Origin of the sequence: Laspinema olomoucense D3b, from assembly GCF_025370785.1 — a bacterium.
GTDB lineage: Bacteria > Cyanobacteriota > Cyanobacteriia > Cyanobacteriales > Laspinemataceae > Laspinema > Laspinema olomoucense.
The window spans coordinates 57,672-173,014 of the sequence record NZ_JAMXFA010000003.1 but is presented as its reverse complement, the minus strand read 5'-3'; the positions used below and the strand labels follow the sequence as shown (position 1 = coordinate 173,014).

The 115,343-nt window shown below is 48.5% G+C and carries 88 protein-coding genes and 1 pseudogene (2 of these 89 cut by a window edge); 39 read left to right on the top strand and 50 right to left on the bottom strand.

Annotated elements, in window-relative coordinates; translation table 11 throughout:
- The 5 genes from kaiC to glyA form a co-directional block, all read right to left on the bottom strand.
- On the bottom strand, positions 1–436 hold the 5' end (the start) of the coding sequence (gene kaiC, locus NG792_RS03075) for a circadian clock protein KaiC (RefSeq protein ID WP_261201090.1). Its footprint begins 1,298 nt before the window's first position; the window shows 436 of its 1,734 coding nt (coding positions 1–436); it begins with the start codon at positions 434–436; its stop codon lies off the left edge, out of view.
- A gap of 184 nt (positions 437–620) precedes the next feature.
- Positions 621–2,816 (bottom strand): Tex family protein, encoded by a 2,196-nt coding sequence (locus tag NG792_RS03070; RefSeq protein WP_261234463.1) that lies wholly within the window; start codon positions 2,814–2,816, stop codon positions 621–623.
- Between the two features lie 115 nt (positions 2,817–2,931).
- Complete coding sequence (leuD, locus tag NG792_RS03065; RefSeq protein WP_261201088.1) at positions 2,932–3,525, bottom strand: 3-isopropylmalate dehydratase small subunit; 594 nt, start codon at positions 3,523–3,525, stop codon at positions 2,932–2,934.
- 271 nt (positions 3,526–3,796) lie between these two features.
- The gene (gene leuC, locus NG792_RS03060) at positions 3,797–5,200 is read right to left on the bottom strand and encodes a 3-isopropylmalate dehydratase large subunit (protein ID WP_261201087.1); all 1,404 of its coding nucleotides are present in this window, start codon (positions 5,198–5,200) and stop codon (positions 3,797–3,799) included.
- Between the two features lie 734 nt (positions 5,201–5,934).
- A complete protein-coding gene (gene glyA, locus NG792_RS03055; protein WP_261234462.1) occupies positions 5,935–7,218 on the bottom strand; it encodes a serine hydroxymethyltransferase in 1,284 nt (427 codons plus the stop codon).
- Between the two features lie 703 nt (positions 7,219–7,921).
- Here glyA and NG792_RS03050 point away from each other — a divergent pair.
- From NG792_RS03050 to ccmP, 3 genes are all read left to right on the top strand, one after another.
- On the top strand, positions 7,922–8,119 hold the full coding sequence (locus NG792_RS03050) for a hypothetical protein (RefSeq protein ID WP_261201687.1): 198 nt from the start codon (positions 7,922–7,924) through the stop codon (positions 8,117–8,119).
- A gap of 107 nt (positions 8,120–8,226) precedes the next feature.
- Positions 8,227–8,547 carry a helix-turn-helix domain-containing protein gene (locus NG792_RS03045; protein WP_261234460.1) on the top strand — a complete coding sequence of 107 codons (321 nt, stop codon included), beginning with the start codon at positions 8,227–8,229 and terminating at the stop codon, positions 8,545–8,547.
- A gap of 213 nt (positions 8,548–8,760) precedes the next feature.
- The gene (gene ccmP / locus NG792_RS03040) at positions 8,761–9,402 is read left to right on the top strand and encodes a beta-carboxysome protein CcmP (protein WP_261204906.1); all 642 of its coding nucleotides are present in this window, start codon (positions 8,761–8,763) and stop codon (positions 9,400–9,402) included.
- Between the two features lie 36 nt (positions 9,403–9,438).
- Here ccmP and NG792_RS03035 read toward each other — a convergent pair whose 3' ends face one another.
- Positions 9,439–9,777: a DUF760 domain-containing protein gene (locus NG792_RS03035; protein ID WP_261234459.1), complete on the bottom strand. Its 339-nt coding sequence runs from the start codon at positions 9,775–9,777 to the stop codon at positions 9,439–9,441.
- Positions 9,778–10,212: 435 nt separating this feature from the next.
- Between NG792_RS03035 and NG792_RS03030 the strand changes: the two genes are divergently transcribed.
- The 3 genes from NG792_RS03030 to NG792_RS03020 all read left to right on the top strand — a co-directional run bounded on the left by NG792_RS03030 (position 10,213) and on the right by NG792_RS03020 (position 14,453).
- The gene (locus tag NG792_RS03030) at positions 10,213–11,286 is read left to right on the top strand and encodes a glycosyltransferase family 4 protein (protein ID WP_261234457.1); all 1,074 of its coding nucleotides are present in this window, start codon (positions 10,213–10,215) and stop codon (positions 11,284–11,286) included.
- Between the two features lie 225 nt (positions 11,287–11,511).
- On the top strand, positions 11,512–13,821 hold the full coding sequence (locus NG792_RS03025) for an amylo-alpha-1,6-glucosidase (protein ID WP_261234456.1): 2,310 nt from the start codon (positions 11,512–11,514) through the stop codon (positions 13,819–13,821).
- Between the two features lie 272 nt (positions 13,822–14,093).
- Positions 14,094–14,453: a phage holin family protein gene (locus NG792_RS03020; protein WP_261201681.1), complete on the top strand. Its 360-nt coding sequence runs from the start codon at positions 14,094–14,096 to the stop codon at positions 14,451–14,453.
- A 36-nt stretch (positions 14,454–14,489) separates the two neighbouring features.
- On the opposite strand, the gene NG792_RS03015 is transcribed toward NG792_RS03020, so the two are convergent.
- Complete coding sequence (locus NG792_RS03015; RefSeq protein ID WP_261201680.1) at positions 14,490–14,882, bottom strand: metal-sensing transcriptional repressor; 393 nt, start codon at positions 14,880–14,882, stop codon at positions 14,490–14,492.
- Positions 14,883–15,100: 218 nt separating this feature from the next.
- On the opposite strand from NG792_RS03015, the gene NG792_RS03010 reads away from it, so the two are divergent.
- Entirely contained in the window at positions 15,101–15,223 is a 123-nt protein-coding gene (locus NG792_RS03010; protein WP_261234455.1) for a hypothetical protein, read from the top strand.
- Between the two features lie 256 nt (positions 15,224–15,479).
- Positions 15,480–15,635, top strand: coding sequence for a hypothetical protein (locus NG792_RS03005; protein WP_261201678.1), 156 nt, complete (start codon positions 15,480–15,482; stop codon positions 15,633–15,635).
- A 470-nt stretch (positions 15,636–16,105) separates the two neighbouring features.
- Here the strand turns inward: NG792_RS03005 and NG792_RS03000 are convergent, their stop codons facing one another.
- Positions 16,106–16,261 (bottom strand): hypothetical protein, encoded by a 156-nt coding sequence (locus tag NG792_RS03000; RefSeq protein WP_261234454.1) that lies wholly within the window; start codon positions 16,259–16,261, stop codon positions 16,106–16,108.
- Between the two features lie 269 nt (positions 16,262–16,530).
- Here NG792_RS03000 and NG792_RS02995 point away from each other — a divergent pair, with 269 nt between their 5' ends.
- Entirely contained in the window at positions 16,531–17,046 is a 516-nt protein-coding gene (locus tag NG792_RS02995) for a L,D-transpeptidase (protein ID WP_261234453.1), read from the top strand.
- Positions 17,047–17,049: 3 nt separating this feature from the next.
- Here the strand turns inward: NG792_RS02995 and NG792_RS02990 are convergent, their stop codons facing one another.
- Complete coding sequence (locus tag NG792_RS02990) at positions 17,050–17,277, bottom strand: hypothetical protein (protein WP_261201675.1); 228 nt, start codon at positions 17,275–17,277, stop codon at positions 17,050–17,052.
- A gap of 24 nt (positions 17,278–17,301) precedes the next feature.
- Here NG792_RS02990 and NG792_RS02985 point away from each other — a divergent pair, with 24 nt between their 5' ends.
- Positions 17,302–19,731, top strand: coding sequence for a glycoside hydrolase family 31 protein (locus tag NG792_RS02985; RefSeq protein ID WP_261234452.1), 2,430 nt, complete (start codon positions 17,302–17,304; stop codon positions 19,729–19,731).
- A 14-nt stretch (positions 19,732–19,745) separates the two neighbouring features.
- On the opposite strand, the gene NG792_RS02980 is transcribed toward NG792_RS02985, so the two are convergent.
- Positions 19,746–19,931, bottom strand: coding sequence for a hypothetical protein (locus NG792_RS02980; RefSeq protein ID WP_261234451.1), 186 nt, complete (start codon positions 19,929–19,931; stop codon positions 19,746–19,748).
- A gap of 352 nt (positions 19,932–20,283) precedes the next feature.
- Positions 20,284–24,465 carry a PAS domain-containing protein gene (locus NG792_RS02975; protein ID WP_261234450.1) on the bottom strand — a complete coding sequence of 1,394 codons (4,182 nt, stop codon included), beginning with the start codon at positions 24,463–24,465 and terminating at the stop codon, positions 20,284–20,286.
- A 906-nt stretch (positions 24,466–25,371) separates the two neighbouring features.
- On the opposite strand from NG792_RS02975, the gene NG792_RS02970 reads away from it, so the two are divergent.
- From NG792_RS02970 to NG792_RS02960, 3 genes are all read left to right on the top strand, one after another.
- Complete coding sequence (locus NG792_RS02970; RefSeq protein WP_261234449.1) at positions 25,372–26,265, top strand: hypothetical protein; 894 nt, start codon at positions 25,372–25,374, stop codon at positions 26,263–26,265.
- A gap of 471 nt (positions 26,266–26,736) precedes the next feature.
- Positions 26,737–26,928, top strand: coding sequence for an NAD-dependent epimerase/dehydratase family protein (locus tag NG792_RS02965; protein WP_261201669.1), 192 nt, complete (start codon positions 26,737–26,739; stop codon positions 26,926–26,928).
- A gap of 316 nt (positions 26,929–27,244) precedes the next feature.
- On the top strand, positions 27,245–28,336 hold the full coding sequence (locus tag NG792_RS02960; RefSeq protein WP_261234448.1) for an AI-2E family transporter: 1,092 nt from the start codon (positions 27,245–27,247) through the stop codon (positions 28,334–28,336).
- A 654-nt stretch (positions 28,337–28,990) separates the two neighbouring features.
- On the opposite strand, the gene NG792_RS02955 is transcribed toward NG792_RS02960, so the two are convergent.
- From NG792_RS02955 to NG792_RS02930, 6 genes are all read right to left on the bottom strand, one after another.
- Positions 28,991–29,623 carry a hypothetical protein gene (locus NG792_RS02955; protein WP_261201667.1) on the bottom strand — a complete coding sequence of 211 codons (633 nt, stop codon included), beginning with the start codon at positions 29,621–29,623 and terminating at the stop codon, positions 28,991–28,993.
- Between the two features lie 64 nt (positions 29,624–29,687).
- Complete coding sequence (locus NG792_RS02950) at positions 29,688–30,107, bottom strand: hypothetical protein (RefSeq protein WP_261201666.1); 420 nt, start codon at positions 30,105–30,107, stop codon at positions 29,688–29,690.
- A gap of 136 nt (positions 30,108–30,243) precedes the next feature.
- On the bottom strand, positions 30,244–30,570 hold the full coding sequence (locus NG792_RS02945) for a hypothetical protein (RefSeq protein ID WP_261201665.1): 327 nt from the start codon (positions 30,568–30,570) through the stop codon (positions 30,244–30,246).
- Positions 30,571–30,653: 83 nt separating this feature from the next.
- The gene (locus NG792_RS02940) at positions 30,654–31,061 is read right to left on the bottom strand and encodes a hypothetical protein (RefSeq protein ID WP_261234447.1); all 408 of its coding nucleotides are present in this window, start codon (positions 31,059–31,061) and stop codon (positions 30,654–30,656) included.
- A gap of 505 nt (positions 31,062–31,566) precedes the next feature.
- On the bottom strand, positions 31,567–31,968 hold the full coding sequence (msrB, locus tag NG792_RS02935; RefSeq protein ID WP_261201663.1) for a peptide-methionine (R)-S-oxide reductase MsrB: 402 nt from the start codon (positions 31,966–31,968) through the stop codon (positions 31,567–31,569).
- Between the two features lie 3 nt (positions 31,969–31,971).
- A complete protein-coding gene (locus tag NG792_RS02930) occupies positions 31,972–32,559 on the bottom strand; it encodes a PAP/fibrillin family protein (protein ID WP_261234446.1) in 588 nt (195 codons plus the stop codon).
- Between the two features lie 509 nt (positions 32,560–33,068).
- Here NG792_RS02930 and NG792_RS02925 point away from each other — a divergent pair.
- Positions 33,069–33,248, top strand: coding sequence for a hypothetical protein (locus tag NG792_RS02925; protein WP_261234445.1), 180 nt, complete (start codon positions 33,069–33,071; stop codon positions 33,246–33,248).
- A 2,373-nt stretch (positions 33,249–35,621) separates the two neighbouring features.
- On the opposite strand, the gene NG792_RS02920 is transcribed toward NG792_RS02925, so the two are convergent.
- Both NG792_RS02920 and NG792_RS02915 read right to left on the bottom strand, forming a co-directional pair.
- Positions 35,622–36,167, bottom strand: coding sequence for a pentapeptide repeat-containing protein (locus NG792_RS02920; RefSeq protein ID WP_261201661.1), 546 nt, complete (start codon positions 36,165–36,167; stop codon positions 35,622–35,624).
- A 1,001-nt stretch (positions 36,168–37,168) separates the two neighbouring features.
- Positions 37,169–37,654: a CRR6 family NdhI maturation factor gene (locus NG792_RS02915; RefSeq protein WP_261234444.1), complete on the bottom strand. Its 486-nt coding sequence runs from the start codon at positions 37,652–37,654 to the stop codon at positions 37,169–37,171.
- Between the two features lie 408 nt (positions 37,655–38,062).
- On the opposite strand from NG792_RS02915, the gene NG792_RS02910 reads away from it, so the two are divergent.
- From NG792_RS02910 to NG792_RS02895, 4 genes are all read left to right on the top strand, one after another.
- Positions 38,063–38,548: a Fur family transcriptional regulator gene (locus NG792_RS02910; RefSeq protein WP_261200016.1), complete on the top strand. Its 486-nt coding sequence runs from the start codon at positions 38,063–38,065 to the stop codon at positions 38,546–38,548.
- Positions 38,549–39,564: 1,016 nt separating this feature from the next.
- Positions 39,565–41,961, top strand: a complete 2,397-nt coding sequence (locus NG792_RS02905; RefSeq protein WP_261234443.1) for a hypothetical protein — start codon at positions 39,565–39,567, stop codon at positions 41,959–41,961.
- A 173-nt stretch (positions 41,962–42,134) separates the two neighbouring features.
- Positions 42,135–44,024: a DUF3685 domain-containing protein gene (locus NG792_RS28920; RefSeq protein WP_261234442.1), complete on the top strand. Its 1,890-nt coding sequence runs from the start codon at positions 42,135–42,137 to the stop codon at positions 44,022–44,024.
- Between the two features lie 456 nt (positions 44,025–44,480).
- Positions 44,481–45,596, top strand: coding sequence for a tetratricopeptide repeat protein (locus tag NG792_RS02895; protein ID WP_261234441.1), 1,116 nt, complete (start codon positions 44,481–44,483; stop codon positions 45,594–45,596).
- Between the two features lie 98 nt (positions 45,597–45,694).
- On the opposite strand, the gene NG792_RS02890 is transcribed toward NG792_RS02895, so the two are convergent.
- The 5 genes and pseudogenes from NG792_RS02890 to NG792_RS02870 form a co-directional block, all read right to left on the bottom strand.
- On the bottom strand, positions 45,695–46,555 hold the full coding sequence (locus tag NG792_RS02890) for a DUF928 domain-containing protein (protein ID WP_261234440.1): 861 nt from the start codon (positions 46,553–46,555) through the stop codon (positions 45,695–45,697).
- Between the two features lie 407 nt (positions 46,556–46,962).
- On the bottom strand, positions 46,963–48,114 hold the full coding sequence (locus NG792_RS02885; protein WP_261234439.1) for an RNA-guided endonuclease InsQ/TnpB family protein: 1,152 nt from the start codon (positions 48,112–48,114) through the stop codon (positions 46,963–46,965).
- A pseudogene (locus NG792_RS02880) lies at positions 48,047–48,664 on the bottom strand (IS607 family transposase). The gene NG792_RS02885 and the pseudogene NG792_RS02880 overlap by 68 nt, the downstream one beginning before the upstream one ends.
- A gap of 370 nt (positions 48,665–49,034) precedes the next feature.
- On the bottom strand, positions 49,035–51,020 hold the full coding sequence (locus tag NG792_RS02875; protein WP_261200021.1) for a CHASE2 domain-containing protein: 1,986 nt from the start codon (positions 51,018–51,020) through the stop codon (positions 49,035–49,037).
- 418 nt (positions 51,021–51,438) lie between these two features.
- Positions 51,439–52,218 (bottom strand): photosystem II electron transport protein, Sll1252 family, encoded by a 780-nt coding sequence (locus tag NG792_RS02870; protein ID WP_261234438.1) that lies wholly within the window; start codon positions 52,216–52,218, stop codon positions 51,439–51,441.
- A 268-nt stretch (positions 52,219–52,486) separates the two neighbouring features.
- Between NG792_RS02870 and NG792_RS02865 the strand changes: the two genes are divergently transcribed.
- The gene (locus NG792_RS02865) at positions 52,487–53,092 is read left to right on the top strand and encodes a YkgJ family cysteine cluster protein (RefSeq protein ID WP_261200023.1); all 606 of its coding nucleotides are present in this window, start codon (positions 52,487–52,489) and stop codon (positions 53,090–53,092) included.
- 154 nt (positions 53,093–53,246) lie between these two features.
- Here NG792_RS02865 and NG792_RS02860 read toward each other — a convergent pair whose 3' ends face one another.
- Complete coding sequence (locus NG792_RS02860) at positions 53,247–53,753, bottom strand: hypothetical protein (protein WP_261200024.1); 507 nt, start codon at positions 53,751–53,753, stop codon at positions 53,247–53,249.
- A gap of 305 nt (positions 53,754–54,058) precedes the next feature.
- On the opposite strand from NG792_RS02860, the gene NG792_RS02855 reads away from it, so the two are divergent.
- The 3 genes from NG792_RS02855 (at position 54,059) to prmA (ending at position 56,965) form a co-directional block, all read left to right on the top strand.
- Positions 54,059–54,196 (top strand): hypothetical protein, encoded by a 138-nt coding sequence (locus tag NG792_RS02855; RefSeq protein WP_261200025.1) that lies wholly within the window; start codon positions 54,059–54,061, stop codon positions 54,194–54,196.
- Positions 54,197–54,236: 40 nt separating this feature from the next.
- Positions 54,237–55,820, top strand: coding sequence for a phosphoglycerate dehydrogenase (gene serA / locus NG792_RS02850; RefSeq protein ID WP_261200026.1), 1,584 nt, complete (start codon positions 54,237–54,239; stop codon positions 55,818–55,820).
- 257 nt (positions 55,821–56,077) lie between these two features.
- Positions 56,078–56,965, top strand: a complete 888-nt coding sequence (gene prmA, locus NG792_RS02845; RefSeq protein WP_261200027.1) for a 50S ribosomal protein L11 methyltransferase — start codon at positions 56,078–56,080, stop codon at positions 56,963–56,965.
- A 42-nt stretch (positions 56,966–57,007) separates the two neighbouring features.
- On the opposite strand, the gene NG792_RS02840 is transcribed toward prmA, so the two are convergent.
- Together NG792_RS02840 and trxA are read right to left on the bottom strand one after the other, a co-directional pair.
- Positions 57,008–57,598, bottom strand: coding sequence for a hypothetical protein (locus NG792_RS02840; RefSeq protein WP_261200028.1), 591 nt, complete (start codon positions 57,596–57,598; stop codon positions 57,008–57,010).
- Between the two features lie 142 nt (positions 57,599–57,740).
- On the bottom strand, positions 57,741–58,058 hold the full coding sequence (gene trxA, locus NG792_RS02835; RefSeq protein WP_261200029.1) for a thioredoxin: 318 nt from the start codon (positions 58,056–58,058) through the stop codon (positions 57,741–57,743).
- Between the two features lie 222 nt (positions 58,059–58,280).
- Here trxA and NG792_RS02830 point away from each other — a divergent pair, with 222 nt between their 5' ends.
- A complete protein-coding gene (locus NG792_RS02830; RefSeq protein ID WP_261200030.1) occupies positions 58,281–59,108 on the top strand; it encodes an SDR family oxidoreductase in 828 nt (275 codons plus the stop codon).
- Between the two features lie 147 nt (positions 59,109–59,255).
- Here the strand turns inward: NG792_RS02830 and NG792_RS02825 are convergent, their stop codons facing one another.
- The 7 genes from NG792_RS02825 to dacB form a co-directional block, all read right to left on the bottom strand.
- Positions 59,256–59,477, bottom strand: coding sequence for a hypothetical protein (locus NG792_RS02825; RefSeq protein ID WP_261200031.1), 222 nt, complete (start codon positions 59,475–59,477; stop codon positions 59,256–59,258).
- 119 nt (positions 59,478–59,596) lie between these two features.
- A complete protein-coding gene (locus NG792_RS02820) occupies positions 59,597–59,818 on the bottom strand; it encodes a hypothetical protein (RefSeq protein WP_261200032.1) in 222 nt (73 codons plus the stop codon).
- 556 nt (positions 59,819–60,374) lie between these two features.
- Positions 60,375–60,569, bottom strand: a complete 195-nt coding sequence (locus NG792_RS02815) for a hypothetical protein (protein WP_261234437.1) — start codon at positions 60,567–60,569, stop codon at positions 60,375–60,377.
- Positions 60,570–60,822: 253 nt separating this feature from the next.
- On the bottom strand, positions 60,823–61,083 hold the full coding sequence (locus NG792_RS02810; protein WP_261200034.1) for a DUF1816 domain-containing protein: 261 nt from the start codon (positions 61,081–61,083) through the stop codon (positions 60,823–60,825).
- Positions 61,084–61,218: 135 nt separating this feature from the next.
- Entirely contained in the window at positions 61,219–61,599 is a 381-nt protein-coding gene (locus tag NG792_RS02805; protein WP_015151125.1) for a response regulator, read from the bottom strand.
- A gap of 403 nt (positions 61,600–62,002) precedes the next feature.
- A complete protein-coding gene (locus tag NG792_RS02800) occupies positions 62,003–67,171 on the bottom strand; it encodes a PAS domain S-box protein (protein WP_261234436.1) in 5,169 nt (1,722 codons plus the stop codon).
- Positions 67,172–67,939: 768 nt separating this feature from the next.
- On the bottom strand, positions 67,940–69,457 hold the full coding sequence (gene dacB, locus NG792_RS02795; RefSeq protein WP_261234435.1) for a D-alanyl-D-alanine carboxypeptidase/D-alanyl-D-alanine endopeptidase: 1,518 nt from the start codon (positions 69,455–69,457) through the stop codon (positions 67,940–67,942).
- Positions 69,458–69,916: 459 nt separating this feature from the next.
- Between dacB and NG792_RS02790 the strand changes: the two genes are divergently transcribed.
- Together NG792_RS02790 and NG792_RS02785 are read left to right on the top strand one after the other, a co-directional pair.
- Positions 69,917–70,357 (top strand): Hsp20/alpha crystallin family protein, encoded by a 441-nt coding sequence (locus NG792_RS02790; RefSeq protein ID WP_261200037.1) that lies wholly within the window; start codon positions 69,917–69,919, stop codon positions 70,355–70,357.
- 509 nt (positions 70,358–70,866) lie between these two features.
- The gene (locus tag NG792_RS02785; protein WP_261234434.1) at positions 70,867–72,081 is read left to right on the top strand and encodes an HhoA/HhoB/HtrA family serine endopeptidase; all 1,215 of its coding nucleotides are present in this window, start codon (positions 70,867–70,869) and stop codon (positions 72,079–72,081) included.
- Between the two features lie 94 nt (positions 72,082–72,175).
- Here NG792_RS02785 and NG792_RS02780 read toward each other — a convergent pair whose 3' ends face one another.
- The 5 genes from NG792_RS02780 to NG792_RS02760 form a co-directional block, all read right to left on the bottom strand.
- Entirely contained in the window at positions 72,176–72,628 is a 453-nt protein-coding gene (locus tag NG792_RS02780) for an HNH endonuclease (RefSeq protein ID WP_261234433.1), read from the bottom strand.
- A 1-nt stretch (position 72,629) separates the two neighbouring features.
- Entirely contained in the window at positions 72,630–72,923 is a 294-nt protein-coding gene (locus tag NG792_RS02775) for a hypothetical protein (RefSeq protein WP_261234432.1), read from the bottom strand.
- A gap of 276 nt (positions 72,924–73,199) precedes the next feature.
- Positions 73,200–73,523 (bottom strand): hypothetical protein, encoded by a 324-nt coding sequence (locus NG792_RS02770; RefSeq protein WP_261234431.1) that lies wholly within the window; start codon positions 73,521–73,523, stop codon positions 73,200–73,202.
- Between the two features lie 114 nt (positions 73,524–73,637).
- Entirely contained in the window at positions 73,638–74,489 is an 852-nt protein-coding gene (gene blaOXA, locus NG792_RS02765; RefSeq protein ID WP_435387559.1) for a class D beta-lactamase, read from the bottom strand.
- A 125-nt stretch (positions 74,490–74,614) separates the two neighbouring features.
- Positions 74,615–77,431 (bottom strand): ATP-binding protein, encoded by a 2,817-nt coding sequence (locus NG792_RS02760; protein WP_261234430.1) that lies wholly within the window; start codon positions 77,429–77,431, stop codon positions 74,615–74,617.
- Positions 77,432–77,845: 414 nt separating this feature from the next.
- Here NG792_RS02760 and NG792_RS02755 point away from each other — a divergent pair, with 414 nt between their 5' ends.
- Positions 77,846–78,049 carry a hypothetical protein gene (locus NG792_RS02755; protein WP_261200043.1) on the top strand — a complete coding sequence of 68 codons (204 nt, stop codon included), beginning with the start codon at positions 77,846–77,848 and terminating at the stop codon, positions 78,047–78,049.
- 333 nt (positions 78,050–78,382) lie between these two features.
- On the opposite strand, the gene NG792_RS02750 is transcribed toward NG792_RS02755, so the two are convergent.
- The gene (locus NG792_RS02750) at positions 78,383–78,598 is read right to left on the bottom strand and encodes a DUF2949 domain-containing protein (protein ID WP_261200044.1); all 216 of its coding nucleotides are present in this window, start codon (positions 78,596–78,598) and stop codon (positions 78,383–78,385) included.
- 889 nt (positions 78,599–79,487) lie between these two features.
- The gene (locus NG792_RS02745) at positions 79,488–82,091 is read right to left on the bottom strand and encodes a VIT domain-containing protein (RefSeq protein ID WP_261234429.1); all 2,604 of its coding nucleotides are present in this window, start codon (positions 82,089–82,091) and stop codon (positions 79,488–79,490) included.
- A 354-nt stretch (positions 82,092–82,445) separates the two neighbouring features.
- Between NG792_RS02745 and NG792_RS02740 the strand changes: the two genes are divergently transcribed.
- The 3 genes from NG792_RS02740 to NG792_RS02730 all read left to right on the top strand — a co-directional run bounded on the left by NG792_RS02740 (position 82,446) and on the right by NG792_RS02730 (position 84,932).
- Positions 82,446–83,510 carry a ParA family protein gene (locus NG792_RS02740; protein WP_261234428.1) on the top strand — a complete coding sequence of 355 codons (1,065 nt, stop codon included), beginning with the start codon at positions 82,446–82,448 and terminating at the stop codon, positions 83,508–83,510.
- Positions 83,494–84,243: a HEPN domain-containing protein gene (locus NG792_RS02735; RefSeq protein WP_261234427.1), complete on the top strand. Its 750-nt coding sequence runs from the start codon at positions 83,494–83,496 to the stop codon at positions 84,241–84,243. The genes NG792_RS02740 and NG792_RS02735 overlap by 17 nt, the downstream gene beginning before the upstream one ends.
- Positions 84,244–84,314: 71 nt before the next feature.
- Positions 84,315–84,932, top strand: coding sequence for a Uma2 family endonuclease (locus tag NG792_RS02730; RefSeq protein ID WP_261234426.1), 618 nt, complete (start codon positions 84,315–84,317; stop codon positions 84,930–84,932).
- A 151-nt stretch (positions 84,933–85,083) separates the two neighbouring features.
- On the opposite strand, the gene NG792_RS02725 is transcribed toward NG792_RS02730, so the two are convergent.
- The gene (locus NG792_RS02725) at positions 85,084–85,410 is read right to left on the bottom strand and encodes a helix-turn-helix domain-containing protein (protein ID WP_261200048.1); all 327 of its coding nucleotides are present in this window, start codon (positions 85,408–85,410) and stop codon (positions 85,084–85,086) included.
- 3 nt (positions 85,411–85,413) lie between these two features.
- Entirely contained in the window at positions 85,414–85,791 is a 378-nt protein-coding gene (locus NG792_RS02720) for a type II toxin-antitoxin system RelE/ParE family toxin (protein ID WP_261200049.1), read from the bottom strand.
- Between the two features lie 300 nt (positions 85,792–86,091).
- Here NG792_RS02720 and NG792_RS02715 point away from each other — a divergent pair, with 300 nt between their 5' ends.
- Together NG792_RS02715 and NG792_RS02710 are read left to right on the top strand one after the other, a co-directional pair.
- On the top strand, positions 86,092–87,054 hold the full coding sequence (locus NG792_RS02715) for a protochlorophyllide reductase (RefSeq protein WP_261234425.1): 963 nt from the start codon (positions 86,092–86,094) through the stop codon (positions 87,052–87,054).
- A gap of 123 nt (positions 87,055–87,177) precedes the next feature.
- Positions 87,178–88,680: an NB-ARC domain-containing protein gene (locus NG792_RS02710; RefSeq protein ID WP_261234424.1), complete on the top strand. Its 1,503-nt coding sequence runs from the start codon at positions 87,178–87,180 to the stop codon at positions 88,678–88,680.
- A 116-nt stretch (positions 88,681–88,796) separates the two neighbouring features.
- On the opposite strand, the gene NG792_RS02705 is transcribed toward NG792_RS02710, so the two are convergent.
- The gene (locus NG792_RS02705; RefSeq protein ID WP_261234423.1) at positions 88,797–91,484 is read right to left on the bottom strand and encodes an nSTAND1 domain-containing NTPase; all 2,688 of its coding nucleotides are present in this window, start codon (positions 91,482–91,484) and stop codon (positions 88,797–88,799) included.
- Positions 91,485–91,961: 477 nt separating this feature from the next.
- Between NG792_RS02705 and NG792_RS02700 the strand changes: the two genes are divergently transcribed.
- The 3 genes from NG792_RS02700 (at position 91,962) to NG792_RS02690 (ending at position 96,334) form a co-directional block, all read left to right on the top strand.
- Positions 91,962–92,549, top strand: a complete 588-nt coding sequence (locus NG792_RS02700) for an HD domain-containing protein (RefSeq protein ID WP_261234422.1) — start codon at positions 91,962–91,964, stop codon at positions 92,547–92,549.
- 176 nt (positions 92,550–92,725) lie between these two features.
- The gene (locus tag NG792_RS02695; protein WP_261234421.1) at positions 92,726–94,801 is read left to right on the top strand and encodes a cation:proton antiporter domain-containing protein; all 2,076 of its coding nucleotides are present in this window, start codon (positions 92,726–92,728) and stop codon (positions 94,799–94,801) included.
- A 375-nt stretch (positions 94,802–95,176) separates the two neighbouring features.
- A complete protein-coding gene (locus NG792_RS02690) occupies positions 95,177–96,334 on the top strand; it encodes a DUF262 domain-containing protein (protein WP_261200054.1) in 1,158 nt (385 codons plus the stop codon).
- Between the two features lie 56 nt (positions 96,335–96,390).
- Here NG792_RS02690 and NG792_RS02685 read toward each other — a convergent pair whose 3' ends face one another.
- On the bottom strand, positions 96,391–97,314 hold the full coding sequence (locus NG792_RS02685) for a histone deacetylase family protein (protein ID WP_261200082.1): 924 nt from the start codon (positions 97,312–97,314) through the stop codon (positions 96,391–96,393).
- Positions 97,315–97,662: 348 nt separating this feature from the next.
- On the opposite strand from NG792_RS02685, the gene gyrA reads away from it, so the two are divergent.
- The 3 genes from gyrA (at position 97,663) to NG792_RS02670 (ending at position 102,982) form a co-directional block, all read left to right on the top strand.
- Complete coding sequence (gene gyrA / locus NG792_RS02680) at positions 97,663–100,398, top strand: DNA gyrase subunit A (protein WP_261234420.1); 2,736 nt, start codon at positions 97,663–97,665, stop codon at positions 100,396–100,398.
- A gap of 239 nt (positions 100,399–100,637) precedes the next feature.
- Positions 100,638–102,176: an apolipoprotein N-acyltransferase gene (gene lnt / locus NG792_RS02675; RefSeq protein WP_261234561.1), complete on the top strand. Its 1,539-nt coding sequence runs from the start codon at positions 100,638–100,640 to the stop codon at positions 102,174–102,176.
- Between the two features lie 215 nt (positions 102,177–102,391).
- On the top strand, positions 102,392–102,982 hold the full coding sequence (locus NG792_RS02670; RefSeq protein ID WP_261200057.1) for a hypothetical protein: 591 nt from the start codon (positions 102,392–102,394) through the stop codon (positions 102,980–102,982).
- Positions 102,983–103,166: 184 nt separating this feature from the next.
- Here the strand turns inward: NG792_RS02670 and cas6 are convergent, their stop codons facing one another.
- The 4 genes from cas6 to NG792_RS02650 all read right to left on the bottom strand — a co-directional run bounded on the left by cas6 (position 103,167) and on the right by NG792_RS02650 (position 110,799).
- On the bottom strand, positions 103,167–104,378 hold the full coding sequence (gene cas6, locus NG792_RS02665; protein WP_261234419.1) for a CRISPR-associated endoribonuclease Cas6: 1,212 nt from the start codon (positions 104,376–104,378) through the stop codon (positions 103,167–103,169).
- 208 nt (positions 104,379–104,586) lie between these two features.
- The gene (locus NG792_RS02660; RefSeq protein ID WP_261234418.1) at positions 104,587–108,111 is read right to left on the bottom strand and encodes a WD40 domain-containing protein; all 3,525 of its coding nucleotides are present in this window, start codon (positions 108,109–108,111) and stop codon (positions 104,587–104,589) included.
- A gap of 87 nt (positions 108,112–108,198) precedes the next feature.
- The gene (locus NG792_RS02655) at positions 108,199–108,795 is read right to left on the bottom strand and encodes a hypothetical protein (RefSeq protein ID WP_261200060.1); all 597 of its coding nucleotides are present in this window, start codon (positions 108,793–108,795) and stop codon (positions 108,199–108,201) included.
- A gap of 63 nt (positions 108,796–108,858) precedes the next feature.
- Positions 108,859–110,799, bottom strand: a complete 1,941-nt coding sequence (locus NG792_RS02650) for an AAA-like domain-containing protein (RefSeq protein ID WP_261234417.1) — start codon at positions 110,797–110,799, stop codon at positions 108,859–108,861.
- Positions 110,800–111,348: 549 nt separating this feature from the next.
- Between NG792_RS02650 and NG792_RS02645 the strand changes: the two genes are divergently transcribed.
- Together NG792_RS02645 and cls are read left to right on the top strand one after the other, a co-directional pair.
- The gene (locus NG792_RS02645) at positions 111,349–112,167 is read left to right on the top strand and encodes an endonuclease/exonuclease/phosphatase family protein (protein WP_261200062.1); all 819 of its coding nucleotides are present in this window, start codon (positions 111,349–111,351) and stop codon (positions 112,165–112,167) included.
- A 45-nt stretch (positions 112,168–112,212) separates the two neighbouring features.
- Positions 112,213–113,646 (top strand): cardiolipin synthase, encoded by a 1,434-nt coding sequence (cls, locus tag NG792_RS02640; protein ID WP_261200063.1) that lies wholly within the window; start codon positions 112,213–112,215, stop codon positions 113,644–113,646.
- Positions 113,647–113,859: 213 nt separating this feature from the next.
- Here the strand turns inward: cls and NG792_RS02635 are convergent, their stop codons facing one another.
- Positions 113,860–115,343, bottom strand: partial view of an alpha-amylase family glycosyl hydrolase gene (locus tag NG792_RS02635; protein WP_261234416.1) — the 3' portion only. It continues 178 nt past the right edge of the window; 1,484 of the gene's 1,662 nt are visible here — the last part of the coding sequence; its start codon lies off the right edge, out of view — the gene reads right to left on this strand; it ends in the stop codon at positions 113,860–113,862.

The following is a 115,343-nucleotide window of genomic DNA, read 5'->3' as shown; positions in this document are numbered from 1 at the left end:
CTTCTAAGGTATCCAAAGCAACGCGCTTGGCTTGGACTCGATCAATGGCGATCGCCAGTCGCAGAAATAATCCTTCTAAATTGTATTCTCCAGTTTCTTGAAACTCGCTGCGATCGATATGCACATAATCAATCCCTAATTTTTTTTGGTCTTGTAATGCTTTAACATCCCACCCCAGAGAGATAACATTTTGTCTTAATTCTTCCACGGTCTCTTCAAAGGACAGAAACACACCCGGTTCATCATAGTCCTCAACCCCCTTGATTAAAAACTGCATTGCCATCAAGGTTTTTCCACAACCGGCTGTCCCACAAACTAACGTCGGTCTTCCCTGGGGTAATCCACCCCCGGTTATTTCATCCAAACCTCGAATACCGGAGGGACATTTTGTTAACTCCTGGGGTTCATTGTTTCCCTTAAAATTTTGTTGAATCATGATTTTACAAATGTATTTTTGAAAGATTGGACAAGGATTACACTCTAATTATTATATCCCGCCCGTGGTTCTATCTCGGTCTGTATGAACCCGGATAACCACAGCAAGTCGTTACTCCCAACGGGGGAATTTAGTCCTTTCCCCAGTTGGTAGTAACGACTTGCTGTGGTTGCTTTCGCGCTGTTTAACGAGGTCTGCGGTTGACTCCGCTGCTGGGATTCGGTCTTTCCTGCTGCGATCGCATGGTTAGACTAATCCGCTTCAACTTTTCATCTACCGAAAGGACACGCACTTTGACCACTTGTCCCACCTTCACCACTTGATTCGGATTATCCACAAAGCGATCGGCGAGTTGGGAAATATGCACCAATCCATCTTGATGCACCCCAATATCCACAAACGCGCCAAAGTTGGCAACATTGGTTACCACACCTTCGAGTTCCATTCCCGGTTGCAAATCCGTCAGTTCATTCACTCCCTCTTTAAAAGTTGCGGATTTAAACTGAGCACGGGGGTCTCGTCCCGGTTTTTCTAACTCGGCAATAATATCCCGTAAGGTGGGAATTCCTACCAAATCGGTGACATATTTATCCAATTTCACCGATTTTAATTGGTCCGATGCTTTGGCAATGTCGGTTAAGGGGACGTTTAAATCGGCAGCGATCGCCTTCACCACCGGATAACTCTCCGGATGCACTGCCGTATTATCTAACGGATTCTCTCCGCCGCGAATTCGCAAAAATCCCGCCGCCTGTTCATAAGTTTTTGGTCCTAATTTTGCCACTTTGAGGAGTTGACGGCGATTTTTAAACGCCCCATTTTCATTGCGATAGGCGACAATATTTTTAGCAATGGTTGGAGTTAATCCTGAAACAAAAGTCAGTAATTCCTTAGAGGCAGTATTTAAGTCTACGCCAACATAGTTAACGCAACTTTCTACCGTTTCTTCTAATTTTTTCCGCAATAACTTTTGGTCAACATCATGTTGATATTGACCCACCCCAATAGATTTGGGGTCAATTTTAACCAATTCCGCCAACGGGTCTTGCAACCGTCTCCCAATACTAATTGCACCCCGGACCGTTAAATCTAAATCGGGAAACTCCTCTCGCGCCACATCACTGGCAGAATAGATTGAAGCACCAGATTCATTCACCATCACCTTAATGGGTGGAGGAGTACAGGTTTTAATTACCTCTCCAATAAAAGCATCGGTTTCTCGTCCGGCGGTGCCATTACCAATGGCAATCAATTCGATTTGATATTTAGCAATGAGGGTTTTAATGGTTTTTGCAGCTTCTGGGCGTTGCCTATCCCCGGTGTGGGGGAAAATGGTGTGATATTCTAAAAACTGCCCAGTGCCATCGAGAACCGTGACTTTGCATCCGGTTCTAAATCCCGGGTCAATGGCGATCGTCGGTTTCATCCCCGCCGGTGCAGAGAGTAATAATTCCCGTAAATTAGATTCAAAGGTGCTAATGGAAGCGAGATCTGCTTCTAGTTTTTTGAGCGATCGCACCTCAGTTGTCAGAGAATTCTTCATCAATCGATTAAAAGCATCTTTTATCATCTCCCGATAAAAGCTTCTAATCTCTGGAACCTTAGTTTTAATCTCCTGCGACTCTAAATATCCTAACACCTGAGACTCATCAAAATCAAAATCCAGGGTGAGAATCTCTTCCTTTTCTCCCCGAAACAAAGCTAACAGGTTATGGGGCGCAATCTCCTTGACTTTGGCCTGATAATCCCGATACATTTCATATTTGGTACTCCCTTCGGGATGTTCATCCTTAATTTTAGAAACAAAGCGCCCATCCTGTAAGAAATAATCCCGTAAATAAGCCCGCGATTCGGCCCGTTCCGAGACTGCTTCTGCTAAAATATCCGAAGCGCCTTGTAACGCTTCTTCCACCGTGGCAATGCCTTGTTCTGGGGAGAGATATTTGGCGGCTTCTGCTGCTAAACTAGCCGTTGCTTTACTCAAATTGAGGGCCGCAATCCACTCCGCTAACGGTTCTAAACCTTTTTCGCGGGCAACGGTGGCGCGAGTCCGACGCTTGGCGCGATAGGGAAGATAGAGGTCTTCGAGTTCCGTTTTTTGCTGACAGGATTCGATTTTGAGCCTAAGTTCGTCCGTGAGTTTTCCCGCCTGGGAAATGGCTTCTAAAATTACTTTTTTTCGGTCTTCAAGTTCCGTAATATAAGCAAAACGTTCCGCAATATCGCGTAACTGAACCTCGTCTAATGACCCTGTGCGTTCTTTCCGATATCGGGCAATAAACGGAATCGTTGCTCCTTCCTGTAACAATTCTAAGGCATTTTCGACTTGCCCCAGATTAACGGAGAGTTCTTGACTGATAAGATGGGGAATATTAAGCATGGCTTGTATTATCGAGTAAGGGTTTCAATCCCTACCTAATCGCTAAACTCGCTAAAGACATTAAAGCCTGGAGGGGGTAGGTTACCCCCTGTTCCAAATTCAAAGGTTTTGATTGCTATTTCCAGGCGAGATAGGGCAATTGAGCAGCCGTGGTGCGGATGGCATCGCGATTACCGACCAATTGTCCGCAGGTATCCCAGGTGCCCGTGGTTAGCATTTGGTGGGGACCTGCTGCCATATTAACCGATGCCTTAAATCCTTGGAAATGCACCTGTCTCGCCTCTAAATCTAAGGCCATTTCCAGGTTAGGATTACCGGCGATCGCCTCTTGCAACGTTCGGACTGTGGCAGGGTCAGCGGTGACACAGGGAACCCCCATCGCCACACAATTGCCAAAGAAAATCTCAGCAAAACTTTCGCCAATAATGCCATTAATTCCCCAACGGGCGATCGCCTGGGGTGCGTGTTCCCGACTGGAACCACAGCCAAAATTAGCATTAACTACCAACAATTTTGCCCCTTGATATTGAGGTTGGTCAAAGGGATGAGTGCCATTAGATTGGGCGCGATCGTCCTTAAAAACTTGTTCTCCTAATCCATCAAACGTCACACAGCGCAAAAACCGTGCCGGAATAATGCGATCGGTATCAATATCATTCCCCACCAGCGGAATTCCCCGGCCCTCAATGATTTTTACTTCACTACTCATCGATATTTTTCTCCTTAATTTGCTGTGGATCGCCACATCCGCTGGGGGTTCATGCCGGATCCGGGTTTGATAGTCTATAAAAACCCGCACCCTCAAGGGTGGGGCTATAGGGACAAAGCCTGCCTGCGCAGGCTACTCTATAAAAACGACTTTTGATACCCGGATTTGGGATCAAACCCCCAGCTAATCAATAGCTGAAGTCGGTTAAACCCGACTAGCATAATTTCGCGGTTTCTCCGATGAGGGTAGTAACGACTTAAGTCGTTATCCCTTACAATAAATCCCGAACATCAGAAACCACCCCATTAATAGCAGCAGCAACAACCATTGCCGGACTCATTAATAGAGTGCGACCTTCCGAAGACCCTTGACGACCTTTAAAATTCCGATTAGAAGAAGAGGCACTAATTTGACTGCCTTGCAACTTATCGGGATTCATCGCCAAACACATAGAACAGCCCGATTCACGCCATTCAAAGCCCGCTTCTAGGAAAACTTTATCCAATCCTTCCGCTTCGGCTTGCTTTTTCACATCCTCAGACCCGGGGACAATAAAGGCTTTAATTCCCGGTGCAACTTGACGACCTTTGGCGAATTTTGCTGCTTCTCTTAGGTCACTAATTCGCCCATTGGTGCAGCTTCCCACAAAGCAAACATCTACTTTAGTTCCCGCAATGCGATCGCCTGGATTTAGCTTCATATACCGATACGCTTCTTGCGCGATCGCGCGATCGCTGTCCGATAATTCCTCCGGTTTTGGAATCGTTTCATTGATGCCAATTCCTTGTCCCGGTGTAATTCCCCAAGTCACCGTCGGCGCAATCTCTGCCGCATCAAAGACCACCACCTCATCATATTCGGCATCCGCATCGCTACGGATACTCGTCCACCACTCCACCGCCTGATCCCAATCTTCCCCTTTCGGTGCAAATTCTCTACCTTTGAGATAGTCAAACGTGACCTGATCCGGATTAATATATCCACATCTGGCCCCGCCTTCAATGGCCATATTACAAACGGTCATCCGTTCTTCCATCGACATTTGCTCAAAGGTGGTTCCGGCATATTCGTAGGCATATCCCACGCCGCCATTCACCCCTAATTTACGAATCAGGTGTAGGACGACATCTTTAGCATAAACCCCCGGATTGAGAGTGCCATTGACTTCAATTTTCCGAACTTTAAGCTTAGATAAAGCTAAAGTTTGGGAAGCGAGGACATCGCGCACTTGACTGGTACCAATCCCAAAGGCGATCGCCCCAAATGCGCCGTGAGTTGAGGTGTGCGAATCCCCACAGGCGATCGTCATTCCCGGTTGGGTGAGTCCCTGTTCCGGTGCAATCACATGGACAATTCCCTGCCGTCCTGAACCCACATTATAAAAGCGAATATTATGCGCCTTACAATTGTCCTCTAACGCAACAATCATCTCTTCTGCCAGGACATCGGCAAAGGGACGCGCTTGATTTTCAGTTGGTACAATATGGTCTACCGTTGCCACAGTCCGTTCTGGAAACAACACTTTCAGTTCCCGTTCGCGCAACATGGCGAATGCTTGGGGACTGGTAACTTCGTGGATGAGGTGCAGTCCAATAAACAACTGGGTTTGTCCGGAGGTTAGAGTACCGACGGTATGTAAATTCCAAACTTTATCGAACAGTGTCCCCTTACTCATAACTTGATCGGGCTTCGTTGATGGGTGCAATCTTTTATCTTAGAGCGAATCGGCGGCAAGGTGGGGGAATTTGCTGGTTTTATTAAAGATTGGGGGATTTGTCATTTGTCATTGGTCATTTGTCATTATTCTGAAGTCCACCTCCGGTCCCCTCCCTTGTATCTTGGGGAGGGCTGTTTCATTCTAAAATTTTTTTGCCCGCGTAAGCTTTACAGCACAAGGGTTTTCGGCTTTATTTCCTAAGTTTGAACTAAGGACCACCCCGCCCCTGCGGGGCACCCCTCCACAGGAGGGGAATTCCACCCCGTCCCTGCGGGGCACTCCTCCACAGGAGGGGAATTCCACCCCGCCCCGAAGGTGCACCCCTCCACAGGAGGGGAATTCCACCCCGCCCCGAAGGTGCACCCCTCCACAGGAGGGGAATAAGCCTGGATCCCCTGGCAGATAAAGCGATTGAACAATCCCCAAATTAATTGGGCCCTTGAGAATCAAACAGCCCTACTCCACCAGAAAGGAATAAGCCCCAAAATTCCCCTCCTGTGGAGGGGTGCCCCGCAGGGGCGGGGTGGTCAATGTCTCGCGAGTGAGCAGGTATTTATCTATGCGCCCTACTCAGGAGAATGAAACAGCCCTCCCCTGTGTCTTGGGGAGGGTTAGGGTGGGGTCCTCTTGAGATGGCAAAGCCAAGTCACGCGGCAACGACAGCAAGTCGTTACTACAAACTGAGCTATGCTCTACGCTAAGGCAGGAACGGGAATAGTCAAGTGGGGATAGAGGGGGAAGCGATCGCACAGACTTGCCACCCGTTGGCGACAGTCGGCTGCTACCGACTCATCCTCGGGGTTTAAGAGGCGATCGCTGATGATGTTGGCAATCTCAGTAAATTCCGGGGTTCCCATGCCGCGTGTGGTCATGGCAGGGGACCCTAAGCGCAATCCACTGGTGACAAAAGGCGATTGCGGATCAAAGGGAACGGTGTTTTTGTTCGCGGTGATATGCACTTCGCTCACCAGTTTATCGGCTAGTTTACCCGTCATATCAACCGATCGCAGGTCCACCAGCATCAAATGATTATCCGTCCCATCGCTCACCAGTTTCAGTCCTCGCCTTTGCAATTGCGCCGCCATTGCCTGCGCATTGGCAATTACTTGGCCCGAATAGGCTTTAAACTCAGGTTTGAGGGCCTCTCCAAAGGCGACGGCTTTTCCGGCGATGACGTGCTCTAAGGGTCCGCCTTGAGTACCGGGGAAGACGGCTTTATCGAATTTTTTGCCCAATTCCTCGTCGTTGGTGAGGATTAACCCACCCCGAGGACCGCGTAGGGTTTTGTGGGTGGTGGTGGTGACAACGTGGCAGTGGGAGAGGGGATTGGGATGATGTCCCGTGGCGACTAATCCGGCGATGTGGGCAATATCCGCCATGAGATAGGCCCCTACTTCATAGGCGATCGCCCGGAATTTCTCAAAATCAATGATTCTGGGATAGGCAGAATAGCCGCAAATAATCATCTTCGGCTGATGTTGCTTCGCCAAGTCGCGAATTTGGTCATAATCGAGGCGTTCGGTTTCGCGACTGACGCCGTAATGTTCGACTTTAAACCATTTGCCGGAGACGTTCACGGGAGACCCGTGGGTTAAATGTCCCCCATGAGAGAGGTCCATCCCCATGATGGTATCTCCCGGTTGCAGCAGGGCCAGGAAGACGGCAAAATTCGCCTGTGCGCCGGAATGGGGTTGCACGTTGGCATGGGCGGCCCCAAAGAGCTGTTTGGCGCGATCGATGGCGAGTTGTTCAATTTTATCGACAAATTCGCACCCGCCATAATAACGCTTACCGGGCAATCCTTCGGCGTATTTGTTGGTGAGTACGGAACCTTGGGCAGCTAATACCGCTGCGGAGGTAAAGTTTTCGCTGGCAATCAGTTCGATGCCATCCCGTTGGCGCTGTAATTCTTGCTGGATGTAACCTGTAAGCTCTGGATCGGTGGTTGCTAGGAAGTCTAAGTTGGTCTGAGTCACGGCTGAACCTCTATCGAAGAAAACAAAACTATCACAAATCTTGGGGAACTGGCTAGATCAACTGGGCTGTGTTTGATGCGAGTGTCCAGAAGCCAAAATCACACAGGGCCACCGGGGGGCGATCGGGAAAATTCCCGGATTTGAGACTATTGATTATAGTACAATTTTCAGCCTGCCTGAAACTGATACCAAATCCGGTTGTTTTAACAAAACCCGCAGGCTGTTCGCGTAGCGTTCCGTAAGGAAAGCCCGGAGGCATACGGACAAAGCCCGCCTGCGCGGGCTAATCGAGTCTTGTGGGGTGCTTAAGCATCGGATGCAATAGCATTTATTTGTGGAAATACCCTTAGCCTGCGAAGGCAGGCTTCGTTTGTGTAGCCCCACCCTTCAGGGTGTGGGTTTTTATAGCCTGAATTCCGTTTTCTTTCTTAGCCTGCGTTTGGCGCAGCCTGCGCGATAGCGCTTAGGCAGGCTTCGTGCGTGTAGCCCCACCCTTCAGGATGTGGGTTTTTATAGACTAGCCCTGAGAGGCGACCCCAGGCGGTGGCAATTTGCGATTTAGCCCAACAATCCGGAAAAATGCAACGGAAGATACGGTTCCTAATATCACAAAACGTTAAGCTTTAGCCTAAATTTCCCGGGATTTCAAAAGTGTTGACTTAAGATAGATGCAGTGGCATCGGCGATCGCCAGGAGGTGTCGAATGCTGGTTATTGTAATGGAAAATCAAGTGCTTGCTCCCCGGCAAGTCTGTCAAAGCTGTTTACTTGCGGATGCGAGTGGTCAACCCCGGTGGCGGGGGGGACAACTCAGTTGTGGTTATGTCGCGACAAAATGCTCGGAGGCTCAACCGGAACGCTATCAATGCCAGATGGGATTCACGATCGCCAATATTGATTAGGGGATTCTATTGATTCCCTCCCCGATCGCCGGGGTAGGGACTTTCATCCCCGAAGCGGTGGATTATTGCGTGGATCCGGTTGAGTTGAGGATTGCGGATGCTTTATTATGAAGGGTGCAGATCCGCGAGGCAGTTTTTATCGTGACCCCAAGATGAAAGTCAATCAGGATATTCTCACGCGCTATTTACATCGACTGCGCAATCAACCGGAATGGTTAAGTTTGAACGAAGTGGCAGAGTCCCTAGGAATCGATCGCGCGGCGTCTCGGCGCTATACGAAGATGGCGATGGATTGGGGACTGCTAGAACGTCAACAACTGGAAAATCAACCCACCCAAGTTCGCGCCACCGAGAAACTCGTGGCCCTCTCTCCGAGTGAAGTGCGATCGGTAGTCCAGGAAAATACTTCCCCAGAATTTTCCCTCTAAGCGATCGCAATTACAGTATTGAACTATCCACAATGAGTTCCAATTCACCCCTCCCGGGAGGGACAAGGTACTGCCTGGGCTTCCCGTTGTAAGAGTTATGGACCTCTCGGGCTAGTTTTCCCCTGCTCTGTGTGCCAACGGTTCCCGAAAATAAGATACACTCAAAGGTTGCAGCACAGTGGGCTGTTTGCCCGAACACAGGAGACTTAAACCTTGGGGATAGAACTACGAAGTTATGTATTTTTAGACAACTTGCAGTCCCAACACGCCGCCTATATCGGGACTGTGGCCCTGGGGTTCTTACCCCTCCCTGGAGATGCCTCCCTGTGGATTGAAATCTCTCCTGGCATTGAAATCAACCGAATTACCGACATCGCGCTAAAATCGACATCGGTGCGTCCTGGGGTGCAATTTGTAGAAAGATTGTATGGATTACTGGAAATTCATTCCAGTTCGCAAGGGGAAACGAGGGCCGCCGGTGGAGCGATTTTGGAAGCCCTAGGGGTGAAGGAACGCGATCGCCTCAAACCGCGCATTGTGTCGAGTCAAATTATCCGCAACGTTGATCCCCATCAAACTCAACTGATCAACCGCAACCGCCGGGGACAAATGCTCCTAGCGGGTCAAACCTTGTACGTTTTGGAAGTAGAACCCGCTGCCTATGCTGCCTTAGCGGCAAATGAGGCGGAAAAAGCGGCCTTGATTAATATCTTACAAGTTCAAGCAGTGGGCAGTTTTGGTCGCCTCTATCTCGGCGGAGAAGAACGGGATATTTTAGCGGGTTCGGCGGCGGCGGTAGCAGCGATCGAAAATATTGTGGGACGTGAACACCCGATGGAAAAACGAAAGGAATAATCATCGGGATGAAGTTCGCCGCCTGCCCTACCGCCTTTAGGATTCGGATGAGCCAGTCGCGCCAGCTTTGAGGGACTGTTCTAACACTTGTCGCTGTTCGGCATTATGTAAAAAGTAACCACTCATCATTGCCGAAGCTAACATCCGTCCCAGATTTTCCCGACTGGTGGTGATGGTGACACCGAAATGTTCCGGAGGCAAAGCTCCTAACATTCCTCTGAGGTTACGTTCCATGATTTCAGCCGCTGCACTGGAGGGTTGCGACAGTTTAGCGATCGTCTCGGGGTGCAGTTCTTGCATATATTCCCAGAGGCTATTTTCATCTTCTGAGTCGTTTCTAAAGAAGGAATGCCCGCGATTCGATAAATTGTTCATGGTTTTATTTCCCTTGGATAGTCCATCTTTACGGTTTCTATAGTCCTAAGATAGCAAGCTAAACCCCAGAGTTATAGTGAGCAAAACCGAACTCCATTGACGGATTCTGCGACTCCGACTCTGACTATTCCCAAGGGAAGAGAACCGAAGAAATCTCCAACTTCTATCGGTTATTGAAACGAGCCGATCAATGAGGAACGGGAAGAAGCCGGAGGACTTTTCGGAGCTTTTATCATCGATAAGCTAAACCGAATGACTCCGATAAGTCAAGCTTACCGAACTTGTCATCGGGCGGTTTTCCGTACTGATGGGCAATTGACGAATTCATCGCACTTTATTTAAAGTGCTGTTAAAGAATAAGCCACGCTGATTTTAATTTCTTGATCAGCTTTTTTTGAACATTAATTTTTTTTCTTTAAAACAGGAGAGATTTATATGCGGATCGCCCAAGTCGCACCGTTATGGGAACGCGTCCCCCCTCCGGCTTATGGTGGTATAGAATTGGTCGTGGGTTTACTCACCGATGAACTCGTTCGCCGAGGACATGAAGTCACTTTATTTGCCAGCGGCGATTCCCTGACTTTAGCCCAACTAGAATCCGTACATCCAAGAGCCATTCGCACAGATCCGAGTGTCAAGGAGTATGGCATTTATGAAATGCTGCAACTGAGTCAGGTGTACGAAAGAGCCGATGAGTTTGATATTATTCACTCACACATGGGGGCAAGCGCACTCCCCTACGCTAATTTGGTGAAAACCCCGACGGTGCATACGCTACATGGGATTTTCACTCCGGATAATGAAAAGCTCTTTACTTATGCTCGGAATCAACATTATGTGAGCATTTCGCATTCACAAAGAGAGCCTCGATTAGGACTCAATTGTGTGGACACGGTTTATAATGGCATTGATCCGAACATTTATGAGTTTCGATCGCAACCGGAAAATCCCCCCTACCTGGCGTTCTTAGGCCGACTCTCCCCGGAAAAAGGTCCTCATTTGGCGATCGAGATTGCTAAGCGTTCCGGTTGGCAGTTGAAGATGGCGGGGAAAGTGGATCTGGTCGATCGCGAGTTTTTTGAGCGGGAAATTGCCCCCCAGATTGATGGCGAGCAGATCCAATATTTAGGGGAAGCGAACCATGCTCAGAAATGTGAGTTAATGGGAGGCGCAGTAGCAACGTTATTCCCAATTACCTGGCGCGAACCGTTTGGTTTGGTGATGATTGAATCAATGGCAACGGGAACCCCAGTCATTGCAATGGAAATGGGGTCAACCCCTGAAGTGATCGCCCACGGGAAAACGGGCTTTTTGTGCCGAACGGTGGAAGAGTGCATCGCGTCAATTGATAAAGCGGCAGCATTGAACCGTTATGACTGTCGCGATCGCGTGTTGTCCCACTTCAGCGTAGTCCGCATGACGGAAGGTTATGAAGCGGTATATCAGCAAATCCTGGCGGAACGCTTTACCAAAAATGGGAAGGTTTTCAGTCGTCTGAATGTTGCCTAAGTTGTAAAGGGTACAATATCTACCCAAAGATATAAGACAAGCAACAGGGTTTCTGCACTAGAGTGATGGCGAATGACCCCGGATTTTTTCAGAAACCCGGTTTCTAACCCATCCTCGGTCATCCTCAAATAGAAAGCTATAATAAAAAAGGCGGTCGTAAAACATTTGGCTCAGTCTAAATTTCTGCGGCTGCCTTTTTAATGTGTACGCGCAAGTCTGAGGATTATGTCAGATACCGTAGAAATCGAAGGGAAATTATTCGTTCCCGCCGAAGCAGCAGCGATCGCCCAGTGGCCGAGTGTGGTGAGTGAACATCCCCAACCGACCCTCACTCTCAAAGATGACGATCTATTTTTAATTACCGATACCATAGGCAATATCGCGGGTTTGCTGACGGACGAACGTCAAGGCAGCATGGGTTTATTTTGTCACGATACCCGCTTTTTAAGTCGGTTAGAATTGCAAATCGAGGGTCATGCCCCCATTCTGCTCAGTAGTAATGCTCGTAAGGGATTCGCAATGTCTGTATTGTGTGCAAATCCCCGGATTGGCGATCGCATTCGGGCAGAGACGATCGGCATCCAACGAGATATTATCTTAAATGGCGGATTGTTTGAAGAACTCAAGGCAACAAATTATAACACTCAGCCGGTTAAATTTCAACTCACTCTCAGTTTTGGGGCCGATTTTGTAGACTTGTTTGAAATTCGAGGATTTAATCGGGAAGGACGCGGCCAGCTTTTGCGACTGGATCAACCGGAAAATGGCTCGCACAATGGTAATGGTTCAGGGGAATTCGGGGAGAGTCCTGAACTCATGAAAGAAGAGGACATCCCCGGGCGATCGCGGACTTCCTCGGGGATGAACTCGCCCCAGGAACTAATGTTAGCCTACAAAGGACTTGACGGGTCGGTGATGGAATCCCGCATCACTTTTGTCCAGCGCCAACCGGATTATCTGGACGGATATACTGCCGTTTGGAACTTAGAGTTAGACTCTCACGAAACTCAAGTCTTCGGGTATCGCCTGCAACTACTCACCGATACCCGGCCTACAACTGCCGGAAATACCCCAGGAAGCCTGATGCAGGCGAAAGCATCAATTTTGATGGAGGAGCAAGAATGGCGGAATTCCGCGACGCGGATTCGCACGAATAATAAAGCCATCAATGAGGCGATCGAGCAAGCCGAACAAGATATATATTTGCTCAGGCAAAGTTGGGGGAAAGGGAAAGCGCTATCGGCAGGAATTCCCTGGTTTTCTACCTTGTTTGGACGAGACTCGATTATTGCTGCATCTCAAACCCTGATTTTAGACCCGGAAATCGCGCGATCGACCCTGGAAATTTTGGCGGAATATCAAGGTAAAACCTGGGATGAGTGGCGGGATGAACAACCGGGCAAGATTTTGCATGAAATCCGCTTAGGGGAAATGGCGCGATGTAATGAAGTTCCCCATACACCCTATTACGGAACTGTCGATGCAACACCGCTGTGGTTGATGCTGTATGCGGAATATTATGCTTGGACTCACGATCGCGATACCCTTGATCGCCTCTGGTCCAATGCGATCGCGGCTATGGACTGGATTGACCGCGAAATGGAAGCAACCGGCTATCTCACTTATGCCTGTAAATCCAATCGCGGTTTGGCGAACCAAGGCTGGAAAGACTCCAGTGATTGCATCGTCGATCGCGATGGCAAATTAGCCAACCCCCCGATCGCCTTATGTGAAGTGCAAGGCTATGTGTATGCCGCCAAACAGCGTCTTAGCGAACTCGCCCGCTTGAAAAAACGCCTGGATTTGGCCGAACGCTGGGAAGAAGAAGCCCGCAACCTGAAAACCCGATTCAACCGGGATTTTTGGGTCTCAGACCTGGATTTTTGCGCCTTAGCCTTGGATGGAGAAGGCAAACCGATCGATGGCATTTCCTCCAATCCCGGCCACTGTTTGAACTTGGGCATTTTTACCCCAGAAAAGGCCCAAAGTGTGGCGGAACGACTCCTTGCACCGGATCTGTTTAGTGGGTGGGGAATTCGCACCCTTAGTCGCTTATCTCCGGCGTATAATCCTATGGGATATCATACCGGGTCGGTGTGGCCTCATGATAATGCCTTGATTGCTTTGGGATTGCGATCGCAAGGGTACATTGATCAAGCCCTGGAAGTGACCGACAGTATCCTCGATATGACGATCACCCAGCCCTATCAACGGCCTCCCGAACTGTTCTGCGGGTACGATCGCAGTGAGGGGAATGAACCCGTCCAGTATCCCGTCGCCTGTTCTCCCCAAGCTTGGGCCAGTGGCAGTATTTTCCAGTTTATTCATACAATGGCGAATCTAGTGCCTGATGCGCCGGGAAATTATCTGCGAATTATTGACCCGGCCCTACCGGAGGCGATCGAAAGTCTCTGCATCCAGAATCTGCGCGTCGGTTCCACCCTCCTGGATTTAGAATTTGAGCGGTCCGGAACCACCACCGCCTGCCGAGTCACCAAAAAACGTGGCAACTTACGGGTGGTGATTGAAGCCTAATAAACCTCCGGATGTAGACGGAGTATAAAAGCAGTCTACATCCGGCTGACCCCCAGACCATTGATCCGGGGGAGCATCTGGGGACCGACTACACCAAGGGAACAAGATGATCCCACGGATTTAGGGATTTTCCAGTTCCTAGTCCCGGCGGAATAATCACCTTTTGGCAGAGGTAGATTTATATCTTAATGCAGAGGTGAAAGCACAGGAGCAAGAGATAGGGTAAGAGAGTGACAAGTTTACTTTCATCTCTTTACAAGGAAAATATAACAATGCAACTCGTAGATATTTTGATTGCTTGGTTAGTCACCTTTAGTAGCTTACTGTTGATTTCTCAATTGCCCTTGGGGATTCAGATTGATAGTCCCCCAAAAGCGCTGATGGCGGCGGCTGCCTTGGGTGGATTAAATGTGCTAATTTTACCCCTGCTCAAAGCCGTATTTTTCATCCCCAACGTGCTGACTTTGGGCTTATTGTCTGGGTTATTCGCGTTTGTGATGAACGTGGTGATCTTTGCGATCGCGGCCCGTGTGGTTCCCGGCTTTCGGTTGGAGAAAGGGATCACGACTGCTATTTTCGGGGCGCTGGCTTTAGCGTTAGTGAGTAGCTCGATTGAAACGATTTTACTGTAAATTTGACGGGAAAGCGACACTAACGCTCGGTGGGGGCTAGGGCAGAAAGCGATCGAGGGCCGCCTTGAGTTCTTCGATTTCGTCTTCGATATGGCCCTCTTTTGCTGCCCGGGCGAGGCATTCGGTGAGGTGTTCGTCTAGGACAATTCGGGCGACGCGATCGAGTGCACCCCGAACGGCAGCCACTTGTAAGAGAACTTCTGGACAGGGACGGCTTTCTTGAACCATAGTTTTAATGCCCCGGATATGGCCTTCAATGCGAGAGAGGCGATTCACGAGGCGACGCAAGGATTCTTCGCTGTGAACGTGAACATGGGAGTGGCTGTCGGAGTCATGATCGTGACTGGGGTGGGTGTGGAACCCGCCGGAATCGTGATCGTGAGCTGGGTCCGGCCCGGGATGAGCAGTGGAGGGGTCAGATAGAACCATGAGGGATTGGGGAAAGGCGGCAGTAACACTCAGTATTTTATCCTAGTTGGGGTGCGATCGCCACTTTTTCAACTGTCCACTGTTTTAACGGTGTTGGGAGGATTGAAACCGTTGCACCGGGAAGATCAAAAAACCACTTCAAAGAGTGCCACAAGCGATCGTCAGTAGTTTCGCGGATAGCTCATAGTTGATTCATCGAACTAAACAACGCATCTATCATGGAAATTATTACCTACTTCTTCCAAAAATCTACTGAGTCCAATTCCGTTCCTTTGGAAACCTCACCGCCGCCTCAGCCTACGGTAGAAAGTGAACTCGTACTCTTGATGCGGGTTGCCTAAACTCCTGGAACCTGTGACTGCGATCGCCCATAATGGGCGAAAGTATCACCCCCTTCTACCCCATATCATCACCGGCTACTTAAATAAAAAAGGGGACAATCTAACTGTTGAGCTGAACTCCTATCCGGTTTCCCATTTTCAGGTTGTTATCAATTATTCTCTGGTCATAAATGGTCTAGGGTGATGTAAGCTAGAACTAGGATGGTTAGAACTCGACAACTCTGCCAACCCCTATCCAGAAAAAGAGGATCAAGTCATGGAAAATGACACTCCAACGACGACAACATCTCGACCCCTGTCGAAGTTAATCAAAGAATTGGCCGAACAGTTCCTGCGGGCACTGAGCTACTCCAGCCACATCCGCGCCAGTTTTCGGAAACATCGCCTCCAGGTAGCAAACTGGACCCTTTAAACTTTAAACTCTCTTACCTGGGCAGTCCCAGGGCGTTAATTCTTTGGATTTACTGATATTTAACTCTTTCCAGCTTGAAAAAGCCCCCCTTGATGGGGGCTTTTGTTTGGGTTTCTAGAAACGAGTGGGAGCATCTTGCTCTTTATAGCCTTTCTTTTGTTGGTGAAGTACATCAATGATCCCCCTAAATCCCCCTTAATAAGGGGGACTTGGACGGTCCCCCCTTATTAAGAGGGGCTAGGGGGGCTCGCATAAACGTACCTCATGAATAGGAAAATTGCTATATTACAGTACAGTGGCAAGATGCTCCCACGGATGATTAATGTTAGGGTCAGAAGGATTTAGACTGGCGATCGCGCCGCACTGTAGGGATAATTAATAATATTACTCCTCCAATCTACAAAGGGAGATGGGTCAGTCTGGTTTTGATGTATCGCAAGCTGCTACTGTGGTGGGCGAGAGCAGGGGGATTACTGGTCGAGTAAACCGGCGGATTTCCAGGCTAAGTACACCACTAAAGCCCGCCCGACGTCCTGGGCTGCTTTTTCTAATTCGGTTTGGGGAGGAGAAATTTGAGGGGGATTGAGAGATTGGGGTTGTGCGTTCATAATCGTGGTTTTGTCCATCGGGTTTCTAGTCTGATTATCCGGACTATTTTTGAGTTTAAGCAGAGAGATTCAGACAGTTGTTGAAGTGTCCCGGGAGAAATTGAACCAGTTGGGTAACTGTCTTCTCCCTGTTGGGGTATTTGTTTGGCGATCGCTACCACAAAACATCCACTCACAATAGTGGAACAGTGATATCCGTAGGCGGAACAGTGGCCTCAGTAAACTGCAATTACTACTCAAAGTTAGGGATTGCTATGTTCCTCCGTCACATTTCTGTCTTAGGTGCTTTGATACTAGCTTTAGGTAATGCCCCCGCTCACGCTACTCTTAATGAGCTGGCCAATTCCCCTAGAGTTCCTGAACCACAGAGGATAGATCCGCACGAAATTGTCTATCGGACTCCTACGGCGACTCAGACTCATCTCATCTTATCTTTGACCGATCGCCGGGTGTATGTGTATCACAATCGGGTCTTGCAGTCTTCTTATCCCGTTGCTGTGGGTAAACCCGGTTCTGAAACGCCTCTCGGGACATTTCAAGTTTTTCAAATGGTCAAAGATCCCGTCTGGGAAAGTCCATTTACTGGGGAAGTGATTCCCGCAGGAGTGCCTCAAAATCCGTTAGGACCGAGATGGATCGCCTTTTGGACCGACGGTAATAATGCCATCGGCTTTCATGGGACGGACTCTCCTGAGTCGATCGGAGGGGCAGAATCCTGGGGATGCGCCCGAATGTTGGATGCCGATGCGATCGCCTTATATGAGCAAGTGCAAATTGGCACAACAGTGACGGTAATTCCTTAATGGTTAGAACATCACTGCCGAATCAGCAAAAATAGCCTCTGCCTCCCCTTCTGAACGGGAGATAGGGGCTATTTTTTGAGGTCTGTCCCGGAGAGAAAGGGGGCGATTACTCAGGGGGTCGCCTTGCCACTTCGCTGCAAAATCCTTCTGAGGGTTGATCGCGATCGCCCTTTCACTTGCCAAGATAGAACCATCCACGGGGCGATCGCTTGTTGCTCCCTGTGTAAGCAAGCCCTGGTCACTACTGGCAAATTTATGACACTGTTCAAACAACTTTATCTCAAATTCCGATATTATATCATTGGTCTGTTCTACTTTAAATATACCATTCCCGCTATCCTCTACTCCTGGGAACGCGATCGCGTAGAACGGGAAGAACCCAAGCTGGGTACTGTCGAACCTTTTGATAGTCCTGGAAAATTGCTGAATGCCGAATCAACTGGAAGGGGTGCAACCTTCTATTTTGAACAAGTTGAACTGCACATTTCTTTCTTAACCCGGGATTTAGTGCGAGTGGATTGGAAACCGGGACTCGAACCGATTCCTTATGCGATCGCCCGTCAGGATTGGCCCGAAGTGGAAACCACTTTGGCGGAAACCCGCGACGGATGGACCCTCGACAGTGGCGAGTTACAGATGGTAGTCGCCTGGGATGGAGCGCTACAATGGCGCGATCACGCAGGCACTCTCTTCCGCCAAGAACGACCCCCGCAACGCAAACCGGAAGGGTGGATTCATCGCGCCCCCCTGGAACAGGAAGAACGCATTTATGGGTTAGGAGAACGTGCCTCCTCCCTGAATTTGCGCCAAGCTCAAGATAAAGAGGGCAACCCCAAAACCTTTCGGATCTGGAACTTTGATGCTGCCGGAAAATATACCCCCGGTTCTGACCCGATGTATATTTCCATTCCCCTCTATATGGGCTTGCACAACAAAGGCAGTTACCTCATTTTCTACGAAAACTCTTATGAGGGTCATTTTACCTTTGCCGATGTAGCTACCGCTGATTTTGATGGCGGTCCTCTGCGTTACTACGTGACCTCGGGTCCACCCGCGCAGTTATTGGAACGTTATACAGAACTAACCGGCCTCTCCCCCTTACCCCCGCGTTGGGCGCTGGGATATCATCAATCCCGGTGGGGATATCGCACGGAAAAAGTTATACAGGATGTCGTGGATGAATTTCAAGCGCGGGATCTGCCCTTGAGCGCCATCCACCTCGATATTGATTGTCAGGTAGGGTTTCGCGCCTTCACCATTGACCCCCAGCGCTTTCCCAATCTCCCTAAATTTACCGAAGACTTGCTGGACAAGGGGGTGCGATTTATTGCCATTCTTAATCCGGGAATTAAGTATAGCCGGAAAAGTAATCTGTTTCTGGAAGGTCAGACACTTGGGCTCTTTTGTACCCGGTCCGATGGGACGTTAGTCTCGGCCCCGGTTTGGCCCGGTTGGTCCGTCTTTCCCGATTTTACAAGCTCCAAGGTGCGCCACTGGTGGAGTCGCCAGTATCGCTATTTACTGGATGCGGGAGTCACCGGATTTTGGCATGATATGAATGAACCGGCCTGTTTTGTGGCCTGGGGCGATGGCACTTTACCCCCGCGATCGACTAAGCATTTTATGGAAGGTCGGGGGGGAGATCATCGGGAAGCTCACAATCTGTATGGATTGCTGCAAGCTCAGGCCGGATATGACAGTTTGTGCAATCATCACCCCGATCGCCGTCCGTTTATCGTGTCGCGGTCGGGTTGGGCAGGACTGCAACGGTATGCCTGGACTTGGACGGGGGATATCGAATCCAGTTGGGGTGCACTCCATCAAACCATCGCTACAGTAGTCGGGTTAGGCTTGTCCGGAATTCCCTACAGTGGTCCGGATATTGGCGGATTCCAGGGAAATCCCTCCCCAGAGTTATACTTGCGCTGGTTCCAAATGGCAACCTTTTTACCCTTTTACCGCACCCATTCCTCCAATAATGTAGAAGCGCGTCCGCCTTGGGTATATGGAGAACCGACCTTTAGTATAGTCAAAGCGTTTTTAGAGTTGCGCTATCGGTTGATGCCTTATTTTTATACTTTGGCCCAGGAAACGAGTCAGAAGGGATATCCTCTAGTGCGTCCGCTGTTTTGGGCTGACCCCCAGGACTCGCACCTCTGGGACATTGAGGATGGCTTTTTACTCGGGGATGCGCTGCTAGTTTGGGCAGTGGCCGAGAAGGGAATGCGATCGCGCTCAGTGCGATTACCCCAGGGAACTTGGTATGATTTCTGGCAAGAACGGCAGTTCCAGGGCGGGCGATCGGTAACGGTGGAAACTCCCCTAGAACAAATTCCGGTGTTTGTGAAAGCGGGGAGCATTCTGCCGATGGAGGAGGGAAATTGTCTGACGCTCCACCTCTATCCCCCAGTGCAAGGGTCTGGAGAAGGCTGGATCTACAGCGATGCGGGAGATGGCTATGACTCAGGGCGAAGCGATCGCTTTTATATGGTCCGAGATGAGCAAGGACTAGAAGTGAGATGGGAGGAAGAAGGAAGCTATCCGTTCCCCTATACTCAAGTGCAAGTTCATGTCCACGGATTCCAGCCCCAGCAAGCCTGGATAGACGATCGCGAGGTGGAAATTCAGGGGAGGCTGATTCAGGGGCAACGATTTAGCCGGTTGTATGTGCGAGAAGCAGCCTGACTGCTTGAATCGGGTTAGTTAGCAGAAAAGTGGCGATCGCCTCGGGGAAGCAACCGGGCGATCGTTTTCTTTTGAAATTGAACAGAAAAGTCTGGTTCACCAGAAGAAATAATATCGTCAAAATTGGCCACTTCCGGCTGAATTTGGATACTCACTCCACCGATCCGAAAATATTCATAATCATCTTTCTGCATAATCATAATTAGCTATTTTAATTGCATCCACCGGGTAATCATCTTCGTCACTGTAGGCATTATTCAGGTGATGGCTAGATAGAAAAAACCAGGTTTCTTGTCCTGCTATTTGTTCGGGGACGAGGGTAACGATTAGTTTAGTATTGGGTTCAATCAGGTAGGATTCATCGAGTTGAATAGACTGTCCCTCAAAATGCGCGGATAAGGAAATAATTTTCCGGGATGAGATTAAGTTTTAGAGGCTCACTTTCAGTGTACTCTATCCTAAAATGTATTGCCCGGGTATGTCTCGTCCTCTAAGCAGGCCCTGCGGAGTGAGAGCATCTTGCTCGCTATTTTTATGACAAATCATTTAGGATTATTCTACCTGTACCGATCGCGGAAGCAACCGGGCGATCGCTTGGGCTAATTCTAAGGGTTCGACAGGCTTGGGAATGTGAGCATCAAATCCGGCGGAGAGAATCGCTTGGCGATCGCTCTCTCCGGCGTAGGCGGTGACGGCGATGGCGGGAAGGGTTCCCCCTTCCTGGGGTGAGCGCGATCGCAGGGTGCGGATTAAGCCGTAGCCATCGAGTTCGGGCATTCCAATGTCGCTGATCAAAATATCCGGTTGCCAGTCCCTAATCATAGAAATTGCCATCTCTGCTGACTCGACTGCCTGTACCCTTGCACCTTCCATTTCCAGGAGAAAAACTAAAAACTCCCGAGTATCAAGTATATCATCGACCACCAGTATTTTTATACCCTGTAAATTCGGCAACTCCGGGGCGCTGGACTCCGGGGGAGAGGGTTCCCGAGACTCCCGTAACAAGGGCAGATTCACGGTAAAGGTCGCCCCCTGTCCCGGTCCGGGACTGTCCGCCCAAATTCTGCCGCCATGTAATTCGACTAAGTGACGGGCGATCGCCAGTCCTAACCCTAGGCCGCCAAAGGTGCGCGTGGTGGTACTATCCGCTTGTCGGAAGCTTTCAAAGACATGAGGTAAAAAATCCGGGTCAATTCCTGCTCCCGTATCTTGTACCTGAATCTGCACGTAGTCTGCCACTTGAGTGAGATATACAGTGACTCGTCCTCCCGCCGGGGTAAACTTGACGGCGTTGGACAGGAGATTCCAGACAGCTTGCTGCAAACGGTTAGAATCTCCTAAAACTTGTCCCACTTCGGGATTAAACTCGGTGTAAACTTGTATAAATTTGGCCTGAGCTGCTAGACGGACGGTTTCGATCGCCGAGTCAATCACTTCCGCGAGTTTCACTGGCTTTTCGGTGAGAATCAGCTTACCGCGCAGAATCCGAGAAACATCGAGCAAGTCTTCGATCAGTTCGGTTTGTAATTTGGCATTTCGTTCGATGCTGTTCAAGGCTTGGAGGGTTTTGTCCGGGGAAAGTGTACCTTTTTTGAGGAGTTGCGTCCAGCCGAGAATGGGGTTGAGGGGCGATCGCAGCTCATGGGATAAGATGGCCAAAAATTCATCTTTAATCCGGTTGGCAACTTCCGCTTGCGATCGCGCTTCTCGTTCCATTTCCAGCAGGTGTAATCGTTCTTGTTCCTGCAATTTGCGATCAGTGATGTTACTAAAAGAAATCGCGACGCCATCTTCTAATTTGACTGCCATATTCCGGAACCACCCGCGAATCCCATCGGCTTTGTATTCCAGTTCGATGTCATGGGGAATCCCGGTTTCTACCACCTGGACATACCGATGAAATAGCTCACTATTAGTTTTGTTTCCCGGTAGGCGATCACTGAGACGGTGACCCACTAATTCATCCAGGGAATACCCCAACAGTTCGGCAGCTTTGGGGTTAGCATAATCCCACTGAAAATCAATAATTTCTCCTGTGGAATCGCGGATGGCTTGCAAAATGGTGAAGGCGTCCAAAGAGAGTTCTTGGGCGACGCGAAACCGCTGTTCGCTCTCCCGCAGCGCTTCTTCGGCTAACTTGCGATCGGTCACATCCATGTTAACGCCAATCACCCGGACCGGCTTTCCCCTTTCATCCTGAAATGCTCTAGCTTTGGCGACGATCCACCGCATCTGACCATCGGGCCACTGAATGCGAAATTCGCTATTAAAATCGACTCCATCCTGGGTACAACACCGCGCTTGATGTTCTACTCTGGCCCGATCACCGGGATGAATCTGCTCTAGTAAGGCTTGTAATGTCCCATCAAAGTTAACCGGCAATAGTCCATAAATAGCGTGCATTTCTTCGCTGAAAATAATTTTCCGGGTTTCTAAATCCCAATCACATATCCCTATTTTGCCGATGTTTTGGGCTAAGGTTAACCATTTTTGGTTACTCTCTAAGGTTTCCTCGGCCCGTTTGCGATCGCTAATATCAACTGTAATTCCATCAAACCGGATCGGTTGTCCCGTTTCTGTATAAAACGCTCGTCCCATTGCTCTAATCCAGCGGATGTTGCCCGTGGGCTCAACGGTGCGATAGTCGATTTGATAAGGGGTAGCCTCGGCGATCGCCCGACTAATTGCTTCTTGAGTGCGATCGCGGTCCTCCGGATGCAAGCACTCAAAAAATATAGCGATGGTGACTTCAGTCTCTGGAGGCAGTCCAAAATGTTCTTTGCACTTTTGATTCCACACCAGTTTATCAAAGGGAAGGTCGCAATACCATAAGCCCAACTCCGACGAGTCCAAGACTAAATCCAGGCGTTCCCGTCCAATCTGGACCGCTTCCTCCATCCGCTTCTGATTGGTGATATCTACACAAGCGCCGGTCAAATACAGGGGAGTACCCCCCTCATCGGTGAAGGTCTTTCCTTTATCAAAAATCCACCGAATGCTACCATCGGAACCGAGTATTCGGAACTCCATCTCGAAGTCCTCACTCGCCTGACCACACTTTTCTACCTCACTTTTGAGGGCTTCTCGGTCTTCCGGGTGGATCAAGGAGACAAACTCCTGTAACGTCGTCAGTACATAGCCTTCTGATAGGCAAAACAGCCGATTCATTGTCTCATCCCACTCAACGGAATCCGTTTGGATATTCCAGCGATAGGTTCCCGTTTCTGAGGCCGATAGCGCCGCCTGTAAACGCTCTTGGCGATCGCGCAGTTCCCGTTCCACCTGTTTTTGACGGCTGATATCCAAGGTGATTCCCGCCCAGCAGATCGTCTCTCCTTGGTCATTTTTGACAGGAACACCTCGGGATAAGACGGGATACCAGTTGCCATCTACACCCCGAACCTGATGCTCTCTATCCCAGATATTCTCAGTTCGGACACAGGTTTCCCATAAAGAGAGGGTCTGCTCTCGGTCCTCGGGATGCAGCGCCTGGGTCCATCCCCATCCCGCACATTCGGCTACAGTAAGTCCGATGAGCTTCTGAAAGGATTCGCTCACATAAATCATCCGACCCTCGCGATCGCAGATCCAGATTCCATACTTCAGGGTTTCCCCGATCGCTTCGTACAGGCGTTCACTGTGCTTTAACGCTTCTTCCGACTGCTTGCGATCGCTGATATCCCGCAAATAAATAAATAACCCCTGATTAGAAGGATAAGCCCGAATCTCTAACTGTATTTTTAAGGGTTCATATAGCACTTCCAAATGAACTGCCACCTGTTCCTGCATCGCCCGTCGATATTCCCGTTCCACTTCCGTTCCCAGGGACCAAGGCCACACTTCCCAATGGGTTTTACCAATTAATTCTCCCGGCAGTTTCTGATTAATTCGATCCGTTTTTCCGGTAATTTCAATAATTCGCCATTCCCGATCTAAGGCAATAAAAGCATCGGTCATGCTTTCTAACATTTCGATCGCCTGATCTAACTCGGTGATCTCGATCCGTTTCCCTACAACCCTTTCTGAGGGTCGGTACTCGGCATCTGTCTCCGTCAGGGTCAAGACCCGATACAGTAACGTCCCTTCTGCATCTTTAATGGAATTGACCTCAGTAATTCCTCTAATTTGCCTGCCCTCTTTCCCGAACTGTAGGGAGTCAAATCTATGAAAACCCCCGGCATCTGCTAAACAGATGGTGTTAATAAGTTGGTCGTGACACTCTCGGGAAAATAAGTCGAAAATTGAAGTGCCAATCAGTTCTTCCACCTCGTACCCCAGGATTTTCACCCAGGTGGAATTCACCTGTTCTAAGCGGTCCGTTGTTGCCGAGGCGATCGCCACCCCAGATCCGCCCCTTTCTCCCCCTTGCGCCCCTCTTTCCTCACCGTCGTGGGAGGTGCGAAGTTTGGGGGAGTCGGTGATATCCTGATAATAAATGACGAGCCCAGTTTCTGAGGGAATTGCTTTAACTTTGATCCCGCGATTCAGGTTGGGGTAAAACTGTTCAATTTCTACGGAAACTCTTTGGGCGATCGCCCGCTGAAATTCCCGTTTCCACGACGAGGCGATCGCCCACGGAAAACTCTCCCACAGAATTGTCCCGATCAATTGCTCTTGACTCCTTCCCACAATTTCTGCACCCCGTTGATTGATGTATGTGATACACCATTGCCGATCGCAGGCGGCCAAACCATCAGTTATGCCCTCAAGAATCGTGAGAAATTGGTCTTGCATAGTCTTTCACGGGAAGGTACAGGTTATGATGAGTCCAATTCTTGTAATAACTTTAATCAGCTTTTCATATCCCTGACCCCTCTCCATCTCAATTCCGGGGTGAACCCAACTCGCCTTGCTCATCACTGTTACATTGTCCTCTAGCATCCGGGTTAAAGTCCCCGTGAGGTAGCATCCGCTCCTGGATGACGGAAGGAAAACAGTAGATTTTATCAGTGAATAATACTATAGCACTCAGAAAATGTCAACCGTAAAAACCCGGAACGGGATCATTAGACTCTACTCTATCGTCAATGCAGATTTCTGCGTCCCCAGCCAATTGACTCCTAAGACGGCGGAATTGATCACCGCACATCGCCTTCTTGCTCTAACCTTTGGGGGGTCTCTGGTTCCGGAGCCAATTGCTCGGAAGTCTGATTATAAACTGCATGAAATACAGCCCCTAGAATAAAAAGCAGAAATATCGAGGCAATGGCGAAAAAAACATTTAAAATCGAGTGACTAGGGCGGTTATGTTTCATAAAAATTAGCGGGTGAATCAACAGCAAAGTCCAGAGTACAAGCCCAAACCGAATCCCCCCTCCCAGTTGAGCTGGCCATTCGGAATACTCGCCCTAAAGATTTATTTTCTCTCACGTTTAGAATAACGGGTAAACCGCAGTTTTTGGCTCTATCGCCGGGAAGAATTCAGTTAAAAACTCACTCAATTCCCAGGGAATTATTTACCCGAAATTCCACCGTCTACGGGCATTTCTTTCTTTAGGCAGAGGTGAGACCATCTCCCTTTCTTTTAAAGTAGAAAACTGGAGTACCTATGACCGCCGAAAGCCCCCAACCGGGGAAAAACGGTCTCCCAAGCCTTCACTCCGTTGCTTTCACCCAAAGGGCAGGCGGAAAAAGCTAATCGTGGCTCACTCAAACTACCCTGGGCGAACCTCCGCCCTCACCACCCTCACAGAAGGAGAAACCCGCTTGATCATGTTCAATTTACAGAGTCGCGATCGCCTACCCCATTGCCGCACCATCCGGCGCACCCCCCTCACCCTGGGGTTGATAGTCATGTTCCTCGGTGCTTGTCAAGCGGACAGTCCCCTGAACACTCAGACAGAACAGCCTGAGCCTGTTGCCTCATCCGAGGCCATAGAACGCACAGAACAACTGCTGGGAAAGATGATCACAATCCGCGCTGAACCCGTCGCCCAAATCAGTCCCCACAGCTTCACAATCCAGGATGACTGGGTATTCGGCAGCGAAACGATTTTAGCGATTAATGCCTCGGGAGTCCCGGTAATTGTCCCCCTCGACCCTCAAACTCCACTGCAAATTACGGGGACGGTGGTCCGGTTTATCCCTGTGGACATCGAACGGGCGTATGGAATTCAACTTGAGCCAACCTTGTATGCCGAGTATGAAGGCCAACCCGCGATTATCGCTCAGTCGATCGCCATCTCACCGGAAGCGGCTGAAGTAAGCAACAATCCGACGCGCTACTATAATCATCGGGTGGCAGTCCCCGGGGAAGTGGCGGCAAGCATAGCTACGGATTCGTTTACCTTGGATGTATCCGGTGCGATGGGAGGGAACAATTTGCTGGCGATCGCCCCGAACTCGCCCCCCTGGCAACCGAGTCAAAGTGTTATGGCAACGGGGGTTTCACGTCCTTTCGTTCCCTCGGAAATTGGGCCAGAGCGTCCTTTGACTGGGGATAGGAATATTACAGAGCAGTTGGCAGCAGAATACATAGACCAACCCGTTTTAATAGTCGATCATATATATCATTTTCCGGCGATCGCCCGGTAACAGGTGACCCATCGAAGGCGGGTTTATAGAGGGTTGATACCAAATCCGGTTGTTAAAAGTCGGTTTTCGCTTTTAGCCCGCGCTTCTCGGGCTACCCTTCGGGAAGCCGCTAGCGCGTCTACCTCCGTATAGCCCCAGGCTGGACGCTGCGGGTTTTTACAGACCTTTGACAACCGGATTCCGTATGAGAACAAAGAGGGTTAAGTTGACTCTCTCTGTTCCTTTGGGAAGATGAATTGCACCGGACTGAAACACTCCTGCCACAGGTGCGATCGGCCCTAGCGCTAAAGAATAACTCCCCCAAGCCCGAGACTTGAGTGCAGCAACAAATGTAGTTAAACAACTCTGTCTCAAGGGGGATGACTCCCCAGGGAGATTCCAGGCACAATAATCTTTTTATAAGAGTAAATCCCTGAGTTTTCTCTTATTCCATTTATCATTTTTATTGGATTAATTGCGGAGAAACCTCATTTGAATAAACATATTTTAATTACAGGGGGAGCGGGATTTATTGGCTCTCATTTACCCGATGAACCGATCCCGTGCAGCTATCCCGTTCGCGCCTTAGATAACCTTTCCCCCCAAATTCACGGACTCAATGCCAGCCGCCCAGACTATTTGCATCCGGAGGGAGGCCGAGCTAGTGGTGGGGGATATCCGTGACTTAGACACCGTGCGCCAAGCCCTCTAAGGCATTAATGCGGTCTATCACTTCGCGGCGATGGTGGGAGTGGGGCCAAGTATGTATGAACTTATCAAATATACTCACACCAATAACCTGGGCACTGCTGTACTCCTAGAAGCCCTGATCGAGCAACCTGTGTAACGGCTAATTGTCGCCTCCACCATGAGCATTTATGGTGAAGGGCTGTCCAGTCCCCGGATGGAACTATCTGATAAGACATCACCGGCAGCCCTGACCCATTAAAAGCCCAGGAGCAGGGGAACTTCTCAAATTGATAATAAAAGAGGTGGAAAATTGACTTTTGGTAACTTGATTGGAGCAATCGCTTTTATTGTCTCCTTAATTATTCTCTGGGAAATTAAGACAGTATTACTGCTGCTTTTTGCCGCCATCGCCTTTGCTACAGTGCTTAACCGCATGGTGCGTCGATTACAGCGATCGGGTCTCAAGCGGGGGGTAGCCATTGCCCTGACAATTGGCCTCCTTTTCGCTATCATTGGTTTATTCTTTATCTTGATTTTCCCCACGGTGGTTGCTCAATTTAAAGAATTACTAGAACTGCTTCCCCAAACTTTGGCCCAGTTACGAGAGTGGTATCGATGGCTTCAAAATATTATTCCGGACCAGTTCATTAAGGACATCCAAAATCGTGAGTTCTTAGCTGAACGAATTCCCAATATCAGTTTAAGTTGGTTCGGCGGGTTTTTTAATATTTTCTCCAACTCGTTAGATTTTGTACTAAACCTGCTCCTCGTCCTCGTGCTAATCATCATGTTATTAGCCAATCCAGCCCTCTATCGCCAGAGTTTTATGCTGATATTCCCCGCTTTTTATCGCCGCCGAGTCGATGAAATTCTCCAGGGATGCGAAAAAAATATCGTGGGTTGGGCAATTGGACGAATTTTTAACATGGTTTTTATTGCGATCGTCAGTGGAATAGGCTTATGGGTAATAGGCGTCCCCTTAGCATTAGTCAACGCCATTATTTCCGCTTTACTGAGCTACATTCCCAATCTGGGTCCAATTCTCGGTTCCATTCCACCCATCGCCCTAGCATTCATAGATTCCCCGGTGAAAGGGGTGATAGTCATTGCATTTTACCTGGCGATTGAGCAGCTAGAAGGGCTAGTTTTAACCCCAATGATCATGGAAAATGAAATTTCTTTACCCCCGGCGGTTACGTTAACCTCTATGCTGATTTTTTCTCAGTTTTTTGGTCTTCTCGGTTTATTTCTGGCCCTTCCCATCGTGGCGGTGTTACAAGTTTGGTTGAAGGAACTATTAGTTAAAGATGTAATGAATGATTGGACCTTACAAGGAGCTTATTCCCCTAAAGTACCAGACACCTTACCTGGGGAACCCCTAATAAAGGATTCTGAACCCTAAGTTTAAGGAGGTGGGCTAATAGACCTCTTGCAAAAAAAGGATTCATCGCCCCAACCCCCTTGGGAAGGCCAATCGGCTTGAGAGAATTTTGCAAGCGGTCTAATATACCGGGGAGCATCTCCTGAAAGGCCCGAAGACCTGAGATCACCGCCCTCCCCTGATTCTTGGGGAGGGCGGTGATCTGTTCGTTCTTGAGATGCTCCCATCTACCAAGTCGTTTCTATGAAGGAGAAAAGTCTTCAAAGAATGGAAATAAAGGAATAAAAATTTAATCCTGACCGGCAATCCCGGGAGGGAAAATTAATCGATGAAAATTGCATTGTTTTATCACTCCCTAGGTTCAGACTGGCATCATGGAAAGGCACATTTGTTACGGGGAATCGTCCGGGAGCTAATTCCATCATGGAGTTGAGGAATTATTAGCGATTTATAGGAAACTGGAATCGCCTAGGGAAATATAGTCATTCTCAATGAGTTGTAACCGCTCTTGTTCCCTCGGCACGAGGTCAGCAGGATTTAGACTTGCTATATTTCAATTAAAGAGACAAGAAACCGGATTTTAGGAGCTTTTTTGGGGGTGGATTGCTATAGACTTTGTAAAAAAATCCGGTTTCTCACCTGGACCGACGCCAACTGTAGTCTAAATCTCACGAATCAACGCTGGTCAAGAAGCAGGGTTTGATTGAGGCGGCCTGTACCACTTGTTTCATGCCTGACCATATTGCGATCGCCGGTTAACTCCACATAAATGTTAGAATTAGCGGGCGTATAATTCCCGGTGATTTCAATTTCATTTGTGCCGGGATTGAGATAAGACGAGAGGTTGATCGCCGTATAGTTGCCGCGAATGGTTTCCACCACTTTCCCATCAATCACAATCTCGGCATTGATGTAAGTGCCGCGATCGCCCCAAACTTCCAGGGCTAATGGGTCGGAATCCACAGTAATCCCGGTGGTTTCTTGGGTTTGAGACAGGGTACTTCGGCGGGACTGCCGGGAATACGCCGACTGAGATAACAGAACGGGGCGATCAATCGGAAAAATAATCCACCCAAATCGCGATCGGTCTAAGTGAGTCTGTTGCCCTAGGCGACTGCGGACGGATTCAATACTCAATCCGCCCTCGGATTCTACTCGAATTCCGCGATCATCGACCTCAATTGACATCTGGGACTGGGCCTGAGTCGCACCCACCATCAAGGCGGCTAAGGATGTGAACAAGGCAACCCATTTCACACCGTGGGGCGGTTTGATTAAATACCCCACAAATTTTATGGTTCTATACATTATTTTGGTCCTAACTACAAAACAAACAACGGTCAATCTAACTCATTCGTTTAATCCCTTTCAATTACTCAATTAACCGCAGTTGTTCTCGATAGCGAAGGGCGGGATTATTAATAGAGTTCAGGCGATCGGCGGGATTATCTACGTGGATTTTAGGATTGACCTGAATCTGCACGGGATAGCTGCTTGGCCTGAGCGATCGCTCTCCCCCTTGGACGGACTGACGAACAGAACGGTTTTGAACTGCCCGATTCGGTCCAACATGAATTTGGGTTCCTGTGGTAACGGTGGCATTGCGACCACAACTGTTTTGGTTTCCCATGTCTACGGTATTGGTTTGCTGGGCCGGACCTCCGCCACTGATGGAAATCTGCACGCCGGTATCAATTTGCACACATTGCGCGGCAGCTAAATCCGTAGTAAGGGGGGCAATGCTGAATAAGGCGGCAATGGATAAACTGTTTAGAAATGAAGATTTTTTCATGAACTTTTCCGAGGATGATAACTAAATACAGAAGCAAAAAGGAAGTGATTCCTTACCGATGAACTGACAGAAAATAAAGGGGATGCACCGAGATTGACTCTGATATCGCTTTCACGGAATTATCAAAATTAGGCCATTAGTGGCGGATAAAATTTTGATGGTTTCGGGAAGAAGCGTGGGGAAGATTAGCCGGAGTGCGGATAAGACTGGGGCTAATCGATTGGTGTAGGCGGTTGGAGGATGGCACAGCGGAATTCGGAAAGATCCGACCCGGGGGATCAACATAATACAGATTGATGTTTTGGTTAACGGTGTTACCGTTGCCGGTAATCGCCGTTTGTTGATCAATGGAGGGAAGCGGGGGGCGATTGTTGCCCGGTGAGACTTGTGCCGCTAGGGGAGTGGCGATCGCCCCGGTGGAAAGGATAGCAGCCAGACTGACTCGGATCAAATGTGTGAACATGATTGATACCGTGAGTAAAGGCAATAACGTCGGGATAGATATCACCCGACGTCAGGATCGGGAGTCGTTTACAGGCGATCGCCTTAATGTTTCTTTTGATAGTGAGGACGAGGGCGAGGTGCAAACCGTGTGGTATCCGCTTCCACAGTAGTTTGACGATTGCTTTGCCGCACTTGATTGTGATGTCCGTAAACATCCGCATTCTGCAATTGGTCCTGAACAACCCCTTGGTTTCCGACTCCACCCCCCCGGCGATCGATATTAGTTTGGGTGGAATTTTGGTCAACAAAGTTTCCATTGCCTGTTACAACCGCACGTTGTTCACTGGTTTGCACTACTGCACTATCCCCACTGACGCGGTATCCCCCAGCTTGAGCAGGCAGGGGTGCAATGCCTAAAGTGGCGAGGGTGAGTAAACCCAAGACGGCACTGAGTTTCGGCATTTTGACAGCTTGAGCAACGGTTTGATAAGCCTTGAGAGAGATAATCATTGTTTTGTCGGGTTTGAAGTGAGTAAGGGTTAAAGAGTGGAGCGATGGCGCTACCCTCTTTAATCCTCTGAACTTCTCCATTAAAGAGCCTCTGCTTTTGACTGTCAAGGGGGTTTTCAGTTTTTTTTAAGAGCCTCTCCGGGGGATGTTACGAGAATTTCAGGCAAATTTTTATGGTGTAGCTGCAAAGATAAGTGAGGGTAAATCTCAAGTTAGCCATCAAAATTTAAGTTTAAAAATATTGCAATATCACCATAAACCAACTTTTGATTTTTGGCTCTCAACTGCCTGGAAATGGTCCGGGAGAAAACACGTAAACTTTTGTAAAAAAAAGAGGGGGATTTCCCCTCCGAGTGTTATCGTGAATGCAGACGATATACCGTGAATGACTTCCCGCCCGATGAGAGCGGGATCGGTTGTTTGATCGCAGAGTAGGCGTTGCCCAGGTGCTTCCGGGGAGTTCAACGGTCAGCGGTTGCGATCGCCATCTGACCTCCTCCCCCCTTTAATCCTCTACTTTCTCAAAATTCAGGGATGCCGAATTAATGCAGTAGCGCAACCCCGTCGGTTTCGGTCCATCGGGAAAAACGTGACCGAGATGGGCGTCACAATTGGCGCAGAGAACTTCCGTCCGACGCATAAACAGGGCGCGGTCCTCTTCTTCCGCGATCTGCCCCTCCTGAATCGGTGCCCAAAAGGAAGGCCACCCGGTACCGGAGTCAAACTTAGTCTGTGAGCTAAATAACTCCGTCCCGCAACAGACGCATTTATAAACTCCCTTCTCTTTGTTATCGTGGTAGGCCCCCGTGAAAGCTCTTTCAGTTCCCTTCTTTCTCGTCACCTTGAACTGTTCCGGGGTCAGTTGCGCTTTCCACTCGCTTTCCGATTTTTGAATTTTCTGAACCATTGTTCATTCCTCTGCTGGGGTATGTGAAAGTATTATTCTATCGTTATCCTTGCAGAGGGTTGGGGTTGAAGTCCCCACTCTTTGGTAGAGGGAAATCCCACCTCGGTCCCCCCGTTCCAAATGCAGGTCCTCATCTAAGTAGGTCGTTTGCAGCCATCCCGAGGCCCACTTGCCTAGAGGCAGATTGAGAGGCCCCAGGGGGCCGAGTTGGAACCCCAGGCGCTCAAACTGGAACTGAATGCGGTGCTGGTTGTACTCAAAAGGACCGCCCACAATCAGGGAACTCCCGGCAAGGGTAATCTGATTTTCAAACCACAGGCGCTGGCAGTCAAGGCGTTGGATGACTTGAGCGATCGCCTTGCGGTTCATACCCTTCCCCCCTGGGTTCACTTTCTGAGCTTTGCGCGTTCCCGAGGTCCAGAGTAACTGCCATTCCCCCTCTAGCAACTCGCGATCGCCTCGAATTTGCGCTTTTTCCAGAATGGCGATCGCCCCTTGCAGACTTTCCGAGTCCAGACTACCATCTTCCACTCCCTTCAACAGTTGCGATCGCGCCGCTTGGACTGCCTCATCCCTTATTGGGTTGCTCATACTTTCTTCTCTCCCCGATGTCCTCCCTAATTTATCCAACTTTTGCTCAGAAGTTCAATTCGCCCTCAATTCTCCCTAACTTTCCCTAAATTGCTGAATTTTTGTCAAGTCTATTAGGGCCATTGCTGTCTGAAAAAGCAAAAAAAACCCCTGAATCCGGGTCCAAGGGGATCAACGCGGAATGATGTCCCCCCGATAGGGGTGCTACCATTCCGAGGTCAATAGCAAGTTAAGCGGGTTTGGAGAGAGAGTATAACGGGTCTGATCAGGAACTTGGGAGGGACTGGTAAAAAAAAATTGTAAAGACGATACGATAGCCACGGTTAAAAAAATTCGATTTAACATAGTCGTAAGCATTGATTTTTGATAAATCAACTCTAGTCGGGTTTGTTTTGCCCTCCGGTTTAGAGGGTGTCGCTATTTGATTTGATCGCCGATTATTCCCTTGAACCCTGATTCCCACTCCAACGTGACGGGGACCAAGGATAGACAGTTGAAAATCTGGCAAGGTGAGGGATAGTTCTGACCAGCAGTTTAGGGGTATTCTGGTTAATTTTGGCAACAATAAGATAAGAGCGATCGCCTCAAAAGAAGCGATCGCTCTGGGGTTGGTGTCCGTGAAAAAGGACGCCAACCACCGACGCCAATCCCCGGAACCTCTTAGTCCCTGTACCCGAAAAATTAGTTAGGGGCGAGCTCTCCCTTAAAAATACAGCTTATGGCAACTGAGCAACCCGAAAAAATCCGGTATTAAGCATTAAAAATCACATCACTTTTTCAGGCTGTTTCGCTGAAAGCCACAGAATGCAACGATTGCATATCAAAGGTTTGAGCCTGATCTCGGGAGATGAACCGTATTACTTTACAAGTATAAAATGGCTCATTTTTGGACAAAAAAGGTCAGGTTTCTGAAGTCTAAGGTTATCAAGGGCTAGGCAAAAATTTGAGGCAATCTGATGGGTTTCCTTTCAGCTAGGCAGCTCTTTGAGACGAATTTGAGTTTGATGTCTCAGACGGTTTAATAACAATCCATTGACCTGTCACCGGATCGCGATAGGTCTCAAATGGATTCTGACGTAGTGGGGGATTTTTTTGCTCCATCGTTTTACCCTGGCCTCGTGCAACAAAAGCATACAGCTTTATCACTTATCCTAGATTGCTTTTCACTTAGCCTAGGCGATCGGTCTCAAGGAGTGATGCGATCGTCATCACATCGGGTTATTGAGGGGCCTCTTACCCTTAATTTCTTTTCAAATTGGGCAGATTTTGATTTTTATTCTCTACGGGATTTTTATTGAGGGGAGTGAGAAACTCCGTTTTTAGGTTTTGATGCGGGAATGTGGTTTAAAATACAAATCTGCCACAATTGAAGGCAAATTTCCCATTGAGTTCAGAGTACCGGAGTTCATTTCCGATGCTGAACTCAATGGGGAGTTCGAGTTAACAAGAAGCGGTTGAGTCCACCCCATTTGGTAATCAAGGGGCCCATCCGTGTCATGACATCTCCCCATCTCCACAGGAGGGATAACGGAGGGAAGAAATGGATTCCATTTCTACTCGGTTAGAGGGTCCTGCGAAAAAAATCAAAAACGTTCGTCAAAAGTCGGGCAATGCGGAAGTAGGATTGATACGGGAACGGCAGGGGTAAGGGAAGGGAATAGCCATAAGTTCGATGTCTTAAGTGTTCTAGACGCACTGGAAGGGTTACACCCAGTGGGAGGTGAAATGGTGTTTCTAACTGTTTCCACAGGCGATCAAGCATGGGACGGTGTTAATCCAGATTTTTTTAAGAGTTGCCTTCACATTAAGCATGGCGCAAAACCTATTTCCGTGTCAAATGATACGAGATTCCCGGGGCGACTTTTAGGGTCCCAGAGTCCAATCCTCTGTTTGCCGGTGAAATCTCCAGGGGTTCAGGGTCAGGGCGATCGGCCGATCGCCCAATTGGAGAGGGGAAATTTGATGCCCCTGAATCCCTGAGTTGAAGAGGATTTTTGAGAAGTTGTATAAAAATTGTCTTATATCTACAGCGTTTGCCCAGACTGAAGACTGTTACAAGTACAGGGAGTTTGGCGCAGTGCGATCGCAGTAAGGGAGTTGCATTTCACCCCTGATACGGAATTCGGTTCTGATAGGTCTATAAAAACCCGCACCCTCAAGGGTCTGGCTCTAAGGACACTAGCGAAGCCCGGGCCGAAGGGCTATAGCCCGAGAAGCGCGGGCTAAAAAAGAAAACCGACTTTTACCAACCAGATTTGGTATGACTTTAAATCACCGACTCTCTCCACCCCAAAGACAAACTTTGTATTATATAAAGTTACCGATACTAACCTAAAAACCCATTTTTTCCTCTTCTCCCCCGTACAGCAAACATATTTATTCTTTATACCTCCCGCCCCTCTGAGGAGAGGGTATAATGTTAAAGATTTTTATGCAATTGGTGCTGTACTACCTGAAATCTGAGACTGTACCCTTGCTTAATTGAATCATACCCTATAGGTGAAACCCTGAGATAGGCTCGGGTGTTAGACCATCGAGATATGTATCGTTGTTTTCCGTAACAGCATATTTTTTATATAGATAAAAAACCGATGATAGAGCCGAGGTGGGAATCAGGAAATCTGGGGTAAGTGAGGCGATCGCCCAACGGTGGTGACTCCTCTTGGAACTCCTAATTCTGATTACGCCTTGTCTGAGCAAAACACGGTATCGGGACTCTACCCCACTGGGCCGACCATGATAGGCTTTGTAAACTGTATAAAAGTTAACAGCCAAAAAGATGTTTTTGCGATCGCCCTTGGGCGGCTGAGACTGGAGTGCAAACCGGGCCGCCCGGTGATAGAACCTCGATCTGAACGCGGGGTCAATCACCGTCCTCCAGAAAAAAGTTCCAATTGTCATCAAGCCATCAATACTACTATCTCCCGATCACCTTGATTTTGATTTCCCCGGTGAGCAATCCCCTCGGAATCGATCAGGACTAGAGCGCAAAACCGCCGTGGACCGTCCCCCCTTTGTTGCTAACTTCGGAAGGAAAAATCCTCTTTTAGAGACTAACCAGATTAGGGCCTCAGACCTCTAGCTCCTTCTACATCAGCACCAAATAAATTCACCTCATTGAGATTCGCACCTTGGAAATTAGCCCGCCTCAAGTCCGCACCATAAAAATTTGCCTTACTCAGATCGGCGGCATTGAGGTTCGCCTCTAAAAGTACACTTCCGAGCAGATTAGCCGTACTTAAATTGGCTGCATTAAGATTCGCTGCAGACAGATTAGCCATTTGAAAATTAGCACCTGTCATATCCGCACCTTTCAAGTCCGCTGTACTCAGATTCGCACCACTGAGGTTTGCACCAATCAAGTTAGCATCGGTTAACACCGCACCCTGTAAGTCGATGCCACTCAAGTCCGCCCCATTGAGATTACACCTCGGACAGACTTTAGTCATTCGCAACTGTTGGAGATCGGTGGCATTCGGTTCTGCTCCCACGGGAATTGCTACAACTAGGGAAGTCAGTAGCATCACGGTCATGGGAATTACTTTTTTCATAGCACTCCCGCTATTCAGCAGAGTTTGAGAGTCGATCGCCCGTTCATTTTTTAGCATACACAACCTGGTCAGTTTGGGTTGAAAAAGATCCATTACTCAATACAATGGCACTCAATTATCCATGATCTTTAATAGCTCAGGTCATGATGAATCCTCGAACTCAATTTTTAATTCTTTGTTGTTGAGGCTTAAGGCTGACCATCGTTCGAGAGTTCGACCGGGATCATCTAATCCTAGGAGGATCAGGGGCTCATTGCTATCCCCTGCAGGCTCAAGGCTTCCAGAGGGCGCTGCCAGATGGGAGGGATAGCCTCCCCTTGGCGATCGCACCGCAGTAGGAGCGAATATTGCCCGGGAATTCCTTTTGGGGGGGGCAGATTGGGTGAGGGATGCTACGCACTTGAGCGGCTGAGCTAAAGAGCATTCTCTAGAGTTACCCACCTCGCTCCATCTCCCCAACTTGGCGGAAATCATACCAGTGACACTCTTGTGCATCCCCTACATTTAGTCGTAAGTTTAATTGGATTGCCCTATGCCTTTAGATGGAAAAAATGTAAAAATTTTAGTGAAATTTGTGTCGGCGGTTTTCCAATTTCAAAGTGGGCAGAGCCAGCCTGCAAGGCTCCGAACCCGATTTATTGTTGGCTCTTCCTGATTATAATTTATGGGAGAGAGAATCGCGAAAAATTTATGCCAATTTGTTGACCCGCCCACATTGCCAACGCAGCGCTTACAGTTGGGGTGAAGCCGGTGAGTCCGCAACCTGGGGTAATGAGTTGGGTGGTGAGATTTAGCTCAGGGTTGATTGTGTTCCAGCCATTAACAATAGATTTCCCCCATCGTCCCCATCTCCTCCATCGTCCCCATCCCCCTTCTTAAGGGGGAAGCCAGAGGAATAAATCTTTAATTACTGGGGGCTTGAGAGAATTTGGCAAGAGGTCTTATGGGGACCGATCGCAACTCTTGTAGGAATTGTCATCAGGATTTAGAGGGGCCTATATACCCCACTCCCTCAATTCCATTCAGGCGGCAGGGGACTGACTGGCGGGAGAAAACGCTCAAGCGTGAATCCCCAGCAACTCAAAAAAGCCGTCATCGAGTTCGTAGCCCAGCATTTGAGAGAGAGAAATTAGCTTAGACTTACTGGGTGCGCCATGTTCCTGCAACAGGTTGGCGAGGGTGAAAATTTTGTTCATCAAAAAAATTTCCAACGCTTCAGGGTTGTATTGAATGCCCTCAGTGCGATGAAACTCGTGAGGGACCAACATAGCCACATAGCGGGCGAATTCGCCGGATTTGCGATCGAGTAGCAAAGGCAACCAAGGATAGGTAGCATCTAATCGGATAAACCACAGACGGATCTCGGGAATTTCCGAGAGTTCGCGGGGGTCCGACGGATCCCGGGGATAATCGATTTCAAACTGCAAGGACAGATTCGGGTCAGTGAAGGGTTGATCCGGCGATAAGTTAGCGATCGCCCCTCGGACGGGGGATAGGTCCAAATTGAGCAAACACTCGGAATTGAGGGCGATGGTAATTGTCATTAAACCAGGGGCAGGAGGTAGAACTAAAATCAGAAAACGTGAACGCAGGCGGTAAATCGGTAACCTATTTTACAGTATCAGGATAGGGATGAGGGGTTATAGATGGAGGATTCGCACAGGGGAGGATTCCCCGGGTCCATAAGCCCAGAAAACTGAAGTTAGACTGTAGCAGACCCGGGTGATATCCAGAGGCGATCGCCTACGGACAACCGAAGCCTACGATAGAATTATCTCAATCCTGTCCAAGGGATAAGTCCGGTACCTCCTCCTAAGTGACGACATCCGACGCGACCTTCATCGCCCCAAATGCTAACTTCCTTCATCGGTGAAACCCGCTATAACTATTAAAGGGGGCAGGATACATCCTTAATTAATTGTGTCATTAAATGAATGCCTCAACATAAAACTATGAAAAAACAGGTAGTATCCGTTAAACCCATTCGCTCCTTAGAAGATGCCCTTAATCGCTGCCAAAGTTTGGGAATGCGACTGTCGCGACAGCGCCGCTTTATCCTAGAGTTGCTCTGGACGGAGCAAGAGCATCTTTCCGCTAGAGAAATTTACGATCGCCTCAATCGTGCGGGGAAGGCGATCGGACATACATCAGTCTACCAAAACCTCGAAGCCCTCTCCCACCAAGGGATTATTGAATGCATTGAACGCTCAGACGGTCGATTGTATGGCAATATCAGCGATGCCCACAGTCACGTTAACTGCATCGACACCAATCAACTGCTGGACGTTCAAATCGAATTACCCGAGGAGTTAATCCGACAGGTGGAAGCTCAAACGGGAGTCCGCATTGTGGAATATCAAATTAATTTTTTCGGATATCGTTCGGAGCAATCCCCTCCCCCAGCCGAGAGTGCTACAGACCCCGGGGCGATCGCCTAGATCTTCGGGGGAGGTATTCAATCAAGAGGGCCAGAAACTACGGAGTATCTGGCCCTCTTGATTGAATGCTTTACCCAGTCCTAGAGCGGGGGTACAGTAGCAACAAGACAACCGGCTTTTTTTACCAAACTTCTGAGAATTCGCAACAAATTAGGAACAGAAATCCGAATTTTTGTTCCTATCTATCTAATCCGGTCCCCCGGGACTAGGGGCTGCCGCTAACTCGCCCCTAGTCCTGCTGTAGTCCAGTCCGGTTCAACTGCCCGTTGAAGGGAGTCACCCTGAACAGGGAAATGCTCCGCTGAGATTTTAATTCGGGATACATCTTGCCCAGAAGGGTCAAAGTCTCCGGTGAAATGCTGCACTGCTATGAGTTTTGGGTAACCGTTCCCAAAACTTCAAGCTAAACTGCTTATCTAAGTGGAACAAAATCGTTGTAGACTTTAGACTTTTAGAAGCGCTTTGAAATCGGGGTTGAATCTTGATAATAGTTTAAGGGTCTCCATCATAGACTGGAGGGGCGATCGCCTACGGGTTCAAAAGCGAAGAAAACTCTAGCCCCCTACCCGGAAAATCTCGATAGGGAAGTGATGCATGAACCAAGAAGACAATCTATCCCTTAAATTGATCCTTTATCTTATAAATTTCATAGGATTGAGCGATCCGGGATATATTCCCAAAGAGGCTTGTCACAGAGACAAACAGATGCTACGGGTTTCAATCGGGAACCCATGCATCGGGCAAACGGTAAAAGCATTTGATACAGATGTATTTAAAAGACTCTGTTTTTAGCATGAATCAAAGCCATCAGGTAGAATCTAGGTTGATCCTCAAGGGAGCCAGCACTGTTTATATCCTAGGGGGTAGGTATCGCTTGCAAGTGTGACCCTCAAGGATGGACGGAATCGAAAAGCAACTACACTGGAGAGACCCCATATTTTCCCGTCTCTACCCGGTAATCAAGAAGTAGAAAGATGTGCCAATACAAGTCGGCATTGTAGGGACAGGCTGAAGCAATGGTGAGAAAAGAATTTGACCAATCCAGTACACAGCCAAACCACCGCATTCGGAGACGGCGGGATGGACGCATTAAAGGAACGATCGCCGCTCGGTTATGGGGTGGGCGATCGCAGCGCAATCACTCAGAAACCGGCGAGATATTAACCCAAAGCCCAGAATTGGCCCCACACCCCCCGAAATCCGTCAAGGGCTGGGGCTGGAAATTCCCCCTTCGGGTCCAGAAAAAAATCACAAATCCAGATCAAAATCAGACAGGGGCGCTCGTCGCCACAGAAGCCAAACCTCGAATCGACAAGGGTCGAAGTCTGTTATGGGGATGGCATTTACTCTGGCTGAGTCTGCTGGTAGTTTGTACCAGCATGGGAGCGGTATCCCTGCGGTGGTTACTCACCATGCCCCCACCGATTGATTGTGATGCTCTCGGGGTAAGTTCCACCGACCGCGATCGCCTCTACTGCGCCCAAAATGCGGCCCAAACCGGGGACCTAGACCGGCTGGTCGCGGGAATCGAACTCGTGGAAAGCTGGCCCACAGACCATCCCCTGCGGGGTCAGGGGGATAAATTAGTCGGGGAATGGTCGGCCCTGATTCTGGACTTGGCAAGGCAGAAATTTATGGCCGGAGATTTAAACGGCGCCAATGCCATTGTCGAAAAAATTCCTAAAACCAACCCAGTCTACGCCCAAGTCGAACAAGAAGTACAACTTTGGGAAGCAGATTGGGACGAGGGAAAAGCAATTTACGATAAAGCTGAAGCTGCACTGAAAGCTCGCAACTGGAGCGCCGTCGAGGATCAGATGCGAGAGTTGCTCAAATTGAATAACGTCCACTGGCGTTCTACGCGCTATGGAGAACTACAGCAGCGAATAGTCGCTGAAAAGGAAGCGTGGAAACAGTTAGAAGATGCCCGCTATTTGGTCTACAACCGGACAGCCGAGGAGTTAGTCCGGGCCATCGACCTAGCGCGACAAATTAACCCCCAACGATATGTTCGAGAGCAGGCCAATCAGGAGATTAACCGCTGGAGTGCAGAATTGTTGGCGATCGCCAAAACTCGCTTCCAAAGTGGCAATTATGCGCAAGCTATCTCCGCTGCCAAATGGATTCCCTCAGATACAACAGTTTATGGGGAAAGTCAGGACTTGATTCAGCTAAGTTCAGCCCAAGCCCTGGTCCAAAATGACAAACCCGCCGGACCTATCCCCGATCGCCTATTTACGTTCCTAGAAGCCTCGGCGATCGCCGGTCAAATTCAATCGGACAGTCCCCTGTACAGCCAAGCTCAAGAAAACTTGGTCCGCTGGAATCAGCACAAACAAGACCTGGTTCAGGTCCAGATGGCCCAAGCTGTCGCCAGTTTCCGTACCCCAATGCTGATGCAGTTGGCGATCGCCCAGGCTGAAATGATAGGCAAGGAGCGCCCCGGACGTCTCGATGCTCAAACCCCGATCGCTGAATGGCGCAAGGAAATTGAACAAATTGAAGACCGAGGCTATGTCGTCGCCGCCCAAGCGATCGCCAACTCCAATAATATTGCTGCCTTAAAAAATGCGATCGCCTCAGCCCAACAGGTGGCCCCGGGCCGCCCCCTGCGGATTGAAGCCCAAACCCTGATTGCTCAATGGAACAAACAGGTCGAAACCCTCGAAGATCAACCCATCCTCGCGAGCGCCCAGGCTCTGGCCCAAGCCGGTCAACTCCAGGAAGCAGTCAACGAAGCCAAAAAAATTGCTCCCGGTCGAGCGCTGCATCAACAAGCCTCAGAAAATATCGGAAAATGGATCAGCCAGATTCAAATTACTGAAGACCAACCGATTCTGGATCAAGCCGCCACCTTGGCCGCCCAGGGGAGTCTCACCAAGGCGATCGATACTGCTTCTAAAATTCGCTCGGGTCGTGCTTTGTATTCTGAAGCCCGAACGGCGATCGCTCGGTGGAATGCCCAACTAGATGCCATCTATGCCGCCCGGGAAGCTGAAGCAGCTCCGGTCTATCAAGCACCGGCTCCGGTCTATCAAGAACCCGCTCCGGTCTATCAAGAACCCGCTCCGGTCTATCAAGAACCCGCTCCGGTCTATCAAGAACCCGCTCCGGTCTATCAAGAGCCTGCTCCGGTCTATCAAGAGCCGGAACCCGCCTATCAAGAACCCGCTGCGGTCTATCAAGAACCCGCTCCGGTCTATCAAGAGCCGGAACCCGCCTATCAAGAGCCGGAACCCTACTATGAGCCGGAACCCTACTATGAGCCACCGGCAGCAGCTTATCAAGCTCCCGAACCCTACTATGAACAACCCAGTTCTTATGAGGAGCCAGCACCATTCTATGAAGAGCCGGTTCCAGCCTCCAGCACTGAAGACTCCTATGCTCCCTTGCCCGTTGATGGGATTGAATAAATTTCCCTTAAAGGGGTCGCATCCGATAGAAATGGAGGATTTGTGCGGCACAATGGGATCTAGAAACCAAAGACAGCTCTCGGGGGGTCGGTGAAACGGTTGATTTTGGCTCGGCTTTCCCCGAACTGCGCTGTTCTGGCTCCCCTATCCCAGCCCTTTAACTCATTTCTGCCGTGAGTCACCCCCCTTTTCAACTGCTATTGATTGAGCAAGACCCGATTTTCTTATTGGGTCTGTCTAGCTTGTGTCAGCAATCAACGGATCTGCAAGTCGTGGGTCAAACCACTGACGGGACTCGTGCTTTAGAGATTCTCTCTACTCTGGCCAATCCGGCGGACCCGAGCGCGATCGCCCCCCCTCCTGCCGATCGCCCTGTGGATGTGGTGTTGTTGGACTTGGAGTTAGGCCGCACGGAACCCGATGGAGTCACGAGTTTCACCCTGATGGCAGAACTCGGGCAACGATACCCTGGGGTGTCTCTATTGTTGCTGGGTCGCTCGCCAAACCCTAACCCTACAGAGACTGCGTATCCTAGGAATGTCAAGGGATACTGCCCGAAAGGGATAGCCGGAGCGGAACTGATTCAGGCCATCGGGACTGTGGCATCGGGGGAAACCTATTGGGGTAGAGGGGGAAATATTCGGGTCTCCACGGGGCAAAGTCGGGGAATTTCTAGGCCGGGTGGACTGATTGGCCTTATACTCAAGGATCTGGGCCTTTCGGGTTTACGTCAAATTGATGCCGAAATTCGCCAGGTTGATCAGTATGTACAAGGCGATCGCTTATCGGATTTTGACCGCTTGTTTTGGCAGGGCCGCCGCAGGGAACTCCTCACCGCTCGTTGGATGGTAAATAAGTTGTTGGCTCCATCGGTGAGCGAACCGCCACCTCCTCAGTCGGCAAACCCTACCGATCGCCGTTTTCAAGTCAATTCTCCCGGGCAACCTAACCGCATCCAGGCATCTCCAGAGCGCCCCAATCGCCCCCGAAAATCAAGGAATCTCGCGAGTTTGGTTGCGGCTTCTGCTCCCGAGTTGTTATCTCCTACGGGTTCAGAACTGAGCCCGATTCATAACCCTCGCCCATTACTGGAGGCGATCGCCGAGAAAATAGATACTCCTTTGGCCAACCTCACAGATACCGTCCTAGAAATTGATATCCTAAACCTTGACAAAAGGCAAGAATTACTGTACACGATTCTGCACCAATTTGAAGAAATTTTGGCGCAACTGCGGTATGCTCAAGTCCAGGCTACGGAACTCCCCTCAAAACGCGATCGCATCATCCGCGATTTATGGGAAATGTCCGTTACTGCCTATTTCGGGAAATACTATTCCATTAACCTGGGGTTAGCCAATTCCTCGCCCTCCGTCCTCGGTGAGTTTGACCTCGTACCCTTTTTACTGGAAGAAATCGAGATTGTCCAAGGTGCTTTATTAAATAAAATCCCCCTCGTTCTCGATTTATTAGCCTATCTCCTCCATCAAATTCCCTTGGTGATCGAAAATGTCATCTACTCCCCGGAAGACCCGAAATCCATTGCTCACGCCAGCGCTTTACTGGAAAACCTAATCATTCAAGTTGCCAACGCTATCATCCAACCCCTCTTAAATCGGGTCGCTGATGTAGAAGAAATTAAACTCAACTTTTTAGATAAGCACTGGCTATCCACCCGAGAAATTGAGCGATTTAGAAATGATTTATCCTGGAAATATCGTCGTCAAAATCTCTGGTTAGAACCCAAAGCTATCTTTGAAAGCCGACATTGGCTCTATATCTTGGACGATGGAGGGATTAAAAAAACTCAAATTTATTCCCCACGAAGGCAAGAATTAGTCCAACTCAAAGGACTGAGACTGGGGGTTACGTTGCTCCTAGAAACTCGCGATGCCATCTCCCCGCGAATCAAAGCTATTTTGCTCTCTTTGGGGAATAGTGGGCGCTATTTGCTGATTCAATTGGGGAAAGGTTTGGGTTTAATTGGGCGAGGGATTCTGCAAGGGATTGGCAGTTCGTTCCAAGAGAGCCGATTCTCCCGAAATCGGGAAGAGCAAAATCGGTAAGGGCGATCGCCTGGGGGGCCGGAGTTGCGCAAGTCCCAGTGGCTGCCTGGGCGCCCCAGAATTACCCGAGGTTAAGGGGGAGTTGACGATTCGGAGATCGGCCCTTGTCCCCCTGGGGAGAAACAGTTTCTGAACCGCGCTGATGCTTTGGGCAATCCCATCTTGAATCCTCCCCCAAAAATTTCCCAGTTGATTGCGCTTATCTCATACTTCTGCCGTTAAAATCCCTAAATAGGATTCTACAACCACCCCTTAAAAAGGTGAGCCGTTGTTGTTAAAATCAGAGTCCCGAGAGGTTACCTTGCTCGCGCCTCCTCCAATCGCTCTGGAGAAAGTGAACGGTTCGGTTCGCCCTAGGGGTGGCAAGGGGTATCCTGTAGGTTTCTCTGTTCCCGGTAACAGAGAAGCATTCTTGTAATCTCTAGCAATTATCGTACAAACAAGAGAAGTTAGGCCGTGCAAAAACTGAACCCTTTATTCGTGAGTCTCCTGTTGTTAGGAGGAATCAGCATCATCACCCCATCGGTTACCCTGGGGGCAACCGAACCTCTATTGTTAGCGCAGGCGGCCCAAAATAATGAGAATCTCAACCGCGAGGTTAATGAACTGTTGCGACAAGGGCGAGAATTAGTGGATTCGGGGGATTATGCCAAAGCCATCGAGGTTTATTTACAAGCGGCTAACTTAGATGGTGACAACGCACGGATTTTTTCTGGAATTGGCTTTTTACAAGCCACGCAGCAAAATTTTGAAGCCGCAGTGAATGCCTTTGAGCAAGCGACTTCTTTGGAACCGGACAATGCAGATTTCCAATATGCCCTGGGTTATGCCTTGGCGAATTTGGGTAATAATGAGGGGGCAGCGATCGCCTACCGACGAGCGGCACAACTGGATCCGGAGAACCTGAATGCCCAAATAGGGTTAGGGGTGGTTTTGTTGCGCCAAGAAGACTATGACGGAGCATTACAGGCGTTTCAACAGGTGACCAGTCGCGATACGAGCTACTGGCAAGCTTACGAGTCGATTGGGACGGCGTTACTCCAGCAGGGACGGATTGATGAGGCAGTCACGGCACTTCAACAAGCTGCAGCGTTGGCTCCCCGACAAGGGAGTATTCAGATGATTTTAGGGGTGGCGTTTCTGACACAGGGAAAGACGAATGAAGCTTTGGAAACGTTTAAGCAAGCGGCCCAGTTTGAACCGCGAAATGCCCAACTTCAGTTAGCGATCGGCAAACTACTACAGGACCAGGGTCAGATGATCGAAGCCCTGGTTACTTATCAAAGAGCAGTGAGTTTAGCGCCGGATTTGATAGAACCCCAAGCTGCGATCGCCCAGATTCATCTCCAGCAGGAAGACTATTTACAGGCGATCGTCGCCTACCGTCGATTAACGGAACTCTCTCCAGATAATGGGGATGCTTATTATAATCTCGCCCTGGCCTTACGAGGACGCAATCGGATTTCCGAGGCGATCGAGCAATTGAAAAAAGCCGAAGAGCTTTATCAGCAGCAGGGTGAAAATGAAAGATTGGAAAAAGTCGAGGCACTTCTGAGCGAGCTTCAGCCTTAATTTTCCTCACTCCCGAAAGAGGGAAGGACCGTAGGATGGGGGAAATGAAAAAAATTCATCCTTCATCCTTCAACAGTCCCCCTTGAGAATTGCCCCTTTTATCGGTTGGTTTCAGGGTTGGCTTCGGTGGCTCGGCTTTGCTGATCCTCCTCGATTTCCATGATGATCTCTTGAACGAGGGGGACCTGCGCGACATTTGACAGTTGCACTGAGGTGATCAGTTCTTCCCACTCCGTGGTGATGTCCGCATTATTGGGATTGCTACGGCGCAGTTTAGCCAGCACGGAAATCGCCTCATGCCAAATCCCGTTGCGAGCATACACTTGAGCACGTTCCAGGTCCGATGTAGTGGTGAGTAACTGCTCGGTTAAGCCTGCACTGGCCTCTATTCGGCGAATCCAGCCTTGGACATAAACATCTGCTGCCCGATCTTCGGGGTTACAAATAATAGAAAAGTACCAGCGATAATTCGCATTAATTTCTAATGGGGGGAGGCTCGCATTTTCCGGCAGGTTCAAGCTAACGATTCCCGCCTCACCTTTTGTGCGAAATGTAGTTTCATAAATGACTTTTTCACCCATTTCATCCATCAGCACGAATTCTACTCCCGTGGCTGAAGTCGATGGTAAATACCAAAAGAATGTGGGATAGGCTTCTACGGTTAATCCCATCGTGGTTTCAGGGACCAACGCTGTTAACGCTTGATCGGTCGGACGATCCCCGGTGACGCTACAGCCTCGACTACCCCCTCCAATCCGTCGTCCTGGAACTCCAGGACTCACTTGATCAAAGGGACTTCCGCCCCGGGTGCCTCCGCCAACACGTCCTCTAGGGGCGCCGACATTATCCGGGGGGACAAATTCCGCTGCCGATGTTGGGAGGGTTCCCCCTGTCAATAATTGCAAACCTACGGCAATACTAGCTAGTATTGATGGAGTCCAATATTTTGTATTAATCATATTCGGTTCTCCCTTATGGTACAGAGCGAGTGATGGGATTGAGTGAAAGCCTAAATTAATTGTAGTAGTTCTCTTGAATCCGAGTGTGACTTATGTCATAAGCTCTGTCCTCGCGATCGCTCAAAATAGTTTTCTCTAAACCTCTTTTGGGCAATCAAGGTATCAAAAAATTACTCAGTCTATTATCCCCGGATTCTGATGGGCGATCGCCACAACTCTTTTTATCTAAATTCTTCGGTTCAATCCACCCTACCGTTGTGAGCATTTCACAGTTTGGTTCCCGTTTAGTCAGTTGCCTGGAGACTTCCCCTAAAAAGAGCAGGCATTGCCAGCTTGCTCCGGATTACACCCCGTTCAAGTCACTTCCTAAGTCCAGACCATCGGAATGGTCGGGGAATCTGATACATTTACGCGACATTTATCCGGCTATTGCCGGACAATGCGACGATAGCACTATCACCTATTAAGGTAACAGAGGCGGTATCCCGCAAAGCTTTTAGAAAAATTCCAAAAGCACCGTTCCAGTCTCTGGGTAGAGTGAACCCGCACTCAGGACATCGGAACACTTTTGAGCCACCTAGCTTGGAGTGAACATGACCACAGTGGGTACAGGTTTTGCTGGTGTATTCTTCAGTCACATCCACAACTGTGGTTCCAGTTATCTCGGCTTGATGTCTCAGGGTTAGTTTAAATCGATAGTGCGCCCAAGTTAGCATTGCTCGGGCAGTCTTGGACCTGATTTTCCGCTTCACCTTGGCAACCATATCGGAAGTCTCGAAAGTGGGCAGAAAAATTACACTGTAGTTGTGAGTCAAGTAATGAGCAATTTGCTTGTGGGCTTCATCAACTAAATTCCGGATTTTGGTTCTCATTCGTTGAGCCGCTTGCCTCATGCGTCGCCGCCTTGAGCGACTGGGTTCCTTGGCGATTCGGCTCATTAAATCATCCAAATGTTGGCATAGCCGAGTAATGCGTCCAATATCCCCGGAGCCAAATTCCAGAAACCGTGAACCATCAAACCCAGTCATAAAAGTTCGGACACCCGGATCTAATGCAATCACTCCGGTGGCTTCCGTTGGAGTAACAGAAACCGGTTCAGGGAAAACCGCAAACCATCGACCTTTGGTAAACACCAACTGAGTCCCTTGGTCACAAGTTTTAGGGATGGGTTCGGAAACCCTGAAAGTTAATCCTTTCGTTAGTCTTGGATACCAACTTCCTGAAGAGAAATTAGCATCATTAAACTTAATCGCTTGAGAACTGTCACGACAACTTCTAAACCTTGCATTAGGACTGGCGATAAAAGCGAGATAGGCATCGAAGATGGCATTTTGCCGAATGTGGCAGGGTGTTTCTTTAACCCATGCGGGTAATTCACCCTGCATCACTTCGTTGCGTAATTTCAACTTGCTTAGTCGTTTGCCACACCTGAACAATGCAATTGCTTGGTTGTAGCAGTATCGACAAGCCGCCAGCCATTTACGCCAGACTTTATTTAGTTCGGGACTGGGGTAAATCCGGATCTTCTTTGACCTGAGTCTTGTACTTACGCAGTCCATAAAGTCGGGAACTGAAGCAGTGGAGGATGGCGAGGATGTCCTCAACCATTTCTCGTTCTGGACTGAGACTTGTCTGGTTGAGAACCACGAGTTCGCACCGGTTTTGCTCACCGAGCCATCGAAACCAGTCAAATCCGTTGGTGATAGCCTGCCGTCAGGCATATCTTGCCAATCGGTCTTTGTGGGCAACGACAACCATGCGGACATTTCCTGACAATTGATGTCCCAATAAGGCAAGCATCTTCTTTCGCTTGAAGTTGAGTCCGCTTCTGATTTCTGCGATAACTTCTGCTTCAGGATACAGGCTTGAGAGTGCGGCAACCTCTCGATTGAGGCCGCTTTGCTGGGCGCGACTACTAACTCTGGCATAAATAACGACTGAAAGCTTGTCACTGCCTGAGAAGGCGGCATAAGATTCAAGGTGGTGTCGTCGTTGCCCAGCAGGAGTTCTGATGGTCTTAATTGATCCATTTTCATCCCATCTGCGGAGTGTTTTTTCGTGGACTCCAAGGATGAACGCTGCTTCCTTGGGTGTGACATATCTGACAATAGGTCTGCCTTCAAATTTTCTCGCCTATTATAACGCATTGCCCTAAGATGTTTAGCTAATCTGTGATTAAATCATGCTCCCCATAGGATTCTAAAAGATGAGCATTCCGGGGAAAATATTAAAAAGTCTATCCACCAATGACCCACTATTTGAGAAAATGTTCCTCTTTGATACATCATTAATTGTGGAAATTGTGGAGATTGGGCAATCCTCCAAAATAAAGTTCCCCGGATTGGTCCGGGTTCCTCTGGGGCGGCGGTTTTTAGTGCCATCAGGACATGAAACCGGGTTTGTGCCCCAGAAAAAGTTAGGACTCGGCCAAAATTTTGTACAAAATCCCGGTTTGTCTTCTCGATGCAGTACCGATGCCCTAGGGAGTCGGGTGGCGACGAGCGACCACGCGGTAGACATCAACGGTTTGCTGCTTCCCTTTGAGGGACAAGGGTCCCCAGTGTTCCACAAAAAACTCGTCTTGGATATGGATGAGGGTTTCGTGGGCGATCAGGACGCGACAAATACTGGATTGTCGGTCTTTCTCACAGCTTTCTAAGCGAGAGGCAATGTTGACGCTATCACCGATAATGCCGTATTCTTGACGTTCCTTTCCGCCGAGACTCCCGGCAACCACGGCCCCGGTAAAAATTCCGACGCGCATCTGAATCACGGGGAGGCCGCGTTTTTGCCAGTTGCGGTTGAGTTCTTGAAGGCGATCGCCCATTGCCAGACCCGAGGCGACAGCATTGCGCGCATCCCGGGCAATATCCACGGTGGACTGACGAGGCAGGGGAACCCCAAAGGCCGCCATAATGCCATCCCCGGTAAACTTGTTAATAATTCCTTGATGTTCTTGGATGACTTGGCTCAGAACGTCCAAATATTCGTTTAACCACTCTAGGAGGGCTTCGGGGGGCATTTGTTCCGAGATGGTGCTGAAGTCCTTGAGGTCAGTGAATAACATGGTGGCGGTCAGTTTTTGACCGGGAAGTTTGCCATCTTTGAGGAGGCGATCGCGGTTTTCCCAGAGTGCATCGGCAATTTCTGGGGCCGCATTTTGTCCTAAGAGTTTCATGACGATCTGCTGTTGCTGTCCAGACTGGTAGGCCCGAAATGCCACCACCCCAGCGACGGCGATCGCCAACCCCACCAGAGGCGTGACCACCGGCACCCAACCGGCTTGGGTAAACAGTATCCAACTGACGAAGCATAAACCAACGGCGCTGACCCCACTCACAACAGGCAAAATTAACGGATGCCGAATCAGCCAAGCGATGGTCCCCCCCACGGCGATCCAGCCAATCACCCAGAGAATTTCGGCCCACTCCGGCCAAACCCAAAATAAAGGCTGCCCGTCTAAGACGGCACTCAATAACTGACTGAGCATTTGGGTATGAATCAATACCCCGGGCATGAAGGGATTGTTTTGTCGTGAACTATAGGGGGTATAGTGGACATCTTTGATGCTCGGGGCAGTGGTTCCGATCACAATAATTTTATCCCGGATCCATTCGGGTTCCAGGCGATCGGCCAGGACCTCCGACAAGGGAATGGACGGGGCCACCTCCTTTCGAGACCGATAATTGAGTAGAATCTGGAAGCCTTGAGCATCCAGGTGGGTATAACCCCCGGAGTTAAACTTTAATGGCGCTAATATTGCTTTTCCCCAGATGATGTGACCGGGTTGGGTTTCGCTGGGTTGGGGAAAAAGTCCCTGGTCCCCTAGATAGAGCATCGCCAGTTGGAGGGAAAAAGAAAGGTTAGTTTTTCCATTGAGCACGAAGCTCATTAAATTACGGCGAATCGGTCCATCGTGATCGCTTACCAAGTCATTAAAGCCGATCCGTTCTGCCGGGACACTCGGGGGTGGTTTGACCCCGGGGGAATCGTTTCTAATGGCGATGATATTTGGGGCTTCTAATTCCTTGAGGAGTTCCGGATGTCCTGGGGGTTGGGGGAGATCCCGATACAGATCCAAGCCGATCGCCACGGGTTCATATTGTTGCAAATTCTCCAATACCTGGGCCAGGGTGCGATCGGATAGGGGCCATCCCTCGGCCTGGATGTCTTCTTCGGAGATCGTCACGATCGCAATCCGAGGATCTGGGGGTTTATCGGCACGCCACTGCATCAGCCGATCATAAACCATCAGTTCCCCATGTTGGAAACTGCCCAGTTGTCGGACTCCGAGCACAAAACCGGAGGTACAAAGGGTCGCCATCCCGACCACCGCTACCCCCGTCAGATCGGGCAGTTTTTTCTGAATCTGGTGCAAGAACTTGGCAAACACAGATCTCCTACTGTGATTTAATCTTTTAGATTCGTGGATTTCATCAAGAAACTCTTGAATTTGGCGTACCATAGCAGTGATTATTCCCGAATGGTCAACCCAGGATATCCCTGTTTTTTTGACAGTATGACATGATTTTAACCCGGAGTGAGGGGTCTGACCCCGCAATTGTCCTAGGGACTGCGATCGCCAATTTTTCCAGAGTTCTCTAAGGAGTTTCCCCAGAATTTACAGTTTATTTACCCGATATAAACTTACGGATTTTTCACTTTAACCAGGCTTAAAAGTAATCGAGGCTTAAATAATAGGTAAGAGATTGAAGAGATTAACCCAAAAAATTCCTTGCATCTCTAAATTATTATTTTTTTAATGCGTGAGGAACAGGGAGAAAGGGATCTTTCCCTTTGGGTGGATCCAAAATGTTGGAGAGTGGAGTCTTCAATAGTGCCGGACACCGAGTCAACTCCCTCTCCCTAACCGCCTGAACTTCTTACAAATACCGGGTAAGCTGAATCCGATAGCGTTCTTTTTTGGTAACTTGAACTTCTCCAACTTCCAGGCGTCCTTTCCCGCGAATGGCGATTAAATCGTTGGGTTTAAGTTGGTAACTGGTTTGAGAGATATCTTTCCAGTTAACGCGGACATCCCCACTATTAATTAAATCAGCCATTTTGCTGCGAGACATCCCGAATCCAGCAGAGGCGATCGCATCTAAGCGCATGGATGCCTCCACGGTGGTTAACTCTTTCTTTTTGGGCTCGCGAATTTTCAACTCCCCCAACTCGATGCGCTGGGTTTTCACCGGGACCGATCGCACCTGAGTTAAACTCATCTCCAAAAATTCCACTAGATCTGGGGAGACGATCGCCTGTGCACCCCGTTCCCCCAGGACAATAATATCCCCGACTTTTTCGCGAACAATGCCAGTACCCAAGATAGACCCCAGAAAGTCCCGGTGACTAGCGGAATCAAACAAAAAGTTACCGGCAATTTCTAACGCGGCTAAGGGTACAGTGGTCGCATCTAAAGGCAAATCGATGCGGGCGATCGCCACCCGTTGTCGTTCCGCCTGGGGATATCCCCCGAATGCTATCAAATGAACCTCTGTCAGGCGATTGAACGCCGTCTGGGTTTCCATCAGTTCGATCGGCGAAAGAAAATCCGTCACCGCCACTTCCCAGGTTTTAATTGCGCGATCGGCCAGATCAAGGATATGAGCCATTTGCTCACGATTTTCAACAGCTTTTAATAGTTCTTCCCTTGGCAGCATTCGTTTACTAATTCTTTCTTTAACACTAGGATTTATTTTATCGTTTGAACTCCCAGGTTTACCGGAAAAGGGCAGTATTGCGATCGCTCATCCGGAGTGAGGGGTTTGCGATCGTCATCTCCTCCACTTGGGCTCATGCACCTCAACCTTGAACCCGTAGGGTATAAAAAGATTCTCCCTCCAGTTCACCCAATCTTGTCCCACCTGAGCTAAATATTAGAGATGGCTCTTTTTCTCCCCTTAACTGGGATTGCAGTTTTTAAAATGTATGAACCGTGAAGTCATCCCACAGATAGTCGCGTTATATGAGCGCATTGAGACTGAAACCGCAGCATTTCAAGCAGCAAGTGGATTGCACTGTCCACCGGGATGCGGCAAATGCTGTGATAATCCGGAAGTAGAGGCCACAATCCTAGAAATGATGCCCCTGGCCCTAGAGTTATGGCGGACTGGAGAAGCAGCAGCTTATTTAGAACGTCTTTCTACTCTGAATGGGTCTGAACCTTGTCTCTGTTATCGCCCAGATCCTTTGGTTCCGGGGAATGGACGCTGTAGTGTTTATACCTGGCGACCCACCCTGTGCCGATTGTTCGCCTTCGCGACGGTGAAGAATAAGTTGGGGGTTCCGGAATTGGCTGCCTGTATCCGGCAAAAGCAGACGATTCCGGAACAAGTAGAACGGGCAAAAGAGGCGATCGCCGAGGGGATGAGTGCACCCAACTTTGGCGAAGTTGCAACCGAAGTGGCGAATATTGATCCCTCTCTTGGTAGCGATCGATTTCCCATTAATCAAGCCTTAGAACTCGCCTTACAACGAGTCGGCTTGATTGCTCACTTGACCTTTGGAGAAAAGGATGGCGACTGGGTGGCTTAAAACTACCTTGTGCAGATCAGCAGATCAGAAATGGCTGAATTCGTGATATCAAACCCTGAAAACCCTACTAAATTTGGAGTTTTTCGTTTGGAGCAACAAATTCAGTCCTTTCTCGATTTCCGTATTTAATAAGTCCTAAAACCTAACCCTATTATTACTCTTCTAAGTAGCTTTGTAACCCTTCCAAATCGAGCTTACGCAAAATCAAACTGGCTTGATTAATTGCCCGGGGAGAACCGTTAACGACAATGAGATATTTGCCTTGATTGAGGCGATTGCGATAGGGTAAGGCATCACCACTGCCGAAGGCAACTCCGGCACCGCCTCCCACAAAAAAGCTCCCCATTGCACCAGCAACGGCACCACAGAATCCCCCTACGACATGATTGCCAATTTCCCCGGCCCAACTAAAGGTTTGCAAACCAGAAATGACACTAAAGATCATTCCGGCAACAAAACCAAAGGGAATTAGCCAAGTTGCCATCAATTTACTTTGTTTAATTGCTTGTTCGTTGGGGTCGATCAAGCCATATTCATCCGCACTTTTATAACCCCTACCCAAAATAGAGACTTGGTTGAGGGGAAAGCCTTCTTTTTCGAGGACAGAGTAAGCGGTTTCTGCCTGAATCCGGTCTGATACAACAGCAACAAGATAGTTCATGGAGGAAATCTATGGGGTTAATATACGGCTTTAAGGACGGATTGAGGGGATCCGACTGCCTAGGCGGGGGAACCCTCTCTCGGTTCATTTTAGATCGAGTTGGGTCCGAAGGCCGGTCAGAGGTAAACGACTGAGGCCGGGATCCAGCAGGACCGAGGAAAGAAACCCGTTGGCGTCGGGAAAGCACAACAAACATTCCAGTCCCTGAAACCTTAAAATTTTTAGGTCATTGAGCTATAGCCGACCCTTTCCAGTTAAAATGACCTACTGCAACAAGTCTGCCCGGTAGACCGACGAGAGGGAGATTGCACTGCGATCGCGAAGCGTCTCGCAACGAGAATCGCGAAGCGTCTCGCAACGAGAATCGCGAAGCGTCTCGCAACGAGAATCGCTACCTCCATCGGACCCACCCAGACCCGTTGCCGCCCGAAGCTCCCCGGTAAGAGGAGACTGCTGTTGTTTGTTGCCACCTAAACGCTGACCATGCCCAAGGTTCTTGTCTCCGATCCCATAGACCAAGCTGGACTGGATATCCTCTCCCAAGTTGCCCAAGTTGACGTGAAAACAGGGCTATCCAACGAAGAATTAGTTCAGATTATCCCCGAATATGACGCCCTGATGATTCGTTCGGGGACCCGCGTCACCCAAGAAATTATCGAAGCCGGTAACCAACTTAAAATTATTGGTCGTGCCGGAGTCGGTGTGGATAACGTTGATGTTCCCTCTGCAACCCGTAAAGGGATCGTAGTGGTGAACTCCCCAGAAGGAAACACCATTGCTGCTGCAGAACACGCCCTCGCGATGATGCTGTCCCTTTCTCGCTACATTCCCGATGCCAACCACTCGGTTAAAAATGGCACATGGGACCGCAAAAGCTATGTGGGTGCAGAGGTCTATAAAAAGACCCTCGGCATTGTGGGATTAGGTAAAATTGGCTCCCATGTTGCGGCAGCGGCGAAAGCGATGGGGATGAAGTTACTTGCTTATGATCCCTTTATTTCCATCGAACGGGCGGATCATCTCGGATGCCGCTTAGTCGATATGGATTTACTATTCCGGGAATCGGACTACATCACGCTGCATATTCCGAAAACCCCAGAAACGGCTAATCTGATTAATGCTGAAGCCCTCGCTAAGATGAAACCGACGGTGCGGATTATCAACTGCGCTAGAGGTGGAATTATTGATGAAGCGGCTTTAGCTGAGGCATTGAAAGAGGGACGAATTGGAGGGGCGGCCCTGGATGTTTACGAGAATGAACCCTTAGAAGCGGATTCTCCCTTGCGGAGTCTGGGGAAACAAGCGATTCTGACGCCGCACTTAGGGGCCTCTACGGCAGAAGCTCAAATCAATGTGGCGATCGATGTTGCGGAACAAATTAGAGATGTTCTTCTGGGGTTACCGGCGCGATCGGCGGTGAATATCCCCGGTTTGTACCCCGATGCTTTGGAAAAACTCCGTCCCTATCTGCAACTGGCTGAAAACCTGGGCAATTTGGTGGGTCAGTTGGCTGGGGGTCGAGTGGAGTTGCTGAATGTGCGTCTGCAAGGCGAGTTGGCGGATAACAACAGTCAACCGATTGTGGTGGCGGCACTTAAAGGGTTACTCTCCCAAGCATTACGGGAACGGGTGAATTATGTGAATGCCAGCATTGAAGCGAAAGAACGAGGCATTCGGATTATTGAAACTCGGGATGGTTCCATTCGTGACTACACGGGTTCTCTGCACCTAGAGGCGAAGGGTGCACTGGGAGACCACTCGGTAACGGGTGCTTTGTTAGGGGATGGGGAAATTCGGATTACGGATATCGATGAGTTTCCGATTAACGTCCCCCCGACTCACCATATGTTGTTTACTCGCCACCGGGATATGCCGGGAATTATTGGCAAAATTGGCTCTTTGTTGGGCAGTTTTAATGTCAATATTGCCAGTATGCAGGTAGGTCGCAAAATCGTGCGCGGTGATGCGGTGATGGTGTTGAGCCTGGATGATCCCCTGCCTGAAGGGATTTTAGCGGAAATTATGAAGGTTCCAGGTATTCGGGATGCCTATACGGTAATGTTATAGGAGGAAAAGTTTCCTGAAGGCAGAAGAGGGGTTTTAGGTCCCCGGTGTCAGGGTTGGCTCGATCGCTGACTGGATCAAAGATGTGGTTTGAATCGCGATCGGCGAAATTGAAGGGGGATTCTGTTGGGGATAGAACCCGGGACCCGTTGATTTCTGCAAGGGTTTGACCCTGACACTGTGCGATCGCTGGCCAATCATCTGCTCTGAATCACAATACAAGAACGCAACCGCAAATCAGGACTCTGAACTCACAGGCTATGGCTAACAACTGGTGGGAAATACAAGTGCTCTGCGATCCGGCGTTAGAAGATTTGATCTTCTTACGAGTGGAAACTTTTGGCTGTCGCGGTACTGCCAGTGAGATGAAAGGCCATTCCTGTTTGATTTCAGCCTATCTCCCCCAGGAACGGGCGCATTTATTGGATTTGGCGGCCCTGTCTCTGCTCTTTCGTCAAGATGCGCTGTGTGTGAATCTGCCGATTCCTGCAGTCCAGTGGAATCTGATTGAGGAGGAGGATTGGTCAAGTAGTTGGAAGCAACACTGGCATCCCGAAGAAATTGGCGATCGCTTTGTGGTTAACCCCGCATGGCTGCCCATTCCTGAAACCGATCGCCTAGTCTTACAATTGGACCCTGGTGTTGCTTTCGGTACCGGCGCTCATCCCACCACCCAACTCTGTTTAGAGGCACTGGAAATGCGCCTCGGATACGAAGAAACTCACGCAACGATCGCTGATATTGGTTGTGGTTCAGGTATTTTATCTATTGGGGCAATTTTACTCGGTGCCAAGCAGGTTTATGCAGTGGATACCGACCCTCTAGCGGTGAAATCGACTCGGCGCAATCGGGAATTAAATCAGATTGATGAGTCGATTTTACAAGCGGAAGTGGGCAGCATTGATATTATTAAACAACTCAGTGAGCAACCCGTTGATGGGATTGTTTGTAATATCCTTGCTGAAGTGATTATTGATTTAATTCCCCAAATGGATGCCATTTCTCAAGCAAGCACTTGGGGGATTATTAGCGGGGTTTTATTAGACCAAGCTAAACCCGTCGCTGATACTCTGGAACAATATGGCTGGGTGGTTGCCACCCTCTGGCGGCGCAAAGATTGGTGCTGTTTTACCATTCGCCGCAACTAACCTTTCCCCTAATCCGGGACTCGGGGGAGGATTGAGGTGGATTTAGAAAGAGGATTTAAACCACTGAGGACGAGCGTAAATATAGAAATAGGCGATCGCAGATAATCCGGCGATCGCCACCATTACTCCTTTTCCCATAGAAGAAGCGACCCCGGGAAAACTCACTGCCGTTGCCACCCACACCGCCACCACTTCCACCCCGGCCACAATTCTCCCATAATGCTGCGGATCCCAATAGGAAATCGGACTAATCAGGCGATAATCGCTGAAGGGAAAAAAGTGCCGATGTGCATCATCATGATGAACCGGCAAGTCTCCCAAGGAATGAAACACCATACTCATAAAGATAAATTTACCCGTTTCCCAACCGCAAGAATTAGCCAAAATTGCTGCAAAAATTGCCACAGGAATCGAATGAAATAAAGCCACCCAATTTTGTAACCCCGGTTGCCAATAACCCTCACTCCAAATTTGACGTTCCGGCAGTTTTCTGATGAATTTAGCCCAACCATAAAACAAAAATATGGGGAGGTCCGGAAGAATTGCACCCACCGCGATCGCCAGATTCGCTTGGGGTAAGGAAAACTGACTGAACACAGCGAGATTGACGATCGCGTGACTGGGTGTATTCATCAGGCATGGCTTCAGTATATCGGTACTCCCGCTTAGGATATCCCATCCCGCCTCCAGTGGCTACCCCCTCACCCTCTCAGGGTTCCAAACCACCCGTACAAAGGATGGAGATTCCTGTCAAATTGACCGCCTCCAGATTCCCTTACAGCAAGGATTCTAGTTTGGGAATCAGGTGTTCTGCGCTCACAAAGCCCTCAAATCGCTGAACAGGTTTTCCCTGTTTAAATAGAACTAAGGTCGGCAAGGCGTAGATTCGATGCTCGGTTGCGAGATCCTGGTATTTCTCCGTATCAATTTTAACGACTTGAATCCGATTTTTTAAGCGAGTATTTACTTCCTCCAATACGGGACCCATCATTTGACAGGGACCGCACCAAGCGGCGTAAAAATCCACCAGCACAGGTACTTCTGAAGCGGTGAGCATTTCTTCAAAACTGGCAAACTGTTTTTTAACGGTCATAGACTTAAACGGCTCTGTTGAACCGAGAATTACAATATCTCTATGATAGCTAGAGCACTAATATCCGGTGGGGGGGATAAGAAAGAGATGGATTCGTTCCGGGGAACCCCACAGGGGATGAAGTATTTATACTGGGATTCGAGTTACCCAGGATTGATGTGAAACCGTTAAAAGGATAGCAAAATTAGGGAGAATATTAAGGCCAGATTAGCAGGAGTACCGATGGGATTAAATATTGGAATTATCGGCTGTGGTTATGTGGGGACAGCAGTAGCACGCCGATGGCGGGAGTTTGGACATAGTATAACCGCTACAACAACTCGGCGCGATCGCATAGAGGAACTGGAACAGGTGGCGCAACAGGTGGTAGTGCTCCAGGGGAATGACTCGGAAGCACTGGCATCCCTGGTCCAAAACCAAGATATCATTCTCTTAACGGTGGGTGCTCACCAGAGTAACCTCTATCGAGAAACCTATTTGGATACGGCAAACACCTTGGTGCCGGTGTTAAGGGAAGCACCCCGAGTCCAGCAGCTCATTTATACCAGTAGCTATTCGGTTTATGGGGATCAACAGGGAGCATGGGTGGATGAAACCACTCCAGTTAAACCCGTCAATGAGAATAGCCAAATTATCGATGGCGCGGAACAGGTATTGTTATCCGCTCAAAGCGATCGCCTGAATGTCTGTATTCTGCGGTTGGGGGGAATTTATGGACCCAATCGAGAACTGGTGAGAATTTTGAGTCGCTTTGCGGGAACGACACGTCCGGGCAGTGGGGACGAATGGAGTAACTGGATTCATTTAGAGGACATTGTAGAAGCAATTATCTTTGTCTGTCGTCAGCGTTGCCAGGGTATTTACAATCTGGTGAATGATGTTCCCCTGCCGATGCGCGAACTGCTCGATCGCCTCTGCCAGCAACATGGAGTTGAGGCGATTACCTGGGATCCATCCCTCCCTTCTCTGCGCCCCTATCATGCTCGGGTCTCGAATCAGAAACTAAAACGGGCGGGGTTTGAATTGCGCTATCCCGAAACCATGCTATAACGCCCCGGGGCGATCGCCTACCGGGAAACATTACAGAAGATATATACAGAATGCAGGAGACACGCTCGCAATATCTGATACGGCGTGTCTCTCCACAGCATAAATTTTTTCTAACCCAGGTAAATCATTAATAGTGTATCGGTTGCCTTAAGCAATGCTGCGAACCTCACGTTGGGATTGTCTCGATGAGCGAGAGGAAATCGTCGAAAGATCAATTAAACGTTCTAGCTGCTGTACGCGCTGACGAGGTTGTACCACCATTGCCGCCAGATCAGGCATTTCTTGCCAGCAATGGGGACAGAACCAATAAACACCACTTTGACGAGCGTGGCGGAGTAGAGCACTAGAGCAGCAAGGGCAATTGTTCATGATTTTAAACCTGTTTGAGAATAGAAGAAGAGTAAGTAGAAACTTGTAAAGAGAAATGTGCTGTTTTAAAATCCTCCGTGATTCTACGGAAGAAAGTCCCAGGCTGGCTGGGGTTAATTTCAACCCAGACGGCCTGCTTTAGAGAGGTAAAATTTATCTAAACTGAGGACGAGTCCGATAATTAATAGCTGCACTAGCCAAGGTGCCACAGCGAACCCCCAAATAAAGCAGACCACCGCTGTTAAAGCTGCTAGTACAAACGGAACATCACCAGAAGCTCGTAAGTAAATCCAGACGGATCCAAAAGAAATGGTTAAGAGGGTTAGGTAGGCGGCAGGCATGGCTAGGGACTCCTGGAACTTATTGTTAGGACAGTCCGAGCTGAATTCAGCTCTATGATTGAAGTTAAAGCAAGAATGTGAAGATAGCGTGAAGATAACCCGAAAAATCGATATTTTTTTATTTTTTTTTCAACTGAGGATTTTCCGGGAGAGTTCGGGTCTTTTTTTCCCTTTTTTCGCCGTTAGAGGTCAGAGAAACTCGGCAACTCTCTAAGAGGGATCGCCGAGTATGGCCTAAGAATGAAGGATAACCGTTTGTATTAGGGATCCCCGCTCGGTCTTTTATACGCATCCACTGTCCCTTGTGTCGATTCCCAAATATTGATAAATAGAGGGGATTTTAAATCTACCTAAAGGATGATTCAATGTCCCCATAATTAAGCGGGAAAATTTGAGAGGGGGGGTTAAGTTCGGGTAAAGCAGAGCTTCGGGGATCACTTGACCCTTCTTGATCAGGCGGTCTAAGGTAGGCTTAATTTTGCAGTGGGGGTGGTCCTAATATGTCTTCTTCTCGTCCTTATAGAAAAAGGGTGGGAGGCGGTTTTATAGGGAGGAATCAGGGGAAGGGGATCAAAGGGAAAAATGGGAGGGCTACGATGGGGTTTTCGGGGAAATGGCGAAACTTGGGTTGCAGAAACAATGCGATCGCCGGACCGAGGAACTGAGGGTTAAAAGAAGGACTGTCCCCATCTTGGGCAATAGCAGGATCCGGGCGATCGCTATCGTACTCCCGAAGGTCTCCAGGTCTCAATCCCTTTTGATTTTTACATCTTTTCAAGCTAGTTTGGCGATTAAACAATAAGCTGACCCGAGGCGAAAACGTCCGGCAACAGGGGCGCTCCTAAGTATGTTAAGAGAGACAGTATCAGGGTAAACAATATCAGGGGAAACAATTAATTTTCCGATAGGTGGAATGAAGGTTACAAAAAATTCCCCCTGCCCTGATTATTCGCCTGGGGTTGGGGGTGAAAACTCTTTGAGCTGAAGGTGATTAAAACGGCCAATTAATCAAATTCCAGGTCATTGGCGATGGTGAGTTCAGTCGGCTGACAGCGGTGAATATAAACAGCAAACCCCTGAGCCCCTTCACTTTCGAGATCCTCAAGGTAGCCCCCTTTATAGCACTCCGCTTCTTTGGCACTCATAAAGGGACCAAAGTAGTAAGTACAAGTTGGTTCTGCGGTAACGATTTCAATCCACCAAGCAATTCCCAGCTTTTCCAAATAAGAAGTAAAAGCTTCTTCAATCGTTTCTGCTATTTTCATCAAGGCGCTCCGCGATATGTGGATCTATACTTATGAAGGTGATTGTACGCAAAAAAGAGCTTGCGAACCGCTAATCGGGACACATTTTAAAAAATAATCATAAAGAAGTTGTGAATCAAGGAGGGATAGGGGAGATTAGGACTCCCAACCAAGAGCCGAAGCCACCTGAGCAGCTAGATTCATGGGTTCAAAAGGCTTGGCAATCACCGAGTTGACCCCCAGTTCAGAAAAGCGGCGTTGATCGGCATAAAGCACTTTGGCGGTGAGCAAAATTACCGGAATTTGTTGAGTTGAGGGATTAGCCTGGAGCTTTTTAAAAGTAGCAGGGCCATCCATATCCGGCATCATCACATCCAGGAGAATTGCATCCGGCTGTTTTGCTTCAGCCACCTGGAGACCCTCATTACCGGAACTGGCGGTGAGAACTTCCCAACCTCCAACCATTTCCAGGCTCAGTTGAGCCACTTCCCGGATATCATCTTCATCATCAATAACCAAAATTCGTTTAAAGCTCACGCAGACCTCCTGAAAAAAATGGACGCCCTGATTCGGACGAACCGGGACGAAAAACGATACAGGGGAGGCATCTCCCCGAGATCGGTTTCTCCAGTGGTTGGAGAAAACCGGGACAATGCATGGACACCATGACAGGATTGATCCGAATCGCCAGAAGATAGAGGGAAAATGTACCCGATTGTGCCAGGACGAGAGCAAAAGAGGATCACTCCTTCGCACAGGGTTCCATTTGGAATCACTGAAGTGGGGATCGCTCCTTGGCCTCAATGCTAGAAACAGCTTCTTTATTTTAACGGGCAAGAGGTCACCAACCGGGCAACTTCTGGATCTTCAGGGGTCCCCCAAACCCGCCAAGCTGCTACCTATCCCACCCAGAGGGAGGGAGGTAAACGATGGGGGAGAATCACGATCGCGGTTTCAACGGTGCGCTCACCTCAACAATCGGCGACGGGGTAGCCGAATTCACCCGGGGGGCTGAGTGGGCGGGTCCCGGAGGTTCCGGAGTCAACGGTTCTTGCCAGCGATCGCCTGATTCTACCGCAATCCCTAGGTCCTGGGTAGCGGCCCCCGTAAAATCGGAATTTTCCTCCCCTGAGTCAGAATTTGGCCGTTCCACCGGCAAGGTGAAATAGAACGAACTGCCCTCACCCACGACACTTTCCACCCAAATTTGCCCACCGTGATGTTCGACAATACTGCGACAAATCGCTAACCCCAAGCCCGTCCCTCCCTTCTTGCGAGAATCCGAGGCATCCACTTGTTGGAAGCGTTCAAAAATTGTCTCTAGTTTATCCCCAGGAATCCCCCGTCCCTGATCTTTAATCTGAAACAGCACTTCCGGAGTCTGAGAATCTAGGAAATCGGGAGACCCTGCCGAAGTGAGAGAAGCCGATAACCAGACCTTACCCCCTTCGGGCGAGAACTTGAGCGCATTACTGAGTAAATTAGTCAAGACCTGAAAAATGCGATCGGGATCTGCCCACAGTTGGACCGGAATCGGGTTAACGCAGATAGTGACCCCAGCCTTATCCGCCATTGTGCGCATGGCATCCGCTGCCTGAATGGTCAAATCAGCCGCATTGCAAAACTGCTCAACCATCGTCACTTTACCCGACTGGATGCGCTCTAAATCCAGAATGTCATTAATCAAGCGTACCAAGCGATCGGTATTCGACACCGCAATTTGTAACATTCGCTCCGCCTTTTCCGGATAGGACTCCAGCAGTCCATTCGCCAGCAGACCCAAAGACCCGCGAATCGAAGTTAAGGGGGTTCGCAGTTCATGACTCACCACGGAAATGAATTCATCCTTCATCCGTTCCACCCCCTGACGTTCCGTAATATCCTTGAAGGTGAGGACCGCCCCTTTGATTTCATTTTGTTCTTGAATTGGGGTCGTGATATATTCCACGGGAAAACTGGTGCCATCCTTGCGCCAAAACACCGCTGTACCATGATGGACTGACCCATCGGAAATCGCCGCATAAAGCGGGGGTGCTAAACCTTCTGCCGTGGCATCCCTAGGATCAGCCACCTCCTGGGGAAGAAAGTTTGATCCCAAAATCATCGTCAAGGGAGCGCCCAACAATTCCCCCATCAAATATCCCAACATCTTCGTGGCAGCGGGATTGATAAAGGTCGTATTGCCTCGAATATCCATGCCGCAGATGCCTTCGCCTGCGGAATTTAAAATCAACTCATTTTGATGGCGCAGACGTTCTAGGGAATCTTCGACCCGCTTGAGGTCCGTCACATCCCGGGCGATGGTGGAAACCCCGGTAATCCGACCTGCGGCATCTTTAATCGGAGAAATCGTCAGGGACACATAGATGGGCGAACCCTCTTTCTTTAAATGTACCGTTTCATAATGATCAATGCTCGATCCTTGGCGAATTCCTTCCAAGAGGCGTAACTCGCTCTCTTGGCGATCGGGCAAAATCAAAATTGAAATTGATCGCCCCTTCACTTCCTCGGCAGTATAGCCATAAATTCTCTGCGCGCCCGTATTCCAGCTTAAAATTACCCCATCTAAGGTCTTGCCAATAATGGCATCATCGGAAGACTCCACAATGGAAGCCAGACGGAGACGTTCCTCTTCTACCTGTTTGCGTTCCGTGACATCCCGACCAATGACGACTAACCCTTTGCGACTGCCATCGCTGTGAAACAGTGGCACTTTCAGGGTATCTAAAATAACTTGACTGCCATCAGGAGTAGGAATCACTTCTTCTTTATGGGAGAGAATCCCATATTTCCAGGCTTCCTCATCGGAGCGATCGCACTCCAAAAAAGCATCGCGATAAAACAAGTTGAACGCGGCAATCTCGGCATCTGTTTTCCCTTGATAATTCAAGTCTTTGAGTTCAAACAGTTTCAACATCGCTTGGTTAGCTTCCAGCCAAGCCCCGCGACCGTCTTTAAAACAGATCGCATCGGGCATAGCATTAATTAAGGTTCGCAATTGATCTTCACTTTCTCGCAAGGCGGCCTCAGTCTGTTTACGGTCCGTAATATCGGTTAAGACACAGATGGACCCGACTCGTTGATTGTGTTCGTCGGTCACTGCATCGGCCCGCAACCAGATTGAAAAGGTATTGATTAGAGTGTGATCGCCCCCGAGGGATAAGACAAAAGACCGATGAGTTCGTCCACGCATCAGCACTTCCGAACTCCAACTATTCCCCTGGTGAATCTGATTAAAAACTTCTTGACCCAAGGTGGAATCTGCAAATAATGAAGGTAGTCCACCGGCCTGGTTGAGTTCTTCGACGGTGCATTCAAATAGATCTAAAAAGGCGCGGTTATGATAGATAGCCTGCCCGGTAATATCGATAGTTAGGACCGCATCACTGGTACTTTCGACGGCCTGGGTGACGCGGATTAAGGCTTGCTGGGCTTGTTCTCGGCGGGAGATTTCGGTTCTTAAGCGTTCGTTGATCCGCTGGAGTTCGGCAGTGCGATCGGCCACCAATTCTTCGAGGTGGTTGCGGTAGAGGCGGAGTTCTTCTTCCGCTTGTTTGCGCTCGGTAATATCCTCGACTAAGCCGATCGCAAATTGCCAGCAGTTTTGGGTATCTCGAATCGAAGAGACACTCAGCCGGACCCAGACGCAGTGACCTTGAGCATGGATGTAGCGTTTTTCCAGTTGGTAGCGATCGCGCTCACCGGCGACCAGTTCGTGAAACAGTTGTCGGCTAATAGGCAGGTCCTCGGCATAAGTAATCGAATCAAAGCTGAAGTCGCATAACTGAGCGTGAGTATAGCCCAGCATCCCCTGGAGTGCGGGGTTGGTTTGCAGAAATCGTCCTTCTAAATCGGTGATTTTCATGCCGATCGCCGCCCCCTCGAAGATGGTGCGGAATCGATGTTCACTCTCGCGCAGTGCCTCTTCGGCTTGTTTGCGTTCGGTGATATCCCGGCAGGTATAAAGCAGGGTTCCTCCTTCGATCTCCACTTGTTTGACGCTCACCAGTAAGGTCCTGGAGTTACCCCTTTTATCCACGATGGTCCGTTCTAGGTTGTGAATTTCCCCCAGTCTTCCGAGTTCGTCTTCTTCAAAGAGGTGATCGCCGAGTAGATGGCTAATGTGGCCCCATTGTTGGGCTTCTTCTACGGAATAGTCACAGATGAAGCGCACTGCGGGACTGATATAGGTCAGCGCCCCATTGCGATCGGTGATAAACACTGCTTCGGAGATATTGGTCAGGGTGATCCGGTGGAGTTCCTCACTGGCGCGTAAGGCGGCCTCGATCCGCTTGCGATCACTCAAATCCCGAGCCACGGTGAGCAGGTTTAAGATGCCATTTTTTTCGCCTATGGGGGTGGCGGCTAACTCCACCGGCACGATGGTCCCATCGAGGCGCACAAACTGTTGTTCGATAAAGGGAACAGCATGGTGTTCGGTTAAAATCTGCTTAATTCCTTCCTCCACCAGGGCCCGTTTGTCTGGATGCACGAAATCCAAGACGGGTAACCCCACTAAGGCTTCGGGGGTGGTGGCACCGAGGAGTTTGGCTCCGGCGGTGTTAATAAAGTCGATTTTCCCGCCACTGTGGACGATAATCGCTTCTGGGGAGAGTTCAACTAACCGACGGTAACGCTCCTCGCTTTTGGCGAGGGCGGATTCGGCTCTTTGGCGTTCGGCGCGATCGCGCAGGGCGACGATGCCGTAGGCGAGGTCATTGGCGAGTTCTCCTAAGAGTTCCACTTCGGCAATATCAAAGGCATTGGCGGTTCCTGAATAAATCCGCAGGGAACCAAAGGTTTTGTCTTTGCTAATCAGAGGGAGGGCAATGGTGGAGTGTAATCCGTGGTGGAGGGCCAATTCTCGCCAGGGGCCAAAACTGGGTTCGATTTGGATATTTTGCACTAAGCAACATTTACCTGTCTGAATGCAGGTCCGGGTGATGCCTGCAAATTCTGGGTTCGGTTTCCAGAATGCCTGGATTTGTTGTAAATACTCCTGCGCCTCTCCGGCGAAGGCGGCAGGTTGCAGGGGTCGTGGGTGTCTTGAGTGCGCTGCTTCTTCTGCTTGCGACAAGGCAACCCAAGCGAGTCGATAGCCGCCAGTTTCCACAATGCTCCGGCAGATCTCGTGCAGTAGTTCGGATTCTTCCTGTGCACGGACCATTGCTTGATTGCATTCCCAGATGGTGGTGAGGGCGCGGTTGAGGGAACAGAGTTCCATTTCTACGGCTTTGCGATCGCTCAGATCATGGGCAATTACGGAAAATCCCACTAATTGTCCCTGAGCGTCTTGCAATGCCGAGAGGGTGATATTGGCCCAAAACCGCGTTCCATTCCGTCGCCTGCGCCATCCTTCATCTTCACACTGTCCAGCGGTGGCGACCAGTTGTAGTTCTTGCTGGGGTTTGCCCGTGGCAATATCTTCCTCGGGATAAAAACAGGAGAAGTGATTGCCGATAATCTCAGCGGAGGAATATCCCAGCAGTCTCTGTGCGCCTCGATTCCAACTGGCAATACGTCCAGTTGAATCCAGCAGAAAAATCGCGTAGTCACGGATTTCTTCCACAAAGGCGCGGAAGAGTTGATCGTGTTGTTGCAGGTGTCGTTGTAAATGGGGACTGCTGGCGATCAGGGATTCCCCTAGCTCGGGGGGAGGGGCATCCAGGGTGGTGCAGGGTTCTGGATGGCTCACTCCGACTCTGGTGTTCAGGAGTTTTTCGACTCTCCAGAAGAGTTCCTCGGGCTGGATCGGTGCGGCGATCGCATCGTCATATCTCGTGATGCCCTGGGTTTGCTCCCGGGTTGCACCGTCTTCCCCTTCCCGGTGGGATTGCAAAATGCCCCACTCTCCGGGGTGAATCACCAGCAACAACGGAAAATCAGGAGCTTGGCCGGGGTTGTGCGAGTCCCAAGACCCCTGGTAAGCCTCCAACCCTAGGCGATCGCCAATGCACAAGTCTAGGCGATTCCCGCCTCGGTGGACTTCAGCCGCCTCCCTCTCCACCGAGTTTGATTCTACCGTTACAACTTGGTAATGTTCCCCTAACTGCTGGATGAGCAGGTGACGGGTTCCTTGTTCCTCGATTAGGAGCAAAATGCGGTTCATAATTCACCCTAGTGGTTGCAGCTCCGTCTATCATGATGGTTAATCACAGCCTGGGAGTATGGAGCGTTCTTCGGCAGATGGCCTCCCCTCGCTTCCTCTCTATCCCTGTGGGTCTTTAGTCTATAGAAGTTCTTTCACCCCTGGATCCGGTGCGATTTCCCCGGTGCTGTTTCATGGACCAAATTGCTCGGTGTTGCTCCCGAGGCGATCGCGCTTTTGGGTCCTGGAGTTTGGCTTGACCCCTGCTCTATATCTTCTGAATTTTTCCCCAAATAGATATCGCTATATCGTTTAGTTTAAATCATTCCTGCAGGGGTGAAAAGCAAATCACTCCTCCATTTTCCAAGAAACAGGATGGCGCAGAATTGTCCCCTTGATTGAGACCCGGGAGAACTCCCGACCCCTCTTCAAACTCCCTCACTCTAGCTGCTTTGTCTTTCTGGGTTTTTTACGCTTGGGGGGATATAGAGTGTTAAGTTTTGAGGAGTTCCAGGGGGAGGCTGGAAATTTTATCCCAGTTGTTCTGTTTACAGTAATTTCTAATCCCTGTTTTGTCAAGTCAGAGTTGAGGCAACCGCAATCTGTGGATCATTCAACCCTAACTAAAAACTCTGGGGAATTGCCACTCCCCATCCGGGATTTATTGTTAATTTTTATTAAAAATATGTAGATTTTTTTTTCTTTTCAACTTGCCTAGGTGGCCGGTTCGACCCCCTACAACTATTGCAGCAGGGGGCAATTCCGGGAGAGATGGAACGACCTAGAAAATTAGCAGCGTTCCAATCGCGTCAACAACACCACAATTTCATCGATCGCCGTTCTCAATATTGCCGAGGATTGATCCGATTGATTAACGACAATGCTAAACAACAATGTATTATACTCCGAATTGGGAACATACCCCGATAAAGCAGATACCCCCGTTAATGTACCCGTTTTGGCCCGGACCGTTTGTGCCCCCGGGGTATTCCGAAACCGGGTCCGCAATGTACCACTCACCCCCGCTAAAGGTAACGCTTCCCGGTAAATGTCAAAATAGGGAGAATCCGCCATCCCTCGCAGGGTTTGTACCAAAGATTGGGGACTGACTAGGTTTCGGCGAGAGAGTCCGGAAGCATCGACTAAATCGTAACTGGTCGGATCGACTCCCAAGTCGGTTAAAGCGGCTTTCAACACTTGTAAACCGGCCTCCCGAGTTTCTTCTGGCAAAGGATTGTTGCCTTTGCCTTGGGGATTTGCCCCAAGCGATCGCAGCATGACTTCTGTATAAAGATTGTTACTTTTTTGCAAAACTTCAACAGTCATTTCAGATAAAGGAGGTGAGACGATCGCCGCTAATTCCTGCTGATTCGGCATATTTCTAAACTGGTCACTCACTATCTCCCGTCCGGTGGTAATTCCCACCCCATTCAACGCTTGGCGGAAATACCCTAAAAAGTTCTGTGCCGGTTCCACCACAGAAATCGAAACCTCTTCTGCCGGTGACCCCACGTGCAACTGACCCGAGACTCGCACAATCGGTCGCGTCAACTCTCTCCCCACCTCCAAAAATTCCGGCGCATCCGTCGAAACCGTCCGGGACCGATTTTCAACTTGCCATCGGGTTTGTTCCGTGGGATTCGCCCAAGTCAAGGATAGCGGTTGTCCTAATCCCTGGGGAGTTAAGGTAAAATCCACGCTATTTTGATTAAAAATCAGACTGTTTACGGGTGCACCGTATCCCGCCTGCACGTCTTCCCATTCCCAGTTGGGATGGACGGGAGAACCGATGAAATAACCATCTTCCCCGATGATTTCGCCAATTTGACCGATACCTTGTTGCTGCAGTTGTTGGGCGATCGCCTCTAGCTGAGTTTTCCCAATCGTCGGGTCTCCTCGTCCCACAATCCGCACAGAGTCGATCCGGTCCCCAGTCAGATTAGAACCATAAACCGAGGTGCGAATCCGAAAGTCTGGACCGAGATGATGCAACGCTGCGGCACTTGTGAGCAATTTGGCATTAGAGGCGGGAATGAAAAACTGCTCAGAATCGCGACGATAAAGGGTGCGATCGCCTCCCCCCTCTAAAGTTTCTACTAAAATACCCCATCTTGCTCGCCGCAATTCCGGACGATTGATAATCCCGGCGATCGTCGGTTCCAACAGCGACTGACAAAAGCGCGCAGGTGCAGGGGGTGCGGTTTGTCCCTTCACCGGGGACGGTAAACTGACCAATGTCAGCGTCAACGCCAGTAAATTGAGCGATTTCAGGGATTTGTAAAGGCGATCGCGAGTCAATCTCAACATAAGCAAAAACCACAGTCCAAATAAACAACAGTGAATCATCGGCAAAGCGCTCACCCCAAGGAAAAAGCGCCTCTTCCCTTGAATCCGAACGCCGGGGTATTCACCAGGTTTAAACCGCAATCCGGGAGACCCCCCACAAAAACAAGCCCCTACAGAGGCCCAAACCCCCACCTCATCGCCAAACTCAGTTAAAACCGGGCCAAACTGCTCTACCCCCCAAGGATTTTACCAGCTTCCCCATGTGCAACGTCACGAATTGCTGTCGTTAATCCTCAATGTTCAACGTCACCACTTGCTGTAGTTATCCTCCTTACGCCTCCCTACAGGTGCGGTAATTTACACTCAACCCATACACAAAACCGAACTTAACCCTCCCCTTAACTTAGATATATTAATTCCAGAAAGAGGTAAGCGATTCCTACCTCACCCTAACATCAATTCTTGAGGAGGCAACCTATTATGGCACTCATTCGTTATTCCCCTTTTCGGGAAATTGACACACTACAACGGGAAATGAACCGCTTATTTGACACCATTTCTTCCTCCCCAGAAACTGAAAACGGCGGACTAACCTTCGTTCCCCCTGCCGAAATCTCCGAAACCAGCGATGCTATTCACTTAAAACTAGAAATTCCCGGCATGGAACCCGAGAACTTCGACGTTCAAGTCACCGCTGAATCTGTAGCCATTAGTGGAGAACGTCACTCCCAAACTCGCACCGAACAACAAGGCATGACCCGCAGCGAATTTCGCTATGGTCAATTCCGCCGGGTGATTCCCCTCCCCGCCCGGGTCAAAAATACCGAAGTGCAGGCGGAATACAAAAATGGCATTCTCCAGCTAAATTTGCCCAAAGCAGAAGAGGAGAAAAACAAGGTCGTTAAAGTGAACATTGGCTAAAGTGATTTTAGGGGGTCTACCTTGAAAGTTTTTGACCCCCTAAACCTCCCGTAAAGTAGCGGTCATCACGTCGTTTGATTGCTCCCATATTCACGAATTAGCAATTCCTTAAAAAGAGAAGCCCGGTTTTTCCTATTCAGAAATTTCATCAGATAACAATTCCTTGGGTTTGAAGGGAACTGGTTTTGGAAAATTTTCTGATAGTCTGAAAAATTAGACCGCGTTGGTACAGGAGAGACTAGAAACCGGGTTTCTTTATCCCAGTTCTGGATAAGAGGCACAAATGAGGGCAAAACCCCGGTTTCTTGTGTTTGATGTGGAATAGGGAAGCGACTTCTGGCAAGGGTTTGGGGTTAACTCCAAAACTTTCCGGAATTGCGTAATCTATCTTCAGAGGATTGTGAGTGCAGCGGAGTTCGTTATACTGTGGAATCAGGGGAGGGTGATGGGGTAACCCCTCGCCTCCTCGATTTTCGCTCTTACTCTACGGACGGATATAAATAATAACGATGTCTTTTTCTAAATTTTGTGCGAATTGGCGAACCCTTATCACTTATTTATTAATGGGGATTTGGAGTGCGATCGCCTGGTTGAACCCCCTCGGGTCTGTCTCTGCGGCAGCAACCTCCTTATCTGCGGTGGATTCTCTCCCCGCCAACCCGGTAACGGTGGCCCTCCAACCCAAACAGAACCCGGGAAGCGCAGGCAATTTTGTCACCACAGCGGTTGATCTCGTCGGACCTTCCGTGGTCCGCCTGGATACCGAACGCACGATCACCCGTCGGGATGACCCATTTTTTAATGATTCCTTGTTTCGAGAGTTTTTCGGACCGGATGTGCCAGTCCCCCAGCAAGAAGAACTGTTGCGGGGTCAGGGCTCAGGGTTCATTATCGACGGTGACGGGTTAATTCTCACGAATGCTCATGTAGTCAGTGATGCCGATCGCGTCACGGTGACTTTAAAAGATGGTCGCACATTCGAGGGGGAAGTGCGCGGAACTGATGTGGTTACTGATTTAGCGGTGGTCAAGATTGATGACCCCGGAGAACAATTACCCGTTGCACCTTTGGGGGATTCCTCACAAGTGCGAGTGGGAGATTGGGCGATCGCTGTCGGTAATCCATTTGGGTTAGATAATACAGTCACATTAGGGATTATTAGCACATTAGAGCGATCGTCCTCCCAAGTCGGCATTCCCGATAAACGAGTGGACTTCCTACAAACTGACGCCGCCATCAATCCTGGCAACTCTGGCGGTCCCCTGTTGAACGATCGCGGCCAAGTCATCGGCATTAACACCGCCATTCGTCCCAATGCCAGAGGGATTGGATTTGCCATTCCCATCAACAAAGCAAAAGCGCTCACCGATGTATTAGCCAAAGGTGAGACTGTTGCTCATCCTTTTATCGGCATTCAGATGGTCACCTTAACCCCGGACCTAGCGCGCCAAAACAATCAGGACCGGAATTCTAACTTAATCGTCCCGGAAATTAACGGCGTGTTAGTGATGCGAGTGGTGCGAGATTCCCCCGCAGAAGCGGCCCGATTGCGCCTTGGGGATGCGATCGTTGCTGTAGATGGAACCCCCATCACCACCGCTGATCAATTGCAGCGCATCGTCGAAAATAGCGGCGTCAATCGCGACCTGCGTCTTACAGTTCAACGGGGTCCCCAAACCCTAGAACTCACGGTGAGAACCGCTCAATTGAGTAACACTCGGTGAGAAGTTGGCCCAATGTAAGGCAACACTAGGCGGGGGTTTAAACCTCCGCCGGAGTTGAGAATGATGCTGTACAATTATCTATCTCACACAGTAATTAATTAGGATGGATGGGGCTAATATCTTCTGAGGGGGGATGTCGGCCCACTGCATAATCTGCCGCTCGAATTCCCAAAATCCGCTCTCGATTTAGGGCTAATGCTTCAATGGTTGCTCGTCCTATGGGAGTTGTACCAATCAGACGCAAACAATCCTCAGACCAACGAAAATGTTTGCGCCATCTATCACACCTTGGATTAAACAATTGGACGGTTTCTCCCGATTCAGAATCGAGCGCCGCTTGAGAGCGACCCTTCCGACGATTACAGTGAAAGCAAGCCAGGGCTAAATTATCAATGTCGTTAGAACCCCCGGCAACAACCGGCATAATATGATCGATAGTGAATTGAACATACTGCCACTGTTCTGAAGCATGACAATATTCACAGAGTCCCTTAGCACGCTGTCTTACTTCAGCTTGGATTTGTTCAGAAAGCCAAGGACGAGACATTTTAAGCGTTGATTGATGGCTGGGTAGAATTGGGAAGGGAAAGATTGCGAATCGTGCGATTTACAAAACTTAAATAATCATCAATTTCCTCATAAGCATCTAACTCCTGTTCCTCCAATTCGCTTAACCCTTCAACCTGTTGTTTGTCTAATAAAGTCGCAATCCGAGAGGTAACTTGATTTGATGCTCTAAAAATGGGAATTCCTGCTTCTAGCTCAATTCGCACCGCTCCTTCTAGGGGTAAGGAAGCGGGTAAACCATTTAAAGGCGGTAGGGTAGAAGGGGATAAAGTCATAACTGGCCTCAATAGGTCCTGGGTTAGTTCTGTTCAGATATTCAATCAATTATAGCAATAGCCCAAGCTAGTACCGCATAAAATCATAGATAGGTCTAAACCTTGTTCCCGATACGGATTGATTAAGAAGTGCTGAATAGACCTCTTGCAAAATTCTAAAAAGCCCCCCTTTTTTAAGGGGGGTTGGGGGGATCAATCCTTTTTTCTTGCAAGAGGTCTAATATTCACTGGGGTCCTGATGAGTCCAGATGAATTCTAAGCGATCAACTTCCTCAATTAATAAACAGTTTTCTGTTCATTTCCCCATCCCTCTTGAGGGGTGACCGTTCCCTCAAGCTCAGGCACTCGTTTGACTCGAAAAACAATCCTCTCTTTCATCCTCCCGACTCCTTCGGTATCAAAACAGTAAAAGCCGATAATAATCCCCCCGAAAAATGCCGGTTCTTTCTGACCCCGGTGCAGATAAAGCTCACCGTCTATTAGCTCAAATGCTTTTTGACGTTTAACCACCCAGTATCCGGTTTCCCACTCATCTCGGTCGGGGTAAACTTGGATTAATTTATTGACGTGTTCTCGCTCAATGAAATGAATTGATTTCACGATTGACTATCCTCAGTTTCCTTAATTAATTAGGGAAGATGGTATGGAATTATTATAGCATATTGTAGACTAATTCATGTCAATAAAAGAAATTTGGTAGCGGTTTAAACGACACTACAGCACTCCGATATCTTGCAAACAGCGCCGAGTTAGCTCAAGTCTAGCCGGTCCATCTTCGGGCTTGTTAATATCAATATTAGTGGCAAAAAAATAAACATTATCTCCGGTTTCTACATACCCCACAAACCAGCCAATATTTTGGAGTGATTCATTGCCAAATCCAAACCAACCCGTTTTAGCTCGAATGGTGTAGTCGGTAGTTTGTTCATAAATCATAATCTCTTTGACAAGGGAAAGGGTCTGCTGAGAAAAGGGTAAATTATTGTTGTAGAGACGGCGCAAAAATTGCACTTGCTGTTGGGGGGTGATTTGGAGGTTTCCCTGGAGCCAAAATTGGTCTATTTCCTCGGGCGTGCCAATGTTTTGATTACCATAGCCGACTTGGGTTATCCATTGCTGCATTCGCTCATATCCGATGCGGCGCGCTAATACTTGATAAAACCAGACGGCAGATAGTTTAAATGCTTCTTTCAGATTCAAGTCTCGATTCCATGTGGGAATTGTTCTAGGAATTCCATCCCAGGTTAAAACTGCTAGTTCATGAGGAATAACGCCGGTTTCTAGGGCAATGAGAGAGTTGAGGATTTTAAAGGTTGAGGCGGTTGGGAAGGGGGTTTGATTGCGTTTGGGGTTATGTTGCCAGAGGCGATCGCTGTTTAATTCACCAATGATAATTGAACCTTCAACCCCGAACTCTTGGAAATGTTGCCCACAGTTAAAGTTTTGGGCAATCTCTTGATAAACTGGAACCTCATTCCCGGATTGTCCAAGGCTTGATGCGGGTTTAATGTTGGTTAAAACGGTAAAAATTAAAGAGGTGATGGACACCCTTATTATTTGATTAATTGCGTATTTGTTCATGTAAATTTGAAGTGAGTGAAGCTTGTACGCCAGAGTCTTGCCCGCTGATAATAGATAATATTAAGGGGAAAGTCTGGCGCACCTGATGCGGAAATTAAGGGGATTGTTAATTATTCATCATCAAATACCCATCCTTCTCCTTCAGTCCATGAGTTGTCATGGTCGAGGGGAAGGGGTCGGGGAAATTTTGGGGTGAGTTTTTGCTTGATTGCCTCCGTATTTAAAGCACTCAGCGGGAGATTTGCCGGGAGGTAAACGGTGAAAGTAGAACCCACTCCAAGGTGACTTTCTACAAATAAATCCCCTCCCATTAATTGGCACAAACTCCGGGATACGGCTAATCCTAATCCGGTCCCTGTAGCATGATGGGTATCAGAGGTATGCATTTGGCTAAATGGCTCAAATAGCTCTTGTATTTGTTCGGGTGTCATGCCAATGCCGTTGTCTCGGACTCGAAATACGGCCCATTCTTCGGTGGCTTCTAGTTCAGGTTTATGGAACTTGGAGGCGGCATTTAAGACCCGGAAATCGGGGGTATTTTCGCGGGTAATTTCTAAGGCGATCGCCCCGTTTTCGGTAAATTTGCTGGCATTATCGAGCAAGTGCCACAACACCTGGTGTAGTTTATGCCGATCGCTGCAAATCGTCCCCCATTCCGCATCCCCTCCCATCGTCAAGGTATTCTTATTCGTAATCAGCTTATGTTCAATTTCCGCCATAATGATGGCGATCGCCTCACCAATCTCGAAGCACTCCACATCCAGTTGCATCCGACCCAACTCAATCTTAGAATAATCCAAAATATCATCGATCGCTACCAACAAATCTTTCCCTGCTTTATTAATTTGCTGCAAATCTCCAAAGAAAGCCCGATTGCTTACCCCTAACTCTTTCGCGTCTTCCTGCAATAAATCGCTATAGCTGATAATCGTCGTTAAGGGCGTACGCAATTCATGGCTCATATTAGCAAAAAATGCACTTTTTGCCAAATTAGCGGCTTCTGCGGTAGCTTTAGCTCTTTGCAATTCGGTTTCAACTCGTTTTGTTTCCGTAATATCCCGGGCAAAAATGCAGTTGTATTCTTTCCCCTTAATTTGAAAATAATTAATGGTAATTTCTACCGGAAAACTCTGATTGTCCTTGCTGCGATGATGGCATTCCAAACGGACGGAGCCAAATTCTTTGATTTCCTCCCAATATTCTGCCCAGACTTCGGCGGGTAAATCCGGGTTGATATCATGAACACTCAAAGAAAGAAGTTCTTTGCGGGAGTAGTTCAACGTGATGCAAGCGGCATCGTTGACGTAGAAAAACCGGCCATCGGGAGTCAGCCAAAATACGGAATCCGCTGCATTATTGATGGAAAATTCCAAAACGTCGCGGGTTTCTTCCAGGAGGCTGCGAGTCCGAATTTCCTCTTGCAATTGGTCGATCGCCTCCGTTAAATCTTTAGTCCGTTCAGCCACGCGGCTTTCGAGTTCCTCATTGGCTTTTTGCAGTGCCGCTTCAGCCGCTTTGCGATCGGTAATATCAAATCCGATAAAAACTGCCGCTTGTCCCTGCTGATATTTGTGAGAAACCACCAAAAAGTGCCGATTCACACCGCGAACAGACATTTCAATTTCGTGCTGTGCTTCTTTTGCTGGGTTATCAAAAAACTCCGGGACCAAGTGATTAAACTTCGGTGACCCTTGTAAAAAGCCGATTTTTTTTCCGAGAAAAGTCTCGGGATTCGCGTTAAAAGTTTTAGCTAAGTAGCCATTGACCCCCAGATAAACTAAATCCGAACTAAACCAGGAAATGCTTCCGGGAACGGCATCTAACACCGCTTGAAGTTGGTCATTAGCCGATTCGAGTTCGGTTTGAGTTTTGATGCGATCGTGGGTTTCTAAGGCGAGGGCAGTATAATCAGCGATGGAAGCAGCAAAGTTCCGTTCTCCTAATTTCCACCTCCGGGAAATGCCGCGATGTTCGCAGCAAACAATCCCGACGATTTTACCGCCAATGCGAATGGGTGCATCTAATTTGGAGGTAATGCCTAGGGGAATGAGGTAGGTATCGGCTAAATCTCGGGTTCTGGGATCGGTGATGGCATGATCGACGGAAATGGCACGTTCGGTTTCTAAGGATTGGAAGTATTGAGGATAGGGAGCAGTCAGCAGCAGACTGCCGGAGGAATGCAGACGTTCAGTGCGTTCGTAGAGATTGATACAGGTAATCTCCGTCTGGTTATTGTCGTACAACCAGACTCCCACCCGTTCTACGGCTAGGGTATTGGCGGCAGCTTCGGTAATTTCAGCGATCGCCGCTTCTAAATTCCCCTCATTCTGGGTTTTGCTCCTTGCCAGTTCCACGAGAATCTGACTTTGGCGGCGCAAATCGCTTTCATCCGATCGCGATCGCCGGTGGGAATTGCTCCCTACTTTGGCAGTCAACGGATTCAAGGGGTCTCCCTTCCCTGGGGTCCTACCTGTCGTTTCTCTCAACAGCAGCAATCCACCGATTTCACCCGTCTGGGTTTTCCAGGGATGCACGTCCCACTTGACTCGGGATTGGCGATCGCCATCGGCGCCAAACTCTTCCTCCCAGGATTGTACCCCCCCTGCCAAACACACCGCTTGTACCTCTTTCCAGGATTCCAGGGAGATTGCTGAGTCTCTAACTCCTGCTTCCTCTGGGTTCTGGATTGTCGGTTGGGTTGAGATAAACTGAGGCAGGATTTCATAATGAGAACGACCCAGAATCGACTCAACTGCTTGTGAGTCTGGGGAGTGTGGGTTGCCATCGCGATCGTCGAAACCGCAGTCTCGCAACCATTGGCGACTGGCAAACAAGTAGCGCATCTGGCGATCGACCATCGCTATTGCCTGGGGAGTTTGTTCCAAAAATATCTTGAGCAGGTCGAAATTCTCTGGAGAGTACAACATGAGTTCAGCTCCAACAAGTCGGCTATAGGGTTAAAGGAGCGATGAGGTACAGGCAATAGCTTTGGTTAGCTACATTCTTCAGCACCCGGAAATTAGGGCAGTTTTTCTGAGATTCAGAGTCTGAGGAAAGCTGCACCTATTTTTGTTTTAGCAAGTTCTGAGGATTTTTACATCTTTTGGGTCTTTATGGGTCCTTAATTTAAGGGAGGAGGGACCCATAAAGACCCCGGGGTTCATGCCAGTTTGGACGCTCAACAGACCCGACTTGTGATAGGGGTTGCCCTAAAAACTTTACATAACGCTACAGAAGAGGTCCCTAACGTTAAGCTTTGTTGCAACGGTAGACGTTTTTGGCAAGTAATGGTAACTTTTATTGATATTGGACTTGACGCAAGTTGAGGGAAGGAGAACACTTTGGCTAACAATCTGAATCAACACCACTCCGCTATCGTTCGTGAAGATATCAGTGAGTATGTGGCACACCTACAGCTTCACATGACTTTACAAGCGCGGAATTTAGTCCCGACGCTGACTCAAACGGCTGGCGATAGTCGAGAACAGTTGTTACAGCAAACTCAAGCTTGCTTTGAGAAGCAGGTTTCGCGACAACCTCTGTAGCTTCAATCCCAGGCTCGTCACGGATTTGTTGTTAAAATTTTCTTATTTTTTAACAATTGGGGCTTGATTGCTCTAATTGTTGTTTGGGAGGGTGCGGTGGCAAGGCGATCGCCCTTTCTCTATCAACTGGCCTATTCCCGCCTGGAACCGAACTCATTTATTAACTCATCAAAAAGATTTCCGTTTCTAACTCAGAATCGGAAATCTTAAATTTTTCTATCCAATTTAGTGCCGAAGGCGATCGCCCAATTGCTGTTTCCAGTTAAAACCTTAGTTTCCACGATTGACTGCATCCTGAGCTCTATCAAGTTTCATCCTTGTTGCTCCTCCGATTTAGAAATTTCCGTCCATGGCAGTTCGGTTCTCCAGCCAGTCGAAGATTCGCTCAAGCTGTTCCAGGGAAACTAAGCCATACTGCCACAGGATCATCGGTAAAGGGCCGAGATTTTGTTCTCCATGACGTAGGGCCATATCGATGGATGAAGGCGACAGCGCCAACTCCTCTTGTAAAAATTTCACCAATTGTCCGTAATTGTTATAGAGTTTCACAACTTTTTTCCACGTTTTGTTTTGTTATTAATTAAAATTATTCGGCCTAAATCACTCGACTACCTCTACCTCCAGGCAGGGAAGATAGCAGCATCTCAGGTAGATTTCTTAATCCGAATTTTGAATCGCCCAGGACTCACGTTTCTAGGGTCGTGCCTGTGGCGATTTTTCTGGCATCTGGGTTGGGGGATCTAGCTTCCGGTGCAAGATCCAGGATTCCGCCAAGCTTGGAGCAGCCCAGTACGAATGGACGGGAACCGGATTGGTAAATACTCGTTGATGCGGTTAACGGCGAAGTTCAACTCAGCGGATTAAGCTGAGGATTACTCGGGGTTTTCTTTCTCTGAGATCAATCAATCGATGTTATCCATTCCCACCGACAGTAACGGCGATGGATTTTGACCAGAAATAGCAGCCAATGGTTTGCTTTAAGACTCAACCGCTCTGCTTTCAGGAGGGCGATCGCCGCCGTAACCTGAGTACAGGCGAATTTTTTTCACTCCCCACTCGAACTTTAGGACGGGCTATCGATTGACTTCAGCTAACTCCACTGGGGACGGGTTGAAGTTTGAGCAACAGCATCGTCTCTCAACCGCTTTTGGCTTACTTGGAAAAGCGGTTTAACAAAGATAGCACGCTACTTTTGTTTTGACTAGCCTCTGATGACAGAAAAAACTAAATTAATTGTAAAGTTTTTTAGCTTGGAGAGAAAAAGAAACAGGGGGGGCGGGTTAACGGCTCAATTGCCGAGGGTGCAGCCTGGGGGCTAAAAACCCGATAAAGCTTGATAGGACAACGCTTTCAGTCAATTTTTAACCCGCCCGGTGCGATGTGGCTCTTGTGGAAACGACGCCGGTTACCGCAATCCCCCAGTTGTCGCAGTAATGCTCTAGGCGGAAATCCGCACCCGCAGCAGTACGGTAGTGGAGAGGGAGAGTTCAGCGCGCCAGGTAAACAGCGATCGCCGGATTGCCTCTGCCACTTCCGGATCATCCCCAGAAGACTCCTCTTCATCCAGAATCACCTGTTTCACTTGTCCATTAGTAATCCGCAACTCCCAAACCAGTTCTCCACTCACCCCAGGAGGAAGCTGCACCGCTTGTAGATGTTCTGTCAGCAAGGCGATCGCCTCAGCATCTAATCCCGTCACACTCACAAGCTTTAACCGCTGTGGCGGCATTGCAGGTTTTGGCGCTTGAAAAGTGAGTTTAACCGATTCTGAAGGGGCCTCTAATTGAGGACGGACCTCAAATTCGCGAACTGATAACGATTCATCCTCCGCCTCAGGGAGACTTTCAGGCGAGAATTGTACGTCATTTATATCGGAAATATCAGCATCCCCACTATCCGAGGATTCTCCCTGAATCTGCGATCGCATCTTGTCCATGTCCAAAAAAGACCGTTGTGGCATCGAGGGGGGGGACTGCGGTTTGTGGGTCCGGCGTGGCTCCTCTGGCACCTCAGTACCTTGGTACTCTCCTCGCTCATTGAGTAAATTGGCATACAAGGCCCGACGTATTGACATCTTGAGTTTAGGAGAGATCGCACGGTTCAACTGCGGGGGGGATGGCGCATAACCGGCATCCACCGAGCCCAAATGCTGTATTGAGCCAAAAATGCCCTCATAGCTCATTTCTTCTGGCATTTCCACGGGCACTTGTACCGAAACTGATGCCTCGGGATGATCCCCTCGCACCTCATCGCTAACAGCAACAAAGGCTGTATATTGACAGAGTAATTGATAGGCGATCGCCGTCTGGGTGACTGCTTCCACTCCAGACTTGGTTTCTCCTCTCACCATCTGATTCATCACCGCCTTAATCCGGGAGCGTCCCCACAATTGAGCTACTGCCGGATTTCCTCCGCGCTCAAAATTCACCTCAAACCGTTGCTGATAAAGAGTACCCCCCGCAGGGATTCCCGAAACCTGCAAGGTTCCCGCAACCGCATCCGCTTTGCGTCCAAATAAAACCAGGGGTTGTTCGGCAAACAAATCCGGTGCGATCGCCGGATAAACCACCGGAGACTCGCCCTCACCTTCCCAAGTCACCTGGATATTAGTCAACACCGGATTATTAATTTGTCGGAAGAAGCGTTCCACCGTTTCATCTGGCGCTTCATCATGACGAATCACCCGCGAAATTCCCCGTCCGATTTCGGCAATTCGATTGAGTAAAAACCGATTAACCGAACTCCCAGCACCAAAACTATACAGACGGTTCCCCGGTTTAAGATGGCGCTGCACCTCCGCCAAAATTTGATTATCATTGCCGATATATCCATCAGTTAGGAGAACAATACTCCGCAATCGTCCTGGATCGGTGAGCGGGAAATTTAACACCGTTTGAATGCCTTGTAACATTTCAGTTCCCCCACCAGCAGTCAACTGATTAATATAGGCGATCGCCCGGGATTGATTGTTGGGGGTATTCGGAAGCGGAACCGGAGAGAGATGCTGGGTCGTATTAGCAAAATTGATAATACTAAAGGTATCATTCGGGTTCAATCCTTGGATAAACCGGCGCATCAATTCCTGGCACTGGCCCAACGGATGCCCCATTTGAGAACCCGACGTATCAATCAAAAATACTACATCTTTGGGGACAATTTGTTCCGGAGCATAGTCCAGCGCCGGGATGAGATACAGGGCAAAATGTCCACCTTTGTCATCGGATTGAGCCAGTAAAGTCGATTGAGTAGTTTTTGAGGCAACTTGATAGCGCAGAATAAAATCTTTATTGGGGATAGTATCGCTGCCAACTAAACCCACGCGCACCTGTTGTCCCTCATGGGAAATATGCAATTGATGAGAGGGCGATCGCACCGCTTGAATGTTCACTCCCGCATCAATTTCCACAGTCATATTGATATCATGACCAGAACGAGTTCCCGCAGGTAGAATTGGCGCATTTAACCGAGTGGCATCGGGAACTAAATCTGTATCTTGATTTTGAGACATCGGTCCCGGGGCCGACCCTGAACCCACCGCATTTTCCCCAATGGGAATACCGGGAATATAGCGGGGACCGACCACCATTGGAAAGACAAATTCATAATTTCCCCCTTCAAATTGCAGACTCGCCGAATAGCGAATAATCACATCAATTTGCTCACCGGGTTGGATGTTAGCCAGAGATTGGGTAAAGATATTATCTCGTTCTTGTTCTAAAAGCCCAGCAGTGCGGCCCTGTTCTTTAGCTTGCTGGTAAATTTGTTGAGCTTCTTCTCGTTGTTTGATGTGACCTTTTATGGTGCGATCGCCGATTTTAATCAACATCTCATCCACCGCCGCTTCATCCGGCAGCGGAAAAATATAGACCGCTTCTAAAGTCGTCGTAAAGGGATTTTCAAACGTTTGGGTAACTTCCACCCGAGAGAGATTTCCCGCAACTTTAGCACTAACTTCCGTATGTTTAAGGGGAAAGGCAATTTGCTGGGAATCAGGGGTTTGAACATATAAACCAGCCGGTTGGCGATCGAGCATCTGAGACATAAAATTTGGCCTCCATTTCTGTGCTATCTTCACTCTAAGCCCGTTCCCCGAAGAAATCTGCTCAGTTTTGTGCTCAGTTCAGTGTTCAGTTCCCGGTTCAGGGGTGGGGGCCAGGGTTTCTGTCGGCTCGCCAGTCTGGTAAACTCAAAGGTATTAAATCTTACGCTGTTCTAGTTGAAAGGTCAAAACTTGTCAGCCAGGGTGATGCAGCAATGAGCGAAAATGCTATAATAACCCTTAAAATCAAAACCAGATTACAGAATTACAATGCTGAGGGCCGGAATTCATCAACCGTTTTAAAAGACCAGCATTTCCCAAAAAATAATTTTAATCAATTAATCGGAGGTTGATTCAATGGTTCAAAAAATTGCCTTATTTAATCACAAAGGGGGCGTCAGCAAGACAACCACCACCTTTAACCTGGGTTGGATGCTGGCCTCAAAGGGTAAAAGAGTTATTATGGTGGATGCTGATCCACAGTGTAATCTGACGGGCATGGCATTAGGGGAAGAAACGGAAGATGATGAAGCGAGAATAGAAGGAATTTATCATACCTATTCTAATATCAAAAAAGGGTTAGCCCCGGCTTTTGAATCCCAGCCTAAAGCTATTGAAGCTGTAGACTGTATTCCCATTAAGGGCCAAGAGCGGTTATTTTTACTCCCGGGTCATGTAGGATTTGCTGAATATGAAGCGACTCTAGGGATTGCTCAGGAACTCAGTGGATCGATTCATGCCCTCAGAAATTTACCCGGTTCTATCAGCGATTTGCTGGATAAAACAGCGGAAAAATTTGAAGCTGATTATATTTTAATTGATATGAGTCCTAGCTTGGGTGCAATCAATCAAAATATCCTGATGACTAGCGATTTTTTCATGGTGCCAACTACCGCTGATTTTTTTTCAGTCATGGCAATTGACTCTTTGGCGAAAGTTTTACCGAAATGGTACGCTTGGGCTACTAGAGCAAATTCGCTTCAAATATTAAAAGATGCAACCTATCCATTCCCCGATGTTAACCTTAAATTTTTAGGTATTATTGTGCAGAATTTCCGAATCATTAATGGGAGAGAAACAGGAGCCTTTGAAACTTGGATCCAAAAAATTGAGCAGAATGTTAGCTCTAAATTAGTTCCCATCTTAAAAAGCCATAATATGATGTTGCCAGAGCAGGAATATTTTAATCAAGAAATTAATGATAATTTTTGTTTAACTAAAATTTCAAATTTTAATAGCTTGATTGCCAAATCTCAAGAGCATCAAGTGCCAGTTTATGAGTTAACACCTCAGCAACTAGGTCAAACTGGAATAGTGCTAAAAAACAATCAGAAAAAGCAGGAGGATTTTAGAACAACCTTTTCGGATTTAGCCGATAAAATTATAGGGCTAACTTCTACGGCTTATGCAGTCAGCGCTTGACCAATTTCGGATTAGCATCAGTCGGGTGAGAGACTTGATTTCTCTTCATAACTCGCTCACGGCTCAATCGACGGCTGCTTTAGATTTATCGGATATGTTGAGGTCAGCACTTGTACTAGGGGTGAGTGCCTTGGATTACTATGTCCATGAAGTCGTCACTTTAGGAATGCTGGAGATTCAAAGAGGTCAACGTTTGGAACCCGCCCCTCCCCCAAACAGTGTTCAATCCTCATTTTCTCGCTTTCAAGTTTCATTAGGGGGTGCCAGACAGGACCGCTTGAAAGCATTAGATATTGCCTCATGGCTAGAAAATGAGATTGCCCAAATACAAGGACCCGTATTTTTACAACAGTCCTATACTCTGTCAGCGTTGTTACCTGCGATCGCCACGAGTATTCAAAACCAATTGAATAATACAGCTTGGCTAGAAGATGAAATTCGGGAACGCCTGGGATATTTGAGTTTTCAACACCCGGACAAAATAGCAGATGCCATTCGATTAATTTCGGATAAAAAACTTTGGGAGGAGGTTGCGAATCAAATGGGGAAACCGCAGAAGGATATTAAACAACAACTCAAGGCGATCGTTGATCGCCGGAACCAAATCGCCCATGAAGCTGACATTGATCCAACTTATGGGATTGGCAGTCGCCGAAATATTGATGCAGTCTCAGTCACGCACGCTATTGATTTTATTGAGGAGATTATCGAAACGATTCATCAAATCGTGTAAAAAAATAATCTATCTCAAGCCACTCCCATATCCATTACAATCAAATTAGAGCGGTATGAGGATGAGCCAGCATGATCGCAACCCCCATAAAATCGGAAACCGTCACCTTGCAATTACCGTGGGACCTGAATCTTCAGGTGACTCCAGAGCAATTTGCTGCGATCGCCGCTGTTAACCCTGAGTTAAAACTAGAACGGACTGCCACAGGAGACTTGATTGTGACTCCCCCCACTGGCGGCGAAACGGGATATCGCAATATCAGAATCGCCTATTTTTTGGTCAAATGGATTGAGGAAGAAGGAGGAAATGGCATTGCCTTTGATTCCTCCACCGGATTCACTCTCCCCAATGGTGCGAACCGTTCTCCGGATGCGGCTTGGGTGAGTATAGCGCGTTGGCAAGCATTAACCTCAGCGCAACGGAAAGGGTTTGTTCCTTTATCTCCTGATTTTGTGATTGAATTGCGGTCCGAGTCGGATAGTTTTGCGAAACTCCAAAGCAAGTTACAGGAGTATATCGACAATGGCACACAATTGGGATGGTTAATTGACCCGCAACAGCGACAAGTTCAGATTTATCGCGCCGGACAAGGGGTGGAAATTGGGGTGAATCCGAGTCAATTATCTGGGGAGATGGTGTTACCGGGGTTTGTGTTGAATTGGGAACGGGTGTACTCAGTTAAATTATAGGGGTTACCGCATCCCGGTGATGATGACTATACAGTGATATAGCGAGTCTAAATGAATGGGACAAATTTTAAAGAGAGTAAGAGTAAGATGCTTCCTTTCGGTGAATTCTAGGGTCATAATGATTTAGATTCGCTAAGTTAGACGCCTATCATCACGTAACAACTCGGGTTTCAGCTTGTGAACGAGAGGGTGGCTTCACTTTTACCCTAATTTCCACATCTCTACCCAAGGCATTTAAAAACCGAAAGAGTCGTTCAGTTGAGAAACCTAAGAGTTTGCCATTGATTAATGCTGAAACTGTGGGTTGGTCAATGCCTAAAATAATTGCCGCCTCAGCTTGAGTCATGTCATGCTGAGTAATAATGCTAGTAATTTGATGGGCCAGTTTAGCCTTGACAAGTAGCTCGTCAGCATTCTCTAAACCTAAGTCGGAAAATATATTGCCGCTGCTTGCTTTAACTTCGATTTTCTCATTCATTTTTTACTCTGTCGGCTGCTCTTTATAATTTTCTAAATGGTGCTCTTGGGCTCGCTTGAACCTGGCCTCGATCAATTTAATATCTTGTTTAGGGGTAGCAATACCTTGCTTGGATTTTTTTTGAAAAGCGTGCAAGACATAAACTGCACTGGCAAATTTTACGGTGTAAACGGCCCGGTAAGTGTCTCCGTCAAAATTTTCTACCACTTCAAGTACACCAGCGCCCTTAAATCCTTTGAGTGGCTTCGCCGAAGGATATTTGTCACCGCATTGAGCTAAGTATAGGGCGTAACCCATGACTTGACGGATATCCTCGGGAAATTTCTTCAAATCATCAAGAGCGCTACCAATCCACTCAACGGGTTTTAGTAATTCACTCATCCTTGAAATATGCTAATTTTAGCATAATATTTTCAATCATCCTTTGCTTAACACCAGCCCGCTAACTCGCTAAGACCCCCAGGAGACTTTTACAGGACTGACGCAAAAGGCCCAGTTTGTAAGGGCCTTGGCCACAACCCCGTAAATTCGGAGTGGGTAAGTGTCACGGTATGCAAGCCCTGTTATAGCATGGACCCATGCTATCATCCCGTGGGACCCCCGAAAAAATTTAGTTTACCATCGCGATCGCATTATGAGATCCTAGATCTAGTCAACAACGGTCAACTCATTTCTCTACCGATGGAACAAGATCGAAAGTCAACGGTCGTCATCACGGGCGCATCCTCCGGGGTCGGTTTATACGGCGCGAAAGCCCTGGCGAAACGAGGATGGCACGTGATCATGGCCTGTCGGGATTTAGCCAAAGCTGAAAAAGCCGCCCAGTCTGTGGGAATGTCTCCGGACAGCTACACGATTCTCCATATCGATTTAGGCTCCTTACAAAGCGTGCGTCAGTTTATCAATGACTTCCGCGCTACGGGTAGGACCCTGGATGCTTTGGTCTGCAATGCGGCCATTTATATGCCGTTAATCAAAGAACCCTTGCGGAGTCCGGAAGGGTATGAACTGAGTGTCGCGACGAATCACCTGGGTCATTTCCTCCTGTGTAATGTCATGTTGGAGGATATGAAGCGATCGCCTGCGCCGGATAAGCGCATGATCATCCTGGGAACCGTCACCCACAACCCTGATGAACTCGGGGGTAAAATTCCACCTCGTCCCGATTTAGGCGATTTCAAAGGGTTTGCTGAAGGATTCAAAGACCCTCACTCGATGATTGACGGCAAGAAGTTTGAACCCGTTAAGGCGTATAAAGATAGCAAAGTCTGCAACGTTTTAACGATGCGGGAACTTCATGAACGCTATCATGAATCAACGGGAATCACCTTCACCTCTCTTTATCCCGGATGTGTTGCGGAAACGCCGTTATTCCGGAACCATTATCCCCTGTTTCAAAAAATCTTCCCCATCTTCCAAAAATACATTACCAAAGGATATGTATCTCAGGATTTAGCGGGAGAACGAGTGGCGGATGTGGTTGCCGATCCGGAATACAAACAATCCGGCGCTTATTGGAGTTGGGGAAATCGTCAGAAAAAAGATAGAAAATCTTTTGTCCAACGGGTTTCTCCCCAAGCGCGGGATAATGATAATGGTAAGCGGATGTGGGAGCTAAGTGCTAAGTTAGTAGGACTGGCATAAGTTACTGCATCAGATTACTGCTTTTCCGACTAATTCTACGGGGGTTTTTACCTCCGTAGATTTTTATCATTAAGTGCCGCTCAAGGTTCACGGTTTCATGTTATTCCTCGATAGGTCTGAAGTATGTTAAAGTCGCTGAAGGCATCGACGGAAGGATTGGCAGTCGCCGATCGCGCAAGAAAGCGTTTGGGTTGGACAAAAACCAGTACAGCACGGTGGTGGCAAGATGCTCATACCTCCCGCGCCACCTTAAGACGATTTTGGCATGGCGATCGCATTCAACGGGAGATTTTTATCGCCATTTGTGCCACCCTAGGGATTAGCGACTGGCAGGCGATCGCTGAACAATGTGAAGCGGATTTTGATCCAGCTATTCCGGAGTCTCCTGCGATCCGAGACTGGCACGAAGCGCCCGATTTAGACTCATTTTTCGGACGCGATCGCGAATTGGCACAACTGGAACAATGGATTCCCACCGCTAAAATGCTCCTCATTTCCGGCATGGGTGGCATGGGAAAAACCGCCCTCGCCCTCGCTTTTGCCGACTCGATTCAAGCGGAATTCCAGGGGGTAATCTGGCGATCGCTTCACCATTACCCCTCTTTAATTGCTCTGCTGGATAGTCTTCTCTCCACCTTAGAAAGGACCTCGGTTACCAATCTAGCCAAAGGGACAACCCAATTACTCCACCATCTCAAACATCGGCGCTATCTGCTCATTTTAGATGGATTAGAAGCGGTGTTGCAGTCACCGGAATTGGAGACAGAATACACTCATTTCCTCCAAACCTTAAATGGCGATCGCCATCAAAGTTGCATTCTGCTCACCAGTCGCGAACAACCCCAGGCAGTCCCCCTAGAAGGTAGAACGATACGCGCTTTAACCCTTTTGGGATTGCGAAATCCAGCAGCTTTAGACCTGTTAAAATCCCGAGGATTCACCGGCAAAGAATTAGGAATTTCGGCCTTAATTCAACTGTATCGGGGGAATCCATTCGCCCTCAAAATTGTAACTCCGGTAATTCAAACGGTATTTGGGGGAAATATCGCCGCCTTTTTGAATCAGAATACCCTGATTATCGGCGATAGATTACGAACCCTGTTGCACCAACAATTGGAACGCCTCTCTGATTTAGAACGAGAAATTCTCTACTGGTTAGCAATCTGGCAAGAACCCGTTTCATTTTGCCGACTGCACACCCATTTTCTGGTGTTACGCGATCCGGCAGCATTATTAGAAGGAATTGCCAGTTTAGAGAGGCGATCGCTGTTAGAATCCTGGTGTGGAGAGGAGTCCTCTGCCTTCACCTTGCAACCCTTGGTGATGAAATCAGTCCGGGATGAATTAGTCGAACGTGCCACAGCAGAAATGAAACGGGTGGTGCAGAGTCATGATATTCGCTACTTTAAAGTATTGCGATCGCTGATGTTAGTCCGACCCGGAACTGACGATATTGCAGGCGATCAGATCATCAATCAACTGCGTGAAAACCTCTGGCAAATCTATGGTACGACTCTCCCCCAAACCTTGCACAACGTGCTGGCTTTGTTACCAGACAAATCCCCCTTGGCAGTGGGTTATATTGGCTGTAATGCGATCGCCCTGCTGCAACCATTAGATTTATAGAGGCGATCGCCCGTCCTCAAATTTACCCTCACCTTATCCTAAACTGGTTTTTAAAAGCCCATTTTCTCTTAGCCCGCGCCGAGGGTGTAAAGTTCTTCTAAAAACCAGATTCCGAATCACCCCTGCAATACCATCCGGCAAATCTCCTGATCTACCATTTGATAGCGCGGTACGGGGGTATCGTATAGGCGGAAGAGTAAGCCAGACTGCACTAAGATTTCTAGGACTATCTGTAATCTCTCCGGACTGCCTCCAATTTCCGTTCTGAGCTCTTCTAGGGTTTTGCGGCAGGGATAGGGCATGGTGGGGGACTGTTCCGAGTCTGGGGTGGGTTTGGCAAGGGTTTGCAGGGCTAATCGGGCGATTTGTGTGTTCTCTACGCCACAGTCTGCGATCGCCTCTCGGATGCCTCGGCGGAGTAAGGCTGCTTTGCCGCCATATTGTTGATATTCGGCTAGGGTGGTAATCTGTTCGGCTTCCAGTTGTGTACCCGCTAACTGTAACATCAGCCCTCGCACTTCCGCGATAGTACCTCGGGCTAAGTCTTTGACTAATTGCTCGCTCAGTTCCTCTTCTAGGGGAAATTCTGCCTGTTCTGTTAACCCCATTATCGCCCGTTGAGCAGTGCCCAGGGATAAGTCTTGCAGGTGATAACACAAAGTTTCCCGCGTCTCGCGATTGATAAATTCTAGCGATCGCAGGGATTCATTGTCTAGGAAATCAGCCAGATGTTCGGACCGCAAACAGACGATCGCTTTCACAAAGGGAACATTCAAGCAGTCGTGCAAAAATTCATAAAACAGGTGGCGGTGTGACTCATGGGTACTATCAAATAAGTCGGCATCCACATCAAACAGCAGGGCGGTTAAGACGTTGCGATCGCCATGTTCCCCCAGGCGATCGCACAGGTTGTGCAGAATGGGAATGCGATTTTGCTCCGGAGTCGTGTCCACTCGGGGTAATCCCATCTGAGCAAAGGCGCGATTAAATACCTCAACGGCGCCGGGGAACCAATCCCCTCGAATAGGGATAACCAGGGGTAATGCCAGATGGAGTCCGATTTGTTTTTGATGTAAAGCGGGGGCTAATTGCGCCGCTAAGAGAGAAGATTTGCCCACTCCTGCCGGACCATGAATCAAGGTAAGTTTGTAGTCTGGACGGCCAATGCGGGTAATCGCACATTTGATTTCGGCTTCTCGTCCGGTGAGACTGGAACCGGCATAACGTTTCCGGGGAAAGGGGCGATCGCCGATGCCGAGATGTAGCAGTTGGGTGGGATTTAGGGGGTGGAGTTGGGGTTGCAGGGGTTGTGCACCGATAAAGGCGCGGAATCCATATTGATGTTCCAGGGCGTAGAGTTCCTGTTTGAGGGCAAAAGCAGTGAGGCGATCGCCTCGGTTGAAGTAGAGCGCTCGCAATTCTCGAAGGATTTCACTGTATAAGCGAGGATTACATTCCGGTTGCGCTTGGGATTTAGCTTCCTCTAGGGTGGCAATGGCGTTTTTACTCTCACTGAGTGCAGACAGTGCTCTACCTAATAATAATAAATACCAGCCTCGATGATACTGGGCGGACCATTCTAGAAAACTGCGTTTTTCCCGGGTGAGAGTCGTGGTGCGGTAGGATTCCAGAATCTGGAGGGCGTTTAAGGCAGACTGCTTGGCGAGCGCCCATTGGGAGTTCCCGAGGGCCACTTCCCCCCAATAGCCACAATCCTGCGCCTCGGCGATCGGGTCGGGATATTGTTGATGCAGTTGAGTGGCGACAGATGCCACCTCTTCCAATCCATCGTGGTCCCCGAGTTTTTGCAGCACTTCCCCCAGGGCATTAATAAATTTTGCCATCAAATCCGGGCGGTGGGCTTGTTGGTAAATGGCGACACATTGCTGAAAATAGTCTCGCGATTGCCGGTAGGCTGCCTGGGCTGCCCCCCGATGTAACAGCGCTTCCCGATGCCAACAGGCCCCCAGATAAAACAGCAAGCAGCCATACCGTTCTAAATGGGGGGTAGAGTTTTCCTCCGGCGGATTCCCTGAAGCGGCGACTGTCGGCACTGCTTTTTGCCAAAAGGCGAGACTGCGCTGGTAAAATTCCCGGGCGGTTGTCAGTTCATCATGGCTGTAGGCATTCCAACCCCGCACAAAATCTAAACAGGCTTGTAAGTAGGGGTCTAGACTCTCCCCTGCCCGTTCAATATCTTTAATGGCACAGGCGATTTCCTGGCGATGGGTATGGGTTAAAAGTTCAATGGCAGCACCCACTTGCAGTTGGTCTGCCCCGGCTTCTAGGATGCAGTTAAATAAACTTTCGGCGGTTTGGCGCAAGCGTTCGATTAGTTTAGGGGTGGGAATTTCAAATTTAATGGAGGGTCCCGCCCAGCTTTTGAAATTGGGGGCAAATTGCGTGATGCGATGAAGCAACTCATCAGTTACCCAGAGAACTAAAGGGAAGGGAAACTGCTTGCGAAATTCGTCCCGGACTAAATCAATGGAAATTAATAATTCATCGATCGCCACTGCCGATTCTAATCCCAGAACCATGACCCCGGGGAGTGAGGGTAATTCCCCAAATTCCTCCATCATTTTACCAAATAATGTGGTACTTAAGGGGTGTAAATGGATTTCTGCCACAGAAACCGGACATCGTTCCCGCAGTCGTTGCAGCATTTCTGTTTGCAAATGCCGATAATTGCACCGCACCAAAATGATGGCAAATTGTTCGGCAGACAAAGCGATCGCCCTCGATAGGGTATTTAGGGAGCGTTCGTTGTAAGCCGCTACATCTTCGGGCTGTTGTTGTTCCATAATAACTGCAATTTAGTCGAAAGCGGCGATTGATTAGACCTCTTGCTTCAATCTCTTAAGCCGATTGGCGTTAATAAGGGGGGGAAAGGGGGTTCAATCCGGAATGAAAGCAAGAGGTCTATTCTTGAGGGTCCGGTTGTTTTTTTTTAGGAGAAGGATGACTTCTCCTGGGATTTCGGCGCAAGTCCCGTAAGAACGGGAATGGGTTTAGTTTAGCTTAAACTGAACGGAATTTTGACCTTGCTCTGGGAAAAGCCCCTAGACTCATCCGTAGCATTTTGCCTGACATCTTTCCATGATAATTTAACGAGTGCCTGAAAATTTTGCGGCATTATTTTAGTAACTCTAGTGGCGGGTATCCAATCCGGGATTTTTGAGCAACCTCACCGTGAAATCTACAAACTGGGTGAGGGTGGGTTGGTCCTGAACCTGTTAAAATCCAGCGTATCCTAACTTGCTGCTTCCGAAGGGACATCAATGCTATCAAACCGCTTTAATCAGGCTTTAACCTTTGCGGCGGAACTCCACGCACCACAACAGCGCAAGGGTTCGGGGGTGCCTTATGTTGCTCATTTACTGGGGGTAACCAGTATTGCCTTAGAATATGGGGCCAATGAAGATGAGGCGATCGCCGCATTACTCCATGATGCGATCGAGGACCAAGGGGGGGCCGCTACCGGGGCCGAAATTCGCCGTCGCTTTGGAGACGTGGTTGCTACAATTGTAGAAGCTTGCACCGATGCTGATTCTACCCCAAAACCCCCCTGGCGAGAGCGCAAAGAACTCTATCTGTCTCATCTTCCCACAGCTTCCCCATCGGTCCTCCTGGTGAGTGCCTCGGATAAATTGCACAATTCCCGGTCAATTCTTCAGGATTATCGGGCCGTGGGAGAGGCTGTCTGGGACCGTTTTAAAGGCGGTAAAATCGGGACACTCTGGTATTATCGCGCCTTGGTGGAAGCCTTTCGTCTCACAGCGGTTAATCCCTGGTTATTTGCTGAATTAGAGCGGACTGTAATGGCGATCGAACAGTTAGCCTTGGACCCGTCAGAAATAACCCGATAAACCCGCCGGATCACCCGGGGAATTCCCGCCCTTAATCCGGTCAAAAATTGTAGTCTAAATTACGATTTTCTTTGGCTTTGTTACGGGGTGAAAGCAACAGATACATCTAGGCGATCGCCCCCGGTAAAATCCGGGAACCTTGCGATAGAATAAAAAAAATTCAGCCTCCTACCTGCATGGAACTCGCCCTCGGCTTTTTGAAGAACGAACCCATCTTTGCCTTTGCCGTTCTGTTGGCCGTTATTTTAGTCGTCCCAATTTTCTTTGAACGGCTACAACTGCCCGGATTAATTGGCCTATTGGCGGCTGGGGTAGCCTTTGGACCCAATGGATTGCAGCTCTTACAGCCGCAATCCGAAACCATGAAACTCCTGTCCGACATCGGAGTAGTTTACCTCATGTTTGTTGCCGGTCTGGAAATGGACATGACCGAGTTTCAAAAGGTAAAAAATCGCTCCATTGGATTTGGAAGTTTGACCTTTATTTTCCCCTTTATTGCTGGCGCAATCATCGCCCGCTTCTTTGGATTTAGTTGGAATGCTTCCCTGTTAATTGGGTCTTTACTGTCCTCTCATACCCCTTTGGGTTATCCCATTTTGAGTCGGTTAGGATTAATGGGAAATGAGGCGGTAATGGTTACCATTGGCGGGACCATTTTTACCAATATTCCCGCTCTATTAGTATTGGCAGTCTGCGTAAGCGTTCATGCCGGGAGTTTTAGTCTAGGAAATTTAGCCATCATGCTCATCCTGTTAACCCTTTATACCGGCATTGTCCTGTTTGGGTTTGACTGGGCAGGACGGGAATTTTTTCGGCGGTCTGGAGATGAAGAAGGCAATCAATTTCTATTTGTCTTACTGGCAGTTTTTTTAGCTGCAGTTGGCGCTCAAATCATTGGAGTTGAAAAAATTGTTGGGGCATTTTTAGCCGGAATGGCCGTCAATGGAGCAATGGGTTCTGGTCCGGTGAAAGAAAAGGTCGTGTTTGTCGGGAGTGTCCTATTTATTCCCATTTTTATGGTGAATTTAGGGCTATTAATTGACCTTCCCGCCTTTATCGCCACCCTGACTTCATTTTGGTTGACCCTGGCGATTATTTCCGGACTCTTAATCAGTAAATTAGCCGCTGCATTGGTCACTCAATTGCTGTATCGCTACACTCGCGCCGAGACTCTGGCAATTTGGTCCCTGTCTATTCCTCAAGTAGCGGCAACCCTGGCAGCAACCATTGTTGGATATAACACCTTGAACCCTTTGGGAGAACGCTTGTTGAGTGAAGAGGTCCTGAATACGGTGATTGTGATGATGTTAGTCACCGCAACTCTAGGGCCATTTTTAACGGCGCGGGCAGCAGCCAGTTTGACCCCACCGACGACCAATTTTGAGGCGGTGAAAACGCCTTTTGATGAAGGGAATCAGCCGAATGGCCCGTTTACGGTGATTGTGCCGGTTTATAACCCAGAAACCGAAAAGAATTTAGTGGAAATGGCGGCGTTGCTGGTGCGCCAGGAAGAGGGGCGAATCGTTCCCCTGTCGATCGCCCGGGTGATGGCACAAATGGACGCCTCAGCAGTGGATGCGGCCCTCATGCGCAGTGAAAATTTAGTCGCCGCAGCAGTGCAACTGTCTCAAGAATTTGGGGTCAAAGCCGAACCGGCGGTTCGGATTGATGATGATATTGCCCAGGGAATTGCTCATGCAAGTCGAGAGCAAAAAGCCAGTTTAATTGTCATGGGATGGGGGGAAACCACAACCCTGCGGGCGAGATTATTTGGGAACGTGATCGATCGCCTCCTATGGACAGCACATTGTCCCGTAGCGGTGACGCGCTTGCTTGGTTCCCCCCTGCAAATGAAACGAATTTTAGTTTCCGTGGATAGTCTCGTAGCGCGGGCGGTGTTTTCCATCCGGTTTGCCTATAGTTTAGCCCAGATAAATGGGGGACAGGTGACCTTATTCCATGTTTGCGATCGCCGCACACCCCAGGAGGTGAATGCTCGGATCCATGCTGAACTTTCTGCCTTAATCGCTGAATTAGCCCCAACTCTTCCCACACAAATTCAGATTGTGATGGCCCCCCATGATGACATCCAAGCGGCGATTCTGAACGAGGCGATCGCCTATAATTTAGTGATTCTCCAAGCCACAAGACGTCGCACCATGTCTGGATTAGAGATGGATGATGCCACCACAAGTGTTATCCAGGAGCTTTCTTGTTCTCTCGTCATGTTGGGATCAAGCTACCTGGACTAACGCACCCCACCCTAAAAACTGGGTTTCAACAGCGCAATTCTTGCAGTTCCATCCCGCTCTTTCTGGGATTGAGGCTAATGCCTCTCCAGCTAGATCCTAAATGTAGAGTAGGCGAGGGATTGCCTACCCTACATCTGAACCGCTCTAGTCCCTCTGGAAATGCGAATCCCTGAACCCTTCTCCCCTCCCCCCCAAACCTAGACTCAACTAACGCCTAGAGTTCAGCTAACTGTTACACTGTAACAATAAGCTTGCCACAGTAAACCGTGGGTCTTGCCGGTTCAATCCCCGGAAAGCCAAACAGTCTGGAAGTAAAGATAAAGATACTTGTAGGGCAGGAGAAAGCAAGCGATGCAGAGAATAAGGAGGGAGGCAATGCTAGAAGACAGTCTTGGCGCTCAAGTTGAAGATAGCCAGGAACTACTGGAGGCTCAATTTGAAGAGGAAGACGAAGAAGAGTTAGAGGAGGAACTCAATATCCCAGTGAAGGATAGAAAGCTCGTCACGCATCCTTATGACTTCGTGATCCGATCGCTCAAAGCGCAGATTGATGACCAGACTCTGGTTCTGGCCGATAAATTTCAGCGGCGGCAAGTTTGGGACCAAACCAAATGCAGCCGGTTAATTGAATCTCTCCTGCTCAATGTTCCCATTCCCGTTTGCTATTTTGCCGAGTTAGATGATGGTTCCTATAGCGTCATTGATGGTCAACAACGATTGACGGCGATTTATCGATTTCTCAATGGCGACTTTTCCCTACGGGCATTAAAAATTCTCCCGGAAATTAACCGCAAAAAATTTGAAGAACTGGAGGTTTCTTACCAACGATTGCTCCTCTCGCGGACCATTCGCTGTATTGTCATCCTCAAGGAATCCCATCCGGATATTAAATTTGATGTATTTGAGCGCTTAAATACCGGCTTTGTGCCGCTGAATGCTCAGGAAATTCGCAATAGTGTCTATCGGGGCAAGTTGAATGATTTAATTTTAGAACTCTCCGAGGATGAGGTTTTCCAAAAAAGTCGGCGGGTTCTGAGTATCGATAAACGAATGCAAGATTGCGAAATGATTTTGCGCTTTTTTGCCTTCTTTTTCGACCCGATCGCCTATCGCGGTACCTTATCGAAATTCCTGGATCAGTACCTCGAACAGGGAATTCATTTTGATGATGAAACCATCGAGCATCATCGCGAAGTCTTTAGAAAAACCATTGATGATGTGTTTGCCGTTTTTGATTATGGAGCTTTCCGGCGCTATACTCCCGATACGGGATGGGAAAAATCCATCAACCGCGCTATCTATGATGTAATCATGCTCTCGTTTGCTTATGTCAATTCTGAGGACCTTCGCAGCAGCAAACCGGAGATTGTTGAGGCACTCAAAAAAGTGTGTCAAGACCCCGATTTTAGTGAATCAATCACATCCTCTACCAAAAATAGAGACCGGATTCAAACCCGACTCGACAAATGGCGCGAGGCGATGGCACAGATCGGGTTAGAGGTGCCGAAAATTAAAATCGGCAAAGATTCCTAAATCAGGGAAAAAGAGGGAGGATAGGATCACCCTCTTCAACCGAAAGCCCAGAAGTTCTAGGATAATTCCAGACAGCGCGCAATGGTGGCAATCACGGACTGACTGAGGGCGTCTAAGTGATATCCTCCCTCCAATCCGAAGACGATCCGGCGGGTCAGTTGCAAACAATAATCGGTGAGGATGCCGTAATCCTCCGGTTGCAGGTCGATTCGGGCTAAGGGATCTGCAGCATTGGCATCATATCCAGCGCTGATGAGTAACAAATCCGGTTGAAACCGGCGCAAAAATGGCATGACTTTGGACTCAAATAAGAGCTGATATTCAGCGAGGGTACTGCCTGCTGAGACGGGAAGATTGAGGATGTTCTTATAAGCGCCGGTTTCATGAGCTGCGCCGGTCCCGGGATAGCAGGGGTATTGATGGAGAGAACAGTAGGCGATTTGGGGATTTTTTTCGACAATTTCCTGGGTACCATTGCCATGATGGACGTCCCAGTCCAGGATGGCAACCCGTTGCAGTCCATGCTTGTTTAAGGCATAGGTGGCGGCGATCGCCGCATTGGAAAATAGGCAAAATCCCATGCCGCGATCGCTCTCGGCATGATGTCCCGGGGGTCGCGCTAACACGAACGCCGGTTCCCCCTTCTCCACAACGCGATCGACTCCATCCAACCAGGCACTCACCGCCAGCAGCGCCACCTCGTAACTGTAGCGAGAAACTGGGGTGTCCAGCTCTAAGCGCCCCCCCCCAGATTCGGCTAAGATTTCGATTTCGTGAATGTGGCGCGGTGTATGAACCCGCTGGATCGCCGAGAGTACCGAGGGTTGATGCCCCGGGGTCGGCAGGTGCCACGAGAGGCGACTGGCCCAGGGTAAGGCTTTTAACGCTTCAACAATAGCCGTTAACCGAGCTGGACGTTCCGGATGCGATCGCCCCGTATCATGCTCTAAAAATTCTTCCGAGTAAATTACAGAAAACAGTCCTTGGTTATTTGTCATGGGTCACTTGTCCTTGGTCATTTGTCCTGGGTCTGATCCAATTTCTTCAGGGTCTATTCTCCATTGTCCACTGACCGCTGAGAACTGTCTACTCTCAACCGACAACTACTCACTGAACACCCTCCACTGACCCCTTTACATTGATAATTATGCCCGCTTAAATAACACTCCACAAATCAGGGTATTTTAAGCCGTCAGCTTTGGCCCGAATTAGGTCAATCCATGTTAAAATATTAATCAGAATTTAGCAATATTTCGATGCGAGGTAGCATCCAATCGGTTATCTGACTCATTGTTATTTAGTCTCACATTTTTGGAGTTTTTCATCTTATGACCACCTCCCAGGAGCGGATAATCCCGACGGATCTGCGGAATGAAATGCAACAGTCCTACCTCGAATACGCGATGAGCGTGATCGTGGGTCGGGCGCTCCCAGATGCTAGGGATGGTCTCAAGCCTGTACACAGGCGGATTCTCTATGCTATGCACGAGTTGGGCTTGACCCCAGACCGCCCCTTTCGTAAATGCGCTCGTGTGGTCGGGGAAGTCCTCGGTAAGTACCATCCACACGGGGATACAGCCGTTTACGATGCCTTGGTGCGGATGGCCCAAGATTTTTCCATGCGATCGCCCCTGATCAATGGTCACGGCAACTTTGGCTCGATTGACAACGACCCTCCGGCAGCCATGCGTTATACGGAATGTCGTCTCCAGTCCCTGAGCATGGATGCCATGTTGCGGGATATCGACCAAGAAACCGTCGATTTCATTGATAACTTCGATGGATCGCAGCAAGAACCGATTGTTCTACCCACCCGCGTCCCCCAACTCTTACTCAACGGTTCCTCGGGTATTGCCGTGGGGATGGCGACCAATATTCCTCCCCACAACTTGGGAGAACTCCTGGACGGCTTAGTCGCACTGATTAACAATCCTGAGATTACAGATATTGAGTTGATGCAATATATCCCCGGTCCGGATTTTCCCACCGGAGGCCAAATTCTGGGAGTCGGTAGTATCAGGGAAGCCTATACCACGGGACGGGGTTCGATCACCATGCGCGGCGTGGCAACCATCGAAACCATCGAACATCGCGGACGTCCTGACAGAGACGCGATCGTCATTACCGAGTTGCCTTACCAAACCAATAAGGCATCGATGATTGAACGCATCGCTGAAATGGTCAATGAGAAGCGTCTCGAAGGCATCTCCGATATCCGGGATGAGAGCGATCGCGACGGGATGCGAATCGTCATCGAACTCAAGCGCGATGCTTACCCTCGCGTCGTCCTCAACAACCTTTACAAACAAACCCCTTTACAGGCCAATTTCGGAGCAAATATGCTGGCGCTGGTCAACAGCGAACCGCAGTTACTCACCCTCCGACAGTTCCTGGCTGTATTCCTAGAATTCCGCATCGAAACTATCGAACGGCGGACGCGCTATGAACTGCGAAAAGCCGAAGAACGGGACCACCTGTTACAGGGATTGTTAATTGCTTTAGAAAATTTAGACCGGATTATTGCCTTAATTCGACAAGCAGCGGATACCCCCACTGCCAAACAAGAATTAATCGCCACTTATGAATTTTCTGAAGTCCAAGCCGATGCGATTCTGCAAATGCAGTTGCGCCGCTTAACCGCCTTAGAAGCAGATAAAATTCAACAAGAACATGATGACCTGCAACTGACGATCACTGATTTGCGGGATATTTTGGCAAGGCGGGAACGGGTTTTAGAAATCATTGAAAACGAAGCGGTAGAACTCAAAACGAAGTTTTCTACCCCCCGTCGCACCGTCATCGAACACGCCGAAGGTGAAATCGATGTTACCGACTTAATCGCCAATGAAAAAGCCCTGGTGATGATTACAGAACAAGGGTATATCAAGCGGATGCCGGTGAATACCTTCGAGGCGCAAAGTCGGGCCACCCGAGGCAAATCAGGGGCGAAGATTAAAGAAGATGATGGGATTGCCCATTTCTTAACCTGTCGCGACCATGATGCTATTTTGTTCTTCAGCGATCGCGGGGTTGTGTACTGCCTGAATGCCTATCAAATTCCCACCGGGTCTCGCACTGCCCGAGGCATGGCGATTACTCAAATGTTGCCGATTCCCTTTAATGAAAAAATCACGTCCATCGTCTCGGTAGAAGAATTTTCCGACGAAGAATATTTAGTGATGCTCACTAAAGGCGGATACATTAAAAAAACTGCCCTCTCGGCCTTTTCCAATATCCGCGCCAATGGATTAATTGCCATCTCTTTATCCGAAGGCGACGAATTGCGTTGGGTCCGAAAAGCGCGACCCGAAGATACTATTATCATCGGTTCCGCGAAAGGAATGGCGATTCATTTCAAAGCGGATCATAAGCAACTCCGTCCTCTGGGTCGCGCCACCCGAGGGGTGAAATCCATGAACCTCCGCAAGGGTGACAATATTATTAGCATGGATGTGCTCCCCTCGCAAGTGACTGCTGCAATGGAGGAGGCGATCGAGGATGAAAATCTCGAACTCGATGTAGAACTCGATGCAGAACTCGATATCGAACTCGAACAGGAAGAAATCGATCTGCAAACCGAGGAGACGGAAGGGGAAGAAGAGAACATTGCCGAAACCTCTTCCTATCCAGGACCTTGGGCCTTGGTAATTACCACTGGCGGGTTTGGGAAACGAGTTCCCGTGACGCAATTCCGCCTACAACGACGGGCCGGAAAAGGCGTTTGTGCGATCAAGTTCCGCAATGAAAAAGACCGTCTAGCGGCCTTGCGAATCGTCAATGAAGATGATGAATTGATGATTGTGACTAATCGCGGGATTATCATTCGGCAGGCGAGTAAGGCGATTTCCTCTCAGTCGCGATCGGCCCGAGGGGTGCGAGTTCAGCGTCTCGATTCCTCGGATGCGATCGCCGGAGTTGCCTTAGTTCCCGCATCCGGTGAAGAAGATGACCTCACTACCGACAGCGTGATCGAGATGGATATCGAAGCTGGAGTTGATGTAGTCACTGTATCTGGCGAAGAGGATGACCTCACCCCGGACAACGGAACCGAAGAGGAAAATTAAATTTCTCTGAACCGTTAGAAGTTGCCACAACCGGCAGGATTTTGACCCTGCCGGTTGTAGCAATTTTCCATCAGTTTGTAATAGAAAAAGCGAGCAAAATGCTCGCTTTCTTTATAAATACTTCGTATTACAAAAAAAACTTGAATTTAAAACAAATAACCGTGTTCAATTCTCTCAAGCTTACTTTAAAATCTAACAGTTTTTGGAGATTTTCCACCGCTTTATTCGGTGGGATTTTGATGGGATTAACCCCCGCCCCTTTTAATGCTTGGCCCTTGGCTTGGATTGCCTTAGTTCCCCTGTGGATTCTCCTGGTAAAAACTGGAGGAAAACCATCAGAAACTCAGCGAATCTGGCAGTGGAAATTTTTAGGATTGCCTTTATTATGGGGAATCGGCTATCACGGAATAGCCTTGTTTTGGATTACCGGAATTCATCCGATGACTTGGTTGGGGGTTCCTTGGCTGGCTAGTTTGGCGATCGCCTCCTTTTGTTGGACCTTTATCACCCTCTGGGGTGCGGCATTAGTCACCCTTTGGGCCATCACCTTGACCGCAATTACTCGGCGATTCACCCAAGTTTCTGGACATCCGCCCTCACCCTGGGTCCGGGTGGCGATCGCAACTGCTCTGTGGTGTAGTTTAGAAGCCTTATGGAGTGCAGGGAACCTCTGGTGGACCGCCCTTGCCTATACCCAAAGTCACCAAAACTTAGTCATTTTGCACCTGGGACAGCTATCTGGTCCGACCACAATTACCGGGGCGATCGTCATCGTCAATGGATTAATTGCCGAAGCCATCCTTGCCTTCAATTCTGGCCAAAAATCTCCCCAGCGAACCCAAGGTTTATTGTTAGCTTCCCCGATTATTTTATTCCTAATTTTACATGGCATTGGATTTGCTCTCTACAATCGCCCCCTGACCCAATCTCCAGAAAATGCCTTAACCGTTGGCATCATTCAAGGGAATATTCCCAATGAAATTAAGTTTGATTCCCAGGGATGGCGGCGCGCCTTGGAAGGATATACCACAGGGTATCAACAGTTAGCTGAGGCGGGAGTGGATGGCATCTTGATTCCCGAAACCGCATTTCCCTATTTATGGACTGATGAAAATACCCGTTACAGTTCCTTTTATCAAACCATTCTGGATTATAATACTGTTGCTTGGGTGGGAACCTTTGGCAGTCGAGAGGGCAATTTTACCAATAGTTTAGTCACGGTCACTCCCGAGGGAGAAACCTTTAGTCGGTACGATAAAACCAAGCTAGTGCCCTTGGGAGAATATATTCCATTTGAGGCAATTTTGGGTAAAATCGTGTCCCGGTTATCGCCCTTAGAGGCGCGGTTAGTGGCGGGGAAACCGGATCAAGTATTTGATACGCCCTTCGGACGAGCGATCGCCGGGATTTGTTATGATTCGGCCTTTTCTGAACTGTTTCGGCGTCAAGCAGCAGCCGGAGGGGAGTTTATGCTGAGTGCGTCTAATGATGCTCATTATACCGCCACCATGATGGAGCAACATCATGCTCAAGATGTGATGCGGGCGATCGAAACCGATCGCTGGGCGGTTCGTGCAACCAATACAGGTTATTCGGCGATCGTGAATCCCCAAGGCAAAACTATCTGGATTTCCGAACAAAATACCTATCAAATTCATACCGATACCATTTACCGACGCCAAACTCAAACCTTATATGTGCGATGGGGAGATTGGTTATTGTTCGGTTTCTGGGGACTAGCGGCGATCGGTTGTGGGGTAGACTGGCGACGGGGATAACTCCGGAGGAAACGACAGCAAGTCGTGATGACAAGCTAAGAAACAGCAATTTCGTAGTAACAATTTACTGTTTCTTAGGGTTGGTTGACAGGTGAAGAAAATTATTTTATTATTGAGGAATAATAAAATGAATTAGCGGCGGTTTCACCGGGGGATAGGGTAAAATTGTAGGAAGCTCTGAATTAAACTAAAACAACAAAAGTAGGAGAAAAGCGTTGTCTAGTGCAGATCCGATTAAAATAATTTTAAAACTGGTTAAAATTTTTGAAGGATTATTGATTCCTTATGTGACAGAAAGTGGGTTAGCGCGGGCGCTGAAAACGGACCGCCAGCTTCCGAGTTTTATCGCGCTGATCGTGGATTTGCGTCGGGATAAGGTGGCGGGATTGTTCGAGGCGGTTGAACCTACTTTTAAGGTAACAGAAGCGGCCATGCGAGAAGCGATTCGGGCGCAATCCGGGTTTACCTTAGTCCATAAAGAGACAAATATTGCGGTGAATCTGTTGCTGTTAAAAGATGAATCGTTTTGGCAGTCTCTTTTTAGTCGGCGCAAGTCGATCACGGTGCAACTGAATCCCGAACGATCGCTGTGGGTACCTTCCTTGGAAGATATTTTCATAGAAAAACTCATCGAGTATCGGGATAGCGATCGCAATGGAGATCAACTCTGGCGGGATCTAGTGTGGATGCTGAAAGTTCAGAATGAGGATTTAGACTTGGAGTATCTTCGCGAATGGGCGATCGCACTCCAGACTATCGATATCTACGATCGCGCATTAGGGGAAGCAGGATTTGACATCCTGTAACCGGAAAACACCGGAGTGCAATCGGATGTTAGCGCAATCCGGGATTCCCATTATTTATCCCTGGGAGCATCTTGCTTGCTATTGTTATAGTCATGCCAACCCCTTGACACCCGGTAGAGAATAAAAGTAGGGACATAACTTGGTTATGTCCCTACAGAATTGATGAATCAAACATCAGATTCTGCTAAACTTTTAAAGCTCGGCGAGCTAATTTAGCATAAGTTTTGACCGTTTGATAGGGCATTTGTAAATCGGAGGAAATCGCCTGTAAGGATTCTCCTAATTCACGACGGGCGAGGATTGTGGCCCAGGTTTCGGCAATTTCCCGAGCGCGATCGCCTCCTTTGCGTTTCCGTTGGCCGATGAACAATTCCGTTAATTCCCCAATCCGTTCCGCTAACATTCCTTGGATAGAAGGAATCGGAATCGCTTCCTCAACGGACCATCCTAAGCGGGTTTGACCTAACCCAAACGTGGTTTTATGTCCCGTTCCGCAATAGGGAGCAAATTGTCCCAAGGTATAGAATAACCGCTCGAATTCGGGGACTTCTCCCGACTGTCGAGATAATCCAAATTCGACCAATCCAGTAAAACCGGTGACCATACCTTTTTTACCGGCGGCCACTTTTGCCGACTGCAATTCATGGCGATGAATTAACACCGATTCCTCGACCCATTTTAAAAATAGGTCGCGATCAATATTCATCCCAGAAAAATCATTCCACCGGCGCAAATAACTATGAAAGACATTGGCCGGGACCGGCAGGGGGAAATGATGTTTCTTCCGCCGGAAACTGGTCGGGGTCATAAAACTTAGTTGCAGAGTGGAGGAATTCATGTCTTGGGAAGCAAATAGTTGCCGATAGGTCGTCGGCGAAATCGAAATTTTACAGGACCGAATTTCTAACGGCGCTTTCCGCAAGGCGATCGTCTCCGGTAGTTGCTTCACCCACTGTTGCAAAAACTGGACAACGGGTTTAGAAAGAGCGGTCACATACCAGCGATAGGTTTCTCCCGGTTGCAGTTGAAAATCTTTCCCGCAGGAGACTAATTTGCCTTCTAAACCGGATAGGGTAAAGGGTTTTTCCGTTTGGACATCATGTAAATAGGCGGAGAGTTCCGGGTCAGCTTGTCGCACTTGGTCTAAAAACCAAGCGTGCAATCCAATGGTGTATTGCGCGTACAGATAATCGGCTGCACGAGGGGTCACTTCAAAGACTAAGCCGAGCAATTCTGTATCTGCAGGCCAGGTGAGGTGAGATGTGACTGCCTCTTTGGGGAGGGTTCTGGGAACTTCCACAGGACTTGGGTTGGGAACATAACGGGGGGAAAGGACTTCCCGGAGGGGGGCTTTGGTGATAGGAGCCACGGGAGACAAGGTTAAATTTGAGATCATGGTAATTTCCTTGGGTGTAGTATAAAAAAGGTTCAGGGGCATGAGCAACGCTCAGAATGGGAATTTACTAAAAGGTAGGGTTGGAGTTAACCCTCAATCACTTCGACACCGGGGATTGATTTTAAAAATTTGCCAAACTAACATAACAATTCCTCAATTAAAATCCGGACAAATGTCAGAGTGATGACACTTCAACAGTGAGTAAGGTTTAGGGCTGCTGGCAAAGGGGCAGGTCCGCTTGGACTTGGGGATGTGCTTTCACATAATCCGTGAGCCAGTTACATCCTGTTTCCAGCAATTCATCTAATTCTTTGAGGCGCCACCACCTCAATGTATTGTCCGTTCCCACGGTGACCAGTCCTTCGTTATTTGAGAGAAAAGTCATGCTCAAAACATCGGTTTCATCCGCTTGAAATTTGGCTAAAACTTGTTTTGAAAGTTGACCTGCCAGTAAAAATACTGTAACCGTCCCATCGGTTCCGGCGGTGGCTAACAGTTGTCCATCAGGACTAAAACTAAGGCTGGTGACCCAACGAGTATCACTGTTAAATTTATCGAGTTCTTCACCGGATAGATTCCATAAGCGAATTTTGCCATCGGCGGAGGCGATCGCCAGTCGGTCACCCTCCGGACTAAAGCTAATGCTACTAATTTGACCGTAGGGAAAGCGGATTTCATCGACTTGGTTTGTCAAAAGATTCCAAATTTGTAATTTTCCGGGTCCATTGGCGAGGGCAATTCGTTGTCCATCAAAACTGAAACTCAGGCTTTTGATTTCCCCAAGGCTATGATTTAACTCGGGCTGAAGGGGTTGACCCAACTGATTCCAAAGGCGAACGGTTCCGTCTTCCCCTGCGGTGGCGAGAGACTCTCCATCCCAGCTAAAACTGAGGGTGGAAATCCGACTTTGATGGGCTTGGAATGGGGGGATAACCGCTTGACCGGAACTGGTCCAAATTTGAACGGTTCCATCGGGTTGAGCGGTGGCGAACCGTTCACCATCCGGGCTAAATCCAATCCGTAAAAATTGATTTTCTAAAGGGATTTTAGTCGATCGCGCCATCATTTTAGGGGAGTTAGTGAGGGATAGGGGTTCATTCTCGGATAAGGGAGTTTGAGTCAGAGGAAAGGGCGGATTGCGCTGGCCGGAAATATCCCAGAGTCGGACTGTTCCATCCACTCCTCCCGTGACTAAACGCTCTCCATCGGGACTAAAGGTCATGCTGGTAATTCGATCATGGCGATCGCCTTTAAATTGCTTGATTAATACCCCTTCTAACGTCCACAGACGCACCTTGCCATCAAATCCAACAATTGCAATTTCTGCCCCATTCGGATGAAAACTCATGCTATTCACTGCACTTTGAGCCGTGTTAAACTCCGAGAGTTCTTGACCCGATAGGTTCCAAATTCTCACCGTTCCATCAAATCCAGCGGTTGCTAGTAATTCCCCGTTGGGGCTAAAGGTCATGCTGTTGACGGATGGTTGAGCATCGGGGGTAGAACTGAACTCTTGGACGGGATTTGGGGGAATGGTCAAGGTTGCTTTACGCTGGCCATTTAGATTCCAAATTTGCACGGTTCCCTCGACTTGAGCAGTGGCAAAGTGTTCTCCGTCGGGACTAAAGCTCAGGGTATTAATTTGCCGCTTCACGCTGCCTATTTCATTAAGCAACTTTCCTTGCTGATTCCAGACTCGGACTGTGCCACTTTCTGAAGCGGTAGCGAGGCGATCGCCATCGGGACTAAAACTAACGCTATCAATTGCTCCCTTTTCGGCGGCGATCTCCCCCATCAGGGTTCCATCCCGTTGCCAAATTTGTACTGTTCCATCCTCGGAAGCAGTGGCAACTCGCGTACCATCGGAACTAAAACTAACGCTATCAACAGCACTTTTATGAATTCCAATGGTCCGCAGATGCTCCCCCGCACGAGTCCAAAGTTCTACCCTGCCATCTTCTCCTGCCGTGGCCAAAAATTCTCCATTGGGACTGAATCTGACACTCCGAACCGCACCTTGATGTCCTGGGATTTGATTTTTCTCATGGATTTGGTGGAGAATGGTTTGTAAGGCATATAAAGGGCTAATCGTGGGATAATTGGTTAATCGCTGATCGCCCTTAACAAGGGCTTTTAAATCTTGTCCCGCTTGCATCGCCAGTAACAAGGCTTCGAGTTCCACCCCTTCAGATTCAAACCACTTTAAGGCATTAGCACCTTGGCGCTCAATTAATGTTCCTTTTTGGGCTTCTTTTAAAGCAATAGTACCGCGACAGACGATAATTGTAGCTAGAACTACCAGTCCCATAATGCTCCAATAAGCTCGTTTGAGCATTCGGTTCGCTTTTTGTTGGGCCTCGGTTAAAATGCGATTGGCTTCTACCTGTTTTTGGTTGGCTTCCGCTAAAAGTTGAATCGCTTTTTTCTCGGCCTCTAGGGCTTTTTGAACTTCGCGTTTTTCCACCTCTTGGCTGGCGGCGAGGAACTGATAGTCGCGATCGCTTAAACTATGGGTCGTTGCCCATTGTTGAGCATCCCGTAACGCCTGTCCCCGCAACAGTCGCGATTCATCCTGGCAATCGGACACCACCCAAGCAGATAATGCTTCGGCGTATGGTCGCAAATCCGCTAATGCCTGTTCCACCCATTGCTCATTAAAAACTAAGGCATAAATTGGGTTATAAACGGTTAATTTAGAATGACGCTTTAGGGTTAAACCCGATAGCTGCAATTCCAGTTGTTCCGGACTGTTATCAGCAGGGAGTTCTCCGGAGATTAACACTTGCTGATAGAGTCCTAGCAGCCGACTAGCCTTTTGTTCATTTCGCAAGAGCCGATCGCGCAGGGTTTTTAAATGGGGGGGTTCGTCCTGGGATTCCCAATTGTCCACAATTTGCGATCGGGCCAACTCTTCCACTCGTTCTGCTTCCATTCCGGCCTCAATTGGACTCTGGGCCGCTAATACTAACTGACAAAGTTTCTGAGTCAAAAATGGTTGTCCATTGGTCCAGTTTAAAATCTCCTCTAGGACGACTTCGGGGCGACTGCACCCGGCTTCTAATCCCTCCGCCAACGGTTGCACTTCCGGGAGTTTAAATCCCTCAATTTGAATGGCTCGACCAATATTAAACGGGGTGCGACTTTTATCCTGAATCAACTCCGTGGGGGTTGCCACGCCCAATAAAACAAAGGTGAGCCGTTTGTATTCTGGGTTTTGTGCGCGTTTATTATAACAAGCGCGAATTGCTGCAAAAAAGTCATCAATCGGAAAATTTAACCCCAGAACACTATCAATTTCATCAATAAAAATGACGATATTTTCCGACATACGCACCAGCAGAACCGAGTCGATAAATTCATGCAAGCATTGGACTGGGGAGAGTTCGTCGCGATCGCGCAACCAAGTTCTAAACTCCAGGCGACTGAACAAATTAAAATAACTGACCAGGGTATGAATAATCCCGCTATACCACTGAACCGGGGTCACATCTTTATTCCCGATCGCCGATAAATCGATCGCCGCACAAGCACATCCCTCCGCTTGTAGGGTTTGCATTGTCCTCAATTGCAAGCTGGATTTACCCATCTGCCGCGACGTCAGGACATAACAAAACTCTCCCGCCTTGAGATTCTCATAAAGTTCGCGATCGGCTTTACGGACGACATAAGTGGGAGAATCTGGCGGTAAACTCCCCCCCACTTGATAGTACATTGACGTCAGTTTTTTATTCATCCAGTCACCCGTCTCTACCTGCATTGGCCCTCGGTTTTAACCCTGAACAACCTCGAAAACCCTTCCGTCCTGTTTCAACCCTTTAATTTAGGGCAACTCAAAATCCGTTTCTTCTAAATCACTCCCCCCACTACAGTTAATCAATCGTTCACTCGGTCGCGTCCTAAAAGGAACCAACGTTCCGGCCCGGTCTTGAAAAACACTCAGTAAATAACGCCCCGGGCGCATCAGCGAAAATTCATAATTCGGTTGGTTGGGCGAATTAGGATAAGCCGGAAATCGAGCTAAAGCATTATCGGTATTAGGGTCAATCACTACCACATAAATTCCTCGGGAATTCTGGCCTTCAATTCCGTAAATTCTTCCGGAAATAAAACAAGCATCTTTACTTTGTTTACCCCCTCCTAACCCTTGATCTGTTGTCTGGAGTTTCAACTCCAATGATGACCCCCCGGAACAGGTTACCGAAACTGCTGAGGACAATGTAGGTTGCATTCCCTGACCCCTATCGAACCCTCCACTGTCTGCGCCTACGCCAGAAGATAGCGCCAAGTTTTGGTGATTCTCTTTCGGGCAGTTATCCGGGGAAATTTTAACACTGTGAGAATGGGCTGCCGGAGTAAAAGATAGAGGGATCGCCAACGCTACCATCATGATAATTTCGGGTAGATGTTTGAGAGTCATGGAAACTTATCAGCTCCTCGAATATAACTGGCCCTACTATGAAAAAAAACACCTAAATCTCAATTATTCATCGAGTCGGTTGCGGAAATACTGGCGATATAAATCACATCGTTCAACGGCCTCATTGCCTTGAAACTTAACTAATCCCATGCTATGTAATTTAAACGCCTGTTCTGAGGGCAACCGCACCGGATTCGGACTAAAAACAACCTCTTTCATAGCTCGGGCCAATGCCGGATGCTGTTCTAAATTCCACAGGTGACGCCGCAAATGGTCGTTATAAAAACCAGCTTCTGTGGGAGCAGTTTCTAATAGAGTTTCTAGGGTAATATCTTGTCGAGCGATATGATAGAGCGCCAACCGCACTAAAAAGGGGTGTCCTCCTACCATATTCATGAGACGATTGACGTCGGTTTTGCACCAATTGATTCCATAACGCTGGGCTAAATCTTGGACGAGATTGGGGGTAAATTCCGGTAATTCAATCGGTAATCCCACGTTAAAGGGGGATTGATTGATATTCATTGGGATGTAAACTTCGGTGGAATGAACAACGACTAAGCGAAGTTTTTTCCAAATCTCGCGCCGTTTTGATTCTTCGTGCCATGCTCGCAATAAGCCAAAAAAGTCATCGGCAATATCCGGATGTTGAAAAACCCGGTCTACTTCATCGAGACATAAGGCTAAAGGTGTATTAATTTCCGGGAGAAGATACTCTTCAAAATAGGCTTTACAGTTGACATTACTGCCTAAAAAGTTATCCCAATATTCAGGAAGTTGATTGGGGAGTTGTAACTGCTGACCGATATAGGCACAGAACCATTGTAAGAATTTATCCAGGCTGGCAAATACTCCTTTATCAGCCAGGTGAAAGCTCAAATGAACCGGACGATAGCCATGATTTGCCGCATGATTGAGAATGCGAGCCATCAGAGAAGTTTTGCCCATTTGTCGCGGTGCTTTGATGCGAATCAGCGCACCCGGTTGCAAAATCATTTCATAACAGCGCTCTTCAATCGGGGCTCGATTGACGTAAAAGGGAGAGGCTAAATCCACTTGCCCTTCTGGGAGTTCTGGTCCGGCGAAGGGTAAGGGACGACCATCGGCACTTTCCCAGGTGGGGGTTAAGGCGCTGATCACAGCGGATTCTACCTCAATTTTCCGGGGGAGGGTATCAGTCTCGATCGCCTGTAGCACTTCGTTGACGATCGCTGGGGTATCCGTAGGCGATCGCCACTCCCGCTGGGGTACACCTTGTAATAAAACGCGCAGATCGTAGCTGACCGGGGAATCCGTCGGCCAATTGATCCGAATCGCGAACATATCCAGTGTGCCATCTTTGCGGGTCTCTCGCACTTCTCGGGCGAGGCGCACTTCTTCAATTAATAGGTCACTGAAGGCGGATTGTCCTGAGAGCAACAGTAACAAGCGATCGCAAGCTTGTAGTTCCTGTTGCAGTTGTGCCACTCCCTTCTCTCCCGACTGGGGATGATTCCCAGCAAAGATAATTTGATGACCCGCACTGGCGATCGCCCGTTTTAAAGGGTCAAGGAGTCGTTCATCCGGTTGGCGATCGCCGAAAAATATGGCCACTTTCCGACTCACCATTGCCGGAGATGAAATAGCCGCGATCGCACTTGATGTCTCCCGTATCACCAGGGAGTCTGCACCTCGGGCGATTGGCGAACCGAGACTCACCTCCAAACCGGGTAACACCGAGGCGCGATGTTGCACCCAGCGTTGATCCAGAAATGCTCGCAGTTCGCTTTCCTTCCCGCGAGTCCCCCCTTCAATCCCAAATTTCTTATAAACTTGGCCCATCCGTTTGAGGCAGGCTCCTTTTGAAGTTTCTACCTCTTCGGCAATATCTTCATAATCCTGATCCTCGGCAAACCGGAGCAAAAAAACTCGCTCCTGATCGGGAGAAAGCTGATGCTGATGAGCTATCTGAGTTAGGAACTCGCGGGAAAACACCGATTTACTACCCCTTAACGATACAATCATAGAGACTCTGTTATCCTCGGATAGTTCCTCCGTTTCAGAGGCTACCCCAGAATTTGCCTTCATTTATAAGATATCTTACTACAGAACCGATGACTTATCCGGATTAATCCAGATTTTTCAGAGGGTATAGCCCCTATTTTGGGAAAATCAGGTAGTTAAGGAGGATAAATCTTTTAGTTACAGAGGCTAGGGCTTGTCAGGTTGGTGAGCATGGGGACCCCAAGCGGCGCTCCCTGTGCTAAGGGGCGAGCTTTCAGAGGATGAGTCCAGGGACCGCGATATCTGGACCTTATGAGTCTAAGAACTGTTAGATTGAGGTTTTGCCTGTTTTCAATTCTCTCTCTTCCCTCCTGCCGTCGCACCCTTTCGGGAAAATCCCTGACTGTTGATAGAGGTAAGCTCATGGGCGATCGGCTACGATTAACGTGAATAAAATGAACCTCCATGAATGGTTAGAATAAGTTAGATGCCCTATAGCAGGGTTCAAGTTGCCATCCGGTTTTAGTTCGCGCTTATTCTTGAATTTGTAACGGTGAATAATGGATTCCGATGGACAATCAATTTCCCTTCTCTGGGTTGATCTCCCCTAACCGCTTTATTCCGGTCCAGGAAACCGTCCTGTCTCAGGATAATTTTTCAGACTCGGCTATTGCTGGAAAGAGTATCAAAATCCTCAATTGGAATGTTGCTAAAAATAATAATACTTCTAAATGGGCTAACGACTTTTATCATCTTGTAGAGCGGCATCAGCCTGATTTAATCTGTTTTCAAGAAATTGAATTAAATAAAAACACCCAAAAAATTTTAGCGTTAGAGTCTATGGGGTGGAGGTTCGCCCCTAATTTTATCGATGCTTATTACCAAACTTATTGTGGAATTTTAACCGCCTCTAAAGTGCAGCCAGTTTCCAGTCGAGCAATTCTGACTCCAGAATTTGAACCTCTTACCAATACTCCGAAGGTTTCACTCGTTGCTGAATATCCCTTAAAAAAAACAGAACAAACGCTCTTGGTGGTGAATACTCATGCGATTAACTTTGTTAACTTAAATAAGTTTAAATCCCAACTCCAGAAACTAGAATCGGTTTTAGGCGATCGCCGGGAACCGTTGATTATGTGTGGAGATTTTAATACCTGGAGTCAACTGCGGTTTGATTTGTTGAAGTTGATGGCAAAACGACTGCACTTAATCTCGGTTCATTTTTCCCCAGAGGAACAAGCTAAACTTAAAACATTTTTGGGGTCGCCGCCTTTAGATCATATTTTTTATCGCGGGTTAACGCCCAAACCTCAGACAGCAAAGGTTTTAGATAAACTGTACTCCTCGGATCATAAACCGATGGTAGTAGAATTGGCCCTTGTCGTGTAACCTAGAAAACGCACAGCAGAAGAAGAAGCATTAAATAGGGAAACTGTGGATCTAAATTATATGGCCCTGGCGATTGCAACCATCGTCAGCTTTTATGGAGTGGGATTGGGGACGGCAGGTCATGCAGTCATGACAGTGCGATCGTCGCGGGGTGCGGTAGCTTGGGCCATTTCTCTGGTTACCTTTCCCTTTATTGCCCTTCCCATGTATTGGCTATTTGGAAGCCACAAATTTTATGGATATGCCAATGCCCATCGCTATGCTGACCGAGAATATCGGGGAATTATTCAACAAGTTTATCAGGATATTCGACTATGTTCCGGGCCTGAACCGGAAAACTTTAAGGAAATGGCCCAATTAGCCGATGAATTGACCCAACTTCCTTTTACCTCGGGGAACGCCGCTACCTTGCTGATTGATGGAACCCAAACCTTTCCGGCGCTTTTAAAGGCGATGGATGCAGCGAAGGATTACATTTTAATTCAATTTTATATTGTACGAGAAGATGAAATTGGCCATGCTTTTAAGGAAAAAATGATTGCCAAATCCCGGGAAGGAGTAAGGGTTTATTTTATTTATGATGCGGTTGGTTCTTATGCCCTTTCTCCTAAATATTTACGGGAACTCAGAAGGAGTGGCGTGTGGGTTACGTCCTTTAATAGTAGCAAACGGAGACGAAACCGATTTCAGCTTAATTTTCGGAATCATCGCAAAATTTTAATTGTTGATGGCAAACAAGCTTTTATCGGGGGGTTAAATTTGGGGAAAGAATACCTGGGAAAAGACCCCCGTCTTAGTCCTTGGCGCGATACTCATTTAGAAATTAAAGGTCCTTCAGTACAATGTATTCAAGTTTCTTTTCTCAAAGATTGGTATTGGGCGGTTCGAGAAATTCCCGAGGTCCATTGGACGATTCAAACAGCCGAGGAGAATCAAACGGCGATCGTTGTCCCTACAGGTCCCGGAGATCAACTACCCGCTTGTACCCTGTTTGTAGTGAGTCTAATCAACGCCGCCCGTCGTCGGTTGTGGATCACGAGCCCCTATTTTGTTCCCGATGAATCTGTCCTCACTGCTTTAAAATTGGCCGCCTTGCGTGGGGTAGATGTGCGGATCTTATTACCCAGTCGGCCTGATCATATCCATGTTTATCTCGCTTCCTTTTCCTATATCACGGAAGTTGTATGCACGGGCGTTAAGGTGTATCGCTATCGTCCGGGATTCATGCACCAGAAAGTGTTTCTCGTCGATCGCACTCTGGCAGGAGTGGGCACCACAAATTTAGATAATCGCTCCTTTCACATCAATTTTGAAATGATGGCCTTCGTAACAAATCATCGCTTTGTTACCGATGTTGAAACTATGCTGACCAGTGATTTTGATAATGCCTATTTAGTGGATCACGCTCAACTAGCTCATCATCAACTTTGGTTTCGGTTGGCGGTGCGTGTGGCCCGTTTAATGTCGCCTATTCTTTAAAAAATTCGGGTCCTAAATCGCGGATTGCTTTTTCCTTTCTTTTATCCGTGGGAGCATCTTTCCTTCTTTCAGAAATAGGGAGCAAGATGCTCCCATTCCTTATTAGACTTATGGCAGAATTGTCTTAAGCCCCCCTTATTAAGGGGGGTTGGGGGGATCTCTACTCCAGGAAAGCGAGAAATCTAATAAGTTAGATTGACTCTCATCAACCCCTTACTGATTCCAAACAAAAACTTGGGCTTCATATTCACCCAAATCGAGGACTAATTGGTTATCGTGAGATTCAATATCGTAGTTTCTTGTCCATTCGTGCCATTTTCCATTTTCGGGAAAGTCGGGAATGGTATAACCTCCGAGAAAATTCCCGGAAAAATTGGCTACGACGACAACTCGGGACCCTTCGTCATTCCAGCGAATATAAGCGATCACTTGATCGTCGGGATTTTCGTGGATGAACTCGATGTTTACACTTTGAATGGCATGATTTTGCTTGCGTAAGGCGATTAAACCTTTATAGTAATCAAACAAACTGCGGTTGCGTTCGTTGTCTAATAGATACCATTTGAGTTCGCAAGTTTGGTTGGGATGTTGGCAGCTATCTTGACCAAATTCTTGACCCATCCATAGCATGGGAATACCCACGGTGGTCATTAAAATTGCTGCCCCTAATTTAGTTCGCCCAAAAGCAGGGTCATCAAAAATACCGCGCTCACCTAACAAGTTGAGGATTCGTTCCTGGTCATGGTTGGATAGGTAATTAATGACATTGGTTGTGTCTTCATAGCCCTGCTTTTTGCAATCTAACACTTCTTTGAGTTGTTCCATGTCCAAGCTGTCATTATTGCAGATATAATCCACTAAGAAGTAGTGAAAACTATCGTGCCAGCAGCCGTCCATCGGACCTTCAAACCGTGCGTATTTCGGTTTTTCGGGGATATGTTCGCCGATATTATAAAAGGGTTTAGACCCAGCGGTTTCTCGGGCGAGGTTGGCAATCCAATGTAAAAACTCCCAATTAGCAAGTTGACTTAAGGCATCATAGCGAAATCCGTCAATATGATATTCTTGAATCCAATACTGGACGACATCCCCGGTAAAAGACCAGGCTGGCCGAATATCTAAGTTAGGATCATGATGATCGTAATTAAATTCGGGACCCCACCAGTTGTTATCATCATCGGGATAATGCTTATGGTGATAGTACCAGTAATCGCGGTCAATTTTTAACAAGGGACATTCTTCATTACAATGATTCAAAACGATATCCAGAATCACCCGAATTCCTCGGGCATGACATTCATCAACTAAGTGCTTTAAGTCGAAGGGGGAACCGTAATGGGAGGCGGGGGCAAAATAGTGATTGACGAGATAACCCCAGCCGTTGTCTCCTGCCATGACGGGCATTAATTCGATCGCATTAATGCCCAAGTCTGCTAAGTAATCTAATTTAGCGATCGCTGCTTCAAAACTTCCTTGAGCTAGGTCCTCTTTCTGACCGCAAAAGTTACCCAGCAGCATTTCATAGATGACTAATTCCCCATTACTGGGTAAGGGAACTTGATCATGCTGCCAAACATAAGTATCAACGATCGGTTGTCCTTCTTTAATTCTGATAATTCCATTTTGCCCGGTTTTATCAATTTCCTTGGCATAAGGGTCGATCGCATACACCCACGAATCTGGGTCTAAATATTCGG

Coding starts and splice junctions, on each gene's coding strand:
- NG792_RS03070 (WP_261234463.1), bottom strand. CDS start 2,816: ATGCTTAATATTCCCCATCTTATCAGTCAAGAACTCTCCGTTAATCTG.
- leuD (WP_261201088.1), bottom strand. CDS start 3,525: ATGAGTAGTGAAGTAAAAATCATTGAGGGCCGGGGAATTCCGCTGGTG.
- leuC (WP_261201087.1), bottom strand. CDS start 5,200: ATGAGTAAGGGGACACTGTTCGATAAAGTTTGGAATTTACATACCGTC.
- NG792_RS03050 (WP_261201687.1), top strand. CDS start 7,922: ATGCTGGTTATTGTAATGGAAAATCAAGTGCTTGCTCCCCGGCAAGTC.
- NG792_RS03045 (WP_261234460.1), top strand. CDS start 8,227: ATGAAGGGTGCAGATCCGCGAGGCAGTTTTTATCGTGACCCCAAGATG.
- NG792_RS03035 (WP_261234459.1), bottom strand. CDS start 9,777: ATGAACAATTTATCGAATCGCGGGCATTCCTTCTTTAGAAACGACTCA.
- NG792_RS03030 (WP_261234457.1), top strand. CDS start 10,213: ATGCGGATCGCCCAAGTCGCACCGTTATGGGAACGCGTCCCCCCTCCG.
- NG792_RS03025 (WP_261234456.1), top strand. CDS start 11,512: ATGTCAGATACCGTAGAAATCGAAGGGAAATTATTCGTTCCCGCCGAA.
- NG792_RS03020 (WP_261201681.1), top strand. CDS start 14,094: ATGCAACTCGTAGATATTTTGATTGCTTGGTTAGTCACCTTTAGTAGC.
- NG792_RS03015 (WP_261201680.1), bottom strand. CDS start 14,882: ATGGTTCTATCTGACCCCTCCACTGCTCATCCCGGGCCGGACCCAGCT.
- NG792_RS03010 (WP_261234455.1), top strand. CDS start 15,101: ATGGAAATTATTACCTACTTCTTCCAAAAATCTACTGAGTCCAATTCC.
- NG792_RS03005 (WP_261201678.1), top strand. CDS start 15,480: ATGGAAAATGACACTCCAACGACGACAACATCTCGACCCCTGTCGAAG.
- NG792_RS03000 (WP_261234454.1), bottom strand. CDS start 16,261: ATGGACAAAACCACGATTATGAACGCACAACCCCAATCTCTCAATCCC.
- NG792_RS02985 (WP_261234452.1), top strand. CDS start 17,302: ATGACACTGTTCAAACAACTTTATCTCAAATTCCGATATTATATCATT.
- NG792_RS02980 (WP_261234451.1), bottom strand. CDS start 19,931: ATGATTATGCAGAAAGATGATTATGAATATTTTCGGATCGGTGGAGTG.
- NG792_RS02975 (WP_261234450.1), bottom strand. CDS start 24,465: ATGCAAGACCAATTTCTCACGATTCTTGAGGGCATAACTGATGGTTTG.
- NG792_RS02955 (WP_261201667.1), bottom strand. CDS start 29,623: ATGTATAGAACCATAAAATTTGTGGGGTATTTAATCAAACCGCCCCAC.
- NG792_RS02950 (WP_261201666.1), bottom strand. CDS start 30,107: ATGAAAAAATCTTCATTTCTAAACAGTTTATCCATTGCCGCCTTATTC.
- NG792_RS02945 (WP_261201665.1), bottom strand. CDS start 30,570: ATGTTCACACATTTGATCCGAGTCAGTCTGGCTGCTATCCTTTCCACC.
- NG792_RS02940 (WP_261234447.1), bottom strand. CDS start 31,061: ATGATTATCTCTCTCAAGGCTTATCAAACCGTTGCTCAAGCTGTCAAA.
- msrB (WP_261201663.1), bottom strand. CDS start 31,968: ATGGTTCAGAAAATTCAAAAATCGGAAAGCGAGTGGAAAGCGCAACTG.
- NG792_RS02930 (WP_261234446.1), bottom strand. CDS start 32,559: ATGAGCAACCCAATAAGGGATGAGGCAGTCCAAGCGGCGCGATCGCAA.
- NG792_RS02920 (WP_261201661.1), bottom strand. CDS start 36,167: ATGCTAAAAAATGAACGGGCGATCGACTCTCAAACTCTGCTGAATAGC.
- NG792_RS02915 (WP_261234444.1), bottom strand. CDS start 37,654: ATGACAATTACCATCGCCCTCAATTCCGAGTGTTTGCTCAATTTGGAC.
- NG792_RS02910 (WP_261200016.1), top strand. CDS start 38,063: ATGAAAAAACAGGTAGTATCCGTTAAACCCATTCGCTCCTTAGAAGAT.
- NG792_RS02905 (WP_261234443.1), top strand. CDS start 39,565: ATGGTGAGAAAAGAATTTGACCAATCCAGTACACAGCCAAACCACCGC.
- NG792_RS02890 (WP_261234440.1), bottom strand. CDS start 46,555: ATGATTAATACAAAATATTGGACTCCATCAATACTAGCTAGTATTGCC.
- NG792_RS02885 (WP_261234439.1), bottom strand. CDS start 48,114: ATGGACTGCGTAAGTACAAGACTCAGGTCAAAGAAGATCCGGATTTAC.
- NG792_RS02875 (WP_261200021.1), bottom strand. CDS start 51,020: ATGGTACGCCAAATTCAAGAGTTTCTTGATGAAATCCACGAATCTAAA.
- NG792_RS02870 (WP_261234438.1), bottom strand. CDS start 52,218: ATGCTGCCAAGGGAAGAACTATTAAAAGCTGTTGAAAATCGTGAGCAA.
- NG792_RS02865 (WP_261200023.1), top strand. CDS start 52,487: ATGAACCGTGAAGTCATCCCACAGATAGTCGCGTTATATGAGCGCATT.
- NG792_RS02860 (WP_261200024.1), bottom strand. CDS start 53,753: ATGAACTATCTTGTTGCTGTTGTATCAGACCGGATTCAGGCAGAAACC.
- serA (WP_261200026.1), top strand. CDS start 54,237: ATGCCCAAGGTTCTTGTCTCCGATCCCATAGACCAAGCTGGACTGGAT.
- prmA (WP_261200027.1), top strand. CDS start 56,078: ATGGCTAACAACTGGTGGGAAATACAAGTGCTCTGCGATCCGGCGTTA.
- NG792_RS02840 (WP_261200028.1), bottom strand. CDS start 57,598: ATGAATACACCCAGTCACGCGATCGTCAATCTCGCTGTGTTCAGTCAG.
- trxA (WP_261200029.1), bottom strand. CDS start 58,058: ATGACCGTTAAAAAACAGTTTGCCAGTTTTGAAGAAATGCTCACCGCT.
- NG792_RS02830 (WP_261200030.1), top strand. CDS start 58,281: ATGGGATTAAATATTGGAATTATCGGCTGTGGTTATGTGGGGACAGCA.
- NG792_RS02825 (WP_261200031.1), bottom strand. CDS start 59,477: ATGAACAATTGCCCTTGCTGCTCTAGTGCTCTACTCCGCCACGCTCGT.
- NG792_RS02820 (WP_261200032.1), bottom strand. CDS start 59,818: ATGCCTGCCGCCTACCTAACCCTCTTAACCATTTCTTTTGGATCCGTC.
- NG792_RS02810 (WP_261200034.1), bottom strand. CDS start 61,083: ATGAAAATAGCAGAAACGATTGAAGAAGCTTTTACTTCTTATTTGGAA.
- NG792_RS02800 (WP_261234436.1), bottom strand. CDS start 67,171: ATGAACCGCATTTTGCTCCTAATCGAGGAACAAGGAACCCGTCACCTG.
- dacB (WP_261234435.1), bottom strand. CDS start 69,457: ATGTTGAGATTGACTCGCGATCGCCTTTACAAATCCCTGAAATCGCTC.
- NG792_RS02790 (WP_261200037.1), top strand. CDS start 69,917: ATGGCACTCATTCGTTATTCCCCTTTTCGGGAAATTGACACACTACAA.
- NG792_RS02785 (WP_261234434.1), top strand. CDS start 70,867: ATGTCTTTTTCTAAATTTTGTGCGAATTGGCGAACCCTTATCACTTAT.
- NG792_RS02780 (WP_261234433.1), bottom strand. CDS start 72,628: ATGTCTCGTCCTTGGCTTTCTGAACAAATCCAAGCTGAAGTAAGACAG.
- NG792_RS02775 (WP_261234432.1), bottom strand. CDS start 72,923: ATGACTTTATCCCCTTCTACCCTACCGCCTTTAAATGGTTTACCCGCT.
- NG792_RS02760 (WP_261234430.1), bottom strand. CDS start 77,431: ATGTTGTACTCTCCAGAGAATTTCGACCTGCTCAAGATATTTTTGGAA.
- NG792_RS02745 (WP_261234429.1), bottom strand. CDS start 82,091: ATGTCTCAGATGCTCGATCGCCAACCGGCTGGTTTATATGTTCAAACC.
- NG792_RS02740 (WP_261234428.1), top strand. CDS start 82,446: ATGGTTCAAAAAATTGCCTTATTTAATCACAAAGGGGGCGTCAGCAAG.
- NG792_RS02735 (WP_261234427.1), top strand. CDS start 83,494: ATGCAGTCAGCGCTTGACCAATTTCGGATTAGCATCAGTCGGGTGAGA.
- NG792_RS02730 (WP_261234426.1), top strand. CDS start 84,315: ATGATCGCAACCCCCATAAAATCGGAAACCGTCACCTTGCAATTACCG.
- NG792_RS02725 (WP_261200048.1), bottom strand. CDS start 85,410: ATGAATGAGAAAATCGAAGTTAAAGCAAGCAGCGGCAATATATTTTCC.
- NG792_RS02720 (WP_261200049.1), bottom strand. CDS start 85,791: ATGAGTGAATTACTAAAACCCGTTGAGTGGATTGGTAGCGCTCTTGAT.
- NG792_RS02715 (WP_261234425.1), top strand. CDS start 86,092: ATGGAACAAGATCGAAAGTCAACGGTCGTCATCACGGGCGCATCCTCC.
- NG792_RS02710 (WP_261234424.1), top strand. CDS start 87,178: ATGTTAAAGTCGCTGAAGGCATCGACGGAAGGATTGGCAGTCGCCGAT.
- NG792_RS02705 (WP_261234423.1), bottom strand. CDS start 91,484: ATGGAACAACAACAGCCCGAAGATGTAGCGGCTTACAACGAACGCTCC.
- NG792_RS02700 (WP_261234422.1), top strand. CDS start 91,962: ATGCTATCAAACCGCTTTAATCAGGCTTTAACCTTTGCGGCGGAACTC.
- NG792_RS02695 (WP_261234421.1), top strand. CDS start 92,726: ATGGAACTCGCCCTCGGCTTTTTGAAGAACGAACCCATCTTTGCCTTT.
- NG792_RS02690 (WP_261200054.1), top strand. CDS start 95,177: ATGCTAGAAGACAGTCTTGGCGCTCAAGTTGAAGATAGCCAGGAACTA.
- gyrA (WP_261234420.1), top strand. CDS start 97,663: ATGACCACCTCCCAGGAGCGGATAATCCCGACGGATCTGCGGAATGAA.
- lnt (WP_261234561.1), top strand. CDS start 100,638: ATGGGATTAACCCCCGCCCCTTTTAATGCTTGGCCCTTGGCTTGGATT.
- cas6 (WP_261234419.1), bottom strand. CDS start 104,378: ATGATCTCAAATTTAACCTTGTCTCCCGTGGCTCCTATCACCAAAGCC.
- NG792_RS02660 (WP_261234418.1), bottom strand. CDS start 108,111: ATGAATAAAAAACTGACGTCAATGTACTATCAAGTGGGGGGGAGTTTA.
- NG792_RS02655 (WP_261200060.1), bottom strand. CDS start 108,795: ATGACTCTCAAACATCTACCCGAAATTATCATGATGGTAGCGTTGGCG.
- NG792_RS02650 (WP_261234417.1), bottom strand. CDS start 110,799: ATGATTGTATCGTTAAGGGGTAGTAAATCGGTGTTTTCCCGCGAGTTC.
- NG792_RS02645 (WP_261200062.1), top strand. CDS start 111,349: ATGGACAATCAATTTCCCTTCTCTGGGTTGATCTCCCCTAACCGCTTT.